Genomic DNA, 115,343 nt, shown 5'->3' with positions numbered 1-115,343 from the left:
CGCCTGCGCACTGCTATCAATAATGGTGGGCAGCTGTTTTTTTTGTCCCAGTGGGCTAATGCCGCCCACCAGATAACCAGAGGATTTTTGCGCTAATTGCGGATTCGCCATCACCAGTTTTTTCTGCTTTAGCGCTTTAGCAACAGCTTTTAAGCTCAAATGATAATTCACCGGTACTAAAGCGACTGCGAGCGGATTAGATTTTTCATCGCCGCTGACCAGCAAGGTTTTAAATACTTGATTAGGATTTAACCCCAGTGCGCTGGCCGCTTCCTCACCATAAGAGGGCGCATTTTTATCGTGATGATATTCGTGAACAGTAAAGGCCACTTTCTTTTTGGTGGCTAAATCAATTGCTGGAGTCAAACGTCCATCTCCTCTATAACGCGCGCCGCAGTAGGCGTTTGTCCATATATGGCACAAGTTGTTGCAGTAGTAAGGCGAGCAAAATACAGCTAAGGCCGTAAATGGTCGCGCGCTCAATCGTCTCACCTAAAATGGCGGCAATAAAGCACATCGACATTACCGGTGATAAAAACACTAGATTGCTCACCGTCGCGGTACGTTCGGCGGTTTTGAGTGCCATCAACCACAACACAAAAGTAAAGCCCATTTCAAACAAGCCCACATAAGCCCCAGCTAGTACCGCTTTAACAGTTAACTGTGGCAGTGGTTGGGTTAACACTAATGTAAGCGTAATCAACGGCAATGCCACCAGAAAGCTCAATAGCAAACTCACCACTGGATCGCCTTTATCGCGGGTGTTGATAATCCAATATAAACACCAAAGTAGGGTACTGGTTAGCCCAAGCGCAATGCCTAAGGGATTATCAAAGTGCAGACCAGCGACATTACCGCCGGTGGCAATAATGACTACGCCGGAATAGGCCAGTAGCGCCGCGAGTAGATCACTGCGCCGTAGCTTTTGTTTCAGCATCGGCACGGCCAATAGTGGCAGTAGAATCGCCCAGGTGTAGTTGAGTGATAACGCTTGCTGTGCTGGCAGCAGGTCATAGGCTTTGAATAACACTAGATAATAAAGAAACGGGTTGAGCATACCAGTTTGCAGATAGAGCAGTGGTGTTTGCCGAAACTGTTTGGCAATTAATGGCAGCTTACCTTGTAGCGCCAATATCATCAGCAACACCACGGCGGAGGCAATGGTAGCCACCCATACCAGTTGTAGCGGACTAAAAAAGCTCAGCGCAATTTTGAAGGCGGTGGCCACCGTTGACCAAAGTAATACCGCACCTAAGCCGTAAGCGAGTGCCCAAGAAGATGTTTTCAAAAGATGCTACTCATGTATGAAATGCGACAACATCACGGCATTCGTGGCGTTTACGCTAGTGATTTAGCCTATTTTAGCGGCGCTTTGTCGAAAAAGATCAAAAAAGTACCGATAAAGTGCAATTTTTTTATTTTCTCCCTTGTAATGCCAAATTGCGCCCCCATAAAGGGGTTAAGACGCGATACAGGCGGCAAACAATAGTGCTTGAAAACAGCTTATTCGCCCCTATATCCACTAACAGATAATAAATTTAAGTGCGAAGAATTTTCGGAGGACCTCATGGGCAGAATTATTGGTATCGACTTGGGCACAACCAACTCTTGTGTGGCCGTACTGGACGGTGGCAAACCCAAAGTGCTGGAGAATGCTGAGGGCGATCGCACAACTCCTTCTATCATTGCATTTACAGAAGATGAAACCTTGGTAGGTCAGCCTGCAAAACGTCAGGCTGTAACCAACCCACAAAACACCTTCTTTGCAATTAAACGTCTGATCGGTCGTCGCTTCACTGATGATGAAGTTCAACGTGACGTAGACATCATGCCATTCAGCATCGTTAAAGCTGACAATGGCGATGCATGGGTAGAAAGCCGCGGTAAAAAAATGGCACCGCCGCAAGTATCTGCTGAAGTGTTGAAGAAAATGAAGAAAACTGCAGAAGATTACTTAGGTGAGAAAGTCACCGAAGCAGTCATCACAGTTCCTGCATACTTCAACGATTCACAACGTCAAGCTACCAAAGACGCTGGTCGTATTGCTGGTTTAGAAGTTAAACGTATCATCAACGAACCAACTGCAGCAGCACTGGCTTACGGTATCGACAAAAAACAAGGCGATAACGTAGTAGCTGTATACGACTTGGGTGGTGGTACTTTCGATATCTCTATCATTGAAATTGATAGTGCTGATGGCGACCAAACCTTCGAAGTATTGGCAACCAACGGTGATACTCACTTAGGTGGTGAAGACTTCGATAACCGCGTGATCAACTATCTGGCTGATGAATTCAAGAAAGAGCAAGGCTTGGATCTGCGTAAAGACCCACTGGCAATGCAACGTCTGAAAGAAGCGGCAGAAAAAGCCAAGATTGAACTGTCTAGCGCTAGCCAAACTGAAGTGAACCTGCCTTACATCACTGCAGATGCAACAGGTCCTAAACACTTGGTAGTGAAGATCACTCGCGCCAAACTGGAATCTTTGGTTGAAGACTTGATCCAACGTTCACTGGAACCATTGAAAGTTGCTTTGGCTGACGCAGACCTGTCTGTATCAGACATCAACGAAGTGATTCTGGTGGGTGGTCAAACTCGTATGCCTAAAGTACAACAGGCAGTGACTGAGTTCTTCGGTAAAGAGCCACGTAAAGACGTGAACCCTGACGAAGCTGTAGCTGTTGGTGCGGCTATCCAAGGTGGTGTACTGGCTGGTGACGTGAAAGACGTACTGCTGCTGGACGTAACACCACTGTCTCTGGGTATCGAAACCATGGGCAGCGTGATGACCAAGCTGATTGAGAAAAACACGACGATTCCTACTAAAGCGAACCAAGTGTTCTCAACTGCTGACGACAACCAAAGCGCCGTGACCATTCACGTATTGCAAGGTGAGCGTAAGCAAGCTAGCGCCAACAAATCTCTGGGTCAATTCAACTTGGAAGGCATTGAGCCAGCACCACGCGGCATGCCACAGATTGAAGTAACCTTCGACTTGGACGCAGACGGTATTCTGAACGTTTCTGCTACCGATAAGAAAACCGGTAAGAAACAAGCGATCACCATTAAAGCTTCTTCAGGTCTAAGTGACGAAGAAGTTGAACAAATGGTACGTGATGCCGAAGCACACGCTGAAGACGACAAGAAATTTGAAGAATTAGTGACTGCACGTAACCAAGCTGATGGTTTGGTACACGCCACTAAGAAACAGGTTGAAGAAGTTGGCGAAGCATTGCCAAGTGATGAAAAAGCTAAGATTGAAGCGGCAATCAGCAAAGTTGAAGAAGCAACTCGTGGCAGCGATAAAGATGCCATCGAAACTGCCACTCAAGAGCTGATCCAAGCGTCGCAAAAACTGGCTGAAATCGCGCAAGCGAATGCTCAGCAAGCACAAGGTGGCGCAGATACTGCAGGCCAACAAAGTGCTAATGCCGCAGCCGATGATGTCGTTGATGCTGAGTTTGAAGAAGTTAAAGACGACAAAAAATAATCGGGCGTTTATCCCCGGTTAACTACAGGCGGGCGTTAAGGGGAAACCCTAACGCCCGTTCGTACTTGCACCAGTTGAGAAAACGTAGAGATTATGTCAAAGCGAGATTATTACGAAGTATTGGGCGTCGGCCGCGACGCTAGCGAACGGGATATCAAGAAGGCGTACAAACGTCTGGCGATGAAATTTCACCCGGATCGCAACCCTGGCGACAAAGAAGCCGAAGCCAAATTTAAAGAAGTCAAAGAAGCGTATGAGATTCTGACTGATGAGCAGAAGAAAGCCGCTTATGACCAATACGGTCACTCAGCCTTTGAGCAAGGCGGTATGGGCGGTGGCGGCTTCGGTGGCGGTGGTGCTGATTTCAGCGACATCTTCGGCGATGTCTTCGGGGATATCTTCGGTGGTGGTCGTCGTGGCGGCGGTCAACGTCAAGCTGCTCGTGGCTCAGACTTGCGCTACAACTTGGAGTTGTCTTTAGAAGAAGCTGTGCGTGGCGTTAGCCGCGAATTGCGTATTCCAACCTTAGCAACGTGTGATGTGTGTAGTGGCTCAGGCGCCAAAAAAGGTACCTCGGCAACCACTTGTGGCACTTGTCACGGTGCCGGCCAAGTGCAGATGCGTCAGGGCTTCTTTGCGGTACAGCAAACCTGTCCAACCTGTCATGGTCGCGGCAAAATCATCAAGGACCCATGTAACAAATGTCATGGCGATGGTCGTGTAGAGAAGAGTAAAACTCTTAACGTTAAAATCCCAGCGGGTGTCGATACCGGTGACCGTATCCGTTTAGCTGGTGAAGGTGAAGCGGGTGAATTTGGCGCACCAGCTGGTGATTTGTATGTGCAGGTGACTGTGCGTGAGCACCCAATCTTTGTGCGTGACGGTAATAATTTGTACTGTGAAGTCCCTATTTCATTCGCTAAAGCAGCGCTAGGCGGTGAAATTGAAGTGCCGACATTGGATGGCAAAGTTAATCTGAAGATCCCTGCTGAAACCCAAACCGGTAGAATGTTCCGCTTGCGTGGTAAAGGTGTGAAATCAGTACGTAGCAGTGCTATAGGTGATTTGCTATGTAAGGTTGTACTGGAAACACCGGTTAACTTGTCTGACAAGCAGAAAGAGTTGTTGCAAGAATTTGAAGCCACGCTCAGTGGTGAAGCACGTAAACATAGCCCGAAAGCTGAAGGCTGGTTTGATGGTGTGAAGAAGTTCTTTCAAGATCTGAAAAGCTAGTTAACAGACGATTTAAATTTAAAAGCCCACATTTAGCGTAATGCCGTTCACATAGAGTGAACGGCATTTTTCTTAGACATAGCGCCATCAGATTTTGAGCTTGTCAGTGAGTTCGTCAAGCGATCGGTTTTAACTGAACGGTGTTACGCGTTTTGCGGGCTTTTTATGGCGAAAATCCAGCCTAATGCTGAGTAGTTGTAATTGATTATCTGCCATTATCACCGCCTTTGTTTTGCATGATGACGCCATTTCTTGCTGTTTTAAGCGAATAATTATCAGTGTCAACGTTGTTTTTATGTTGTTTCATTATGGTGCGTCTCGCGTGTTTTTGGTGCGATTTTGCTTAATAATACAGCAGGTATTTGCTGTCCGTGTACCGTTGAGCTATCACTTCACTACTTTGGTACTCGCTTATTTTCTGAATAAAATTTATTCATACTTAGCTCACTCAATTCCCCGTGTTTATTGACCTATATCAACTATTCCCCCCACTTTATTAGCATCTATTTGTTACTTAATGTTGCTTAAATGTTTATTTGTTAGCGATTTGGGCACGTTATTTGAAATCCCTTTTTTACCGTTACATGAATTTTGTATGAAAACCGCACCAGATTGGATTAGCCAAATCACAGCAATACGGTTTAGCCATACAACTCACGCAACGTACTTTCGGGATCAGTTTGCGGTTAGTGCCAGCGATGGCGGTGATAAGCATTTCAAAAAAATAAAATGGAAGGGGTTGGTATGATCAAAGAGAAGTTACTCAGTCGTTCTATCAAAAAAGCGCTGCCATATGCCATTGCGTTGTCATATGCCTCTGTCGTCTTTGTTGGCCAAGCGCGTGCCGAAGAGGAAGATGAAGCGCTTGAGTCTGCTCTGGCTGCGGCTGCAGCAGGCAAAATTGAGAAAATGGTGGTTACCGGTTCTCGCGGTGCTGCACGCTCAGTGAAAGATTCTCCTGTGCCCGTGGATGTTATTGCCGACGACGAGTTGAAGTCGGTGAGCTTCTCCGATACCAATGATATTTTGAAAACACTGGTGCCATCATTTTCGGTAACGCGTGAACCGCTATCTGATGGCGCAACCTTCATTCGTCCTGCGACTTTGCGTGGCATGGACACTGACAAAACCTTGGTGCTGGTCAACGGCAAACGTCGTCACCGCGCTGCATTGGTACAAATTGGCGGTTCGGGCAGCCAAGGGCCAGATATTTCCACAATCCCTTCATCAGCGCTCAAAACCGTAGAAGTGCTGCGTGACGGCGCTGCGGCGCAGTATGGTTCTGATGCGATTGCTGGGGTGATTAACTTCCAGCTGAAAGATAACAGCGACGGTGGCTCATTCAGCGCTGACTGGGGGCAATTCTACGAAGGGGATGGCGAGGCGTTCACCCTGAGCGGTAACAAAGGTTTTGCCTTAGGTGAAAACGGTTTCTTTAGCATCTCAGCAGAATATACCGACTCCGATCCGACTGTACGAGCACAGCAATATTGTGAAGACTATTTCTGTGTGACGGACCCGAGCACCTATCCCGCGGAAGGGTTTGGCAGCTACGACGATTATGTGCAGCACTGGCAATCAGCGTCGATGACGAGCAAGAAGTACGTACAACCCTGGGGACAGCCGAGTTCCGACTCGACGGCTATTTTCTATAACGCGGGATATACCTTCAGCGATGCGCTGGAGCTGTATTCTTTCGGTAGTTATACCGACAAGTCAGCTAGCGGTTTGTTCTACTACCGCTATCCAGGCAACGGCACCATCGAGAATATCCGTTTAGAAGATGGCTCAACGTGGAATGCGATGGAGATCTTCCCCGGTGGCTTTACGCCGCAGTTCTCGGGCGATATTACCGATTACTCTGGGGTCATAGGTGCCCAAGGTATGCTAGACAATGGCCTGAGCTATGACATCAGCGGCCGTTATGGTTCAGACAAAATCGAATACACTATGGCAAACACCATCAACCCATCAATGGGTGATGCTACGCCAACCTTGTTCCACCCCGGTGCACTGATCAACAAAGAGAAACAAGTTCAGGCAGACTTCACCATGGATTTCAACGTGGGCGCCTTTGCTAGCCCACTGTTGTTTGCCTTTGGTGCCAGCTACATGGATGAATCCTACGAACTGGAAGGTGGTGATGAAGCTTCATATGAAGCTGGCCCTTATTCTGCCATCGACCCATGGGGCTTCTGTAACGCTGACGGCAGCGCCACAGCGGCTGGTTTGGGGGTGATTGGTAACGGCTCAACACTTAACTGTGCTGACCCAGATGATCCGGTTTATCAAGTGCTAGGTGTTGGTTCTAACGGCTTTCCGGGTTACTCACCGATGTATAGCGGTAAATACTCGCGTGACTCCTACGCCGCCTATGTGGATTTCAGCGCGGATGTGACCGACAAACTGTTCTTGCAAACCGCTTTCCGTTGGGAAGATTATTCAGACTTCGGCTCTGAGTTGGTGGGTAAAATAGCGGGTAACTATCGTCTAACAGATCGATTCGGTGTCCGTGCATCTTACGGTACGGGTTTCCGTGCACCAACACCGGGACAACAAGGTACTACTAACGTATCAACCCGTATCACTGGTGGTATGCCGGTTGCAACAGGGTTATTCCCTGCTGGCGGACCAATTGCTGGTGCTTTGGGGGCTGATCCGCTTAAGCCTGAAAAGTCTACTAACTACACCTTAGGTTTTACTGCTGACTTTGAAAGCGGCTTGGGTATGACCTTGGACTTCTACCGCATCGATCTGAAAGACCGTATGTATGCGATCTCCACCATGGATGTGAGTTCCACCCCTGGTGCTTCGGGTTACGATAACTATCTGGCGCTGTCTAACGCAGGTGTGTCAGGTGCTGAGTCTATCGGTGGCGTGTTCTACTTCCAAAACATGTTTGATACGCGCACCACTGGGATGGATTTCGTGACTAACTATGGCTTCGATAACGCCATGGGTTATACCTCGTTTACCTTGTCGGCTAACTACAACAAGCAAGAGATCACTGACGATAAAACCGGTGCCTTTAATAACGAAGATGCCTTCGACTTTGAACACTCTAAACCAAAATGGCGTGGAGTGTTTACGGCCAATCACAGCATCGGTGACTTCACTGTTATCGCCCGTGCTAACTACTACGGCTCTTACGAAAACTCTGACGGTGAAGATGCCGAAGTGCTGGATAAACAGAAATTTGGTGATGAAGTGCTGGTTGACCTTGAAGTGTCTTATCAGCTGACCGAGGTTATCAAGTTAACTGCCGGTGCGCGCAATATCTTCGATACCTATCCAGATAAAGGGCTGTTTGAAACCGGTCAAGGTCGTATCTATCGTGATGATTCAGTGGTGGATTGGAACGGTGGTTACTACTTCACGCGGATCTCAATGGAGTTCTAAACATCCGCAGTTATGAACAACAAGGCCATTCATCTGAATGGCCTTGTTGTTATCGTTAGGCGAGGGTAAAGCGATTCACCAAGGTTTGCTGCTCAGTTGCTAATGCCGTTTGCTGCTGTGCCGCCGTGGCGATTTGTGCCCCCATACTGGCACTGTTTACGGCAATGTCATTAATGGTGCGAATGTTCTGCGCAATCTCATTGGTGGTAGCGACTTGTTGCTCTGCTGCGGTTGCAATTTGACTACACATGTCCGTGATCTGCGCAATAGCGCTGTTGATGTCACCCAACTTGGCTTGTACCGACTCAGTTTGACTGGTACACACTTTAACGTGTTCAAAGCTGGCCTCAATCGCAGATGACACACCGTTAGCGTCGTTTTGAAAGCGTGCCACCAACATTTCGATCTGCTGGGTGGAATCTTGGGTACGCTGCGCGAGTGTGCGCACTTCATCGGCGACAACTGCAAAACCGCGGCCATGTTCACCAGCGCGAGCAGCCTCGATAGCCGCGTTTAGCGCTAACAGATTGGTTTGTTCGGCGACGACTTTAATCACATCCACAATATCATTGATCGCGGCGCTGGAATCTCGTAACTGTAGCACTGCAGTGTTGGCCCATGAGATTTGCTCATTGAGCTGTTGCATATGCTGGGTACTGCTTTGTACTTCTGCTACCCCCGCCGATGATAGGGCGGCTGCTCGGTTAGCGGCGTCGGCGGTCAAGGTGGTGCTATGGGCAACTTCGTGCGCCGTGGCATTCATCTGCTCGGTAGCGGTGGCCGCGTATTCTGTTTCGTGGCTTTGTTTGTCTAACTGCTGACTGTTCTCTTTTATGGCGGTTGTGGTTTGCTCTGCCGCAGTAACGAGCTGAGCGCTGCTCGCGGCAATATCATTAAGCATTCCACTCAACACTTGCAGCAGGGTATTAAAGCTTGCTGCGCTGCGCCCCAGTTCATCTTCTGATTGTACCGTGACTCGCAGTGATAGATCGCGGCTACGGGTGACTTGATTCATGGTTTGTGCCAGCACATTGGTTTGATTAATCAATGTCTTGCTGACGGAGAATGTGAGCCCAATGGTCACCGCTATCAGCACGATAGCGATGGTAATCATCACGATAAAACGCAGCTGTGCACGGTTACTCAATTGCTCAACACGATGGCTGATTTGGCTAGTGATGTGATCTTCTACTTGCTTGAGTTGGTCGATACGCGCGGTTGAAGCGGCAAACCATTCAGTGCTAGAGGTCGCAAACTTTCCGCTGAGATAGCGTTGGTTTGCGACTGCGCGATAGCCTTCTACCTGTTTAACCGCATTGCTGTTGTTGAGCTGAGTTAACTCAGTCAACATGGCGGGTGAGGCAAATTGGGCAAATGACGCCAGATAGGCCGTTTGCAATGTTTGTAGTCGCACAAAGCTGAAATACTGCCCAGTCTGAAACTGATCATTGCCAAACACCACGCTCAAAACGGCACGTTCAAGCCCAGCATACTCTTTGGCTTGCATAAATGTGGCGTAATTACGCAGTTCAGCCGTAAGCTCGTTAAAGGTCGACAACTTGGCAATGGTGGCACTGAGCGATAACCATTGGGTGTTGAGTTCGGTATAGAAGTTAGCGGCGTCTTTCACTGGCAGGCTTAAGCTATCAACTTTGCTGCGCAGTTGTCGTAACTGGGCAATTTGCGCTTGAATAGCGGAGATTTGGCGATACACATCAGGTTGCTTGTCGGCCAACTCAGTTAATAAGGCTTGGATCTGTGGTTGCTGCTGTTGCAGTACGGTATCGGTCTGTCGGCGTTGCTGCGCTAGCTTGTCGCCGAAGTTGTGTCCGCCTGAACCAATAAAACCCGCGGTGGTGCCGCGCTCTTTTTGCAGCTCGTGCACGATTTTTCCGCCAATAATGGATAGCTGAACCAGCGGCTTTACCTGTTCTATGACGTAGCGATTGTTGGTGACTTGTTGGAGTTGGATTGCGCTGAATATGAGGGCGCCGAACATCGGTGGAGTGACGAGCAGAAACAACTTCATTTTGAAGCTAAGATTTTGAATTATTTCCATAAAATTCAACGTGGAGGTTGCTTAGTTTTAACTAGGCATTGTCATCTGGAAGATTTATTAGTGGGATACCTATTTAGAGGTATTTGCTGGGGAATGTTAGCTAGCGCTAATAAAACAATGGGTGGTGTCACCAAATGGGTCAAATTGACCACATTAAACCCAAAAGTACATATTAAATATGTTACTAATCAGTAGGTTGGTGACAATATCTTGACGATTTAATTGTTTTTGACTCAACTAAAAAGAAAAAGAGCCGCGATGTGGCGGCTCTTAGTTAGTTTCGTTATAGGGTTACACCCAACCTTTTTTGCGGAAATCTAACAAGGTTTTTGCCACAAAGGTCATCTCTTCCGGCGTGCCTAAAGAGACGCGGCAGTATTCATCCGCTGGTGGAAACGCGCGTCCCACCAAAATACCGGCGTCTTTCATGTGCTGTTGATAATCTTTTAACGGCACATCCAGTTTTTGGAAGATAAAGTTAGTGTTAGATGGTACGTACTTGATATCGAGCTTATGGAACACTTCTAACAAAATCTTACGCGCCGTTTCGTTACTTTGACGGCTATACGCGATAAATGGCTTGTCTTCCCACGAGGCAATAGCCGCTTTGATAGCAGGGAAGTTAAGGGCGTTAGAGGCCGTTTTCTCACGCAGTTTGCCGATCATTTCTGGAGTAGCGACCACCCAACCGACACGCATCCCCGCCATGGCAAACAGTTTGGAAAACGTCTTCAGCAGGATGATATTATCCACCCCCGCTTTGAGCATGGGTCCTACGGAGCGGAAGTTAGGATCATCGGCAAACTCCGCATAGGCCTCGTCCATTAGGAACATGGTATTGGCTGGCTTACTCTTAATCCACGCTTCAACATCATCAGCTTTGCTGATAGCACCCGTCGGGTTGTTTGGGTTAACAAAGTACACAATAGATGGGCCGTTGTAGTCCGCTACTGCTTTTTTAAGGCCAGCCAGATCGATACCCCAATCCTTTTGCATCGGCACTTTGGTGATCTTGGTGATACCGTTAACTTTGGCAGTTTCTTCGGCAGCATCAAACGTTAGCGCTGGCACCACCAGTTGTACGTCCGGTGCGGCTAACGCTTCAATCGCTGCGCGAATGCCTTCAGTGGCACCCGCTGTTAACAACACATGCTCAGGAGATACGCCGTAATCGTCAGCAATCATTTTTTGCAGTTGTCCCGTCACCACAAATGGATAACGGTTACCTTCTACCACGGTAGCGCGCGCCACTTCTTGTGCTTTAGGTGACATACCCAGTGGGTTTTCGTTCCAGCAGATACGAATCGGATTGTCTGCAGTAGGGGGAGTAAAGCTTTTGCTTCCTTCGCTTGATTTAGCCACAGCAGCTGAAGAGAGTCCTGTCAGTGCTGCGCCACCAGCCAACGCTCCTGAAAATTTCAGAAACTGACGACGTTGGATATTTGGGGCGTCGCTTTTTGCCATCGGATAACTCCTTGTTGTTATAGATTCGGTAATAGATAGGCAATTGAACTACAGCAGGTTTTATGCCAAATGTTAACCCTATGAATTTCATTTGTTTGTTTAAGGTTAATATTGGGTTTTGCATAGTTTTAGGTCAATGTCTGCACCAATCTTGTCGATATTGACTGAAAAAAGTGCAACAAAACTGGTAAATAATTGATTGGAGTTTTAGTGTTGGCTGGGTTTTATTGAATTAAGTGTAATGGTTTGGCGTTACAGATAAAAAAAGCGACGTAAGGTTACGTCGCTTTTTTAACGAAGGGCGGTTACTTAGAAGTTGTAGTTAATACCAACCATTACATTACGGCCCATCAGTGGAGCATAGTCTTTTAATAACGAGGTGTGTGGGCGCGCTTCTACGTCGGTGAGGTTGTTACCTTTCACGTAGATAAACATGTCGCTGTTGTCGGCAAATAAACGATAGGTCACGGCTGCATTCACTAAAGTGTAGCCAGCGGTTTCCGTCTCATTTTCACCGGTCTTGTCTTGTTTTGAGTACGCTATCATACCAACGTCAGCATGCCATTGTTGCAGATCGAAGTTCAGCGTTGAGCCAAAACGCAGTGGTGAAATACGCGGTAAGTTACCGCCATCCACCAACTTGGCGCGGGTGTAGTCACTGAACAGATCTAACGACCAAGTATCGTTAAATGGAATGTTAGCTTGTGCTTCTACCGAGAACAGTTCCGCATCACCTTGCTGGAACTGGTACACCGGCATATCGCCTTCTTCATCACTATTGACTAGGTCTGAAGCAACTAAGCCAGTGTTGTTTTCGTAGAAGAAGTTATCAACGCGGTTGTAGGCCATGCTCAATGAGCCTGTCCACGCACCGTCAAGCTTACGCAAAGTCACGTCGATATTGTTAGCGACTTCTTTGTCTGCGCTGGCGGCATTGGTAATGATGTTGCCATCTTCCACGCGGAATGCCGAACCTAATTCAAAGCTTTGGGTCGCATCATGTGGGCCGTAGCTAAACAGCTCTTCGGCAGTAGCGGAACGTTCCGCACGGGTCAGCGATACGCTTACATTGTATGACGGATCAAAGTCCCACACCACGCCAGCAGAACCGGTGAAGTTGGTATCAGACAGCTGCTCTGGTTGATATTCCTCTTCGCCCAGCAGGGTGTCTAAGGTCATGGTTTCTGGATCGAGTTTGTAGTGCTCAATACGGCCACCTAACTCAAAGCGGAAGTCGCCCACTTTGCGCTCTTGCACAATAAAGGCCGCGAGGGTGTCGGTATTACTGTTTGGCGTAAGTTGTTCTTCACCGACCACAGAAAAGTCACGGTGAACGACGTGTAGCCCCATGGTGCCTTGCCATTCACCCCAAGGGTTGTTGTTCAAGGTCAAGCGCGCTTCAGTTTGTTTGTTATAAAAGAAGGTATCGGCATCGCCGTTTTCCTCTTCAGCGTGTTGGTAATCGGTGTAACCCGCATCAACACGTACTTTAGAGAAACCAGCAAATGGATCGAGTAATCCAGCGTGCAATTGCCATGCGGTTTTTTTCAAATCGATGGTGATGTGTGGCTCGCCTTCTTCCCCTTTGAGCGGAATACCGTAATTGGATTCGGTACGCACCCCCGACACCCCGATATACCCTTGGTCACCGGTATAACCAACACCGCCAGCATATTCATCTAATTCGAGTTGTGAGTTATCTACCTTGCCTTGGCTGTTGTCATCACTGCTGATGGCATTGCCTGGAATATCGTAAGAGTTGGTACGACGACGCGTGCCGTCGACGTGCCAGTTAAAGCCGCCGTTGCCACCATTCAGATCAGCATTCACGGTTTTACCATCGCTGGCGGAATCATAACGTGCGCCGACGCTGCCACTGAAATCGTTCACGGGTTGTTCGCTAATGCGCTTATCTACCACGTTAACGACACCACCAATCGCGCCATTCCCGTACATCAATGTGCCTGGGCCTCGTAGAATTTCAATTTGTTGTGCGGAAGCAGCTTCAGAGGTTACCGCGTGGTCGGCCGAAACGGTTGATGCATCACCAACAGATAAACCATTTTCTAATACTTGTACGCGAGGGCCGTCCATACCACGAATGATTGGACGGCTGGCGCCAGCACCAAAGTGGGTCGCTTGTACGCCGGGCAATTTGTCTAAGGTATCGCCCAAAGTAGGTTCGGTATTGAGCTTAAGTTGATCTTCGGTCAACACTGATACTGGACTGCTACTTTCCAGCGCTGAACGTCCCAAGGCTGAGGCCGTCACCACGATATTTTCAATCTTAGAACCGACGAGGGTGAAATTCTCGGTCTGCGCCGCAGTGCCACTTTGGATATCACGCTCGGCGTGCTTATAGTTGTTGTTGCTGATGTGCAGATGCAGATGGCTGTTATCGGCCACATTTAGCGAATAATTACCTTGAGCATCGGTGTTGGTTTGTGAACCACCGTCCACGGCAACCACAGTATTAGCAATACCTTTGCCTCGACTATCAGTTACTTTACCTTGCAGTTGCGCTGCGAATACAGTAGATGACACACCAGCAGATGCCAGTGCCAGAGTTAATACAGCAAGCTTCATTGTGCCTGTCCTTTTTGATAAGCATAAATTTTAAATGTGAAATTGTGGTTTTAGCTTAGGCAAGGGCAGGTGGAGCTCGGGCTTGTTGGCGACGTGTATGCGCTACCGTAGGTTGGCTGTAGACTGGTTCTGCAACAACGGAGACCAGCACTGCAGTGATAATGGGAGTAGGAACGGCAACGGGACCTGTTGCAGGCTGGCTACCAAAATTACACAGCAAACAATGGGTATGATCATGTGTCAGTGGCTGGTCAGCGACGTGCGCAATGGCGACCGACTGCCATGCAGTCAGCCAAAGCACAATAAACAGTGCTAGCCATGTTTTATTTCGCTGGATCAGATGCTGAAACAAGGTAGTTAATCAGAGTTTGCCAATGCTATATAACCACGAAAGGTACTTGATCTATATCACGTAGTCCAATGAAGAATTAGTAACAAAATCTTAAATGCAGCGAGTTGCCGGATATTTCATTAGTGGGGCTGTTGCGGATTGGGTGGGTAAAAAACGAGGCACTTGGCCTCGTTTTTACCTACCAGCGAAATTAGTCGCCTTGTTCTACACCAGAGCGGTTCAACACGAACTGAGTCAACATTGGTACTGGACGCCCAGTTGATCCTTTGTTCGCGCCACTGTTCCACGCGGTACCAGCTACATCCAAATGCGCCCAGTTGTACTTCTTAGTGAAGCGCGACAGGAAGCAAGCCGCAGTAATTGAACCAGCAGGACGACCACCAATGTTGGCCATATCGGCAAATGGGCTATCCAACTGCTCTTGGTATTCATCCCACAATGGCATGCGCCAGCAGCGGTCACCACTTTGCTCACCCGCGTTTTGCAGCTCGTGTGCCAGTGGGTTATGTGATGAGAATAAGCCACTTGCGTGTTTACCCAGCGCAATCACACAAGCCCCCGTCAGCGTGGCGGTATCAACGACCACTTCAGGGTCAAAACGTTCAACGTAGGTCAGTACGTCACACAGCACCAAACGACCTTCGGCATCGGTGTTCAGCACTTCAACGGTTTGGCCACTCATGGTGGTCAGAATGTCGCCCGGACGATAAGCATTGCCTGATGGCATGTTCTCACAGCCCGCCAAAATACCAATCACGTTAACTGGTAGCTTCATTTCACAGATGGCTTTCATGGTGCCCAATACACCCGCAGCGCCACCCATGTCGTATTTCATTTCATCCATGCCTTCGCCTGGTTTCAATGAAATACCCCCCGCGTCAAAGGTTAGCCCTTTACCTACCAATACGATAGGTTTGGCGTTAGCGTCTTTGTCGCCTTTGTATTCCATCACAGTCATCAGTGATTCATTAGCGCTGGCGCGGCCTACAGCTAAGTACGAGTGCATGCCTAGTTCGGCCATTTTCTCTTCACCAACGGTGGTCACGGTCAACACATCGCAAGTTTCAGCTAACTGTTGGGCTTGAGTCGCTAGGTACGCTGCGTTACAGATGTTTGGTGGCATGTTAGCCACATCGCGGCACAGTGCCATCCCTTCTGATACGCCTGTACCATGGGCAATAGCACGTTCACCAACGGTCAATTCACGGCGGGTTGGTACGTTAAATACCATTTTCCGCAGTGGACGACGTGGTTCACCTTTACGGGTTTTCAGGCTATCGAAGCTGTACAGCGAGGCATTGGTGGTTTCAACCGCTTGACGTACTTTCCAGTAGGTGTCGCGGCCTTTCACGTGCAGCTCCGTCAGAAAGCACACAGCTTCCATTGAACCAGTTTCGTTTAGGGTGTTGATAGTCTTGGCGATAATCTGCTTGTATTGGCGCTCGTCCAGCTCACGCTCTTTACCACAGCCAACCAATAAAACCCGTTCGCTCAGTACGTTAGGCACATGGTGTAACAGTAGCATTTGGCCCGATTTACCTTCCAAATCGCCGCGGCGTAGCAAGTTGCTGATGTAGCCTTCGCTGATTTTGTCCAGTTGTTCCGCAATACCAGACAAGCGACGTGGTTCATACACGCCGACAACGATACACGCAGAGCGTTGTTTCTCTGGACTACCGCTTTTAACGCTAAACTCCATGAGCTCTCCTAGATTCTTTTAAAGACAAATATTTTTATTTATTAGATAATGCCCGCTTGCATCCGCAAACGGCGGAATCTTCTGTTACAGTCATTGTCTGAAAAATAAGCAGGTTATTGAAATTGCCTGTTAAAAAAGGCGGCAATAACTGAAAATGACAGAAAATTGTCAAAAGTTGACAGTTTACATAAAAGATACTCTGTTACCAGCAAAAAGATAAGTTTAGAAAGCGGATCCTGCCTGTGATTGTATTCAGATACTTAATCCGAGAAGTACTTAAGTCCCAAGCGGCAGTGCTCTCCGTGCTACTGGCTATTTTTATCAGCCAACAATTCGTGCGTGTTCTCTCCGACGCTTCCGATGGCGATTTCCCAGCTTCCATTGTGATGAAGCTCATCGCGCTTAACATGCCAGAATTGGCGGGGTTAATCCTGCCGCTCAGTCTCTTTCTCGGGATTCTACTTGCGCACGGTCGTATGTATGCCGAGAATGAAATGGTTATTTTTCATAGTGTTGGAATCAGTGAGTGGTATGTTGCCCGTGTCATGTTGCTGGTGGCGGTATTTAACTGTGTGGTGGCCGCGGCGTTGTCGCTGTACGTCACGCCATGGGCGGAAGAACAGAAGAATCTCGTGCTAGAAAAGGCCAAGTCCGAAGCGGGATTAGCGGCGTTGATTCAGGGGCGTTTCCAAGCCAGTCCCAACGGCCGTGCGGTAATTTTTGTTGAGAAAATAGGCAAAAACAACGAGCTTGAGCGCGTTTTTGTGGCGCAGCAGCCAGATCCTGATGATGTCGATGGTATCGCCAATCTGGTGGTAGCGCAAGGGGGCCGCGTTACTGAAGATGATTCTGGTGGCGAGAGCCTAAAGCTTAACGACGGTGTGCGTTATCAAGGCTCATTGCATCGCAAGGATTTCCAAATTATTGAGTTTGGTGCTTATCAAACGCAGATTAAAGAGCAAGAGGTGGATGAACGTGACCGTAAGCTGTCAGCGCTGCCAACCTCTGAATTATTAGATAATGATGCGCCAGAAGCCGTAGCTGAAATGCAGTGGCGTATGGCGGTACCCGTAGCGATTCTCTTAGTGACGCTGATTGCTGTACCTTTGGCGCGCGTCAATGTTCGGCAAGGTAAATTTGCCAAACTGTTCCCGGCAATTTTGCTCTATCTCGGTTATTTCGGTTTGTTGGTCGCTGGCCGCAAAGCCCTGCAGGATGAAGTGATCCCGCTGGCGTTGGGCATGTGGTGGATCCATGGCGCTGCGTTTTTGATTGGCGTACTGTTGTTGAGTAAAGAGCGACCATTGGGGGTGCGAATGATGGGCATGTTCCGGCGGCGAGGTGCAGCGGCATGATGAAGATTTTAGATTGGTACATTGCCCGCGTATTGCTTAGCTCATCAGCCTTGTGTTTGCTGGTACTGACAGGTCTGTCTAGCATCATCAAATGGGTGGACCAACTGCGTTTAGTTGGCCGTGGTACTTACAGCATGTTTGATGCGGCCATGTATGTGGTGTATCTGATCCCGCGTGATATTGAGCTGTTTTTTCCGATGGCGGTGTTACTGGGTGCCTTGATTGGTATGGGCATGCTGGCATCGAACTCAGAACTGGTGGTGATGCAAGCTTCCGGTATGTCGCGTTTTCAAATCGCGTTATCGGCGATGAAAACCGCGGTGCCATTGATGCTGATGATCATGATACTGGGCGAGTGGGGCGCACCAGCGGCTGAGTTGAAGGCCAAAGAATTGCGGGCGACCAAGGTGTCCGGCGGTAATTTGATTAAGTCACAACGTGGCGTGTGGGCGCGTGATGGCAATATGTTTATCAATATTGGCCGTATAGAGAGTGTGGATCACTTAGGTGATGTGACGTTGTACGGTTTTGATGGAAATCTGCATCTGCAGTATGTGGTGCACGCTAAAGACGCTTATTACGATGATAATGCGTGGAATCTGCAGCAAACGCAGCGCTCGGCTATTGAGCAAGACCAAGTGGTCATTGAGCAGCATCCTACGCAGCGTTGGGAATCTACCTTAACCCCAGACAAGCTAAGCGTGGTGTCGATTAAGCCTGATGCGTTATCCATTCAAGGCTTGGTCGAGTACATCGATTATTTGGCGTCGAACAACCAAGATTCGAGCCGTTATCAACTCGCGTTCTGGCATAAGTTGATTCAGCCGTTAACGGTGGCGGTGATGATGTTGGTGGCGCTATCGTTTGTGTTTGGTCCGTTGCGATCGCAAACCATGGGCGCGCGTATTGTACTTGGGGTGATTTCAGGTTTCGTGTTCTATATTTGCAACGAAATCTTCGGCCCGTTGACTTTAGTGTATGACTTGCCAGCTTTCTTCGGCGCCATTATGCCGAGTGTGTTGTTTACCAGCGTGGCGCTGTACTACATACGTAAATGATAGCGCGCTTCAGCAGCGTGGGTTAGAGCAGATTGGCTCAACTGCCAAGGCGTTCGGTAAAGTCAGTAGCTCATAGATAGCAAAGAGAAAGCCCTGCGATATGACTACCGCAGGGCTTTTTAGTCTCTGTCGTGGGTTATTGTGCGACGAGTAGCATTAATGCTTTGGCTTGTGCTATCGGCTGCTCCGGCACTTGCTGTTCAGGAATACTTGGGTCATTAATCCAGCTTGATTCCCAATCAATCACGGCTTGTTGCGCCGCTGCGTCATCCAATGGCTGTTTACTGACTTGTGCTCCACGTAGCAATTGCAGATACAACTGCCAACGTGGCAAGTAGTAATCGGCATACATACCTTGCCATGCTTTAGAGGCGTAATCCTTCAACTTAGTGCCGCCCCATTGGGTGATTTGCAGTTTAGCGTTATGCACGTAATAGCGTTGCTCTTGTGGATTATCACCATACGCAGCAGCATCACTTAGCCAGCTGTGCAAGGTTTCTTGATGCAACCCCATCAGTTTGTCCAGCTTAGTCATTAGCAGCGCAAACTTGCTGGCAGCTGCATCGCCCGCTTTGATATCACCCGCTTGATAAGCCGCAACGGCTTGCTGCAGCAGTGCATCACTGTGTAGCGAAACAGACTGCTTCACCAAATCGACTAAGTCATATTGGAATAGCGGCACATCAGCATAATCATCAGCGAATGCCAGCCATTGGTTAATACCAGCATCCAACTGGGTTAAGTTGCCCGGATGAGCAGGAAACTCCGCTGTGGCGCTAGTTGGACGTTTCATCAGCAGGTATGCTCCGGCTGAGCCTTCCCACCAGCGTGATGTCCAGTAAGTGACTTGGTACACACCTGCCACCAAGTGAGGCCATGCAGCTAATAGTTCGGCGGTGGTCTTACCGTAGCGCGCTTGGCTATATTGCTGATACCACTGGTTAATATCGGGGTGTTGTTGCCACGGCAAATCGAACAAGAATTCATACACAATGGAGTTGCTGTGTAAGCCTTCAGGGAACACGCCGAAGCCTTGCAAATCGCCGGCATTTTGGGCGGTTGTTACTGTGTTTAGTTGGCTGACATAGTCACCAAAGTCACCATAAATCGGGTCACTACCACCATAGTTATGGATAAAGCCGAAGATCCACGGTTTACCTTTAAAACCGTCAGTACCTTGCCAGACGTGATAACGGTCGTTGCCGATATCGTGGATCATCATTTTGTCGTTGGGGATTTTACTCAAAAAGGCTGATACGGCTTTTTGATCCCAAAATTCATGGTCAGCACCGAACATCCAGCCTTGCATTACCCATGTGGCATCGGGCGCCGCTTGCTGAATCGATTGGTAGATACGTTGGCCGTAATCTGCCAACTCTTGCTCACGATGTGCTGTAGATACCGGCGGCAACATCTCATTGAAGGCGTCGGACAGGTAGTACTTATGTTTGCCATAAGCTTGGGTATAAAGCTCAATGAAACGCTTGGCCACTTTTTTAAACAGCGGATCTGCTGGATCGAGCCAGTACGTTTCATGGGCGAAGCCTGTCCACTTCGGCATTTCATAGATTTTGGCTTGCGGGAACAGGTCTTTGAACTGCTTCGGTACATAACCGCTGAACGCAGGTACTACCGGTTCCATGCCCAACTGTTGCATGCGCTCAAGAATTTGCAGTTGTAGCTGATGCTTTTTATCAATCCAGCTTTGTGGCAACGGCCCTTGATGGCCTTCAATATTGCCCATACGTTGCCATGGCGCAAACGCTGGACCTGAGAAATAGTCCGCCAGTTGTTGATTTGACACACCAAACTCGCGCCACAGTTGCTGCCATACATATTCTTGGCCTTCCATGGCAACCGGATTATTCACGCCATGCAGCGCCATCCAGTCTATCTCTTGCTGCCAACGTTGCCAGCCCCACCACGGCGTAGTGTAGCCATAGGCGCAAACGTTGAGGTAAGCACGTTTGGCAAAAGGCGAACTGACTTTAAATGGGGTGACATCGGCGTAGCTTTGCGGCAATGCGACCCGCTTGCCCTCCCAACTGACGGATAATTCACCTTGAGAGCGTAGATATTGATATGCCCCATAAGTGATGGCGTTGTTGCTGTTGCCAGTAATATTCAACACCCCATGTTGGGCGGAGACTTGATACCAGTCGTCTGCTTGGTCATCACTAATGAGTGTCATATCAACATGGGGGAGCGCCGAGCCAGTAATGCGTTGCAATACAGCTTTAGCTGCGGTTGCCTCACTGGAGACAGGGGCGGCAGCGTGGCTAGCAAAGGTCACTGACAGGCTGAACATTAAGCCCAAGGTGCTCAAAAACGGAGAAGATGTTTGCGGCATTTATACATTCCTGTCGCTGAACAAAAGGAAACAGAGACTAAGAGCAACAACGGGCCAGCTAGCGTGCAGGCCTGTTGTTGGTGACTTAGTTAGAAGCTGTACATTAGGTTCATGTAATAGCTACGACCAATTGCACTGGTGGTTTGCCACACTTTCATGGTGTCGGCGAAGTAGGCTTCCTCATTTTTACCAGTGACGTTGATTGCGCCAAAGCGGATATCAATGTTCTCGGTTGGGCTGTAGCCTAAAATCACATCCACTTGCTCACGACCATCAACGACGCGACCTTCACGGGCGAAGAACGAATCTGAGCTATCTTGGGTGTATGGACTACGATGGTTCATCGCTACGCGAGCGCTGAAGGTGTCGTTTTCCCAGTAGGCAATTACGTTCCAAGTGCGTTCCGAAGAGTTAGTCAGCACAAAATCTTCTGACTCATCGGCATCGATATATGTGAAGTTGGCGTTAATCCCAAAGCCCGCGATCGGCAGCCAAGCGTCTAACGACTGGTTCCAACCAATTTCGTAGCCTTTTAGGTCAATGCTGTTTGAGGTGTTGTAGGTGCTGGAGATTTCAAAGATGTTGCCATCGGCGTCGTAACACTCAGCGCCTGTACCCGTCAGCTCAGTACCGTTGTATTCTGATGGACAGATGTAATCGGTCACGGTGCCGTTCATGATCTCTTTCCAGAATAAGGTCATGGTCAGGCTATTACCGTTGCCGTAGTACCATTCCAAACCAAAGTCGACTTGGTTGGCGGTCATTGCTTTCATCTCTGGCTGACCCAAGTTGATATCGTAAGTACGGGTACCAAACGAGTTAGCTGATGAGCTTTCAGACGCAGCAATCTGAGTATTTGAGGTCAGAATTGGGCGAACGAGCACTTTGGCGGCGGCTAAACGTGCTAACACTTCATCGGTCATCTCTAGCACTAAGTTCATGCTTGGCAAGAAGTTGTGATAGTCATAACTGGTGGTGTAGGTGCCGATGACCTCACGGATCTCTTCGTTCTGCGGGTTTACATCGCCCGTTAAGTAGGTATCGATATCACGGTCAGTGGTTTCATAACGCATACCTAGGTTACCGCGGAATGGCATGTCGCCAATGAAGGTGTCGAAGTTGGCTTCGGCATACATCGCTAAGATGTCACGCGTCACGCTATAACTTGACTGCGCGGCAAAGAAGGTGGGGACAACGGCACCTTCGGCGGCCAACGCATCGCGGTAGGCTTGAATATCTGGCGCAATCCACGCCCCAGGAATATTCATCTCTCCGTCCAAGAAATCGCGCACCATAAAGTTGTAGTCAGTCATTGGAGGCAAATCTTCATCAGCCGCTTCACCAATAGATGCGCGGTCGGTGCGATACACGCTACGTTCAAACTGCTCTTTACGGTATTTCACCCCAAATTTAACTGAGCGCAGGAAGCCCTCATCAAACATGCGCGCTGCATCGGCTTGGAAGGCGGTTTCGTCGGCACTCATATATTGGGTCTGGCCGTTAGGATATTCGTTACGCGGCATATCCATTGGGTAGAGCGATGGATCGGTTAAGTCTTCAGACAGGGCAAAGTTAATATTGCGATTCGAGATATCTAAGGTGGCTTCAGGGATAACCGTGGCCAGAATCGCCGCTTCTTCACTGTGGGTGGCTTTACCTTTGGTGTAATGCGCTACGCCGGAGAACGTCCAGTAATCGGTATCGTATTTCGCGTCCCAAGTGAATGCTTCGCTAGTGGCATCTTTTTTCTCTAATTGACGGTTATTTTCCAAGGTGAAGTCGCGAATGGTTTCTTGGGTATATACACCGTCGGTAGGCGTACCGTGCAGCTCAATCTCATCACGGTCAAACAGGAACACTTGCTGGTTCAAATCTTGATCAGTTTTATCTTTGGCGTAGATGGCGGTCAGCTTAGTTTCAAAGTGATCGAATGGACGCCATTGAATGGCACCGTTACCTAAATAGCGGTTGGTCTCGCGGTCGATACGGCGGAAACGTGGCCGCCGTGGGAAGTAATCACCATCGTCATCGGTGAACCAACGATCCATCCAAACGTTATCTACACGGTCATCGAGTTTCTGATAACCGGCATTCAAAAACACCCCGAGGGTGTTGTCATTGAATTGGTCGATATAGGTGATGTTGCCTTTGGGGGTGACATCATCAGTCGGTGAATATTCAGAATACTGACCTTTAATTGAGGTCAATATCTTACGTTCGTTGTACGACAGCGGGTTCGTGGTGTCGATGTTGACTGTGCCAGACAAACCGCCAGTATCCATATCCGCCGTGGGGGACTTAATCACCTCAATTGACGATGCCAACTCAGATTGAATGATGTCGTAGCGAAAGCCGCTGGTGAAGTCAGCACTCGCTAATGTTTGGCCGTTCACTGTGGTTTTGGCATATTGCGCCCCTAAACCACGCACACTGATGGTTGAGCCACGGCCGTTGATGTTGGAGATCTGCACCCCCGGAATACGTTGAATCGCTTCGGCGATATTTTCAGTGGGAAACTTACCAATATCCTCTGATGTGATGACGTCAGTAACTTTAGTGTCTTCCTTTTTCATCGAAGCGGCTTTGGCCAAGCTCGCTTGATAGGTGACCGAAATACGTTCTATCTGATCATCGCCTGAAGGATTAGGGGTATCCTCCGCATGGGCAAATGGCATGAACCCCAACGCACAAACGACAGCGCTTGCGAGAATGGAGGGCTTTGGCGGAGCGAATTTTGGTGACGTTGTCATGGTGTCCTACCTGCTTTTCACTACTTGTTGATAACGATTCAACCGATGTCGAAACAGCTGAAAGTGCAATTTTTGTTTTGTTGTTAAGGTGATTTTTTCACCATTGCAAATTGACGCTAACATTGGTTGTCAACGTTGTCAAATTCATTTGTGACTAAAATGTTCACTAGTCGTTGACACTGTTAAGAGTGTTAATGATTGCTGGTTATTTGGACATTTGGGGTTTTGGGCAAGCCGAGGGTAGGCACTGTGGAGGTCACAAAATGGCACAAAAATTATGCAATACGGGGGGCTTAATTGGCCTCAGGCCGAGTCGCTGAGTCTCTAATCAGTAGCTTAGGATTGAAGCCCTTTGAGGTAGCCTTAATCTCTTTTTGTTCCTGCATCAGCGAGATAACTAGCGCGGCAGCACTGGCGGCAATATCAAAGTTTGGCTGATCCATGGTGGTCAGGTGTGGCAGGGTTTGCACTGAAAACGGGCTGTTTTCAAAGCCAACAATGGAGATATCTTCTGGAATACGCAGGTTTTGTAAGCGCGCCATAAACACTGCACCCGCGGCGATTTCATCGTTACAAGCAAAGATGGCGGTGGGGCGTTGTGGCGCTTTATCCAGTAGCGCTTGGGTCATTTTCAACCCAGACTCAAAGGTAAATTCCCCTTCAATAATCAGATTTTTATCGACACTAACACCATATTTATCATGGGCTTGCTGATATCCCTGTAAACGGCCACGGCTAGATTCGTGAGATGGATTGTAGCCGACAAAGGCGATACGGCGATGGCCCAGTTGCAGCAAATACGCGGTAATATCTTCACCGGCGGCGACGTCATCAACGTAGATCACTGGCGCTAATTCATCTGGTGGCTCACTGCCAGAGAGGATCCGTACCACTTTGGCCCCTTGATTGAGTAAGAAGGTCACCAAGGCGCGGTTCTCTGATAACGGTGGCGTTAGGATGACTCCGCCGATTTGGTTAGAGCCAATCATGGCCGCCAGCTCTTTTCCCACATCTTCCGCTTTAGAGTCCGTTGGGCGGATCACTAGCTCAAACCCCTGCTTACGGCATTCTGAAATAATGCCATTTTGCATTTGAATCACATAGTTACTGTTAGGGTTGTCGTAGACAAACGCGAGAGAAAACGGCGCTTTACGCATGGTTCTAGCAGTGTGATTGGGGCGGTAATTCAGTTTTTTAATGCACTCATTCACTTTGTCGCGCACGGCATCACTGACGCTGGCCTCGTTATTCACCACCCGTGACACCGTTTTAAACGATACACCGGCAAGCTTGGCAACATCCTTGATTGTGGGCTTCTTCGTGATTGGCGCCATAGGGTCTGTGAACCTCTGTGATTAAGACTCGGCCAGCATACGGTGATTAATACTACATCGCAATAAAATACATGGTGTTAACAACTGCTTATTGTTTATCTAGCGCTTAGTGGTCATTTATTGTTTATCTAGCGCTTAGTGGTCATTTATTGTTTGACAACGTTGACATGATAACGTTAGGTTAATAAAAAGTGCTCTAAAATAAAACAAATAACTATGACTGAATCTCCAACAAAAAAGCGCCTCGTCGCCCTCGACCTATTCCGCGGACTCACCATGATGGCCATGATTGTGGTCAACAGTCCTGACACCTATGGTGAGCTATCTCATGCCTATTGGATTGGTGTTAACTTTGCAGACCTAATTTTCCCCTTCTTTATTTTGATTGTCGGTGCCGCCGTTAGCCTTGGCTTTAAGAATGTTGCCCCGAACGCTGATATGGCGCCGATCGTGCGCAAGGTGCTCAAACGCACGTTGATCATGTTTGTGCTCGGTATGGTGGTAAACCTGTTTTATACCCACTTTGAACAAGTCCGTGTCCTCGGTGTGCTGCAGCGTATCGCCTTGGTGTACTGCGCCTGCTGTTTTCTTGCTATCTATTGCTCTACTAAACAGTTGGTCCAACTCGGTGGTGCCATTTTAGTGCTTTACTGGCTATTCATCTTACTGGTGCCAGCACCAGGGCTGGCCGCCGGACAGTTGGAGCGCGGCCACAATATCATCAATTGGTTTGATCAATTTATGCCCGGCATGTTGTGGCGGGGCGATTGGGACCCAGAAGGTTTGCTCAGCACTTTTCCTGCAATCGTCACTGGGATTATCGGCCTGTTGATGGGACGGATAGTCATGGCCTCGACGCCGCTGACTGAACGGGTAATGCAGTTATGCTTGATGGGGTTTGGTTTGTTCTGCCTCGGTTGTGTGTGGAGTTTGGCCTTCCCGATGATTAAGCAGATCTGGTCGAGCCCCTTTGTATTAGTGACTGGCGGTATGGGCGCTATGAGTCTCGCAGCACTGTTGTGGTACACCGATATTAAACAGTTTCGCTTTGCTACCTATCTGCCGCTGGTGTTTGGTGCGAACGCTATCAGTGCCTACGTGATCCACGTTGTCATTGAAAAATTACTGGATTGGCAGGTGGGAGGGCAGTCAGTGCATGACAGCTATGTCAGCTGGAGCCAAAGCATCGGCATGAGCCAGTTTTTCAGCGTGGGTATTTGGGCGGTGCTGTTCTTTGCCGTATGTGCGCTGCCAGTGTGGTGGCTCTATCGCAAACAGATATTTATCAAAATTTAATCAGCAGTTGAGCACTAAGCGTGATACAGCGGTTCATTGGATGAATGACTTAACGAAAGGGTAGTTGATGAAGCACGAATTGTACCTAGGGATTGATGGCGGCGGCAGTAAGTGTAAGGCGCGACTAGAGTTGGCCAACGGTGAGCTGCTGGGTGAGGGCATAGCTGGACCTGCCAACCCGGTGCATGACGCCGAGTTGGCATTTGACTCTATCGCCTCGGCTGGCCGCGATGCATTGGTTAACGCGGGCTTTTCAGCAAACGATTTATCGAAAGTGAACGCCGTGCTGGGCTTGGCCGGGGTCAATATCCCTAAATATTATCATTTGATTGAGGCGTGGAAGCACCCGTTCAAACAACGCTTTGTCACCACCGATCTACACGTTGCTTGCCTCGGCGCCCATGGCGGCCATGAAGGCGCAATCGTGATTACTGGTACGGGTAGCTCCGCCTTTGCCTGTGTGGCAGGCAAGCAACAGCTGCTGGGCGGGCATGGTTTTCCGTTGGGTGATAAAGCGGGTGGCGCGTGGCTAGGTTGGCGTGCCATTGGGTTAGTGCTGGATAGTTTTGATGGCCTATTGCCACAAAGCGACTTTGTTCGCGATGTTTGTAACACGCTACAGGTGGGCTCCGCTGATGACCTCGTGACCAAGGCCTTGCGGTTTTTACCGAAAGATTACGCCACCTTAGCCCCGGTTGTGATAAAGGCGGCTGCCGCACAAGATGCGCTTGCCATCGGCATTATGCAGGAGGGCGCTGACTATCTGCAGCAATTGATTGACCGCTTGCGCGAACGTCAGCCAGAGCGGATCTCCGTGATTGGCGGCCTCGCTAACCGCTGGTTGGAATGGCTGCCAGATAGCACCAAAAGTTTATTGAAGTCGCCGTTGTGTTCACCGGAATACGGGGCGGTTGCCTTAGCCAAACAGATGTTTAAGGAATCATGATGACTACAGCTCAGACTCGTATGGCGTTGGAAGCGAGCGAAACGCCCGCCGTGGTAAGACGTCAACTACAAAGTAATCAAGCGCAATATCAACGGCTGGCGCAGCAGATCCAGCAGTTTCAGCCCGAGTTTGTCTACATGATTGGCCGTGGCACCTCAGATCACGCCGGTGTATTTGCCAAGTATCTGATTGAAACTGAGCTCGGGTTGCCTGTGTGTCACGCCGCGCCATCGGTTAACAGCGTGTTTGGCAAACAGCTCAATCTAAAACGTGCCTTGGTGATTGTGATTTCTCAGTCGGGTAAAAGCCCCGACATTGTGGCGCAGACTGAAATGGCCAAGCGAGCTGGCGCGTTATGTGTGGCGTTAGTGAATGACACTGCACCGAAACTTGAAGCGCTGGTGGACTTTTTTGTGCCGCTGCACGCTGGGCCCGAGTTAGCCGTGGCCGCCACTAAGAGTTATCTGGCAAGTCTCACCGCATTGTTGAGCATTGTGGCTTACGTCAACACCGACAGTCATTTGCTTGATGCGCTGGCATTGCTGCCGCAACGGTTGGAACAGACCATTGCTCGGCCGCCGCAGTTACCCGCGCAAGAGGTGGCGGCATTAGAGCGTTGTGTGGTGCTCGGCCGCGGTTTTGGTTACGCCATTGCGCGTGAAGTGGCGCTGAAAATGAAAGAGGTATGTCGCGTGCAGGCAGAGGCCTTTAGCAGTGCCGAGTTTTTACATGGTCCGATCTCACTGCTTAATCGCGCACTAACTGTGCTGGATATCAAAATCCCTGATGCATCAGCGTCATTCCATCAACAGCAGATTGATGAGGTGAAACAGCGTGGCGCGGCTGTACTTGAGCTGGGTTGGGACATAGCGGATATTCCCCCTTTGTTGGCACCCCTATTGATCATGCAGCGATTTTACCTCGATATCGAATTGGCCGCGGCGTTTATGGGGCTTGACCCAGATAAGCCGCAAGGGCTGAAAAAAGTCACCGAAACTGTGTAGGTAGCTTATGAGGCAATATTTAGTAGATCGGCTTTTTGATGGTCATGAGTGGCTAGAACAGGTGCTGCTTACTATCGACAATGGCCGCATTAGCGCATTAACACCAGACAGCCAAACTAGCGAAGCCACGCCATTACACGGCACCTTAGTCGCGGGCTTAGTCGATGTGCAAGTGAACGGTGGCGGCGGAGTGCAATTTAACCAAGACCCATCGGTAGCCACGCTGCGACAGATGGCGCAAGCGCATTTGGCCTGCGGTACCACCAGCATGATGCCCACGTTAATCACCGATAAATTTGAGGTGATGCAGCAAGGGGCAGATGCCATTGCGGCCTATCGGCAGCAGTATCCGCACGGCAGTATTGTCGGGGTGCATTTTGAAGGGCCGCATCTGAGTTTGGCCAAAAAAGGTATGCACAGTGCTGAGTGTATTCGGCAGATCTCCCGTCAAGATATCGATATTTTTTGTCGGCAAGATTTAGGGCAAGTGATGCTTACCGTGGCACCAGAAACGGTCGCACCTGAGATGATTGCCGAACTGACTGCCGCTGGTGTGATCATCAGTCTTGGTCACTCAGATGCGACTGCCGAACAGTGTTTAGCCGCTTTTGATGCAGGTGCGACGGCGGCAACACACCTATTTAATGCCATGTCGCAGCTAACCGGACGCAGCCCAGGATTGGTGGGCGCGGCGTTAAATAGTGAGCAAGTCTATTGCGGCTTGATTGTCGACCATCACCATGTGCATCCGCTCAACAGCCACTTAGCGATTAAGGTCAAAGGCGAACAGCGGCTGATGCTGATAACCGATGCCATGGCTCCTGTCGGCAGTGACATTGACCATTTCTTTTATCAAGGCGCGAAGGTGTATCGCCAGCAAAATCGGCTGACGCTGGAGAACGGCACTATCGCTGGTTCAGTGCTATCAATGATTGAGGCGGTACAGAACACGCATAACGACTTGGGCTTTCCCTTAGCACAAACCCTGAATATGGCCTCAAAAACGCCGGCGACTTTCCTCGGCCTTGCTACGCAACTAGGCCAACTGCAGCCGGGATGTGCCGCCAACATGCTATTACTCAACGACCAATTGGCGATTGAGCAATGTTGGCTTCACGGTGAATTACAACGCAGTTAACAATAACAATAGAGTACAAGGAAGCATCATGACCACCATCACCCAAGATACCCCGCAACAGAGCACTTGGCTGCCGATGACGATTATTGGCACGCTGTTTTTCGTCTTTGGTTTTGTCACTTGGCTGAACGGTGCGCTGATCCCATTTCTGCAAATCGTTTGCGACTTGAGCGGCACCGAAGCTCTGTTGATCGCGTTTAGCTTTTATATCGCCTATGTGGTGATGGCATTGCCGATGTCCTATGTGCTTAACCGGATGGGCTATCGCAACGCCATGTCGCTCGGGCTCGGCCTGATTGCGGTTGGTTGTGTGCTCTTTGCGCCAGCGGCAGAGACGCGGCAGTTTTCGCTGTTCATTGTGGCACAGTTTATTGTGGGCTCTGGCTTAACTATTTTGCAGACCGCCTCTAACCCTTACTTAGTGAAAATTGGCCCCGCAGAAAGTGCTGCAGCGCGGATCTCTATCATGGGATTATTGAACAAAGGCGCAGGCTGGGCGGCACCACAGATTTTTGCGGTATTGGTGATGGGGCAGTTCGCCGGGGTTTCTCAGCAAAGTGTTGCGGCGTTACCAGCGGCGGAGCGGGCCCAGCAAATTCAGTCGTTGGCCGACAGCTTGGTTTATCCCTATCTTGGCATGGCGGTGGCGTTAGTGATCCTTGCGGTCGCTTTGCGTTACTCAGGCTTGCCTGAGATTGACCTGCACGAAGAGGATGTCGCGCTGTCGAGCCAGCAAGCTGATCGTTCTTCTGTGCTGCAGTTTCCTCATCTGGTGTTAGGTGTGATGACGCTATTTTGCTATGTCGGTGTCGAAGTGATTGCGGGTGACACCATCGGCTTGGCTGGCTCAAAGCTGGGGGTTGATGGCGCATTGTCACTGACCTCGTTCACCATGAGCTTTATGGTGGTGGGCTACCTGCTGGGGTTAGTGTTGATCCCTCGGTTGATTTCACAGCAACGTATGCTGATGCTCTCTGCGATATTGGGGATGGTGTTGGCGTTGATTATTCCATTCATGAATGCAGAAAGCACACAACTGTCAGCCATATTATGGGGTTGGATGGGGATTCGTGAACTGCCAGATCCGATTGCCTGTATCGCCTTGCTTGGCTTAGCTAACGCGATTGTGTGGCCTGCCGTGTGGCCGTTGGCGCTAGATGGTTTGGGACATTTTACCGCGCGCGGTTCTGCGTTGCTGATTATGGGAATTGCTGGTGGGGCGATTCTGCCGCTGCTGTTTGGCGTCTGTGCTGACCACTTTGGCATTCAAGAAGCCTATTTGATGACAGTACCGTGTTACGGCTTCATTCTGTTTTACGCCATCAAAGGTTGCCATATTCGCCAGTGGTGAGCGCGAAAGTTTTGCCCTGTGCAGTGTTAGTTAGGCCTGAGTAAGCTTGCTTCCATACTAACCTTCGATATCTTAGGCCGTTCGACTAACACCGCAGTGTTCGGGGCGTTTTATTTTGGCAGTTGTACCACTTCGGTGTTACTCAGCCGATCTTGTAGTGCTAGCTGCTGACTACTAACCAGTAGCAGCAGGTTGCCGAGCCCCAGTAAACTCCAACAGCAGCGGGCAACCGCTGTTACTGGGCTGAGGTTTTGGCCATTGGGATGCTGAACCCGTAAGCGCCAAGCTTTCATACCTAGGGTTTGGCCGGAACGGCTCCAGAAGTAACAATAAAAACTTACCACGCACAGCAATAGCCACAGCTGATAGACACCATGAACAGCAGGCGTTTGTTGCAGTGCTATCGCTAACTCGGTCTGTGATGCTAGCGTTATCCAACCCCAATGTTGCAGCAGTGCAATAACGGCTAAACCAACCATACCCGCGAGCGCATATACGCCAAAGGCTAGCAGTGCATCATAGGTTGCGGCACCAAGGCGTGGCAAAAAGCCCGCCCGCGGTAATCCGGCTAGTTGATAGTTAGGCGTTGCCGTCACTGTCATCTTCATCTTTGAGCAGGCGCAGATCACTAAAGCCCATGCGCTGAAATTCGGTTAAACGATAGCTGCGCAGTGCGCCTTTCCCTTTGGCGGTCATGGCAACTTGCTGTTCCATCGCTAAAAAGCCAGTCAAGTCGATGCCTTCTGCTGCCGCAGCTGCCTCATAGATATCGTGGTATTTGTCGAAGCTAAAGTTAATTACTTTGGCAACCCCTTTAAAGGTATAGGCAACTTGTCGTGCCATAACATCTCCTAAACGTGAAAAATTGCCGTTTTACAAAGGCATAACCATATATTCGGCGCTGTCACCATAATAGCTAAGTGCATTAGCCAGTGGATAGCGACGAAAGCCAAACCGCTGCCAGTAACTGGCGGCATCGTTAACGGCAACTAGCGATAAACTGCTTAATTGCTGCTGTAGTGCTAAGTCGCGCAGATGGTACAGGGCTTCGCTGGCGAGGCCAAGCCCTTGCGCATGCTTTGCGACGGCCATATCGTGAATATACAAGCTATTTTGCTGCGTCGGCAGGGTGATTAACTGGTTCAATTTGGGCGGTTGACCGAGTTGCCAAGGGTGTGCAAAACAGTAGCCTTGCACCTTGGTGGTTTGCAGCAGTACAAAGCAGCAGTTAGCGGCAAGCTGCTGTTTACATTGCAACACCGCTTGTGATTCATTGATCAGCTCAGCGTAGCATTGCTGTTGAATCGCGAGAATATCTGGCCAATCTGATGGGGTAATCGCTCTAAGCATGATGTGGTTGGTCATGGTCTTTGCGGCAATCATACCAGCTCATCTCAACGTGCTGTAGCCGCGCGTGTTGTTGGTGAAATATGAGCGTTAGATAACACGGTGCCACACTAGGGGCTGTTTATCTTTAGTGTTTAATTTTTGTTCAAATTAAACGCGTTGTGAACGAGGCGAGACCAGCTTGCTTAGTCAACTAAGCAAGCTGAATGCAACAAAGTTCAGCAGCTCCGAGGTCAGGCAAGCGTTATTTGAGTTTCTTTGGCTTGCTGTTGGCGCCTACTTTTACTTTCACGCGGCGGCCGCTCATACGTTTTTCTGCTGCTACTTGCTGCTGCGCTTCACTCTCACCCGGGCGGTTTTTACCGAAACGGCGGCGACGTTGTAGCTGTTTGAGTAATGACTCACGTTGTTCCATCTCGTAACCGGGCATCACAACACGCTTTAAGCGTTGACCGATCAGCGTTTCAATATCGCTCAGAATGCGCTCTTCTTCGCGGGCAACGAATGAGATGGCGGTACCGCTCTTACCTGCACGACCAGTTCGACCAATGCGGTGTACGTAGTCTTCTGCCAAGAATGGCATATCGTAGTTCACCACGTAGTCGAGGTCTTTAATATCTAAACCTCGGGCGGCAACTTCGGTAGAGACTAATACGCGGATCTTACCTGACATAAAGTCGGCTAGGGCGCGTCGGCGGCTACCGTGGGTTTTCTCGCTGTGCACTGCGACGGTAGGAATACCATCGGCAGACAGCTCTTTGGCAAGATGATCCGCGTCTTCGCGGGTAGCAGAAAACACTAACACTTGGTGCCAGTTTTTACGGCCAATCAGTTCAGACAACAACTCGCTTTTGCGGCGCTGTTCCACCGGATAAACCACTTGGCTAACGGTGACCGCTGTGGTGTTGTGCGCATCGGCAGTGATAACTTTGGGCTTTTTCAAAATCTGCTGCGCTAATTGACGGACACCGCCACTGAAGGTGGCTGAGAACATCAAGTTTTGGCACTCGGCATTGGCCAAGTGGCGCACCTTATTAATTTCGTTGATAAAGCCCATATCTAACATACGGTCAGCTTCATCAAGAATGAGGAATTCAATCTGCGCCAAGCTGATGTTGCCTTGGGCAATATGTTCGGCCAAACGGCCAGGGGTGGCGACTACAATATCGGCACCGCGGCGCAGCTTGCTGGCTTGGCTCGTGGTTTTTACACCGCCAATCAGGCTGACGATTTCGATATCTAAATATTTGGCATAGTCTTTCGCATTGGCGGCAACTTGGGCGACCAGTTCGCGAGTCGGTGCCAGAATCAGCGCGCGGGGTTGACCACTGATGCGTGCTTTGGGCGCGTCTAGCATACGTTGTAGCAGTGGCAAGACAAAGGCGGCGGTTTTACCTGTACCAGTTTGTGCACTGGCCAATACATCTTGGCCGCGTCGCACTGGCGGAATAGCCTGCTGTTGAATCGGCGTCATGCTCTCATAGCCACATTCGGTGAGCGCTCGGAGGATCTCCGGGGCAAAACTATAAGATTCGAATTTCATGCGAGGTTCCTCTATCAGTACCGTAATGCTTGCCGTGTTGCCTCGCGGCAAGTAGGACGACAAGCGGGCGCGGAGTATAGCAAATAATCGCTCTAGCAAGAAAGGTTCTTGTCTGCCAAGTCAGCTTTAGCTAATAAAAAACCGCTCCGAGGAGCGGTTTTATCATTCAGTGGCTTAGAACCACTTACTGAACATCTGCTTGAAGTAGTCCACCAGCTTGCTGAACCAACTGCCTTCGTTAACTTCGTTCAAGGTCACCAATGGGAACTGGGCAATATCTTTACCATCCAATTGGAAGTAAACGCGGCCAACGGCTTTGCCTTTAGGCAGGGGAGCTACCAGCTCTTGGTCTAGTTCGAAGTTAGCCTTGAGGTTCTTCGCTTGACCTCGATAAATGGTGACAGGTGTGTCAGTCATTACACCCAATTTAACGGTGTCGGTATCGCCGTACCAGATGTTCTGGCTAACGAACTCATCACCGGCTTTGTATGGGGTAACCGTTTCAAAGAAGCGGAAACCGTAGGTCAGCAATTTTTTGCTTTCCGCTTTACGAGCTGACTCGCTCTTGGTGCCCATTACCACTGAAATCAAGCGCATACCGTCTTTAGTGGCTGAGGCTACCAAGTTATAACCCGCACCAGAGGTATGACCGGTTTTGATGCCGTCTACGTCCATGCTGTTGTCCCACAGCAGGCCGTTACGGTTATATTGGGTAATGCCGTTGTAGGTGAACGATTTCTCTTTATACACCTTGTATTCGTTTGGTACATCACGGATTAACGCGGCGCCTAACAGTGCCATATCGTAGGCGGTACTGACATGGCCTTCAGCGTCGAGACCGTGAGCATTTTCGAAGTGAGAATCTTTCATGCCCAACTGTTTGGCCCATGAGTTCATCAGGTCAACGAATGCGCCTTCAGTACCAGAAATATGTTCTGCCATGGCTACGCATGCATCGTTACCCGATTGGATAATAATGCCGCGGTTCAGATCAGACACTTTGATGGTTTTGCCAACTTCAATAAACATCTTGGAAGAATCAGGGAAATTCTTTGACCAAGCATTTTTACTGACAGTGACTTCATCATCAGGGGAGACATTGCCACGCTTAATCTCTTGACCAATCACATAACTGGTCATCATTTTGGTTAAGCTGGCGGGGTTCAGTGGTTCGTATGCGTTGCTTTGAGCAATCACACGGCCAGAGTTGTAGTCCAGTAACACATAAGCTTTGGCGGCGACTTCTGGCGCATCAGGGATCACCATAGGGGCTTGTTGATGCTGAGTTGCAATAGCATTAGCGTTAGGAATAGGAACAGGCTCAGCTTGAACACCTGAGACAAATACACCAGCTACGATAGCTAGTGTAGCGATTGGACGTTTTACAAAATTCATCATTGGCAGATTACGTCGTTTGGTCAGTTAAAGTCGGCTAGCGCGAGTATATCATTAGTCGACAGCATAGATCAGTGAAGGTTCCTTCATCTTGATGAAACCGCTCAATATTTACTCATTTAGTCTTAGGCACGCCATCGCGCACCATAAAGCTTTGGTTAAAGCCTTGCTGACGAATGTTGTCTAACATTTTGCTAGCGATATCTTCATTGTTGATTGGACCAAGCTGCAGACGATAGACATCGTCACGCTGTTCGATGCGGCTTTTTAAGCTAAATTTTTGCTCCAACGGTGCGGTTAACTCCGTCACCTTTTGTTTAGAGCTTGAAGCAAACACCTGAATGTAGAAATTAACTTTGGTGGTGTTGCTGTTAGATACGGCCCGACTCTCAGGGGAGTCAGTCATGATCACTTCGACGCGTACTTGGGTGGTTCCCGTATCCAGCATGCCAAGCTTATATGCTGCGGCGTAGGACACATCGATAATGCGTGTTGAGTGGAACGGACCGCGATCATTGACGCGCACAATTGCACTTTTGTTATTTTTGAGGTTAGTGACGCGGACATAGCTTGGTAGTGGCAAACTCTTATGCGCCGCTGACATCGCATACATGTCGTACTTTTCGCCATTAGAGGTGAGATGACCGTGAAACTTCATGCCGTACCAAGATGCCATGCCGACTTCACTGTAACCGGCGGCATTGGGCATCACTTGGTAGGATTGCCCCCACACCTCATAGTCTTTGTTGCCTTGCTTGCTATACGGTTCATAGCGTGGCTCTGCATCTTGCACATGCGACAAATCCGGCGCCTCTTCTGGTGCTTTATCTTTGTCCATTTTGTAGCGACCATTATCGGTGTTACTGGTATTTTGGCTGGCACATCCAACGAGCAGCAGCGCGAGCAACATACAACCAAGACTATTGCGCAGCATGGGCTTTCCTTAACTGTTCACTGAACTGATACACCGCCATGGCATACAGCGGGCTACGGTTATAACGGGTGATCACGTAAAAATTCTTTAAACCTAACCAGTATTGTTGTCCTTCGGGTTGTTCTAAGGCAATCAACATCGCTGGTTGCGATACGTCTAGGTCGACACTGTATTCGAGTGCTACATCGGGTGACAGAATATCATTAACGGTCTGGTTTAGCGGTTTACCATGCCACACGGCGGCATGCGGGGGGCTTTTGGTTGCCAAGGGCACTGTCACTAAACCACCCCGTTGCCAACCATGACGATGGAAATAGTTAGCCACACTGCCAATGGCATCATCAGGGCTGCTCAGCAGATCGCGGCGGCCATCACCATCAAAGTCCACCGCGTAGGCTAGGTAACTCGACGGAATAAATTGACCAAACCCCATCGCGCCGGCGTAAGAGCCGAGAGTGTTGTTGGCGTCTAGCCGCTCATGTTGTACTAACTCCATGAACTTGCCAAATTCGCGCCGGAAAAAATCTGCCCTTGGTGGGTAGTAAAACCCCAAGGTATACAAAGCATCTTTCACCGGATAGCTGCCCATCACTTGGCCATATTTGGTTTCAATACCGATAATTGCCACAATGATTTGTGGGTCAACTTGATACTGCTCCGCAGCGCGGGCGATGCTCGTTTCGTGCTGGTGCCAAAAGGCGAGGCCAGCTTGTAGGCGGTCATCGGTGAGAAAAATGGGATAGTACTTGTACCAAGGTTTGGCTTCCCACGGCTTAGTGATCGCCTCAATGACTTTTGGCTCATACTTAGCGGAGGCAAGAAACTGCTGCACTTGCTCGCGGGTAAAACCTTGTTGGCTTTGACTGTCGATAAATTGTTGCTCCAGCTGCTCAGGAGAGGGCGCGGCGAACACTGCTGGGCTTAATAAACTGGCCATCAGCAGGGGCGCGAGCAGCCGCTTAGTCATCGGCATATACTGTGATCCTATCTGTCGATAAAGCGTCTATGGGTGTGAATACTCATAAGAATGCCAAAACCAGCCATCAAAGTCAGCATTGATGTTCCGCCATAACTGATCAGTGGTAGCGGTACGCCAACCACTGGCAAAATGCCAGACACCATGCCGATATTCACAAATACGTACACAAAAAAGGTGAGGGTGATTGAGCCTGCAAGCAAACGCGCAAAGCTTGTTTGTGCGCGAGAAGCGATAACCAGACCGCGGCCAATGACATAGATGTACAGCGCTAATAAAAACAGGCTGCCAATTAAACCGAACTCTTCACCAATCACGGCAAAGATAAAGTCGGTATGGCGTTCTGGCAAAAATTCCAATTGTGATTGGGTGCCGTCGAGCCAGCCTTTGCCCCATAAACCGCCAGAGCCGATGGCAATTTTGGATTGAATAATGTGGTAGCCCGTGCCGAGTGGATCGGCCTCTGGGTTGAGCAATGTCAGTACCCGGTTGCGTTGGTAGTCGTGCATCAAGAAAAACCACAGGATCGGCAAAAATGCCAATACCGATGCGACAATGCCGCCGACAATCATCCAGCTCATGCCGGAGAGAAATAGTACAAACACCCCAGACGCTGCCACCAAAATAGAAGTCCCCAAATCGGGTTGCTTGGCAATCAGCAAGGTGGGGATCAGCAGAATCACAGCTGCGCCTGCAAGGTAGCGTTTTTTCGGTGGTAGTGGGAACTTACTGATATACCACGCCATGGTGATAGGAAAGGCGAGTTTCATCAGTTCCGACGGCTGAAACTCCATAAAACCTAAGTTTAGCCAGCGTTGCGCCCCTTTATTGATTTCACCAAAAAAGGTCACGGCGAGTAGTAAGGCGACGCCGGCGATATAGATGGGTAACGCCCAGCGGCGATACACCTCAGGATTAATCTGCGCGAGGAAAAACATCAGCGCCAGTGATAACCCCATGCGGATAACTTGGCGGTCAAGCATGCCCATATCTTCACCACCGGCGGAATAGATAATAAACAGGCCATAACCCATGAGTGCCAACAAACCGAGTAATAGCGGCAGGTCGATGTGGAGTTTATGCCAAAGACTAGGCTGGTTATCTTGCATCTGTTAACTCCCACTGATCACGCAGCATGTACGAATCTAGTAATTCGCGGGCCAGCGGGCCAGCATTGGCGCCACCCCAACCAGCGTTTTCCAACACCATAGCGATAACAATTTTGGGATGTTCAAACGGTGCGTAAGCCACAATCAACGCGTTATCACGTAGCTTTTCGTCGATGGTGTCAGCATCATACTTCTCATCTTCCGCCACACTGAATACTTGTGCCGTACCGGTTTTCATCGCTGCGGTATAGGGGGCATCTTTAAAGCGAGAATGCACTGCTGTTTGGCGCATCGCCTCGGCTATCACATCCCAATGGCGTTGCTCGTTTAAGATCAGCGGCGGCTGTGGATCGATGGGTGTGTCAATCTTGGAGGTGGTGTCTTTAATCGATTTCAGCAAGTGCGGTGTGAAATGTTGGCCCTTATTGGCCAGCATAGTGACCGCTGACGCCAACTGCAGTGGCGTTGTGGTCCAATAGCCTTGACCAATACCGATAGAGATAGTGTCACCAATATACCAAGGCTGGTTGTATTTGAGTTTCTTCCAGTCGCGTGACGGCATGTTACCCGACGATTCTTCAAAAATATCGACGCCGGTGTTTTGCCCAAAACCGAACTGCCCCATAAAGGCGCTGATGCGGTCGATCCCTGACTTGTACGCCAGTTCATAGAAGTAGGTATCACAGGAGTTCACAATCGCGCTGTATACATCAACCCAGCCATGGCCCCAACGTTTCCAGTCGCGATATTTACGGTCAACTCCAGGGATTTGCCAAAAGCCAGGGTCCCACACGCGGGTTTTCTCAGTCACGACTTTGTCATCTAACCCCATTAGCGCCATAAATGGTTTGATAGTTGAGGCTGGCGCATATTGGCCTTGGGTGGCACGGTTAATCAGTGGGCGATCAGGCGAGTTTAGCAATTCACTGTAGTTTTTACTGGTGATGCCATGCACAAACTGGTTAGGGTCGTAACTTGGGCTGGAGACCATCGCTAAAATGCCACCGTCACGCGGATCGATGGCGACAATGGAGCCGCGACGGCCACCGAGTAGTTCCACCGCTTTTTTCTGCAACGCCAAATCTATCGTTAGATAGATGTCTTGCCCAGGCTCCGGCGCTTCCACTTTGAGGGTGCGAATATGGCGGCCAAGGTTATTAACCTCTTCCTCCATATGGCCGGGTTTACCGTGCAGCAACTCTTCGTAAAACTTTTCAATGCCTTGCTTACCCATGTTATTGGTGGCGGCATAGTCTGACCATACGCCAGCTTTTTCCAGCGAGGCACGGTCACGGTTATTAATACGTGCTACGTAACCCAGCACGTGCGTTAGCAACATGCCTTGTGGGTAAAAACGGTCTAGCCCTGCTTCAACCGATACGCCATCAAACTTGAACTGGTTAACACTGAACTCCGCTACTTGCTCTTCAGTCAGACGACTTTTGAGCGTCAGCGGTTTAAAGCGGCGATGAAATTTCAGCGCTTCTAGAAAATCTTCGCGCTCATCATCGGTAATAGGTACGATCTTATTCAGTTCATCTAACATCGCTGGCATGTCTTTGACGCGTTCCGGCACTACATCAAGTGAGTAGAATGGCTGGTTCTCTGCCAGCATTTTACCGGTACGGTCGTAGATTAAGCCGCGGCTCGGCGCGATAGGGATCACGCGGATACGGTTGTCGTTAGAGCGAGTGGTGTAGTCGTTGTAATCGGTGACTTGCAGGTGATATAAGTTGCCGATAAGGACGCCAATAAGCAGCAATACACAAACAAACGTGAACAGCGCGCGGCGTTTAAATAAAGACGCCTCGGCCGCATGGTTGTGCATGGTGATCCGCTTATTTCGAAGCACTATGTCTCTCCGTCCTTTTAGTTTGTCGGCTACGACTATTCCCGATGGTAGGGATGATTGTTATTGATGCTCCACGCACGGTAGAGACTTTCTGCCACCACTACTCGTACTAGCGGGTGCGGCAACGTGAGTGCTGACAAACACCAGCTTTGTGTGGCCGCTTGTTTGCACGCAGGTGCTAGCCCTTCGGGCCCGCCAATCAGCAGGCTGACGTCACGGCCATCGAGCTGCCACTTTTCTAAATGGGTGGCAAGCTCCGGCGTCGTCCAGTTTTTACCCGGTAAATCTAGCGATACGATATGGTTGCCCTTGGCCACCGCAGCTAACATCGCTTCGCCTTCTTTTTGCAGAATGCGGGCTATATCGGCATTTTTACCGCGTTTACCCGCGGGGATTTCCACCAGTTCAAACGGCATATCACGCGGGAAACGACGTTGATATTCCTCAAAACCGTGAGTGACCCAAGCGGGCATTTTGGTGCCAACGGCAATCAGTTGTAGTTTCATAACGCTTAGATTTCAGACCACAGTTTTTCGAGCTGGAATTGTTCGCGTATGGCATCTTGCATGACATGCAATACAACATCACCTAAGTCAACCAACACCCATTCATTGCTGGCGCGGCCTTCAACGCCTAACGGTTCAACACCTGCGGCCTTGGCTTCACGCACCACGTTATCGGCGATAGCGCGTAAATGGGTATTTGAGGTACCAGTACAGATCACCATGTAATCGGTGATGTTCGATTTTTCACGAACGTCCAGTACTACGATATCTTTCGCTTTAATGTCTTCAACTTTGTCTACTACAAAGGCTTTTAGTTCCGTGCTCTGCACGCGCGGTTTCCTTATTCTGTTAATTTGGCGCGCTAGTATAGCGGCAAATAGTGTTTGTATCAGCTCTGATAAAGCTGTTCGGCAACGATATAATCGAGCACAACGGCTGGCACGGCATCCAAACAGCGTTGCAGTTGACCTTGTTCGAGCCATTGACGCAACTGCGTCGAAGCAAATGGCTGTAGTTCTAGCTCCATCTGAATAATATCGCCCGCGCGTTGATTGGCGTGTTGGCTCAGATGGTTAGTCGCACTCAGATGGCGCTGTTGATACTCGGGCCATACCGGATTATCCGCTGTTAGCTGCCAGCCGCTACGACCACAGACCACGATATGGCACAGGCTGAATAGCTGTTGCCATTGGTGCCAAGTCGCCAATTGCACCAACGAATCGCTGCCCATAATAAAATAAAAAGTGTGCTGCGGCTGGGAGGTGATCAGCTGTTCCAAAGTGACCACACTGTAGGATGGTTCATTGCGGGTTAGCTCAATATCGCAGATGGAAAACGCCGGAAACTCTTGCTGAGCTAGTGTTAGCATCTCAAGCCGTTGCTTGCTACTGGCACTGGCGGCGGCTTTGTGTGGTGGAATACGATTGGGCATCAACCATAATTCGTCCAGCTGCAGTTGTTGGCGTACAGCTTCAGCAGGGCGTAAATGGCCATAGTGCACCGGATCAAAAGTGCCACCTAAAATGCCAATTCTCATTAGTGCTGTCCAAATGCCCGCAAACGAGCATGTGTAGCGGGATCAAACAGCAGACACAGATGGCTTAAGCCAGTCCAGTCTTCTATCCCTTGTTGTTTGAGTTTGAGTTCCAAGCTCGAGCACAGTGATAACATCCACTCAATCGCGTCCAGCGGCAGTCGCGCTAAGGCGTGCTGATATAGCGGCTGACGTTTATCCCAAATCCGCAGTTTGCTGTAGAGCGGCGCCAGTGGCTGACGTTGGCTGGCGGCTAACTGTAGTTGCCATAACGTGGTCAACTCTTTCTGCACCGCCCAATGGATAATCGGCATGGCAGTGTCTTCTGCTTTGAGCTGTTGCAGCATGTGCTGGGCTTTATCTTGCTGGTTTTCCAGCAGGGCATCAGCCAGTTGAAACACGTTAAAGCGTGATTGATCTTCAAAGTATTGCGCCAGTTCCTCGGCACTCACGGGTCTGCTTGCTGCCAATAGTTGCAATAGCTGCAATGCTTGGTCGGCGGCCAATAAGTTGCCCTCGTACAGCGTTACCAGCATCGCCCGTGCATCAGCTTGTAAATTGAGCCGATAAAACTGGGTGCGGCCATCCAACCAGCGTTGGAATTGCGCGCCTTCTGGTGTGGTGCAAGGGACAAAAATGCCATCTTTATCCAGCGATTTAAACCATTTGCTGGATTGCTGCTCCCGCGCCAGCTTGGGGCCGGTAATAATCAATAAAATATCGGGATTCGGCTGAGCTAACAGCTGTTGCAGCATGGCACTGCCATCAGCGCCGGGTTTGGCGTTGGGCAGATGAAGCTCAATGATGCGCCGATTGGCAAACAAGCTCATGGCGTTCCATTCATTGGCAAGATCTTGCCAACTAAAGCTGTTGTCTTGTTCGAGTTGGACGCGTTCGTCAAAGCCTTGGGCTTTGGCCGCTTCAATAAGCTGCCCTTTGGCGGCGGTTAATAACCAAGGATCGTCGCCAAAGAGCAGATAGCAAGGTTTTAGTTTACTGAGTTGCCGGGGCAACTGATCCGGATACACCCGCATCAGTTAACCTCGATAGAAGCCAATGTTTGGATCACATAGTCGGCCGCTTGGGCGCGCATCTCTTTCACTAACAGGTTCATCTCACGACTTTTAGCCAGCGCAGTACGCGGGTCATCTTGATAGTCGCGGCGGATCTCTGCAGTAAATTTCTGCGCTTCTTTGTTGGGCAGTGCCACGCTGAAATCGACATGATAAATCAGCTCGTACTCGGCCACGTTACCGGTGTTATACAACGATAGGGTGGAGCGTTCTAGCGAGTCTTTAATCAAGGTCAGTCGTGGCAGATCTTGGCTAACAGGTTGCACTCTGATGTTATGTAGGCGTAGCCGCTCGCTGACTAATCGACTCAGTTCGCTGTATTCATCCTGCGTTTGCAGGCTGAGCACTTTTAACTCTTTCGGAATCGAGTAACTGCCCTGTAAATGAAAACCGCAGCCAGCACTGGTCATGATGACCAGTGCCAGTAAGCAGGTTGTCAGAGGCTTCAAACGCATCATAGTTTTCAGCATGAAATCCCTTATCAGTTAGCCACGATATTCAGCAGTTTACCCGGTACAAAAATCACTTTACGGATGGTGACACCCTCAAGGTGTTTCTGTACTGGCTCTTCTGCCATCGCCAAGGCTTCTACTTGCTCTTTAGTCGCGTCAGCCGCTACGGTGATTTTAGCACGCAGCTTACCGTTGACTTGCACCACGATCAGTTTGCTGTCTTCCACCAGTGCCGCTTCATCCACTTCCGGCCATGCGGCAGTTTCAATCGCAGTGGTGTTGCCCAGTTCGCTCCACAGGGTCGCGCACAAGTGTGGGGTGATTGGGTACAGCAAACGTACTACGGCATTGAGTGCTTCAGCTAACAGTGCTTTATCTTGCTCTCCAGTTTGTGGCGCTTTTTGCAGATGGTTCATCAGTTCCATCACGGCAGCCACAGCGGTGTTGAACATCTGGCGACGACCGATATCGTCAGTCACTTTAGCAATCGTTTTGTGCAGTTCGCGGCGCAGGGCTTTTTGGTCGGCATTCAGTGCTTTCACGTCCAACGCAGGTGCGGCACCCGCTGCCGTCAGCTCGAATGCCAGTTTCCACAGACGTTTGATAAAGCGGTGTGCGCCTTCAACGCCTGACTCTTGCCATTCCAAAGTCATTTCTGGCGGTGCGGCAAACATCATAAACAGACGTACAGTGTCAGCACCGTATTTCTCTACCATCAGCTGTGGGTCGATACCGTTGTTTTTCGATTTCGACATTTTGCTCATGCCGGTATACACCAGTTCATGGCCTTGGCTGTCTACCGCTTTCACGATACGGCCTTTGTCGTCGCGTTCTTCAACAGTAACATCCAGTGGTGATACCCATACGCGGGCACCTTTGTCATCGGTGTAGTAGAAGGCGTCAGCCAGTACCATACCTTGGGTCAGCAGGCGTTTTGCTGGCTCGTTTGAATCCACCAAACCGGCATCACGCAGCAGTTTGTGGAAGAAACGGAAGTACAGCAAGTGCATACAGGCGTGTTCGATACCGCCGATATATTGGTCCACTGGCAGCCAGTAGTTGGCTTTGCTTGGGTCCAACATCTGGTCAGCTTTTGGTGAGCAGTAACGGGCGTAGTACCAGCTTGACTCCATAAAGGTGTCGAAAGTATCTGTTTCGCGCAGCGCTGGTTGGCCGTTTACGGTGGTCTTGGCCCACGCTTTATCGGCTTTGATTGGGCTTTGTACGCCGTCCATCACTACATCTTCTGGCAGAATAACTGGCAGTTGATCTTCTGGTGTTGGCATGACGGTGCCGTCTTCCAATGTCACCATTGGAATGGGGGCGCCCCAGTATCGTTGGCGGCTCACGCCCCAATCGCGCAGGCGGTAGTTTACTTGGCGTTTGCCTTTGCCTTCAGCTTCAAGTTTGTTGGCGATGCCATCAAACGCTTCTGCGAACGCTAAGCCTGAGAATTCAGCAGAATCAAACAGCACGCCTTTTTCGGTGTAGGCTTCGCTCGTTACGTCGGCTTCGCCGTCAGCGGGTTTGATAACGGCTTTGATAGCCAAACCGTATTTGGTGGCAAATTCGTAGTCACGTTGGTCGTGCGCCGGTACCGACATTACCGCACCAGTACCGTAATTCATCAGTACGAAGTTAGCAGCCCATACTGGCACTTTGGCGCCAGTTAGCGGATGGATAGCGTACAGGCCAGTGGCCACGCCTTTTTTCTCCATGGTCGCCAGTTCAGCTTCTGATGCGGTGCTTTGTTTACACTCTTCAACGAATGCGGCCAGCTCAGGATTGTTAGCGGCGGCTTTGATGGCCAGCGGGTGCGCCGCAGCAATCGCTACGTAAGTCACACCGTAAACTGTGTCTGGACGTGTGGTGTAGATATCGAAGGTCTCATCGCTCCCGTCAACCGCAAAGGTCATTTCGACACCTTCTGAACGGCCAATCCAGTTGCGTTGCATGGTTTTTACCTGCTCAGGCCAACCTTCAAGGGTATCGATATCGTTCAGCAGCTCTTCGGCGTAATCAGTGATTTTGACAAACCATTGTGGAATTTCTTTCTGCTCTACTTTGGTGTCACAGCGCCAGCAGCAACCGTCTTGCACTTGCTCGTTAGCCAGTACGGTTTGGTCATTTGGACACCAGTTAACTGAAGAGGTCTTTTTGTAGACTAAGCCTTTTTCATAAAGCTTAGTGAAGAACCACTGTTCCCAACGGTAGTATTCAGGGGTACAAGTGGCAATTTCACGGTTCCAGTCGTAGCCAAAACCTAGCATTTTCAGCTGGTTTTTCATGTAATCGATATTTTCGTAAGTCCATGGCGCTGGTGCAGACGCATTCTTGATGGCCGCGTTTTCCGCAGGCAGACCAAAAGCATCCCAACCTACAGGTTGCAGCACATTTTTACCCTGTAAACGCTGGAAACGAGCGACAACATCACCTATCGTGTAGTTGCGGACGTGCCCCATATGGAGGCGACCAGATGGGTAGGGAAACATTGAAAGACAGTAGAATTTTTCTTTATTTGGATCTTCTTTTGCTTCAAAGGTTTTGTGCTCAGCCCAATGTTGCTGTACGCGGGCTTCAATTTCTGAAGGATTGTATTGTTCTTGCATCAAGATTCTCGGCATTGCCGCCCATTAAAGTGATTTTGGCGCTTTGGGGCGCTTTAAATCCGCATAGGATAAACCAGAAGTGAGTCTTTAACAAAGACCGGAGTTAAGGAGTCGTGGTCATGAACGAGAAAAGTGAAAAATTACTGGGATTGTATCAAGCGCTGTTGGACCAAGTCGCAGAGCAATATCGTCAAGACAGCTCGCTCAGCATTAATGGTTTGTATCAGGCTATCACGCAAAGCCGTGAATATCTTGCACTTAAAACCGCTGCGACTGAGGAGCAGTTAACCTTGGTAGAGGCGTTTTTAAAGCGTGATATTGCTGCTTTTATCAAGCAAAAGATGGATAGCGATTTAAGTTATAGTCCTAGCGTGATTGAGTTTGAAAACTCGCTGTGGCACTGGCTCGGGGAGATCAGTGACCGCAGCCAAGTGGAGTGGCACGAGTTATCACGTCAATTTGATCAGCAAGGGGTTTACCACGCGGGGGATGTGGTCAGCCAAGGAACGTTAAGTTGTACTAAATGCGGCAATACCATGAACATCGAATTTACTGATGTGATCCCTGAATGCCCGCATTGCGATAACCGCGAGTTTACGCGAGAGGCGTTGCAGCCTTAGCGTGACAGCCGCTAAACAAAACGCAGCCGAGGCTGCGTTTTTTAATGGAAAAATAGCGACAGAAACACCGCCAAGTACCAACTATTTCATTCGCTTATTCACATCGGCGAGCGCGTTGTTGATCTCTTCACGCCGTCCGGCATCAGCGGTTTCACGTCCTAGCCGTGGCGCCGCGGCTAAGGCTTTCTCATAGTAAGGTTTAGCTTGTTGGTACTGATCATCATCTCGTAAGAACTCGCCGTAAAAGTAGTTACTATCAATACCGTCAGGGTTGATGGTTAACGCTTTTTTCAATAATTCTTCCGCTTTGTCGTCATCGCCAAAACCAATTGGCCACCCGGGCACTTTAAAGTACAGCACGCCTAAGCTGGTGTAGGCGGAGCCTTGCAGAGCGGTGTCATCAATCTTGAGTGCTTTTTCAAAATCCTTCTTAGCGATTTTGGCATACTTCATCGCACTTAAACCGCCAGTGACGCCTGCATAGGTGGAGTTAATAATGCCATGCCAAATTAAAATTTCAGCGTCGTCAGGATAGGCGGCCAGCGTGGTGTCGGCGGTTGCTAATAGCTTTTCAAACGCTTTTTCCTGCACACCACCTTTAAGTTGGTAGTTGTTGGTCGCCCATTGTTGCTGCAATTGCTGTAATGGGGGGGCGACATCGTCAGCAAAACTGTTGGCCGAGCCGACCAATAACGCGGTTGCTAGCAATGCTTTAAGAAGCTTCATGGTGTTCTCCTGTAACAGTCGAGCTTAGGGGCTGTTGGTGACAAAAACGTTTAATAATTGGCAGTTGTTTAAGGCTGGCACCATCCACTAGGCTAGGGAATAGGGCGTTGATACGTACAAACAGTTTCTCTGGCCAGCCTAAGTAAGCCGCCCCTTTTGGCGAGGTTTGTAAGCGTTGGCATAGCTGTTGTGCTACCCACTGCGGTGTGTCGCTCTTATTCCCGAACTGCTGATTAAGCTGTTGCATTTCAGGGCTATTAAGTTCGGTATCGGTGGCGCGCGGTGCAAAATAAAGTATGTTCATTTGACTGTCCGCCAGTTCACGCCGTAGCGACTCGGTAAAACCGCGTAAACCAAACTTGCTGGCACAGTACAGCGCTGAACCGGGATAGCCAATGCTACCGAGAATTGAGCCCACATTGACGATAGTGGCATTGGGCTGGGTTTGCAGCCGTGGCAATAGCGCTTGGCAAACACTGATTGGGGTAAGCAAATTGGTGTCGAGCATGCGGCGTACATCTGCCTCACTGCTTTGCACAAACGTTTGCAGTTGATTGACACCAAGGCAGTTAATGACGCCGTTAGCATTGAAGTTATCAGCAGCTTGCTGTAATGCGCCTAGGCTGCTGGCTTCCGTCAGGTCACCGATAAACAGTTGATGTTTGCCAACCAATTTCGCTTTGAGTTGCGTCAATTTTATTTGGTTGCGACCACATAACAGCAAGGTCGCGCCTCGCTGTGCTAGCGCTGTGGCAATGGCGGCGCCAATGCCACCACTGGCACCAGTAATCACCCAACGCTGTTCAGAAAAGTTCATAGGACCCCTTAGCCGGCATGTGCCATTGGTGAGCTAGATACTTGGATTAACTGCGCTTGCTTACCACTTAACTCACGGAAAATATTGCCGTATAAATGGTAGAAGTTGTTGGCGGCATGAATGATCAACTGCTGCTCTTCAACATCAGTGATGCGATTCATCAATCCTTCAAAGAACTTGATATGTTGCTGATCGAGTTCGCCGTGCGAGCTGAGGTAACTAAAGGCTTTGTTAGGTAAATCCAGCGCGGATTGAATACGACCTGCGGCCAGCGTAGCAATATTAATGCTGGTGCCTTCAAGCACGTTGACCATGCCAAAGAAGCCTAACGGACTAATGCGGTTCACCATGTCATACGCGTAGGCCACCATCAGTTCAGTACTGAAGTTGGGTTTGCTACGGCGTGCTTTTTCTTTATCAAACCCGCAGGCGGCAATATCGTTGAGGATCCACTCTTGGTGGCCTTGCTCCTCTTCAATATATTCCGCAATGGCGGCACGCAACCACTCTTTACTTTCGGGCAAGCGGGCGCCAGTGGCCATCAACAGTGGTGAGGTGTGATTCACGTGATGGTAGGCCTGCTGCAAGAAGGCGACATATTCTTCTAGGCTGATGTCACTGGTTAAGCAGCGCTGAATAATTGGTGCGCTTAATAGATAGTTACGAGCGTCAACGGTGTCTTGCTGAAGTTGTTGGTAGAACGTCATAAGTAACCTCGAAATTAGCTAGCAGCCGACTCGCCTTGATATAAGGCGGCAATCTGTTCGGCAAAGGCGGATACAATGGCCTCGCGTTTTAGGCGACCATTCGCTGTGGTAAATGGTAATAGTTGCTCCGGTGAGACTCTCAGCCAGTGCCAGACTTGAGCATAGTCGGGGAGTTGCTGATTCACACGGGCCATATACGCAGCCAGTTGCACGTTATCAACCACGTCACTACAACTGACGATAGCGCTGAGGTATGGCTCTGCATCGCCCAGCACCATGCATTGACGGATAAAAGGCTCGGCCATGATTTCGGACTCGACCCACTCAGGGCTAATATTGCGGCCGAAGGAGGAGATCAGCAGGTTTTTACTGCGGCCATTAATCCATAACCAACCATTACGGCGTTGGCCTAAATCGCCGGTGAAAATTTTGTCGGGATACCAACTGCTGGGAACGCCCGCATAGCCCAAATGGCAAGCGCCGCTGACTACGACTTCGTTGTTGATGATCGCTACCTGACAATGCGGCAAGACTTGCCCCACACTGCCATCAATCTGTTGCGTCGCGGTATTGAGAGCAACTACCGAGCCACATTCTGACAAGCCATAGCCTTCATATACTGGCAGGCCGAGTTGATGCGCCTGTGCCAGCAGGGCTGGGCTGACTTTACCGCCGCCAACTGCGACAAACTGTAGGCTTGCTGGAGGCTGCCAGCCTTGTAAGCAAGCGTTCACCAGCAGCAGCAATAGTTGTGGGATCAAAATGATACTGTTGGGTTGTGACTGACTAATACAAGCCAGCAGCGCTTTGGCATCAAGCTTTGAACTGCCCAGCATACCGCGTTGTTGTTCGGACGACAGTATGACGGTGCCACCGCATAATAATGGGCTGTAGATACCGGCGATATTTTCTAGCAGGGTGCTTAATGGCAGCAGTGCTAAGTGTTTCGGCTGGCTCAGCGCAGTCACGGTCGCGAGTGATTTTGCGACTCGCCATTGGTGCTCGCTGGTTAAACACACCCCTTTAGGGTGACCCGTTGAGCCTGAGGTAAAGGTAATTTTTGCAGTGCCTTGTGGCAGTTGCGCGGGCTGCTTAGGGGTAATGCTGACCGCATGATAGCGCGCAATTCGACTGGTGAGTGGGGCGACAGTTTGTTGTAGTTTAGCGGCTAGCCCAGCGTCTTCACTCAACAATAGCTGTGAACCTGCTTGTTCAAGGCAGGCATCAATCTGACTTAATGAGAAAAATGGTGGCAGGGGTAACAGTACAATGTTGGCTTGTTGGCAGGCTAAGTCGACTATCACCCAGTCAATACTGTTGCCGCCGTGCAGCGCTACGCTGCGCAGTTGTAGTGCGGTAAAAGTTTCACTGAGTGCTTGAACTCGTCGATACAGTTGTTGATAGCTCAGTTGTTGCTGACCATCCGTAAGTGCTGGACGATCGGTAAACTGCTCGGCGAGATGCTGTAAGGTGTCCGTCATCTAGGGGTACCTCAACGTGACTGCTGTAATAGCGGTAAAATGGTGTTCGCTGCACGGGTAATATCGGGCAGCAACTGCTGTTGAATACGACGTAACCGTGGATGTTGTTCGACGACGGCAATGGCCGTTTTAATACTGCCCACCATTACTGTGGGTTGGTTCAAGTAATAGCTGCCCCAGTCCTCTTCGTCGTCACGCAGTTTAGCGGGATCAGCAATACACAGCGGAATTGGGGCGAAGCCGAGCATTAACATCAAACGTTGGACTTGGCGGGTGGCGGTAAACACCATCCACTCAAACTGACACTGGTGTAACAACGTCGCTAGCGCCGCCATCAGGCTTGGGCCATAGGCTTTTTGAGTGACGGCAAGATTTCCCACTTCTACCAAGCGTAAGCGGTCAACTGGCTGCTTAAATTGGCTGGCAACCAGTTGTTCAATCGGTTGTGCCAGATATTGCTCTAGAAATAGCGGAGTTTCAGTCCCAGGGCGTAAACCGAACGCCGCCACAATTTGCTGCTCTGGGGTTAGCAAAGACAGTAATAACGGCATAAAACGGTGAATATGCGCTTGATGAGCGGATTTAAATTGTTCGGCAATAAATTGCTCAGCCGCCTGTCGTTGTGACTGCTGTGGTACGGTAAGAGTAAATAAAGGACGTTCAGTGATGCTCGCAAGAACTTGGGAAGCTGTTTCCACTGACGGATAGCTATTACCAGATGCTTGATTCATAAAGCCACTCCGCTGTGATGTATTTCACATAAAAATTAGAAGTGGAAACTTAAGAATTGCTTATGGTTCAGAAATTTAGCGGGCTAAAGAATTTAACCCGCTGATTTTATGTGGAATTAAAACTTAAATTTTTTTCTGGCTAGGCTAATTAGCACTACCACAGCGGCGAACAACAGTAGCGGTAACTGGCCGAAACGGTTAAACAAGGTCATACCGCTAACCAGTGCAACATTACTGGTTAATACGCCTGACTCAAACTGCGGCAATCGGTCGGTAATATTGCCATGCTCATCAACAACGGCCGTGACGCCGTTGTTGGTGCCACGCAACAGCGGGCGACCTAACTCCACCGCACGCATCTGCGCAATCTGCATGTGTTGCAGTGGGCCGTTGGACTCACCAAACCACGCATCGTTGGACACAGTTAACAGCATCTCAGTGTGTTCGTTGACGTTGTCACGTAGCTGTTCAGGAAAGGCGATTTCATAGCAAAGCGCTGGTGCCAAAGTATGACCGGCGGCCATCAAATTGGTCTGCTGATATTGGCCGTCACTAAAGGATGACATCGGCAGATTAAAGAATGGCGCAATTGGCCTTAGTAAGTCTTGGAACGGCACAAATTCGCCAATTGGCAGTAGGTGGTGTTTGCGATACCGGTTGTTGTTATCCAACTGATAATCGCCCGCGGCTTGCTGTGATTTTTGGTAGTTACCCAAGACAATCAAGGCGTTATAATACTTGCCATTCACCATGCTCGGAATGCCGGTCACAATGGCGCTGTTGTTTAGATTGGCCGCGCGGTTGGCATTATCGAGAAATTCTTGGCTATCAAACTCCAGTGATGGCACTGCGGCTTCTGGCCAAATAACAAGGTCGCTATCGGCAAAGTGTGGCCGAGTAAGATCCATATATTTCAGTAAAGTGGGCCATAATGCTTCTGGGTGCCACTTCATGCTTTGCGGAATATTACCCTGCACTAAGGCCACCCTTACCGTTTCACCTGTGCGTTTTAGCGGGCTGTAATAAGGCGTGGCAAATATGGCGGTAGCGAGTACGGCTAACCACAACGGCAGTATCAGCCATTTTCTATGTAGCAGCAGGACTAATGCGCCCGCAACGCTCACCAGCACAAAGCTTAAACCCAATGTGCCGATATCTGCCGCCAGTGGTTTTAACTGGCCTTCGGCTTGGCTGTAACCGAGCCACAACCACGGAAAGCCAGTAAGTACCCAGCCGCGTGCCCATTCTGTTAATACCCACAACGCGGGAAACAGCAAACATAACTGCCAACTGGAAGCTTTAGCGGCGCTGGCGCGCGGTTGCTGACGAGCTTTGTTGAGCTTACCATAACTCCAGCCAGCTAACGCCGGAAACAGCGCCAGATAGGCACAGAGCAACGCCATGAGAGTCACCGCAACCACCAGTGGTAATTCACCGTAGCGCACCATGCTGACATGCACCCAACTGATGCCGGTAGCAAAACTACCAAAACCAAAACTCCACCATAGCTTAGTGGGCGATAGCGGTAATTTGTCAGTGAGCCAGAGTCCGGCGGCAATAGCCAACGGCACAATTGGCCAGATATTGTAGGGAGCGTAGGCGAGGGCGGTAAGCGCGCCGATGGCAAACATCAGCGCGTAACAGAGCACGGCTTTACCGCGCGAGAGCGTGTGCAACACTAGTCATTACTACTTTCAGATTCATCCTGATCTGGGAGTTTAACCCGTAATTGCACCAAACGGCGAGTGTCGGCACTGATCACTTTAAATTCATACCCGCCAATAGTGATTTTTTCATTGCGTTCCGGCAGACGCCCAAAGGCGTGGCTCACTAAACCGCCAACGGTATCGAATTCATCATCGCTAAAGTTACAGCCGAAGTGTTCGTTAAAATCATCGATAGCAGTAAGCGCTTTGACCATAAATACGCGGCCACCCACTTTACGAATATCTGGTTCGTTTTCGGAGTCATGATCGAATTCATCTTCAATCTCCCCGACAATCTCTTCCAGAATATCCTCAATGGTCACTAGACCTGAGACGCCGCCGTACTCATCGACCACAATGGCCATGTGGTAACGTTGAGAGCGAAACTCTTTCAGTAATACATCTACCCGTTTGCTTTCTGGCACAACTACGGCAGGGCGGATCACTTGTTCCAGTGAAAATGGATCATCGCCATTGTTAAAGCCGTAAGGGATAAGATCTTTGGCCAGTAAGATGCCTTCAATGTGGTCTTTATCTTCGTTCACTACCGGAAAGCGAGAGTGTGCGGAAGTGATGACGGTGTTGAGGATTTCATCCACACCATCAGTGTATTGAATGGCTACAATTTGCGAACGCGGGATCATAATATCCCGTACGCGTAAATCCGAGACTTCCAGAACACCTTTGATCATCTCGCTGGTGTCTTCGGTAATAAGGTCGCGCTGTTCAGCGTCTTGAATAACCCCTACCAGTTCTTCACGATTCTGGGGCTCGCCCTGAAATAACTGACTAACTTTGTCTAACCAGCCTTTCTTTTGGGCGTTCGTACTCGGGGGGATGTCGTCACTCATAATGTTTCCTGTGTCTGACGGGCAGACAACTATTGCTCCTTGTATGGGTCGGTAAAACCAAGACTTTCAATTAGTTGGGTCTCAATAGACTCCATTTCTTCAGCCTCGTCATCTTCAATATGATCATAACCTAGCAGATGCAGGCAACCATGCACAACCATATGTGCCCAATGGGCTTGTAATGGCTTATGCTGCTCGGCAGCTTCACGCGCCACGACGGGCGCACAAATCACTAAATCGCCCAGCAATGGCAGTTCAATTTCCGGTGGGGCTTCAAACGGAAAAGATAGCACGTTAGTTGGCTTATCTTTACCGCGATAATCGTTATTTAATTGCTGACTTTCCGCTTCATCGACAATGCGAATGGTCATTTCAGCCACTGGCATAGCGTTACCAATGGCGAGCGTCGCCCATTGCTCAAAATCCGCCAGCGTTGGCAGATCTGGCGCTTCAAAAGCGATTTGTAAATCCAAATCGAGCTCAAGACTCATGATGGTTAGTTTCCGTTACAGATTCGCGTTGCTCACGGGCTCTTTCTTTGGCAGCTTTTGCGGCTTGCTCTGTTTGCTCGTGTTTTTCATAGGCTTCGACAATACGTGCGACCACTGGGTGGCGCACCACGTCTTTCGACTGGAAGAAGTTAAAGCTAATTTCATCCACATCGGCCAGCACTTCAATGCTGTGGCGCAGACCCGATTTCACATGTTTAGGTAAGTCGATCTGGGTGATATCGCCAGTAATCACCGCTTTAGAGTTAAAGCCAATACGAGTCAGGAACATCTTCATCTGTTCCACAGTGGTGTTTTGGCTTTCGTCCAGAATGATAAAGGCGTCGTTGAGCGTACGGCCACGCATGTAAGCCAGCGGGGCAATCTCAATCACGCTTTTTTCAATCAGGCGTTCTACCTTTTCAAAACCGAGCATCTCAAACAGCGCGTCATACAATGGGCGCAAGTATGGGTCGACTTTCTGACTCAAGTCACCCGGCAAAAAGCCCAGTTTTTCGCCCGCTTCCACCGCAGGGCGGGTCAGTAAAATGCGGCGTACTTCTTGGCGTTCTAATGCGTCTACCGCAGCGGCAACGGCCAAGTAAGTTTTACCCGTACCTGCTGGGCCGATACCAAAGCTAATATCATGGCGCACAATATTGGCCACATATTGGGTTTGGTTAGGGTTACGCGGCTTAATCACCCCTTTACGGGTTTTGATGAAGTGTTCTTTCGGCTGGTCGCTGTCGTCGTCAGCTTCCAGTGACACTGTTTCTTGGATGGCAATATGCACTTGCTCGGGATCTAAGTCCGGCGTGGTGCCTTTAACTGGCGCGGTTTCAACATAAAGTGCTTTCAGCAGATGATTGGCTGATAAGCATCCTTGTGGTTGACCCACGATACGAAAATGGTTGTTACGATAGCTGATCTCTACGCCGATACGACGTTCGATCTGCTTGATGTTATCGTCAAAAGGACCACAGAGAGAGGCCAGGCGGCGTATGTCTGCTGGTTCCAGATAGAGGTCCATTGCAGTCAGTTTGTTGGACAAAAATAACTCCGCTTATTGCTTACAACATAAAAGTTCAGTTTACGAGCCTGTTGCTCGAAATGCTAATGGAAAATCACCACCGCTTAAAACGTGAAAGGCGACTTGCGCCGCCTTTCGTTGATGTCTTATGGCGTGTAGGTTCCAACGCCTAAGGTATCTTCTTTCTGATGTTTGGCCACAATGTCGATGGGGCGTAAGTGTTTACGCAGGTCCATCTCATCTTCACCACGGACAAATTTACCGCGCAGTGAGTTGGTGTAGACGTCCATAATCTCGACGTCGACAAACTTACCGATATGATGCGGTTGACCTTCAAAGTTCACTACGCGGTTGTTTTCAGTACGGCCGCGCAGTTCCATAGGGTTTTTCACCGATGGGCCTTCCACTAAAATACGTTGCACTGTGCCGAGCATTTGACGGCTGTAACGCATGGCTTGGTGGGTAATCGTGTCTTGCAAACGTGCCAAACGCTGCTTTTTCTCTTCTAAATCGACATCATCTGGCAAGTCCGCCGCAGGGGTGCCCGGACGCGCGCTATAGATAAAGCTAAAGCTGTGGTCAAAGTTCACATCTTCAATCAGCTTCATAGTGTCTTCAAAGTCTTGTGCGGTTTCACCTGGGAAGCCAACAATGAAGTCAGAGCTGATTTGAATATCTGGACGAGCTTTACGCAGACGACGAATAATCGATTTGTATTCAATCGCCATGTGGCCACGTTTCATCTGCGTCAAAATACGGTCTGAGCCGGATTGTACAGGCAAATGCAGAAAGCTCACCAATTCTGGCGTGTCTTCGTAGACGTCGATAATGTCTTGAGTGAACTCAATCGGGTGGCTGGTGGTAAAGCGCAGGCGGTCGATACCGTCAATTGCTGCGATAAAACGCAATAGTTCGGCAAAGCTACAGATCTCGCCATCGTGTTTCGCACCGCGATAGGCGTTCACGTTTTGGCCGAGCAGGTTTACTTCACGCACGCCTTGTTCTGCGAGCTGGGCAACTTCTAGAATCACGTCGTCTAATGGCCGGCTAACTTCTTCACCGCGGGTGTATGGCACCACGCAAAAAGAGCAGTATTTGCTGCAACCTTCCATGATTGAGACGAAAGCCGTTGGGCCTTCTGCACGTGGTTCTGGCAAACGGTCAAACTTCTCAATCTCTGGGAAGCTCACATCAATAACCGCTTTGTTGCCGCCTTGTACTTGATTGATCATCTCTGGCAGACGGTGCAATGTTTGCGGGCCAAATACGATATCTACGCATTGGGCGCGGTCTTTAATCGCTTTGCCTTCTTGAGAGGCGACACAGCCACCTACGCCAATGATCAAATCGGGATTTTTGTCTTTGAGGTTTTTCCAGCGCCCGAGCTGATGAAAAACTTTTTCCTGAGCCTTTTCACGAATCGAGCAGGTATTAAGCAACAGAACGTCAGCCTCTTCCGCTTCATCGGTCAGACTATAGCCCTGAAATTCGTTTAACAGGTCGGCCATCTTTGCTGAGTCATACTCATTCATCTGACAGCCCCAGGTTTTGATATGGAGTTTCTTGCTCATCAGTTTTGCCGTGCTCTCTCGTACCGCTGGGAAAAATAGCGCGCCATTTTACCTGCGATGGCGTCAGCATGCCAATAGTCAGTGCAGGATCTCACAAAAATAACCTAAAAGCAGCAGCGAGTCGCGCGTTGCGAGTGACGAGATACTCGCTCGCAGCTATTAACTCGCTACTCTAAGCTCTAAGCTCGAAACTCGAAACTCGAATCTCTCGCTACACGTTTTCTCAAATATTGATTTGCGGCATAATAGCGCCAACCCACGAAAGTTATAGTAATGACTTCCTTTTCGGTCTGTTAGCTGTGCGCCAGTACAGCAAGTAGCAGCACAGCACTAAGCTGTAGGCAATATCAATGAAGCATGAGCCGCCACCACACAGGTGATTAGCGCTTCTTCAGGAATGAGAACGTGACAAAACAACATATCCAACACGACGTAGTCATCATAGGTGGTGGCATGGTGGGCGCCGCCGCAGCATTAGGCTTAGCGCAATTGGGGCTGTCTGTGGCCGTAGTGGAACATCGTCAATTGCAACCCTATGACGTGGCACAACCGCTGGATGTGCGAGTCTCGGCCATTAGTGTATCGTCTGAAAATCTATTGGCTCGCTTGGGCGCGTTGGATGCATTGTGGGAGATGCGCCACGTGGCGTATCGTGGCCTCGAAACATGGGAAATGGATGGTTGTATCACCCAATTTCACGCCTCACAGCTGAAAATGTCGCATCTGGGGCATATTGTGGAAAACCGATTAGTGCAGTTAGCGCTGTGGCAACAGTTTGCAGCACACGACAACATTCACCTTTATTGTCCTGCCAAAGTTAGTCGTTTAGTGCGTGCTTGCAGTGGTATTGAAGTCAGCTTGGATGATGGTCAGGTATTAGATGCTCAGCTGTTAGTCGGTGCTGATGGCGCTAACTCCATGGTGCGGCAATGGGCTGGCATCGGTGTAACGGGATGGGATTACCGTCAATCATGCATGTTGATCAATATTGCCACTGAATGTGCCGAACAAGATGTGACTTGGCAACAGTTCACGCCAAGCGGTCCACGCTCCTTGCTACCACTGCCGGGCAATAACGCCTCATTAGTGTGGTACGACCAAGCTGCGCGGATCAATGCGTTATCGCAGTTATCTAATAAACAGCTAAAGCAAGAGATCGATAAACACTTCCCTGAACGGCTTGACCGCCGCTTCGAGGTGGTCAGTAAAGGCAGCTTCCCGCTGACTCGCCGCCATGCTAACCGCTACTTTAAAGAGCACTTGGTGCTGTTGGGGGATGCTGCACATACTATCAATCCGCTAGCGGGGCAGGGCGTCAACTTAGGCTTTAAAGATGTGGAAGCCTTGATTAAGGCCGTCGATAATGCCCTGACAGCTGAGCCGCAAACTTGGTGGCAAACCAACACCTTGGAGCAATATCAACGCAGCCGTTGGTTTGATAATCAATTGATGATGACTGGCATGGATCTATTCTACGCGGGCTTCAGTAACGACCTGCTACCGCTTAAGCTTGCGCGCAATGTGGGCCTGAAACTGGCGAACTTTAATAATCCGGTCAAACAAAAAGTGCTGAAATACGCGTTGGGCCTCTCGTAGCTGCTAACGCGCCGATTTGTTGTTCTTTTGATTAGAGTGCTAAAATGCCGCGTTTTCAGTTCGCGGCATTTTGGTTTATGCCGAGTGTCGAACAGTCCTCGTAGTGACGATAGAATTTCATGACAGATATAAAGCTGATTGTTGGATTAGGAAATCCTGGCGCCGAATATGAGCGGACCCGCCATAATGCGGGTGCTTGGTATGTCGAGCAACTAGCGCGTCAGTATGGCGCCAACTTAGTGCCCGACAGCAAATATTTTGGCTTAACGGCGCGGCTAACGGTAAAAGGGCGTGATGTGCGCTTGCTGATACCCACCACGTTCATGAATTTAAGTGGTAAGGCGGTAGCCGCCTTGGCCAACTTTTTCAGAATTGAACCACAACAGATGTTGGTGGCCCACGATGAATTAGACATGCCACCGGGTGTGGCTAAGTTTAAGTTGGGTGGCGGCCATGGTGGTCATAACGGCCTCAAAGATATCATTGCCAAAATGGGCAATAACAAAGATTTTTATCGGTTACGCATTGGCATTGGCCATCCGGGCGATAAAAACTTAGTCAGCGGTTTTGTGTTGGGCAAAGCTCCTCAAACCGAACAGCAATTGCTTGATGCCACCATAGATGAAGCTGTGCGGGCGACCGATATCTTGCTAACAGATGATTTAACCAAAGCCATGAATCGCTTGCACGCATTCAAGGCGCAGTAATTTTAAAACGATTTTATAACCGGTTATCCGCCGGATTTGATTGAAAAAGGGTATTAACATGGGTTTTAAATGCGGCATCGTGGGTTTGCCAAACGTCGGTAAATCGACTCTGTTCAACGCGTTAACTAAAGCTGGTATTGAAGCTGCCAACTTTCCTTTCTGTACGATTGAGCCAAACACCGGTGTGGTACCCGTACCAGATCCACGTTTGGATGTATTAGCTGCGATTGTGAACCCAGAACGTGTGTTGCCAACCACCATGGAGTTTGTGGACATTGCAGGTCTGGTGGCTGGTGCATCAAAAGGCGAAGGCTTAGGTAACAAATTCCTCGCGAACATCCGTGAAACCGACGCTATCGGTCACGTAGTGCGTTGCTTTGAAAACGACAACATTGTGCATGTGGCTAACAAAGTTAACCCAGCATCAGATATCGAAGTGATCAACACCGAATTGGCATTGGCTGACTTAGATAGCTGTGAACGCGCCATTACTCGCCAGCAAAAACGTGCCAAAGGCGGTGACAAAGAAGCTAAGTTCGAAGTTGAAGTATTGGAAAAAATGAAACCAGTACTCGATGAAGGCCACATGTTGCGCAGCATGGATTTGACCAAAGAAGAGCTGGAAGCCGTGGCTTACCTGAACTTCTTAACCTTAAAGCCAACCATGTACATTGCGAACGTGTCTGAAGACGGTTTTGAAAATAATCCACACTTAGATACCGTCCGCGCCATTGCCGCTACAGAAAATGCCGTCGTGGTGCCAGTATGTGCTGCGATTGAATCTGAACTGGCGGAAATGGACGCCGAAGAGCGTGATGAGTTCATGGCTGATCTTGGCTTAGATGAGCCAGGTCTGGATCGCGTGATCCGCGCGGGTTATGAATTGCTGAACCTGCAAACCTACTTTACCGCCGGTGTTAAAGAAGTCCGTGCTTGGACTGTGCCTGTCGGCGCTACCGCACCGCAAGCGGCTGGTAAGATCCATACTGACTTCGAACGTGGCTTTATTCGTGCGCAAGTGATGGCTTATGACGACTTTGTGCAATATAAAGGTGAAAACGGCGCAAAAGAAGCAGGCAAACTGCGTGTGGAAGGCAAAACATATGTCGTTAAAGATGGCGACGTGATGCACTTCCTGTTCAACGTATAATAGGGTAGATTAGCAATCAGCAGCTTAAATGCTGCTGATTTAGCTTATAATTGTGTACTGGCTGGTCAGTTTGATGAGATTATAAGCGAACGGCTTAAAAGCGGGAATTAACACGAAAAAAGCTGTTGACCTGTTTGGACCGAATAAGCATAATACGCCCCGTTCTCTCGGGAGAGAGGGCAGGAAGTTGTAGCGGCTATGTAGCTCAGTTGGTTAGAGCACAGCACTCATAATGCTGGGGTCACAGGTTCAAATCCCGTCATAGCCACCATCCTTTTTGGATGCATCATCTCGAAATGCGGGAGTGGTGAAATTGGTAGACACGCCAGATTTAGGTTCTGGTGCCGCAAGGTGTGAGAGTTCAAGTCTCTCCTCCCGTACCATTTTCGACATGATGTTTAGTAACTTTCAATTGGTGGGGTATCGCCAAGCGGTAAGGCACCGGTTTTTGATACCGGCATACCCTGGTTCGAATCCAGGTACCCCAGCCATTCTCCCAGCACAAATCACAGGTGGGGTATCGCCAAGCGGTAAGGCACCGGTTTTTGATACCGGCATACCCTGGTTCGAATCCAGGTACCCCAGCCATTTGTGACCTGTTGTGGCTATGTAGCTCAGTTGGTTAGAGCACAGCACTCATAATGCTGGGGTCGCAGGTTCAAATCCCGCCATAGCCACCATCATACAGCACCAAGTGTTAGGTGATGCTGTCCACGGATGGGGTATCGCCAAGCGGTAAGGCTCCGGATTCTGATTCCGGCATCCCAGGTTCGAATCCTGGTACCCCAGCCAATTCCGCTCGACAATGTAACAACCTCAGGTGGGGTATCGCCAAGCGGTAAGGCACCGGTTTTTGATACCGGCATACCCTGGTTCGAATCCAGGTACCCCAGCCATTTTCTCTTCTTGTGTTAAATCCCCATTTAAATTTTCAAAGTTGTTTGCATTATTACGCCTGTATTGCTGGCAGTGATGTGATTGAGTTACTAGATTTAGACCATCTACGCTGAATATCTTCTACGCCTCTCGCCATATGGCCGCTCAGATGATTGCATATAGAATTTTTGGTGTGCGTCATGGGTTACCGCACCTGTTTGACAAATGCCCTGAAATTAGCACTTGCATGTTTCCCACCGTGGAGTCGCCGCTGAAGAACTGATATACAGTTAGCCAATTAATCAACAGCACTAATTGGCCTCGTTGGGCGTGTAATAATCAAGGACGTTTGCTACATGCATAAAATCAAGTTAGTTGGATTCATCATAGACATACCTAGGATTTAAGCTCTGCGTCGATGTTCTGGATCGAAGCGCTGGGTATGCCAACCCACTCATTCTCGGCATCTGCAGATAATCAATATGTGTAGCTGTTAGACCCTAATAGTCATCTCCACATGAAGTGCAGCAAGTTGACCATCCTAGTCGAGTGCATCTTGATATCGAGACCAACGATGTTGCAGATGAAGTTAAGCGTCTGGGGCGTCTCGGTGACATGCAAAGCGCGCTAATGTATTCTGCTTCGGGTGTTGGTCTTTATATGTAAATTGTGGATTAATCTTGAATAGTAAGTATTTGCCATATTTAGATGATAGTGGAGACGTTGATGAGGACATTGCGCATTATTGCAACCGAGTTGGTGAACTACTCCCAAATTTCAATAAAGAAATCTTAGCTCAATGGTTTTATGAGCATCCAGATTCAGCCTATAGATATGATTGGCTAGATTATGAAAAAATTGAAGTGTCTTTAGAAACGATTAGAGCAGAAGAATTACTTCGAGAGTGCTACTTTTCTGAGCCTTTTGTCGAATATTACAGAGCGCTCCTCCAAGATTCAAAACCTGATGACAGATTAAATAGTATTCTTAATTACGCTAATATGTATAGGACATGGCCTATCTATCCTATAGTTTTACTAAATCGTAAGGGAACCATGAATTATCCAGGAAGTGTTGGTTGTGCAACTCCTTACCTTTTAATCGAGGGGCGGCACCGTTTTGCTGTATTGCAATATTTGTACGGTATTGAAAAAGTTGCATCTACACATAAACTATGGGTTTTCAAAACAACAGGTAGTTAGTTTGCGTTGTTTCAGCCAATAAAAAACGCACCCTGAGGTGCGTTTTCTGTATCCACCAAGCAAACGCTTATTGATGGAACATGGCAGAAATAGACTCTTCGTTGCTGACGCGACGAATGGCTTCTGCCAATACGGCTGACATGGTCAACTGAGTTACACGGCCAACGGCTTGCATCGCTGGGCTCAATGGGATGGTGTCAGTGATGATCACTTCGTCAATCATTGAGTCTTTGATGTTATCTGCAGCGTTACCTGAGAATACAGGGTGAGTTGCATAAGCAAACACGCGGTTTGCACCGTGAGCTTTCAATGCTTCTGCCGCTTTACATAAAGTGCCACCAGTATCGATCATATCGTCAACGATGATGCAGTCACGGCCTTCAACATCACCGATGATGTGCATGACTTGCGCTACGTTGGCTTGTGGACGACGTTTGTCGATAATTGCCAGATCGGCATCATCCATCAGTTTAGCAACAGCACGTGCACGTACTACACCACCGATATCGGGTGATACTACCACTGGGTTTTCAAATTTCTTCGACAGCATATGCTCCAGCAGCACTGGGCTACCAAACACGTTATCTACTGGCACATCAAAGAAACCTTGGATCTGTTCTGCGTGCAGGTCACATGTCAGTACGCGGTCAACACCCACGCTAGACAGGAAGTCTGCCACAACTTTTGCCGTGATAGGAACACGAGCACTACGCACACGACGGTCTTGACGGGCATAGCCAAAGTAAGGGATTACGGCGGTGATACGACCTGCCGAAGCACGACGCAGAGCATCAACCATGACAACCAGTTCCATCAGGTTATCGTTGGTAGGAGCGCAAGTAGACTGAATAATGAATACATCCGCACCACGTACATTTTCATTGATCTGTACGCTGATTTCACCATCGCTGAAACGGCCAACCACGGCGTCTCCAAGCTTACAAAAAAGACGATCGGCGATCTTCTTGGCGAGACTGGGGGTGGCATTCCCAGCAAAGAGCTTAATGTCGGGCACTTTAGGAACCTCGGGCGTTTGCTTTGTATAAGAACTTAGGGGATAAAGTGACGCGCTTTATCCTTGGATGAATCGGTTCAGAGTTCGCCTAAGCGGCTCATTAATGGGGAGCGATTCATGCCCCTAGCAACAAATCCACGGAACGTTGATGGCATTTGCGCAAAACAGCTTCGCGCTTGCTGCTCTGTCTCGAATTGACCAAATACACAAGCACCAGTACCGGTCATTCTGGACGGCGCATATTCTATCAGCCACGCGAGCGCGTTGGCAACTTGCGCAAACTGCTCTGTGACTAATTTCTGGCAGTCATTTTTCCATTCAGAGGACAATAAATCACACAATTGCAGCTTAGGTGTATCCCGTGGCAATGCGGGGTGCTGAAATACTTCGACGGTGGACACGTGTGCATCTGGGGCAATAACCACGTACCAGTGTTCATCAATATCGACAGGTTGTAACTTTTCACCCACTCCTTCGGCAAAGGCCGCTTGGCCGCGGATGAATACCGGCACATCGGCGCCGAGCTTCAACCCTAGTGCGGCTAACTCGTCTTCAGATAGGCCACATTGCCACAGAGCGTTGAGTGCAACCAGTGTGGTCGCAGCATCGGATGAACCGCCACCTAAGCCACCGCCCATTGGTAATTTTTTGTCGAGCCAGATCTCAGCGCCTTGGCTACAGCCGCTAGCTTGTTGCAACGATTTGGCCGCTTTAACTATCAAGTTATCTTGTGGCGCGACGTCCATGTTGCTATTGCTACGCAGCACGATGTCTGGCTTGTCGGTGACTTTTATATCGAGCCAATCACCAAAGTCGACAAATTGAAACAGGGTTTGCAGTTCATGGTAACCATCCGCGCGGCGGCCATTAACGTGCAGAAACAAGTTGAGTTTAGCAGGGGCTGGCCACCCCAAAGATACGGCGTTATTACTCATGGGCGTTTCCTTGTGGCAGTTTTTCGGTGAGTGCCTGCCACTCATTTAGCTGGATTTTTAGCGATACTTGTTGGCGTTCTAACGTCATTACCCGTGGTAGTTGGTGCTTGGCTAGCTGCTGCCAGCTTTGATAATCGATCTGCCATGGCGGTAATTGGCGTTGTTCAATTAAGGTCTGTGGTTGGCCTGCTGCGTTACGCGCTACAATTTTAGCTTCGCCCGGTAGGCCGACAATCCACTGTGGCAACTGGCTGATAGGTATTTGCCAACCACTCAAGTGTTGCACTAGCTCACTGGCATTACGCCCCTGATAGGTTTTGCCGTCCACTGCTAATGTGGCGGAGCGCGCATCGCTTTTCAGTAATAGTAACGTGGAGCCGATCATGCTGGTCAGCCGCAGCTCATCAGACTGTGGCGTGTGCAGCCAATACAGATTGGTACTGAATTTCTGCTCGGGTGTTTTTACCGCAATTTTGCCTTTTAACTCCCAAGCTTTGGCATCTTGCACACTGTTGACTTCAGTAGCTTGCCAATCGGCGGGTGGCGTGATGCCACAACCGGTGAGCCAGAGCAGCGCGAGTAATAAGCTGCTATTGCGAATGAAACTCATGTAATGATGTAAATTTGTGAGACGCTTCAAAATAATTGTGGCTGTTCCGCTTTTTGGTGACATCTATGATACGAGCCCTTTGCGTTGCGACACAACATATGTCTAAATGCCGCATCTATCAGAATTTGCTGTTATGAGTGAATTTTAAGCAAGTGCTGGTAAATAAACGAATTAAGTGGGGCTTTTGACCACTTTTTTCACCTTTATTCGGTTTTGTTAAGCGTATTCTGTTTTTAGCTTGGTCAATTAAGTAAAATAGTGCCAATAAATAGAATCACGCCAAGAGTCCAGAACGAGTCAGATGAGCCTTGTAGCAATTGGTATTAACCACAGAACTGCCACTGTTGACTTGCGCGAGAAAGTCGCCTTTTCCCCAGACACCATTCATGATGCAATGAAAAGCCTTGCTGGCGAGACTGGCAGCGGTGAAGCCGTGATTGTGTCTACCTGTAACAGAACAGAACTGTACTGCAACACCGAAGATGCTCAGAAAGTCGTTAGTTGGTTAGAGCACTACCATCAGCTTAACCATGACGATGTAGCACCTTGTTTATATCAGCATGAAGGGCAGAAGGCCGTGCAGCACTTAATGCGCGTAGCATCTGGGCTGGACTCGCTAGTATTAGGTGAACCGCAGATTTTAGGGCAGGTGAAACAGGCATTTTCCAAAGCCAAAGAGTCCGGCACGGTGGCTGCCACCATGGACCGTTTATTCCAAAATACGTTTTCTGTGGCCAAGAAAGTCCGCACCGAGACTGAAATCGGTTCAGCAGCGGTATCCGTTGCATTTGCCGCGGTGGTGATGGCAAAACAGATCTTCTCTGCGTTGAGCAATACTAAGGTATTGTTGGTTGGCGCCGGAGAAACCATTGAGCTGGTGGCTCGGCACTTAAAAGAGAACGGTGTTGCCACAATGGTGGTGGCAAACCGCACACTTTCACGTGCCGAGGCGATGTGCGAAGAGTTCAATGCCACAGCAATTACCCTCGAACAGATACCAGAGTATCTGCCAAAAGCCGATATCGTGATATCCTCTACCGCCAGCCCACTGCCAATACTTGGTAAAGGCATGGTGGAAAAAGCGCTGAAGCAGCGCCGCCATCAACCTATGTTGTTGGTTGATATTGCGGTACCTCGGGATATAGAAGCAGAAGTTGCCGACTTGGACGACGCTTATCTGTACACCGTGGATGATCTGCAAAGCATCGTGGAACAGAATATGGCTTCACGCCGTGAAGCCGCCGAACAAGCGGAACTTATCACCGAAGAGCAGTCATTCCAGTTTATGGAATGGATTCGCTCGTTACAGTCGGTCGACAGCATTCGTGAATATCGTACGCACGCTAACGAGATCAAGGACGAATTACTCGAGCGGGCGGTGCATAAATTGACTCAGGGTGGCGATGCCGAAGAAGTGCTTCGCGAACTGGCAAATCGCCTCACCAACAAACTGATCCATGCACCGACTCAAGCGTTAACTGTGGCTAGCCGCCAAGGCGATTTCAATGCTCTCGGACAACTAAGAACCGCGCTCGGCTTGGACAAAGACTAAGGTTAGCGAGCTAAATGAAGGATTCCGTGATCCGCAAGCTGGAAGGCTTGGTGGAGCGTTATGAAGAAGTGCAGGCGTTGCTGAGCGATGCCAGCGTGATCTCCGATCAAGACAAATTCCGCAATCTGTCGAAAGAATATGCACAGCTTGAAGATGTAGTGAAAGGGTTTGCCGCGTTTAAACAAGCGCAGGAAGATCTGGTCACTGCCGAAGAGATGCTGCATGAAGACGACCCAGAGCTAAAAGAGATGGCACACGAGGAGTTGAAGGCGGCGAAAGCAGCACTTGAACGCCTTGAAGGCGAATTGCAGATCCTACTATTGCCGAAAGACCCTAACGACGAAACCAACGCCTTTTTGGAAATTCGTGCTGGTGCGGGTGGCGATGAAGCGGCAATCTTTGCGGGCGATCTGTTCCGCATGTATAGCCGTTACGCCGAAGCGCGTCGCTGGCAGGTGGAAGTGGTCAGCTCCAACGAAGGTGAGCACGGTGGCTTTAAAGAAGTGATTGCTCGCGTCATTGGTGATGGCGTGTACGGTCGCTTGAAGTTTGAGTCTGGTGGTCACCGCGTACAACGTGTGCCTGAAACAGAATCTCAAGGTCGAGTACACACCTCGGCGTGTACCGTGGCGGTGATGCACGAAGTACCTGAAGCGGCCGCGGTGGAAATCAACCCTGCGGATCTGCGTATCGACACGTTCCGCTCATCCGGCGCTGGTGGTCAGCACGTTAACAAAACCGATTCTGCAATCCGCATTACCCACTTACCCACCGGTTTGGTGGTGGAATGTCAGGACGAACGTTCACAGCACAAAAACAAAGCGCGTGCGCTGAGTGTATTGGCCGCACGTTTGCAAGCGGCTGAAGATGAAAAACGTCGCAGTGCTGAAGAATCTACCCGTCGTTCATTGGTGGGCAGTGGTGACCGTTCTGAGCGTATTCGTACTTATAACTTCCCACAAGGTCGTTGTAGTGAACACCGTATCAACTTAACGCTGTATCGTCTGAATGAAATTATGGAAGGCGATTTAGATCAGTTGATCGATCCGCTCATGCAAGAATTCCAAGCGGACCAATTGGCCGCGCTGTCGGAAGAATAAGGTGTCAACCGTGACTCAACTCACGATTGCCTCAGCAGTAAAATGGGGCGTGGCTGCATTGCAGCTGTGCTCTGATTCTGCCGCCATGGATGCTGAAGTGCTGCTATTGCACAGCCTTGATAAACCGCGGAGCTACTTGTACAGCTGGCCGGAACGTCAGCTCACCGAGGCGCAGCAGCGTAAGTTCGAACAGCTGATTGCTCAGCGCGTTAGCGGCAAGCCGGTGGCGCATATTGTTGGTGTGCGCGAGTTTTGGTCGTTGCCATTTATGGTTAACGCCTCCACGCTAATACCTCGTCCTGATACCGAAATTTTGGTTGAAACCGCGTTAAATCTGCCATTGCCAACTGAGTCTGCTGCGCTCGATCTCGGTACGGGGACTGGCGCAATTGCGTTGTCTTTAGCCCATGAACGGCCGCAATGGCAGGTAACTGCGGTGGATAAAGTCGAAGATGCGGTATCCTTGGCTAAAGCTAACCGTGAACAGCTCAACCTGCCACGCGTAGAACTGCTGCAAAGTGATTGGTTTAGTGCGGTCAGTGGCCGTCAGTTTGACTTGATTGTGTCTAATCCGCCCTACATCAGTGAGCAAGATGAGCACCTAGATTTGGGCGATGTGCGCTTTGAACCGCGCAGCGCATTAACCGCAGCAAATGATGGTTTCGCCGATCTGTTCTTTATTGCTGAACATGCGCGTCAATATTTGCGTAGTGGTGGTTACATCTTGTTGGAGCACGGTTATACCCAAGGGCCAACCATGCGTCAGCAGTTGCAAACGTTAGGCTACAACAATGTTGCTACAGTGCGAGATTTTGGTTCGAACGAACGTTGCACCTTAGGCACGTGGCAATAATGTTTGCTTACACGGGCGCCCATGGTGCCCGTTACGTTATCTCAAGCCCACTAACGTTCCATCCTCGTGCTATGCACAACGACATGGTGATTGGTGTAGCACAATAAACGCTGACGACTTATTCATTGAATATTGCCTAAATTATCCCCACTTCAGTAACAGGAAGTCGTGCTTCTCTGTTATCTGGTTGGAGACGTCGTCCGCCATAGGGTACACTGTTGCCTTTAAATTTGACGGCGGAATTTCATGGACAACACCTACATGGTTTACTCAGCGGTTAAGCACTTTCATCTCACCATGATTGGCTTAAGTGTCATGCTGTTTATTGCGCGTTTTGCAATGAAGCTGAAAGGCTCAGCTCTACTGCAAAAGAAATGGCTGCGCATTGCCCCGCATGCGGTAGACACCTTGCTGTTGGTTTCCGGGATTGCCTTGTGCGTCATCATCAGCCAATACCCAATTGCTAACGGCTGGCTGACTGAAAAGTTAGTGGCGGTTATCGCTTATATCATCTTGGCAGCCATGGCGATGAAAGCTGACCGTGGCACTATGTACCGTATCTTTTGCTTTGTAGGCGCCCTGGCATGGTTGGCATTTGCTGCCAAATTGGCGGTGCTAAAACGCGTGGTATTTTTCTAAGCAATGAAACAGTTTTCCTTTAGTGACGAGTCGTTAACTCTGCCCGATAGTGCGTTCGAGTTGTTAGAGCATTTAGGTTTTAACGCTGCCGAGCAAGCAAAATGGGCATGGTTTGAATTATCCGGTGCGGTATTGAGTCGTTATCTGGCAGATGAAGAGGCACGCCTGCGAGCGTTGTTGAGCTTCTTCTATCAAGAGCGTGGCTTTCAAGCGGCGGAAGAGTATTTCTCGATTGCCGCTGCCGATCTCGGTATGTGCTTCATGCTGCACCGTGGTAATTCAACCACCTTAGCGACCGCCTTGAAATTACTCGGGAAACAGCTGGATTTACAGCTGGACTTACTGTTACTGCCCGGTTCCACCGCGCTGGTATGTGCCATTGCAGGTGAGTTTCATTATATCGACCCGTTGACGGGGCATTTCTTATCACGTCATGACCTACATTCGCTGGTGAAAGGTGAGTTAGGTAATGCGGCACCATTTAAACCGCGCTATTTGCAGCCCGCTAATAACCAGTTAATTCTGATGCGTATGATGAGTGAGCTGAAATCAGCCGCAGTATTAGCGCATGAATTTGAAGCGGCGTTAGAGTGCTGCAACTTGATGCTGGCGTGGTATCCGGACGAGTTAAATCTGCACCGCGAGCGCGCTTTTATTGCTCATCAGTTGGGGGCGATTCATGTGGCCACCGCTGACTTACAGTTTTTTATTGATAATAACCCGCACGACCCGATGGTTGAGTTAGTCAAAATGCAACTGCGTGAGCTTGGAGAAGAGTCGCAGACATTCCATTAACCGCCATAGGACGAGCTAACTTCAGGGAGACCCCTTGTTTATGACGACCGCTCTGGTTACCAACGACGCTACGGCGCTGGGCTTGCTGGCCGCCATATTAGGATTTGTATTTTACACCAACAGCAGTAGTCATCCGTTCTGGCAAAAGTTCTACCGCTTTGTTCCGGCGCTGCTGCTGTGTTACTTCATTCCTTCTTTACTTAACACCTTTGGCATTGTTGACGGCCACGAGTCGAAACTCTATTACGTGGCGTCGCGCTATCTGCTACCTGCCTGTTTGGTGTTGTTGATTCTAAGTGTTGATTTAAAAGCCATTTTGAGTCTTGGCCCTAAGGCATTGGTGATGTTTCTTACCGGTACTGTGGGGATTGTGATTGGTGGGCCAGTGGCGTTACTGATCATGTCTGCCATCGACCCAGCGTTGACTGGCAACCACGGCCCGGATGCAGTTTGGCGTGGGATGACGACATTAGCTGGCAGTTGGATTGGCGGCGGCGCTAACCAAGCGGCAATGAAAGAAGTCTATGAAGTGGGTGGCAATATCTTCTCCGTGATGGTGACCGTGGATGTCATCGTCGCCAATATCTGGATGGCGGTACTGCTGTTTCTCGCTTCCAATGCGAAGAAGATTGATACCTCAACTGGGGCTGATACTTCCGCCATTGATACGCTGCGGGACAAGGTTGAGAAATATCACGCCGAAAATGCGCGTATTCCCAACCTGCGTGATTTAATGATGATTGTCGCTGTTGGCTTTGGGGTAACTGGGCTGGCGCACTTCTGTGCGGATTGGTTGGCGCCGTTCTTCACTGAGCATTATCCGTGGACGGAAAAATACAGCCTGACCTCGTCATTCTTCTGGTTAGTGGTGATTGTTACCACTATCGGTTTGGTGATGTCATTTACTCCAGCACGGCATTTAGAAGCCGCAGGCGCTTCTAAAGTGGGTTCCGCTTATCTGTATATTCTGGTGGCTACCATCGGTTTGCATATGGATGTCACCAAGATTTTGGATACGCCAGAGTATTTCTTCCTCGGCATAATTTGGATGATCGTGCATGCGGGGCTAATGTTGTTGGTAGCGAAACTTATCCGCGCACCGCTGTTTTATATGGCTGTGGGGAGCCAAGCTAATGTGGGCGGCGCCGCATCAGCGCCAGTGGTTGCGGCAGCATTCCACCCAGCATTGGCACCAGTAGGGGTACTGTTAGCGGTATTTGGCTACGCAGTCGGCACTTACATGGCATGGATGTGTGGCCAGTTGCTGCAAGTGGTCGGAAACTAATTGTTAGGTGAATTGCCGCAATGGCGGCATGAGTAGAGAGACTAAAAGCAGGATGAAAAGCATCAAAATCGGCAATATTGAAATTGCCAACAACAAGCCATTCGTGCTGTTTGGCGGTATGAACGTGCTGGAGTCGCGCGATCTCGCGATGCAGATTGCTGAAACCTACGCTGAAGTGACCACTAAGCTGGGCATCCCTTATGTATTTAAGGCATCGTTCGATAAAGCTAACCGTTCATCAGTTAACTCATATCGTGGCCCAGGTATGGAAGAAGGTCTGAAGATCTTTCAAGAGATCAAAGATACCTTTAACTTGCCGCTGATCACTGATGTACACGAACCATATCAATGTGCGCCAGTGGCGGAAGTGGTGGATATCATCCAATTGCCCGCATTTTTAGCGCGCCAAACGGATCTCGTGGTTGCTATGGCGAAAACTGGTGCCATCATCAACGTCAAAAAACCGCAGTTTTTGGCGCCCCATGAAATGCGCCACATCATCAAGAAGTTCAACGAAGCGGGTAATGATGAGATCATCCTGTGCGAACGCGGTAGCTGCTTCGGTTACAATAACCTTGTCGTTGATATGCTGGGTATGGATGAGATGAAGCAAACCGGTTACCCAGTGATCTTTGATGCAACGCACGCGCTGCAACGTCCTGGTGGCCGTGAAGACTCAGCCGGTGGTCGCCGTGCGCAAGCTACTGAACTGGCACGCTCTGGCATGGCGCTTGGGTTAGCGGGTCTGTTTATTGAAGCACATCCAAATCCAGATGCAGCAAAATGTGATGGTCCATGTGCGCTGCCGCTGCATCAGCTGGAAGGTTATCTAACTCAAATGAAAGCAGTGGACGATTTGGTTAAATCTTTCCCTGCATTAGATACCAGTAAATAAATGCCCTGCGCCTTCAGGCGCTTGTGTTATGCTCAGCAACGCTCGGCTTTTTGCCGGGCGTTGTCGTTTATCGCTCGCTCCCCCATGGGATGGCAGTAGAGATGGATGCCGTGTAATGTGGATTGTATTGACCCTGTTTGCCGCGTTTATGCAAGCGTGGCGTAATGCCTTTCAAAGCCAATTAAGTCGGGATGTAAAAACTGCCGGGGTAACCTTAGCGCGCTTCCTCTACGCGGGGCCATTGGCATGGCTATATCTTGGTAGTTTGTACCTATGGCAGCCCACCGATTTACCTCAGCTGTGGGGCAAAGGCGGACTATTTATCATCGGCGCCGCGGTGATGCAGATCATCGCTACCGCATTGATGGTGCAGTTGTTTAAACTGAAAAACTTTGCCGTTGGTGCTGGGCTGGCAAAAAGCGAAGCATTAGTGGCCGCCATCCTCGGCGTATTGTTTTTTGGCACAGCACTTAGTTGGCTAGGTTGGCTTGGCGTGTTGCTCGGCACGATAGCGGTGTTTCTGCTTAGCGCGGGCAGTCAGTTCAAAAGCTTATCTTACAAAACCATTATTATTGGGCTAGGTAGCGGTGCCAGCTTTGCCCTGACTTCGCTGTGGGTGCGCGAAGCAAGTCTCAATCTGCAATTGCCATTTCCCCATCGCGCCGCATGGGTGTTAGCGCTAGTGATTAGTACGCAAACGCTATTGTTGCTGCTGTGGTTATGGTGCAAAGACAAGGGCACACTTCAAGCATTATGGCAGCGGCCTAAGTTGACCCTTGCTACCAGTGTCAGTAGTTTCCTTGGCTCCTTTGGCTGGTTCAGCGCCATGTCGCTGACGGCGGTACCTTATGTGAAGACGCTGGGGCAGGTAGAAGTGTTCTTTATGATGCTGATTTCTTTTTTTTGGCTCAAACAACCGGTGCAGGTGAAAGATATGAGCGGCCTTCTGCTGATCGCTTTGGCCGCTATTTTGGTGCTGTGGAGCTAGCTCGACTCACGCGCCAGTGGTTAAGGACGCGGTGAATGATTATTCGGCAGCCACTGGGTCCAGCCCTGCTGTTTTGATGCTGTTGATAACATGAGCCTGAGTCGATGACAGGTAGCGGATCAATGCCGCAGACTCGTCTGCATGAGTCGTTGTTCTGGTGATACCGCCAGAAAATGTGGTGACTTTTTGGAACTTGTCTGGAATCGGGCCAACAAATTCAATACCTTTGATGGGTAAAATCTCACTGATTTGTTGAAAGCCTATTTGCAATTCTCCATCTGCGACCAAACTTGCCACGCGTTTACTGAGCACGCGAGTACTCTTAGGTTTTATCATTTCCCATAGTCCCATTTTTGGCCACAACAGGGTGGACAAATAGGTGCCGCTAGCACTTGCTGAGTAACCGATAGATTCAGCATCGTGCAGCAATTGGATAAAAGCTTCAGGGGTGCTGATATCGGGTTTTGGTGCGCCTTGTTTTACACACATACCGATACGAGAACGCACTAAATCTTTGCGTGAGTCAGGCTGAACAAAACCTTTATTGGTGAGTTTATCCAGCGAGCTGCGAGACAGGATCAGTACGTCAAACTGTTCGCCGCGCTTCAGTCGCTCTGGAATGGAATCCACAGCACCACCTGAAGAGGAACCGTAGGAGATCTCAATATCGAGTCCAGTGTCTTTTTCAAGCTGAGGCTCCATTGCTGTTAGCGTGCCCGCGAATCCGCCAGAGGTAATCACTTTGAGTTTTACTGCGGCTTCCGCGGCATAACTCCCCAGACAGAGCATCGCTGTCAGCGACGCAACTCCTAAACGATAAAGTAGCTTTTTCATCATGTATTCCTTCACTGAATAGACGCGGCTCGCAAGCGCCAGCCGCGTCAATGGGTCATTACCGAGTTTTTAGGCTATTTCTGTAGGGCATTAGCGGCCGCGCTTTCACCGGCAATTTTGCCAAATACCACAGTGTCGGCGATGGCGTTACCACCTAGGCGGTTGTAGCCATGCACACCGCCAGTCACTTCACCCGCAGCGAACAAGCCTTTGATAGGCCAGCTTTGTAGGTCGAGAACTTCCGCTTTGGTATCGATAGCGACACCGCCCATGGTGTGGTGAATTCCCGGTGCTACTTTTACGGCGTAGTAAGGTGGTTGGGTGAGGTTGAGTGGCATATCTTCGCGGTGGAAGGCTTTATCATCACCGCTTTGTTGATATTGGTTGTAGTTTGTCACTGTGCCTTGTAATAGCTGCGTATCCATGTCGGTCAACTTGGCTAGACCGTCAATAGTGTCGGCTTTTTTCAGCATGCCAAGATGGTCATAGCCACGTACCATTTTTGCCTTTTTATACAACTGATTATCAAACACTAACCAAGCAAATTTCCCCGGTTGTTTTAGGATGGCATCTGATGCACGGTCACGGGTGGTTAACTCACTAATAAAGCGTTGGCCTTTGGCGTTGACCATAATGGCACCAACACCACGGACGGTTTCTGAGATCAAAATGCGGCTGTCCACACCGACGGTTGGGTGCGCTTGGATCCAGTCGATATCGGTCATGCTGGCACCAATCTCTTTGGCGAGTGTGATGCCGTCACCGGTAGCGGTGATGTTGTTTGAGCTGGTCATGTCTTTAAAGGTGGGACGATAGTACGCAATCATCTCCTTGTTGTAGCCGTAACCGCCGGTGGTCAACACCACGGATTTAGCGGCAACCATGTAGTAGCCACTGTATTTAGCGTGTACCACCACCCCAACAATTTGGCGGTCATCGTTCAGCACCAGTTTTTCAACACGGGAATTTAATCGTGTTTCTACGTCAAATTTTGCTGCGGCTTTGCGCAGTGTTTGAATGATAGTGGGGCCAGCACTGCGGCCATCGGCAGGGCGATGAGTACGGTCGACGCGTGCACCACCAGAACGTTTGAGATCGTCCATATTGACGCCCAAAGATTCTAACCATTTCACTCCTTCTGCGGAGCGCTGAGCGAGGATATCAACCAGTTTAGGATCGTTGGCGTAACGGCCACCTTTCATGGTGTCTTCCACGAACCATTCCACTTTATCTTCAACATGATGGGCTTTTTGCTGTGGCGTGCCCACGGCATTCATGCCGCCTGCGGCTAGCATGGAGTTACCACCGCTGAACGGTGCCTTTTCAAATAGGATGACTTTGGCACCCGCTTGTTTTGCAGCAATGGCGGCGTTGTAGCCTGCGCTGCCCGCACCGACGACCACCACTTCGGTAGTTTCTACTGGACCTTTGGCAATGGCTTGCTGAATTTTTTCTTGATCCCATTTAGCATCCCAAGCGGCTTTTTTCTTCGCATCATTAAATGGGATTTTTAGGTCAAACGAGTGGCATTCGTTGCAGTACACTTTTGATTGTTCGTGACCTTTATGGCAACTAGTACAGTTGATGTCGCCAAGGTGAGAGTTGTGCGGATCAATCTCAAGCTTGGCGTCTTTTAATTCTTCATAGCCGCCGTGGCAGCTTTTACATTGCTGATTAATATGGGTTTCACTGTCATCGCTCACTTTCCCCGGCGTGATGTGGCAGGCGGTGCAGCCACCCTGATTTTTACTGTGGAATGACGCAAGGTCGTTGGCAGCGCTAACGTTGCCAATGCTGGCAAGACATGCGATCACAAGCCCACTCAATAAAGCGAATTTCATAATGCTCCCTTTTTAGGATTATTGTTAATAACGGCCATATTTTTCCTTGTTTTTTAAAATTGTTTTTTGATATTGGTTTTAATTATTTTTCTCTATTTAAAAAACTAATTGGTGTTAAGTTTTATTTAAATCGATGTTTATGTTTTTCTTAATGTGGTTTTTGTTTTACTTAAATTGGATGGTTAAATATTTAAGTGTGATTCTGTTAAGGTTTATTCCCTGTTTATATTTTTAATATTCCGCTCGAAAAATATAACTATCTAGGGATTATCCTTCTTATGAAAAACACAATGATTGCGCTCGGCGTGTGTGCAGCGTTATTGCCTGTAACATCAAGCTTTGCAGCAAGTCCTGATTTCTATGGACGCATGTGGTTGGCAACCAGTTACTCCGACAATGGCTTGATTTCTGCTCGCAGCACCGATGGCACGGTGTTAGAAAACTATGCGTCTTTTTTAGGCATTAAAGGTAAAGAAGCATTAACTGATAAAGTTAATATCATTTATGTGATGGAAGTAGGTAATGAAGGTGGTTTTTATAACTCGTCTGAATTATTTAAACCACGTAACACTTATTTAGGAGTTGAAGGCGGTTTCGGTACATTTATGTTTGGTCGAAATGATACCGTATTTAAAAAGACCGAAGGTAAGGTGGATTTGTTTAATATTACCTCTTCGGACATGGCGGCATTAATTGATGGGAATGCGCGTATTGGTGATACGGCGACCTATTATTCGCCCAAAATAGCAGGTGTTCAGTTTGGGGCAACTTATCAATTTGCCGACAGTGCTGCTGACAGCTCTGGCGATTATGCGTTAAGTGCAATGCTTGGTGATAAGGCGTTGCAGAAAACGCCTTACTACGCAGCAATCGCTTATGCCGATGGCCTAAACCAGCTTGATGCGTATCGTGCTGTGGTGGTTGCTAAATTGGCTGGCGTTAATTGGGGGATGTTGGTTCAGCATGCTTCATCAGATAAGTACGATAATCTTAGCGGCAACAGCTATCTGTTCAGCGCCGCGATGCCATTTGGCGATTACACCGCCAAACTCCAGTATGCGCGTGATAACAGTGGCTTAGGCAAAGTGGTTAAGAAAGTCGCTAGTCTTGCGTCCGTCACCGATACTGATAGCTACATGGTTTCTGCTGGCGTTGATGTCAAATTGTCCAAGTCGACCACTGCCGGGGTAATTGTGAGCTATTTAGACGGTGATGTTACCGATGCATCAGGCTATCAAGAGTTTGATGATACTCAGCTGTCTGTGCACCTGAAATATCTGTTTTAGACACCCACCTCACACTATTTAGATAGCGGTCATGATCTAGGCCGCTATTCTCCATTTTGCTCCAAGTATGTCGATCAGCTGGTTGGTATTATCCTAGCCATCGTCAGTGGTGGAATAAGATTATGAAAGTCACCCTCAAACAGTTGTTGGTATTTAGAACCATTTATCAAGAGGGGCAGATCTCCAAAGCAGCAAAACAGTTATACATGTCGGTTCCTGCTGCAAGTATGGCATTGAAAGAACTGGAAAATGTGCTTCAATGTCGTTTGTTCGAGCGGACTGGCTACGGGCTGGTACTCAATGGTCAAGGTGAGCTATTGCTGCCTTATGCCAATGAAATGCTTGCTGCAGGCTCGCAGCTTGAGCAGTTGTTTGCCGCATCCGCTACTGGTGTGAGTGGCGCTTTGACGATCGGTGCCTGTAAAACGGCAGGAAACTATGCGCTATCACGCATATTGCCCGCGTTTCACCGCCATTATGACTCCACGCAACTGAAATTAGTGATCAAAGATTCCAACAGTATTGAGCGCATGTTGGTGGAGCGAGAGCTTGATTTGGCGTTTGTTGACGCCAAACCTAGTTTAGCTTCGGTGCAGTCCGAACCATGGTTGCGAGATCGAATCTGCATTGTTTGTGGGGCGAAAAACCCGCTAGCGACGATGCCAATGACGGCCGAATTACTGTCGCATCAGGTGTGGTATTTTGATGAATCCACCACGATTTCCAGAGTGAGAGCCATTCAATTACTGCATTCAAGTGGCATCACGCCGGTGCAAGATATCACCATGAGTACGCTTGGTGCGATTAAACGTGCCACGGCCACAGGATATGGCGTCAGCGTTTTACCTTATATGTCGATCGATGACGAGTTGGAACGGGGCGATTTGGTGGAACTCAAACTGGAAGATTGGGGCTTCGAGCGCAATTACTGGATGATCCGTCGCGCGGACGAGGAGTTATCCCCCGTGTGTTGCAACTTCCACGAATTTGCCATTAGTCAGCTCAATCAGTTGCTCAAGTCCTAATGTTAACCACCGATTTTCAGTTGTTTGGCGCAATCTGTATTGTGCTCGGGCTGATCTTTTACACCAATGGCTTGCAACACCGTTACTGTCAATGGTTCTACAAAATCATGCCTGTCATGGTGGCCTGCTATTTTCTGCCTTCGTTGCTGAATACTTTTGGTGTTATTGCCGTACCACATTCACAACTCCCTGAACTGGTGGGGCAGTACTTGATGCCCAGTTGCCTTTGTTTACTGTTGTTAGGTTTGGATGTGCGCACCATCTTTAGCCGTGGCGGTAAGTTGTTGCTGCTATTTTTTATCGGTAGTGCGGGCATATTTGTCGGTGGGCCATTCGCGTTAAAGTTGGTGGCGATGTTTAAGCCGGAGCTACTGCTAGACAGCGGTGAAAACAGCTTGTGGCGTGGTATGACTACCTTGGCGGGTAACTGGGTCGGGGGCACGGCGAATCAGCTTGCCGTGAAACAGTTATATCATGTTGGCGACAGTATTTTTGCGGTATTTGTGACGGTGAATGTGCTGATTTCGGGCATTTGGATGGCGCTGTTGCTGGCATTAGCACCGCATCAGCAGCGCTTGAATCAATGGCTAGGGTGTCGCGAGGCGCTGATGTCAGTTGCCGCGCCGGAGCAACAACCACAAGCCATGGCTGATTTGCCTAAATTGATGCTACTGATTTCGATTCCGTTAATGCTGACAGGTCTTGGCAACGCATTAGCAACAGAGATCGCCATCTGGTTTAGCCAACTATTTCCAGCCGCCAAAGCATATCAATTTGACTCGCCATTTATGTGGAAGATGATTCTCATCACCACTGGCAGTGTCATGTTATCGCTGAGTCCCGCTCGCCGGTTGGCGATTTACGGCGCCGACAAACTGGGCGCTGTCTGCCTCTATCTGATGCTGGCGATTATGGGATTAAAGATGGATATTCGCATGCTGTTGTCGCTGCCATGGTTTTTTGTCATCGGCGCGATATGGCTGCTGATCCATATCGTTATTCTGGTGGTGGCCACGCGTTGCCTGCGTTTGCCGTTTAGTTATCTTGCTATCGCGAGCCAATGCAATCTCGGTGGGGCAGCTTCAGCCCCAGTGGTGGCGAGCGCTTACAACAAGGCACTGATGCCGCTAGCGGTACTCATTGCGGTGTTTGGTTATGCGTGGGCAAATTTTATCGCTTGGGCGAGCGGTCAGTGGATGCAGACCATCCACTGAGGTGATTAACGTTATCGGGTAAGTTTAAGCGGCTGCTGGGGATAAGCGGTTAATTTGACTGACAAGTTGTTGGTTGACCGGCAACGCCAGTTTGTGGGCCGCGGCCCGTTTGACAAGATAGCCGTTGATATAGTCGATTTCAGTGCGGCGTTTGTGCAGCACATCTTGATGCATTGAGGAAAAGTTCTCGGCGGTGAGCACCATGACTTGCCTGACCGTTGACGCCAATTTATCGCTATCTAAATGAATGTTTTCCAACCATGCAACTTGCTGCAACTCTTGCAGAATCGCATCAATTTGCGGTTGATACCGTGCCGCGGTGAGGGCACCATTGGGAATATTATTCAGTGCAGTTAGCGGATTGATGACCGCATTAACCGCCAGTTTCTGCCATAACGCCGGCATGATTTTCTCAACCCAACTGCTGTTGGGAATCGCTTTCAGCAGCAATTGACGGAGTTCACTCGATAACTCTGGGCCGCAGTAATGGCCAAATTGGCTCATGCCTTCCCCCGTATGGCGGATTAAGCGTGGCCCCAGTCGCAGTGCGCCTTGGCTGGTTGTGCCGAGTGATAAACCCAAACCATCTAAATGAGGTTCTAGCTCTAAATGGCTGCCAATGCCGTTGTGCAGCAGCAAAATATGGCACTGAGCACTTAATTTTGGCAGCAGGGCGCTGACGGCAGGCACAACCTGATAGGCTTTTAATGTGACTATCAGTAATTCAATATCTGGCAGTATGGTGGCGGTGAGATAATCACCAGTATTGATCACATCAAACTGATGCTGTTGGCGTTGCTGCAGTTCTGGTTGTTCGATAACAAAAGGTGTTGCTTGGTTGTTTGACGATGTCGCCTGATCCGGTTTTACTAGTAATAGCGGGGCTACGTTGGCATTGGCTAACTGATGGGCGATTAACTGTCCAATCGCGCCAGCTCCTAATATGGCTATCGTCATCGGTTCTTCCTTTTCCATTGGCGGTGCACTAAGCGGCAAAGCACTAGCAGTACATAGAACAACAATACACCACACATGTCGGCAATAAAATCTTGTATATCGCCACTGCGGTACGGCAGCTGCAGCTGGATAATCTCGATTAGTGCGCCATAGAGAGCGGCGTTAAACACTAACCAGTACCAGCGTGGCATAAAGGCTAAATAGGCCAGCCATGACAACATAAAGAAACTACCGACATGTCCTACTTTATCCATTCCTGGAATATTCTGTGGGTATTGTGGTCGAGAAAATACAAAGTAGCTCACCACAATCAGGCCTAATACTAAAGCGAATTTGAACAACAGTGGCTGTTTTATCAAGGCAATATCACTGGTTATTGGTTGAATAGCCATAATATGCAAACCAAAGAAAGCTGTCATCAGCTAAACCAATCTTGGTTCAGCTCTGTGTCAAGTTGCGATAAAATCAACGCCAAGACTTACTGAATTTAGAAGAAAAAATTATGCCTTCATTTGATATTGTGTCGGAAGTAGATGCGGTTGAACTGCGTAATGCGGTTGACAACAGCAAGCGTGAACTGGATACGCGCTTTGATTTTCGCGGTAAAGAGTTCTCGGTGGAATACAGCGATATGGTGGTGACACTGGCGTCTGAGTCTGATTTTCAGTGTAAACAGATGGTCGACATTCTGCGCGGACAACTCAGTAAACGTAACGTTGATGCTAAAGCGATGGCGCTGGACGACAAAATTGTACACACAGGTAAAACCTTTGCGCAAAAAGTACGTTTTAAGCAGGGGATTGAATCTGATACGGCCAAGAAGCTGGTGAAGATGATCAAAGACAGCAAGATTAAAGTGCAGACCCAAATCCAAGGTGACTCACTGCGGGTGACGGGCAAGAAGCGTGACGATCTGCAGGCGGTGATGGCATTGGTACGTAATGCTGAGCTGGAGCAAGCGTTTCAGTTTAATAACTTCCGCGATTAACTAAGCTGTTCAACGCGGCTGTATTGCTAGCCGCTATTGTTGCTCTGGCTCCGACTCTGTCGATGATGCGGGCGTATGCTCAACCGATTGACGATGAGCCAGTTTGACTAACAGCAATACCGGTAACCCAATGATACTGGCGCCAATGAAAAAGTTAACGTAACCATAAGCGTTAACCCATTCACCGGAAAAACCTGCCACAAACTTGGGAAACAGCAACATGATTGACGACAGCAATGCGTATTGTGTGGCGCTGTAGCCTGTGCTGGTGAGGCTCGATAGATAAGCAATAAATGCCGCAGTGGCCACACCGCCACTGAAGTTATCGATGGAAATTGCTAAGGTTAATAGTGGCACGTTGTAACCAACATAGGCTTGCAGCGCAAACAGTAGGTTAGTTGTCGCCACTAAAAATGCGCCTAAGTACAGAATCTTCATCGTGCCGTAACGGCTGATCATAATGCCGCCCGCGCCGGAGCCCACCAAGGTCATTATTAAACCAAAGACCTTGCTAAGTGTGGCAATCTCCTCTTTAGAAAAGCCCATATCCACGTAGAACACGTTCGCCATAATCCCCATGACGATATCAGAGATGCGGTAGCACGAAATCAGCAGCAGAATGATGATGGCGTGTTTGCCGAAACGGCGGAAGAAGTCGATAAATGGCATCGCGACGGCAGAGTATACCCATGCGCAAAATGCGGCTGGCAGGCTTGGCATACGGCTAGAGAGTTGCACTCGTAGGGCTTTTTCGGCTTCAGTCAGGCTACGGTTATCAATTTGTGGCTCTTTGGCAAATAGGGTGGTGACAAGGCCAATGCCCATCAACCCCGCCATGATGTGATAGGCAATTTGCCAACTGCGCAGATCATATGCCTCTGGCGTAGGCGATACCCACGCGGCCACCGTCAACGCGCCAGCGGTAGAGATAATCATCGCACTGCGATAGCCCACCTGTCCGGCAGCCGCTAATGCTGCTTGCATGTTTTCGGGGGCTGATTCGATACGGTAGGCATCAATCACAATGTCTTGGGTAGCGGAGGCAAATGCCACTAGCAGGGAGCAGATGACTAAATGATGCAAATTTTGTGTTGGGTCGCTGTTTGCCATACCGATGATAGCGCCAATCAGCACCACTTGTGATACCAGCATCCAACTGCGACGGCGGCCAAATAGGCGACTTAACAGCGGCAGTTTTAGCCTATCAACCAAGGGTGCCCATGCCCATTTGAACGCATAAGTGAGTGCGACCCAGCTGAAATACCCGATAGCCGCACGATCAATCCCCGCCTCGCGCAGCCAAAATGACAGTGTGGAAAATACCAGCATTAATGGCAGACCTGAGGAAAATCCAAACAGCAGCATCAGCAATACCCGTTTGTGGGCATAAACACCGAGCGCGTTTTTAATGCTAGAAACAGCGGACATGGGCATGGGGCATCTTTTGTGGCAGTGGCGTTAGCGTAAAAAGTTGAGCACTGATGTGCAAGCGCCGGTCCGAGAGCTGCATAGTCGATAACATTGTTATTACAACAACGAGTGTGTTCGTGGTCATCGACACAAATATCCTCTAACGCCTAATCAGCGTCGCTTTTTTCAAAATAATCGGCGTTAGTGGCACATCTTGCCAACGCAACTCTTTGTTTTCACCGGTGGGTACTTGTGACATCTTTTGCAGTACATCCATGCCTTCGGTGACTTCGCCAAATACGGCATAGCCCCAACGGCGGGGTGATGGGTCGAGCTTTTTGTTATCGGCGACATTGAAATAGAACTGACGAACCGCCGAATGTGGATCATTTTCGCGCGCCATGGCAATGGTGCCAGTGGTATTTGATAAACCGTTACCCGATTCGTTAACTATCGGTTTGCCTTCGGTGCGCTCTTTATAGTCCTGATCAAGGCCGCCACCTTGCACGACAAAGTCAGCAATCACTCGGTGAAAAATGGTGTTGTCGTATTCGCCCTCAACTACGTAAGTGAGAAAGTTGTTGACCGTAATCGGCGCCCGAGTGCGATCCAGTTCGACCACAATCTTGCCCATACTGGTTTCCAGCACCACGGTGGGATAGAGATTATCTTCTTGAATATCTACCTTTGCTTGCGCCACTTGGCAGCATAACAGCATGGTGAGGGCGAAAAGCCATTTGCTCATGGTGATGTTCAAGCCGCAGCAAATGGCGGCTACTCCTAGTCTGATTATTGCAGGAACTGATTGAGTTCAGGGTCGTTAATAATTCTGCTACTGAGCTCGGTCATCAGTTTGTTGATGTCCAACTCTAAGCTGGCAAAGTCAGCCGACATTGGCCCTTTAAGGGTGCTGGTGGCTGAATAGCTTTTGCTAAAGGTACGGTTTTCGTTCTCAGCCTTGATGGTGACCGCGAGCTTGGTCTTTGCTTCATATCCCATGCCGAGCATTGATTCGTCAACATCGGTCACGGCTTGGTTGACCACAATGGCCAGTGCGCGGTTACTGGCAGGGTCAATTTGATAACCCGCCTGAGTCAATGCTTGGTTAAACACCCGCTCTAGCGTCAAGTTAGGCGTTTCAGCAGGGCTGACATAACGACTGACTTCGTCACCATCAAGATAACGCGCGATGTAATTAGCACTGCGTTGATCTTGGCTCGACAGCGCGATAGGCGTCATGGCGTTGGCCGTTTGGGTTGTGACGTGCGGAATATCCGGGCTTAATACGATCGTTTTTGGTGAGTTGGCGGCGCATCCCATTAGCAGATAGGATACTGTTGCGAGGGTAACAAACAGTCTCATAAATACAGCCTAATCAGGGTTTGAACTGGCCCCAGCATAACAGATTTCATGGCGGGCAACAGTCCTTCTATCGCCGTTTGTTGCCGTTTACGGCATGGAACTGACTTTTGTCCGCGCAGGGATCGCGTTACAGTAACTACCTGATGTGATGAGGAGTGTCAAAAGTGGCAACAGGTGAATCTGGCATGGAACACAGTACCGTAGTAACACGTAATGCTCCCTCGACGCTGCTGCGCAATCATCAGCAGCCAAACTTCGGTTATTTTGATGGTGCAGTGCCATCGCTAGCGGCAATATCCGACAGTAAAGGTCGTGTGCTACCTACATCATTGAGTGCATTGACGAGTCCGGCGCATCGCCAACTTGAGATGGTGATGTTACAACATGCTGACTATCAACTCTTGCTACGACAATCCTCGCAGACGCTGGCCTCACAAGTGCTGGTGTTTGACTTAGTTCGGCAACAGGCGCGCCGTATTATGCCAAATCCGTTGGCACTGCGTTCCCACCAATTATCCCCCAGCGGCTACCATGGCGAGAGCCAGTGCGGCGTGATGAATTTTATTAAGTCGCAGGGCGATTGGCAGATCATGCTCAATATGCAGCGGCAGAAATTGCAGTTAATCGGCGAGGTGGCACTGCAACCCAATCCACTCAGTCTACCTGTGGTGAGTTGTGGTGCTATTGCTGGTGGTTGGAGTTACCAACAGCAGCATCATGGCCTCGCGGCAAGTGGTAAGTTGCAGCTCAATCATGAGCCGCAGGTGTTGAGCCGTATGAGCGCCGGATACAGCTTTTTTGCTACTGAGCAACGCGAGCGAACACCTTGGCATTGGTTGATGTTAAATACTGATCAGCAAGCGCATCGTATTGGTATGACGCTGGTTGATGGGCTTTCAGCCGCTTTCCCTGGTAACGCACTGTGGCTTGATGGTGCTCGTCATATCTTGCCATATTGCCAGATGGTGGCTAGCAGCGACATTGCTGGCGATTGGCAGTTAATTTCTGCGACCGAACAAGTCATTGGCCGTTTTGTCCCTAAAATCGACGTCAGTGTGCAACGCCCAGTGGGTAAACACCGTTCGCGCGTGATGTCAGGGGGGCTGGATATTGATATTCGCTTGCCTGATAACCAGTTGCTCAGTCTTCGTGGTATCCACGCCCTTGGCGGCATTGAATACTAAGGGAAAAATGACACCGCAGGTGCATTCAGCGGTTAAATATGCTTAGCTGTAGGGCTTAGCCAAACCACTGCAAGGAGTATACAGTGAAGCTGTTTATATTTGACCATTGCCCATATTGCGTGCGGGCGATGATGATGACCGGCTGGAAAGGCCTCAATGTGGATTGGGTCTACCTGCAAAACCACGATGTTGATGCCCGTATTGCGATGGTTGGTGCCAACATGGTGCCGATTCTCGAGAAGGATGATGGCAGTTTTATGGGGGAGAGCTTGGATATCGTGGCCTATCTCGATAAACAAACCGACACCCATAAATTGCAGCCGGCGCAATGGAGCGAACAGATCCAGCACTTTCAGCAGGAATCATCCTATTATGCGAGTCGCCTGCTGTTTCCTCGTAACTTAATGGTACAACTGCCAGAGTTTGAACGACCAGAAGCGGTGGCTTGGTATACCAAAAACAAGTCGGCGATGATCGGTATGTCTTTTGATGAAGCTTTCGCTAAATCAACGACCTATATCGGTGGCTTGGGGCATTGTTGGCCATTGCTCGCAGCAATAACTTTGCCATCTGAGCGTGATAACCAATTGAGCTACGACGATATTTTGCTGTTTCCCGGCTTACGTAATCTGACATTAGTAAAAGGCTTGGTGTTTCCTGAGCGGATCCGCACCTATATCGACGAGGTGGCCGCGCTGACCAAAATCCGTTTATACGATGATATTGCCGTGTAAACAGCTCGTTAGGGGCTGTTTATCTTTGCTGATTGTTTTTGCAGCAGGCAGCGCGTGATTTAGGCAAGGCAGGTGATGTGCCGTGTAGTTATTCTCCACCAACAGCGCCTAACGCTGAATAAATTGCGCGCTGTCGCTGCCCGAAGGGTTCATTTAAACGCACTCTGAACTTTGTTGCGCTCAGCTTGCTTAGTTGACTAAGCGTCGCAGATCTCGCCTCGTTCATAATGCGTTTAACTTGAACAAAAATGAAACACTAAAGATAAGCAGCCCCTAGGGAGTAGCCCGAATGACACAGACATCTACCGCTTACCATCAAGCGATTTGGCTATCGGATCTGCATTTAGGTGAGCCACATTGCCGTGCAGAGTATCTACTTGCATTTCTTGAAAAACATCAGGCCGAGCATCTGTTTTTGGTGGGGGATGTGGTGGATATGCAGGCGCTGACTCGGCGGCAATATTGGCCAGAAAGCCATCAAAAAGTGTTAGCGCTGCTATGCCAACGGGCGCGCAGTGGTTGTCATGTGGTGTATATCCCAGGCAACCATGATATGCCAATGCGGCAATATGCGGGTGGGCTGTTTGACTGTATTGAAATCCACCAGCAGTACCTCTATCACAGCCCTTATCACGGACGATTACTATTGCTGCATGGCGATGAGTTTGATCGCCAGTTGTGCTCCAGCAAATTAGAAAACTGGTTTGGCGATAAAGCCTATGATCTGGTGCTGTGGCTGAATCAACTGTGGAATCTCGGCCGCCGTTTGTTAGGCTTACCGTATCAGTCGGTGGCGCGCATGTTGAAGCGTTGCTCTAGCAAAGCAGAACGCGCCATGGGACGTTTTCGCCAAGCGGCGCTGGCGCGGGTGTTGGCCGAACAAGTCGATGGCATTGTTTGTGGTCATATTCATCTGCCGGAACTGCTTAATCTCCAAGGCAAACTCTATATCAATACTGGCGACTGGGTGGAAAACTGTACCGCAGTGATTGAACACAGTGATGGCCGTTTAGAGCTGAGCCATTTCAGTGAAGCTAAAAAACCGCTGTCACGTTTGGTGCCACAACGGGCCGTCGCGATGGCGAAATGTTCATGACGCTTAATTGCTATTAAAAACATAGCAATTCGACTTTCGTTAGCGCTATACTGCACGCTATTAAATCCATAGCGGAGCTGTTTATGGTGCACATTCCTCTGCCCGGTCAGCCGGTACGCGGCTCGCAGTCGGGCAAGCCTCTGATGGCGTTATTTGATTTGCTTGGCCGTCGCTGGGCAATGGGCGTGCTTTGGCAGCTTTGTGTTGGCGGCGCCTGTACCTTTCGTGAGTTACAAGCGCGCTGTGAAACTATCTCGCCAGCGGTACTCAATGCTCGCTTAAATGAATTACGTCAAGCACAGCTAATTGAACGTGGTGAAAGTGGTTATCAGACTACGGCACTTGGGGCGCAAGTGATTACGGCGCTGCATCCGCTCAAAGATCTGGCGGAGTTGTGGACGCAACAATTGCGTCAAACAAGCTCGAATGAAGCCGGTTCAGCGGAGAACCCCACTGCCTAGTGGCCGTCGCGCCGCTGTGTAATACCTACAACCCAAGGATGATTATGTTTATTGTGTCGTTGACCTATCGCTGTGATTTAAGCGAAATCGAGCGTCATCTGCCTGCCCATATTGCTTATCTTGATAAATATTATGCCGCTGGTGTATTCCTCGCTTCTGGGCGGAAAGTACCACGCGATGGTGGGGTCATTTTGGCAACCGCGCCAAATCGTGCTGCATTGCTGACAATACTGGCTGAAGACCCATTTCAGCGCCACCTATTAGCCGATTACCAAATTACCGAATTTGTACCTAGGGGCTGTTGATCTTTGCTGATTGTTTTTGCAGCAGGCAGCGCGTGATTTAGGCAAGGCAGGTGATGTGCCGTGTAGTTATTCTCCACCAACAGCGCCTAACGCTGAATAAATTGCGCGCTGTCGCTGCCCGAAGGGTTCATTTAAACGCACTCTGAACTTTGTTGCGCCCAGCTTGCTTAGTTAACTAAGCGTCGCAGATCTCGCCTCGTTCATAATGCGTTTAATTTGAACAAAAATTAAACACTAAAGATAAACAGCCCCTCGCAAAGCCGCACCTGAGCTGTCGGCTTTACTAATGTAAGCTTGGCTGCAGATTACCCAATATAAGGATATGGATTTGTTACGGTTTCATCGTTATTACTTTGCTGCCAGCCTCCTATTGCTGGCACTGCTGGTGTTGATTGCAGTTTATGTCCATGACAGTTTTATTCGGCCATTTATGGGCGATGTGCTGGTGGTCGTGTGGCTTTACTGGTCGGCCGCGGCATTTATCAAAAGCAGGCCATTATGGTTGGCGATCGCCACTTGGCTGTTTGCGTGTGCCATTGAAGTCGGACAGTACTTCCAACTAGTCCGAGTGCTCGGATTGGAGCAATATCGCGCCGCGCGCATAATTATCGGCGCCACATTTGATTGGCTCGATCTGCTGGCATACAGCTGTGGCTTGCTGCTAATTCTATTGATTGAAGCCGCCACTCGCCGTGTTAATAAGGGAGCATCTGGTGATTTACCCGTTAACCCGTGAGCTATTTAGTCAGTTTTGGCCAACCTTTAAAGCGATTGCACAAGCGCAGCAAACTTATGCGTATGCGGCGGATATTACTGAAGCCGAGGCGTATCACTTGTGGTGTGAAATTCCACAGCTGAGTTTTGCGTGGGTGGAACATGGTGAGGTGCTTGGTTGCTACTATCTAAAGGCTAATGCGATGGGGCCGGGCGACCATGTGTGTAACTGTGGTTATATGGTCAGTGCTGCAGCGCGGGGCAAAGGCATCGCGCGGCAGTTGTGCCTGCATTCGCAGCAGCAAGCGTTAGCCGCAGGTTTTAGCGCCATGCAGTTTAATTGCGTGGTGTCTACCAACGAGGTTGCGGTTACGTTGTGGCAGAAACTCGGTTTTGCGATAGTCGGTACTTTGCCTAAAGCCTATCGGCATAGTGATTTGGGATTACTGGATTGCTACGTAATGTTTAAGACGCTGCATCAAGATTAAAAAAGAACCCTCACCAGCAGAGGTTGGCGAAGGCTCAATGGAGAACGAAAACGTTTGAAGCGCGAATCTAGTTAGCTGCTTAATGACTCATATGCTGGCTAAGTTGTAGTTGTTGCTCGCGTTGATGTTGTGCTTCTTTACGACCATGCAAAATGTAGTAAGCCACCAGACATAGCAGCATCACCAAGGCTAATAGTTCGTACATGCCAGAGAATTGCAGTGATGGCACGATAGTCCCCAAAATCAATGGGCCAAGGCCGACACCTAAATCCATAAAGATAAAGAAGGTTGAGTTGGCTTTACCCATCTGTCCGGCGGGCGCAAGTTTGATCACAATCGCTTGTGAACACGACATAAAGGTGCCAAAGCCCAAGCCAATCAAAGCGCCTGCCGCCAATATGGCAAAATTACTCTGAGCCATTCCCAATACCGCTAACCCGATAGCAAATAAGACGAAAGCGGGCATCATCACAATGTTGGCGCCTTTGCGGTCAAACAGTTTGCCAGTCATTGGTCGGCTGATAAAAGTGAAAATGGCGTACATGATGAAGAAAAACTTGCCGCCCGTTGTTAACCCTTGCTCTGACGTGTACGGCGAGATAAATCCCAGTAACGAGGCAAAGCCAATAGACACAAAAAAGGTGATCAGCGATAGCGGCAGCGCTTTGACGGTGAAGAAAGCATCCAGCGAAAATCCCGTTTCTTTGTGGGCAGATTTAGGCAGGACCACAGATTTTGGCGCCACCAGAATGCACGCCAAGCCCACGCCAATCAGCAGTAAAATGCAGGAGGCGACTAAGTTAACGGTTAAGTCACCATTGCTATAGGCAAATAATCCGGCAAAAGGGCCAATAGCTGTCGCCAGCGTAACAAACAGTGAGAAGTAGCTAGTACCTTCGCCACGGCGTTCTTCGGGAACGATTTCCGCCATGATGGTCGCGGTTGCGGTGGACGCCGCGCCAAACCCGATACCTTGAATAAAGCGTACGAGACACAGACTGTAAATATCGGCCACCCACAGGTTAGCCAGCGCGCCAACGAGGAACACGGCTAAGCCGATGTAGAGACAAAACTTGGTGCCGATGCGTTCGATAGAACGACCGACAAACAGCCGCGCCGCCAACACACCTAGAATGATAATGCCGCAGGATAACCCCGCTACCCCAAGTGATACATGCATGCTTTTCATGGCGTAATCGGTTACGACCACCATGGTGAGGTAATAAGCAAAGTTGATAAGAAAGCAGATAACGCTATTGATGATGTAATCTTTGGTCCATAGGACATTTTTTACTGCACTCATAAGATTTCCGTTAAAACTGAAGCACGAAATGGGGACTATTTGACGATCAGCACTGGCACCAGCGAATGCTGCACCACCGCATGACTGACACTGCCGAGAAACTCGCGAATGCCGGTAAGACCGCGACTGCCGACAATGATCAAATCGTTGTTATGTTCTTCGGCAAAACGCAGCAGTACGTATGAGGTATTTTGACCACTTAAACGGTGCAGATGTACCCGCGCAGAGCTGTCTTGTACTTTATGCTGTAGCTGCGTAAATAAACTATCGTTATGTTGTTGTACGTTGTCATCCAGCACTTCAACGCCATTGCTTAACTTGGCGACTTCTTCCACGTACAGCACATCAACGGTGATTTGTGGATGATCACGTAACTGCGTTAAGGCGGTTTGCAGGGCGCGATTAGACAGTTCGGCACCGTCATAGCCCACGAGTATTTTAGAACCCAACATGATGTCTATTCCTTCGATAACGGCAAGATGCCGGACGAATATCGAGCCTCGCGCTAGCGGATGCTAGCGTGGAGAGTGAGCGGGAAATTGAGCGCAACTTGCACAAAAGAGTTAAATCAACTGTGAGGCATAGGTATATCATTGATTTTAGATAATTAAAAATATATATTTTCTGATAACTTAATATAAAAAAAGATATATATGAATTTCTCCCATCTGCAAGCCTTTCAACTGGTGGCCGAACTGGGCAATATGACCCGCGCCGCTGAGCAGCTTAATGTGGCGCAGCCCGCCCTAAGTAAAATCATTGCCAATCTGGAGCGGCAATTTGGTGTGCCGTTGTTCGATCGTCGTGGGCGACGTTTAGAACTCAATCCCTGCGGAGAAGTGTTACTGAAGCGGGTTAAAGCGATTTTTAACGAGCTGGAACAAGCCAAACAGGAACTTGCCGACTTGGCTGGGGATGATACTGGTCATGTCACCGTGGGGGTGACCACCTCGCAGATTTTACCCAACCTGTTTGCCACTTATCTGTCGCAGCACCCTGAGATTAAATTCCGCCTATTTCAGGTGGCTGGGCGTTATGAAATCGCTAATCAACTGCGTGATGGTGTGGTGGATTTGTGTATCACTTCGCTGCCGCTGGAATATCCCGGTGAGGCCAATAGCGTGGCAGTCCAAACCTTAATGAGCGAGAAAATCTGCTTAGCAGTGGCGAGTGATCATCCGTTGGCGGAGCAAACATCGGTGACCCTAGATGACATCGCCCATGAAAAATTTATCAGCTATCCGCAAGAGGATGGTATCCGCGAGATCACGGATCGCGTGTGTCAGCAGGCGGGATTTCGTCCCAATGTGGTGTTTGAAAGCTTTGATAGTAGCGTGATTGCTCACCTCGTGCGCGATGGCGTGGGCGTAGCCTTGATGTCAGAAAGCTGGTGGCAAGGTGCCACGCGCGAACATCTTGTTAAACTGCCGATCGCCCACGACGCTATGCAGCGCAGCATTCTGCTGTCGTGGATGGATAACCGTTATTTGTCACCAGCGGCGCGTAACTTTTGTGAGTTTATTGGCGAATACGCCAAGCTGATGGAACGTGACGCATTGCTGGGGGAATTTTCGTAGCTAACGTTAAGCGTCTGAAATCAATAGAGGATTAAGCAATATGGATATTGAAGTCACTACCACGCCCGCACGCGACGATCTGGCACTATTGAGTCTTGGTATTCAGGCATATAACCAAGGCTTTTTACCCGCAGAGGTTGCACTAGAAGCGGATACCCATTTTGCAGTGTTGGCCCGCGACGAACAGGGACAGGTATGTGGCGGCATCCGCGCCAATGCTTTTTGGAATTACTGCATTATTGAGTTGTTGTGGTTATCTGATACAGTGCGTGGCCAAGGTGTGGGCACGCGGCTCATTACTGCCGCCGAAGCATTCGCGTTAGCCAACGGTTTTACTGCTGTTCGCGTAGAAACGTTAGATTTTCAGGCGAAGCCGTTTTACGAGAAGCAGGGCTACCGCGTTTATGGTGAGCTGGCAAATCACCCGCAGGGGCACACCACCTATTGCTTAGTGAAAGATTTACGATAAGGATATCAACAAGGTATGAGTCAGCGATTTACTGACAAGTTAGCACAGCTCGCCACCTATGGGCTGGACAGCATCGATGCCACCGAACAGGTAACGGTGAACCTTAAAGACTTGATGTATGTTTATGCCACCTTGGAAGAATTTCAGCGTTTCTTTCACCAACCGCAACATTATCAAACGCTAGCGGATATCGAACGCTTTCTCGGCTCGGTCAATGATCCACGTGCTTATAAGTTGTTGCACACCGCCATTCACCATAAAATGCGGCCGATGTTGCCAGCGCATATCAATGACAAATATAACGACGGCGATTTTGATGCGCCGCAGTTACCCTTCTATTACGATGCCGATAGATAATGTCGCTGACTTCATATTGGTTTTGCTTTAGAAAAATAGCGCTTTAAGGTCATAGTCTTGTATTGGTGGGTTACAATAATCTGCTTTTATTCAACTGGTTATGTACAACCTCTTATTCACAAGGAGTATGTGTGAAAGAACGTCCAACATCGGTAACCATTATTGGTTGGTATCTTGTCGTAGTCAGTTTGTTGTCTTTAATGACAGGCATGCTGACACTAAATAACCCGATCGCGCAGCAAATGATGCAATCGAATGCATTACCTGTCGCTTTTCAATATCTATTTTCTGCCACGGCGTTGTTTGTCCTCGTGATTAATGGATTTTTGCTGCTCAAAGGTAACAATGTCGGTCGCTGGCTATACATAGGTTGGCATCTATTTTCTTTTGCACTGTCAATGTTCAATCTGTCGTCTAAAGCGGTACTCATTCCCGGACTGATTATTTTTCTGCTTATTACCTTCTTGTTATTTCGTCCCAACGCCAATGCGTATTTTGCCAAGCAACCAGAGGAGCCTATGACTCATGCGTAATGTTTTTGGCGTGTTGTTTTTCATCGCCGCGGGCTTTTTGGTATACATGTTGGGCTTATTTGCGTTTATCTCTATGCCAGAGGTGGGGAACGTTAAATGGATCTTGCTATCGCTGTGTTGTATTCCGTTGGTTATTTTTCATCTATTGGGGCTGGCGCTGTTTAGAAAGGCCAATTGGCAAACTAGCACGGGGATAACTCTGCTCTCAGGCGTAGGCATGACGCTCATGGTGGTGGTGTCTGTGGCTTCAATGAGGTCATCACCTGAGGTGATGATGATGGAAAACGCGTATGCTCTGGAGTTGATGAGTGATTATGTGGCTGGCAGTGTGGTGTCTACATTGCTGGCTTGCCTAGGTGGATTGCTACTATTTATCGGGAACACCACCAAGAAAAAGCGCCAGCAGCAACCGAGTAGTAACGTTTAAGATAGCAGGGCGGCGGAAACTTCGACTGATAACGTCTTATGGGGAGCTGAACATTGGCCACTATCTATTTGTTTGATTGGGGCAATACGCTGATGGTCGATTTCCCTGAACAGTCAGGCAAAATGTGTGACTGGCCAGAAGTGCGCGCCATTGAGGGGGCTCAAGCAACCTTGGCACAATTAGCAACCCAACATGCTATCTACATCGCAACTAATGCGGCCGATTCAGCGGAGGCGGATATTCACGCGGCGTTTATGCGCGTTGGCTTAGCGCCTTTTATTGCGGGTTACTTCTGCAAAGCCAACCTCGGTATTGGCAAAGGTTCTGCGGCATTTTTTCAGCAAATAGCGGCGACGCTGGACGTACCTGCCAGTGCACTGCTGATGGTGGGGGATAGCTACCAGCACGACATTGCCCCTGCTTTGGCATTTGGTGCGCGAGCTATCTGGTTTAATCCTACAGGCGCCAACACCCAGCAAGCATTGGCGCAACCCCTGCGGCAAATTCGCCAGTTAACAGAATTGTGCCAACCAGATTTTAAAGATAATTAAGGCGGAAACTATGGAAGCTCCTTGGCATGGCGAACCCGTTTCTCGCGTCATCCGCGTTCTTGCTTGGGTATTGTTGTTCTATTTTTTGATCGCCGCTGTTGCCGTAGGTTTTGAGACGGCCCAGCAGGGCGTGCGCTTTTTGTTGGGCAGCGACTGGAATGACTACCGAGAGCTATCTGTTTCCTGCTGTTTAGGGGCTTATTTTGTGGCGCTGGTGGTAAAAGTCGCGTTCACCGGCCATGCGCCGAAAACGTGGTTACCGTGGCGCTAAGCCAAGAGTGACGACGTTGAACAACATTTTCATCAGCTACGAGCATGACCATGACCATGACAGATAACCCCTCAATCAAGCGCTGCGCCGAATGCGGCAGCAACTTTATCATGAGCGCGTCACCGATGACCGGCCTGTGTCCAGAGTGTGCCCATCAACTCTATGGCTATGATAACTGCAATCATCAAATGCAGGCGGGACGCTGCGTCCACTGTGGTTGGGATGGCGCTGTCTCGCCTTATATCAAAGCGCAACAACTCAAGTCTCGCTAAGCTTCACACGTTAGTCGGCCAACACTGTCGAAATTGTCATCAAATGCCGTTAAGCTGGGGGTTTGAAAGGATTCACTAATTAACGAGTTGTCTATGCAGCAGTTAGCAGGATGGTTAGCGGTACTAAGTTTTATCGGCATGGCGGGCTGCGCTACCACGTCTGCGGACATGCCCGTGACAGCCAGCCAGCAACAGGCGTTAGCCCAAGTGGGGGTTAGGCCATTTTATCTGGTTGATGATATGGATGACGGCGCGCTCAAAGACAAACTCCAACAATGTGCCGCCGGGCCGTTCTATCGTAGTGAGTTTGTGATTTCTCATCGCGGCGCACCGCTGCAATTTCCCGAACATACCAAAGAAGGCTATCTAGCGGGCGCGCGCATGGGGGCAGGCACTTTGGAGTGTGATGTTACCTTCACCCAAGACAAGCAACTCGTCTGCCGCCACAGTCAGTGTGATTTAGCGGAAACCACCGATATTCTGCTGCATGATGACATCGCCAAACAGTGTCGCCAGCCATTTTCGCCAGCCGATCTCGGCAGCGGCAAACCCGCCGCGGTGCAATGCTGTACCTCCGATATCTCGCTGGGGCAGTTTAAGCAGCTCAAGGGCAAAATGGAGGGTGCTAATCCACACGCCACAACGCCAGCGGCATATCTCGCGGGCACACCGGCATGGCGCACTGAGTTGTATCAGCAAACCGGCACCTTGATGAGTTTGGACGAATCCATCGCACTGTTTAAACAACTCGGCGTCAAACAAACCCCAGAGTTAAAGGCACCGATGGTGCCGATGCCTTTTAACGACATGAGCCAGCAGCAGTACGCGCAGAAACTGATAGATAGTTACCGTGCTGCGGGCATTAGTGCCGCAGAGGTGTTGCCACAGTCATTTTCTCTCGCTGATGTGCAGTACTGGATTGAACATGAGCCAGCGTTTGGCCAACAGGCGCTGTTCCTTGATGAGGGCAGTAATAGCGATAATTTTGACCCGATGCAGCCGAGCAGTTGGCGTTGGAGTATGGCAGAGTTAAAGCAGCAGGGAGTTACCACCATTGCGCCAGCCATGTGGATGTTGCTGACGCTCGATGCCAACGGCGAGATCGTACCATCGCGTTACGCCATCGAAGCCAAAAAGGCCGGATTAAAGATAGTGGCTTGGAGTTTTGAACGCTCTGGTCCACTCGCCAACGGCGGCGGTTGGTACTATCAATCAATAAGCAACGCCATTGATAACGATGGCGATATGCTTAAGGTATTGGATGTATTAGCGAAACAGGTGGGCGTTAGCGCTATCTTTAGTGATTGGCCCGGCACGGTCACTTACTACGCCAACTGCATGGATTTGTAAGACGCCACAATTCCATGCACAAAGTTGAATAACTGCTACAATAGCGCGGTTTTTCACGCTTTCCTTTCTGTTTCAGCACATCAGGATCTATTTTGACTTCATCAACTGCAACTGACTTTAGCGCACTGCCGCTAAAAAAATCCCTTATTGCGACCATGGCGGATTTAGGCTTCGCGCATATGACGCCTATTCAAGCGCAAAGCTTACCGGCCATTCTTGAGGGCCGCGATGTGCTGGCACAAGCCAAAACCGGCTCTGGTAAAACTTGTGCTTTTGGTTTGGGCATTTTGCAGCAGTTGGAAGTGAAAAAATTCCGCGTGCAATCTTTGGTGTTGTGCCCAACGCGCGAGTTGGCCGACCAAGTAGCTAGCGAACTGCGTAAATTTGCTCGTGGCATTCACAACATCAAGATTTTAACCTTATGCGGCGGTACGCCGAACGGCCCACAAATTGGCTCATTGGAACATGGCGCGCACATCATTGTTGGTACGCCTGGCCGAGTATTAGAGCACTTAGAACAGCGCCGCTTGTTTTTGGATGATGTGCAGCAGTTTGTGCTTGATGAAGCTGACCGCATGTTAGAGATGGGTTTTACCGAAGCACTGGATCAAATTCGCACCTTTCTGCCGCGGCAACGGCAAAACTTACTGTTTAGCGCCACGTTCCCTGATGCGATTTTAGCGTTGGCGAAAAAGACGTTGCAGCAGCCAGTAGAAGTAAAAGTGGCCGACAATGCGGCCAATGCCAATATTCAGCAAACCTTTTATCGCATCAGCAATATGGAAGGTCGTCGCCAAGGTGTGTATCAACTGCTGTTAAAACATCGTCCCGAAAGCGCAGTGGTGTTTTGTAACACCAAGCAAGAAACCCAAGATGTGGCCGATTTCTTAGCTGACCAAGGCTTTGATGTTGTGGCGTTGCATGGCGATCTGGAACAGCGTGACCGTGACCGCGCACTGGTGGCATTTGCGCTCAAAAGTGCAGTCGTGCTGGTGGCGACTGATGTGGCGGCGCGTGGCTTAGATATTGATGCGCTCGACTTAGTCATCAACTATCAACTGGCATTTGAGCAAGAAGCACACGTACACCGCATTGGCCGTACTGGCCGTGCTGGCGCAAAAGGCATGGCCTTGAGTTTGGTGGCACCAAATGATGATATGCGTTTAGCCTTGTTGGAAGACCGTTACGGCACATTGCAATTTGATGAACTGCCAGCGGTCGTCAACACCGCGCCGTTATTGGCGAACATGAGCTGTATTCGTATCGAAGGCGGTAAAAAGCACAAACTGCGTCCGGGCGATATTTTGGGGGCGCTGACCGCAGGCACCGATATTCACGGCAGCGATGTGGGCAAAATTCAAGTCAACGATATCTGGGCTTACGTGGCCGTACGCTGTGAAATCGCCAAGCTGGCCGCCAAGAAACTCAGCAACGGTAAGCTCAAAGGCAAATCGTTCCGCGCGTGGGTGATGGGGCGTTAATTCCTGATAACCGCAATACGCGTTTAAGCGATTTTAGAGGAGTGCATTAGGCGCTCCTTTTTTATGGCCGTTAGCCGAATGTCACGCGATGTAACATTTTGGCTTTTGCTGCTAGCGGATGAAGCGGGTAAGTTAGCAGGTGCGTTGTAAAACGATGAATCAACAATAACTACCAATAAAAACTAACTAACCCAATTGAATTGAGGCCGGTCATGAAACTCTCCCCTCTGATGCTCGCATTAGCGGCCAGCAGCCTGTTGCCTGCAGCATATGCCGCGGCAGATAAAGTTACTCCAATGACGCCAGATGGCGTGGCAAGTTATAACAATATTCGCCCCGAAGCGGATTACATCAAGCGGGTAGCAATGGTGCCGATGCGTGATGGCACCAAACTCTACACGGTGATCTTGATGAAAAAGGGCACTAAAAATGCGCCGATTTTGTTGAGTCGCACGCCGTACGATGCCAAAGGCAGCACCGCTCGCACCTCCAGCCAACATATTGAAGAGTTGGTGGATGCGATGGACATTGAATATGTGCAAGACAACTACATTCGCGTGTACCAAGATATTCGCGGCCTGCACAACTCCGAAGGGGATTACGTCACTAACCGTCCGATGGTTGGCCCGCTGAATAACACGGGCATTGATGAGTCTACCGATGCCTATGACACCATTGATTGGTTAGTAAAAAATGTGGCCGAAACCAATGGTAAGGTCGGCATTGTCGGCTCATCCTACCTTGGTTTTACCAGCTTGATGGCGGAGATTAATCCGCATCCAGCGTTAAAAGCCGCCGCGCCACAAAGCCCGATGGTTGATGGCTGGATGGGCGATGATTGGTTCCATAATGGCGCGTTTCGTAACGTGAACCTCGGTTATACCATCAGCCAAAGTACTGCTAATGGTACGGGGTGGGGCATTGCTAAAGAGCCAATGGATGATTACAGCCGCTTTTTAGCCGCGGGTTCCACTGGTGATTTCATCAAAAAATGGGGTTATGAAAACTATCCGTTTATTCGAAAATTGACTGAAAACCCGGCGTACACTGAGTTTTGGTCATTGCAGGCAGTCGACAAAATCCTCGCCAAAGAGCCGCTGAAAGTACCGACCATGTTGATTGTTGGGCAATGGGACCAAGAGGATTCTTACGGCGCACCAGCGGTATATAAAGCGATTGAGCCGAAAGATAAAAACAACGACAAAGTCTCGTTGGTGATTGGCCCATGGCGTCACTCTGGCGTGAATCACTACGGTTATAAACTCGGGGCGCTCACCTTTACCGGTGACACTGCGAAAGAGTTCCGCGTGAAATACATGAAGCCGTTTTTCGATCACTATCTGAAAGGGGCGCCGGATCCCAAAACACCACCCGTGCTGACCTATGCTACAGGGGTGAATCAATGGAATGAATCCAGCCAATGGCCAATGGGCGAGGGCAAGAAAATCTACCTGAGCGATAACTTTGGCCTGTCGTTCGATGCCCCTAAAGCTAAGCAAGCGTTCGATGATTATGTCTCCGACCCAGCCAAACCAGTACCGTTTATTCCACGGCCAATCAGTATGGACGATTCCAGTCAATGGAAACCTTGGTTAGTGCATGATCAGCGCTTTGTCTCAAGCCGCCCAGATGTGTTGGTGTACAGCACCGATGTGCTTGATAAACCGGTGCATATTATGGGCGCGCCATTGGTGAACCTGTTTGCATCGACCTCGGGCAGCGATGGTGACTGGGTGGTGAAGCTGGTGGATGTGTATCCAAACACGACCTCTGAGGGCCACTCACAAGGTTATGTTGGACAAGAGATGACCGGCTTTGAGCTGCCGGTAGGGATTGAGATCTTCCGTGGCCGCTATGTACATGGTTTTGATAAGCCCGCGGCGTTAACGCCAGATAAAGTGGAGCATTACCAGTTTGAACTGCCGAATGTAGATCATGTGTTCTTGCCGGGGCATAAGATTATGGTGCAGGTACAATCAAGCTTGTTCCCATTGTACGACCGTAACCCGCAAACCTATGTGGATAATATCTTCTGGGCGAAACCACAGGATTACAAGAAGGCGACCATCAAGGTGCATCACGATGCCAAAGCGCCATCAAATATCGTACTGCCCATTGCGGAGTAAGGTACTGGCGTCAGTGTTAGCGTGTTGAACGCGTTTGTTGAGACGGTGTGGTTAACTAAGACAAGGTCGAGTGAGTATCATACTTACTCGACCTTTTGCTTTATTGCCCGAGAGTTAAATTGAGCGATAAACTGCATAAGGCGAGGCATTAATAGTAAGGATAATGTGGTTTACGCCAAGCAAACGAGTGGCTATTCGAGCGGCTATGTTTACAGTACTGGCGAGTGCTTTAGTGGCCTGTAGCTCGGTTACCAGCGTAGCGCCTACAGCGTCAGTGGCTGAATCATTTCAACTGACGGCCAATATTGATAGCTTTCCCGTGTCCGATACCAGTGAACAGCTGGAGCTTGCGTTAGCAAATGACGTCCATTTTGGTAGCGTTGATATAGATTTTCCCAGTGTTTATGCCGGATATGGGGGGCCAGTTATGTGTGGTTATCGCCTGCAAGTGCTTGAGATAAATAACGTCATCACCTACCAATTCATCAAAACCGGCATTCGCTTTGTGCCACTCACTGGGGAAACAGTGCGCTTAGGCTATTGGCAAGCAGAACGTATTTTGCCGTGGCCACACCCACTAGAGTAACGAGGCATTACTGCTATTAGTAGTTTGTGCGGCTTTATGACGTTTCTTGGCTGAATACATGTCGGTATCGGCATGTTTCAGCAGGTCTTTGATAGAGACATCGGCGTCATGGTATAGCGCAAAACCAATACTCAGCGAGGGCTCGATTCGATGCCCATTCCAGTGCAGCGGTTGCTCTTCCACCTTACGTTTTAGCTTGTCGACAAGTGCGGCAATATCGGTTGTCGGGCGTACGTTGTGCAACACGACAATGAACTCATCGCCCCCCATACGCGCTACGGTGTCGTCGGCGCGAACCTGAAGGCGTAATTGCTGGGCGATGTGTTTTAGCAGTTCATCACCTACATGATGTCCCAACTCATCATTCACTTTTTTAAAGCCATTTAAATCAATGTTTAATATCGCAAAAGTACGTTTATTGATGGTGACGTCATGAACGAGCCGCTCCAATAGCTGCATGACCATGCGGCGGTTCGGTAATTGGGTGAGTTCATCTTGCATCGAGGCAGTATGGACGTAGCGATAGTGGCGATATAGCAGCATTAACACAATATAGGTTAACACTGCAGCCACACCACCCATGATGCGAATAGTGGCGTGTGTCATAAGCACATGTTCGGCTTTATCTATCTCGTAGATGGCATTTATCAGCCATTCACCATTTGGCAATTTGACTGTCATAGAAACATTAGCGTTTTGATGCGTTGCTTCATCGCCATAGATAATATCGCCGGTAGGATTAGCCGCGTCATGTTTAATGATGGCAATACGAGCACCATCAATATCTAGTACGCCGGTGGCTTTAAGCAGTTTTGGAAAATCCATCACCACACTGACACAACCCCAATACTGTTTATTCAGCGGGTAATCGGCAAAGATTGGATAGCGCGCAATAATGGCTTGGCCGCCTTGAACCAACTCCAATGGGCCAGCAATGTAAACGGTTTGGAGTTTACGCGCTAACTCGACGGTGCGGAATTGGTCGGGATTGGTGCGAAAGTCAAAGCCAATGGCTTTTTCATTACCTTTGAGCGGATAGGTGTGAGAAATCACGTTGTTGGGCGCAATCCCTACGTTACGCACAAACATCGCTTTATTTAGCAGTTTGCTTCCAATCGCTTCCCAATTGTTCATGGCGAAATTGGGGTCAATAGTTACTACGGTGGCTAGGCTGTCGGCTAGATAGGTATCCATAAAAATGGCGGACTCTAACCTAGAACGTACCAGTGATAGGCGATCATAAACGGTGGATTTTTCCGCTGCTATTTGGCGCTCTGCATAGGTCTGCGTGACAAACTCAATAGTGATAAATGCTGCCATGACATACAGCACAGAGAGCAACCAAAGTAGTGTTTTTTGTCGATTAGTCAGGCTCAAAAAAGATGTCCTATGGCAATTTATGCCAACTTCTAATAGCTTACATCTTAGTCGTTAACGCGGTTTGTCGCTTAACTCCCTCACTGCAACTCTTACTGATTGATCTGTAAAAATTGCCGCATCTATGGTTAAGCAGCATAACGACAATTCCTTCGAAATAAAAATTTTTTATTTAAAATCATAAAATTAATTTAAATGTTAAAAGTTGGCATCACCCTAGCATTAGATAAATCACCGCAATGATAAAAGGAAGCAAGGAGGTTGCTATGTTGGGTTGGACATTAGTTTTTCTGGTCATCGCCCTAGTTGCAGGTCTGCTGGGCTTTGGTGGTATCGCTGGTGCTGCAGCCGGTATCGCGAAGATCATTTTCTTTATTTTTATTGTGTTATTGCTGATCTCGCTGATCGCAGGCGTCTTACGAGGCCGTCCGCCAAAACTTTAATGTAGTGAGTGAGTCTGCAACTGAAATCATGACAGTCACAAGGAGTCGAACATGAGAAACATTATTCTATTAATTATTGCTGCCGTCGTCGTCATCCTGCTGAGTGCCACTCTGATTGGTGGTGAGGACAATACTTCAGCAGAGGATATCGGTGAAAAAATTGATAGCACCATGACCGATGCAGGTAATGCTGTTGAAGATAAATGCGAAGCGCTGAAAGAGAAAGCGGGTGCTGAAGAAACCAACTGCTAATCTACAAGCGATTCAGAAAGAGCGACCGAGAGGTCGCTTTTTTATGGCTAAATACCACGGCATTCATCTCATCACGCGGTTGTTTGAACTACCTAAAGAGGTTAGCTCGTAGAATATTGCGGCTGGTCTACACTTCATAAAGGTTGAACTCAATAATAGAGGTTGTGCTATGCCGCTGTATGAGATGCGTAAGTTTGTCGCACCAGAATTTATTTTTGGTGCCGGAGCTAGGCATCGAGTGGGCGTTTACGCCCGCAATATGCTGGCTCGACGGGTACTTATCGTCACGGACGCAGGGGTAATTGCAGCAGGATGGCTAAAAGAGGTGGAGCAGGACTTAGCAGAGCAGGGCATCGAGTCGGTGGTGTTTAGCCAACTGACGCCGAATCCAAAAGATTATGAGGTGATGGCTGGCGCTAAGTTTTATCAAGACCAGTTGTGTGATGTGATTGTCGCGCTCGGCGGCGGTAGCGTGATCGATTGCGCCAAAGCTATCGGTATTGTTTACGCCAATGGCTGCGAGGTACACGCCTTTGAAGGGGTAGACAATGTGGATATTCCTGGACCACCGCTGATCTGTATTCCTACTACTGCGGGCACCTCGGCCGATATATCGCAGTTCAGTATTATTGTTAACTCACCTGAACGCTACAAGATGGCCATTATCAGTAAAACTGTGGTGCCAGATGTGGCGTTGATCGATCCTGAAACCACCTTGACGTTGGATCGTCATCTTACCGCCTGTACTGGCATGGACGCGTTGACCCACGCCATTGAGGCGTTTGTGTCTACCGCTAATTCTCCGATTGTGGATGTGCATGCGCTCGCCGCCATCGAACTGTTATGGAATAACCTCGAAGCGGCTGTGACGCGGCCAACCGAGTTAGCGGCGCGCGAAAACATGTTGCTGGGCAGCTTACAAGCGGGACTGGCATTTTCCAATGCCAGCCTAGGTGCGGTGCATGCGATGGCGCATTCTCTGGGCGGTTATTTAGATCTGCCCCATGGTGAATGTAACGCGCTGCTGCTTGACCATGTGATCCGTTTTAATATTCGAGCTGAACCTGATCGTTATCAGCGCATTGGCACGGTGATGGGCTTAAATATCCGTGGCCTAAATGAGCAACAACGCGCCACGCTCATTACCTCTGCACTGGCAGATAAGCGCAGAGTGCTCGGGCTTAGCGACAAGATGAGTAGCTGTGGGGTCAAATATGGTGATCTTGCTGACCTTGCGCACCACGCTGTGAATGATGCCTGTTTAGTGACGAATCCGCGACATGCCAATATTGATGATCTAAAGGTGATCTATGGCGAAGCCCTCTGACGATGAAATCGCAAAGTGGGAGCAACGTAAAGTCAGTATCATTGGGTTAGGGGAGCGGTCAGCTCGCAAGAGCTACTATCCGCAGTTACGGCAAAACATGGAACGTTTACAACGCTTCCATACATTACTGAATCACACCTCAGACTTTGTGGTGTTAATTGATATGCCCGCGGGTGTGATCACCGATGCCAATTTAGCGTTGGCGCAATGGTTAAATTGCTCGGTGGAGCAGTTAGTCGGGCAGCATTTCAGCAAGCTTGAGTTTTGTAATGATTGTCAGCATATTTTTGCCGTATTACATCGGGACATGGTGGTTGGGCGCAATATGCCGAAGACACCGCATCATTTTTTAATCTCCCAAGGCGGTAAATTGCATCCCGATGCTTGGCTGGAGTTGAGCTTTAATATTGCGCGGGTTGATCGTCACAGCTATGGCGTGCTGGTGGGGCGCGATATTACCGAGCGTAAGCGCAATGAAGCATTAATGAATAAACTGCTGTCAGAGAAAGCGGCGTTATTGGATACCGCCTTAGTGGGTATTGCCAGTGTTCGCGACCGAATTTTTGAGTCCTGTAACCGTAAATTTGAGCAGATGTTAGGTTACGAACCCAATGCGCTAAACGGGCAAAGTACCCGAATAATTTATCAACAAGACGATACCTTTCGTGCATTAGGGCGCAATGCCTACCGCGCGATGAAAGATGGTCAACGCTACAGCGCGCAGGTGATGTTAACCCGTGCTGATGGCAGTGAATTTCTATGTGAACTGACGGGAAAAGCCAACAACCCACAGCGCCCAGAAGACGGCAGCATTTGGATGTTTAGTGATGTGCATGATCTTAAGTTGGCGGAAGAAAAAGCGCTGTTTCTCACCTTGCATGATTCTCTGACCAAACTGCCCAACTACCAACTGCTGAAAGACCGTTTACTGCAAGCCATCTCGTTGGCTGAGCATGAACATCACAAAGTGGCTTTGCTACTAATCGATATTGACCGATTTAAAACTATCAATGATTCCTTAGGCTACGGCGTAGGCAATGAGTTGCTGGTGCAAGCTGCCGAACGAATCAAAGCAGTAGCCAGCCACGTTGATACGGTCAGTCGCCAAGGTGGTGATGAATTTATCTTACTGCTGCCGAGTATTAACCATCCTGATGTGTGTGTACGGGTGGTCAATCAATTGATGGCGCAACTCGCTGCGCCCTACGTTATCGCCGAGACCGAGTTGCGCTTGTCTGTGTCTATCGGCATTGCGTTATGCCCTGATGATGGCAGTGACTTTGATACTTTGTTGAAAAAAGTGGATATGGCGATGTACCGCGCTAAATCGGAAGGCCGTGACACTTATCGCTTCTTTAATGAGGAGATGAACTATGAGGCGTTAGAGCAACTCAATCTTGCCACTGGATTGCGTAAGGCGCTAGAGCAGCAAGAGTTTCAGCTATATTACCAGCCGCAGATTGAGATAAGCACCGGACGAGTCATTGGCGCGGAAGCGTTGATTCGCTGGTGTCATCCCGAAGCGGGGATGATTTCGCCCGCCAGTTTTATTCCCGTGGCGGAGGAGTCTGGCTTAATTGTTTCGATAGGTGATTGGGTATTGCAAGAGGCTTGCTACGAAGTGGCACGCTGGCGAGATTTAGGCATGTTGGCGCCGGTGGTGGCGGTAAATCTATCGGCGTTGCAATTTGCCCGTGGCAACATCGAGCAAGCGGTTATTAAGGCGGTGCAGCAAGCGGCCATTCAACCGCAGATGCTGGAACTGGAACTGACTGAGTCAATTATGCTCCACGACACCGATAGTGTGTTGACTACGGTAAAACGGCTGAAGCAGCAAGGTTTTTACTTCACCATTGATGACTTTGGTACGGGCTATTCCAGCTTGCAGTATTTGAAGAGTTTTGACGTGGACAAACTGAAAATCGACCAGTCATTTGTGCGTGACATTATCAACAATGAAGATGACGCGGCAATTGTGCGCGCCATTATTCAAATGGCTAAAGGGCTGGGTTTGAAGACCATAGCCGAAGGGGTAGAAACCGCTGAAGCATTAGCCGTATTGGCACAATATCAGTGCGATGAGGTACAAGGGTACTATCTTGCGCGGCCGATGCCCGCAGCGCAATTTCGTGAATTTCTGCTGCAACATCATTAGCCTCCGGCAGGGAAGGCGGCTAATTAATATTAAATTAGCACTGTATGAAATGTGACTAGAGCAGTATGTCTGCTCGTGTTAGCATCAGCCTTCTCCTCGTTTTTAATATTCATTTAATCTATGAGTGCAATTTCTGAGGTGGCGGCAGCATCGGCGTCACTCAAAGCTTATCCCGCATTTTGGCGCTATTGGATCACCCGCTTGAGCTCGGCGTTTGGTTTTCAGGTGTTGTCGGTGGCCGTGGGTTGGCAGGTCTACGATTTGTCGGGCGATCCCCTCAGTTTAGGCTTAATCGGCTTAGCGCAATTTATTCCCTCGGTATTGTTAGCCTTACCTGCGGGCCATGTGGCCGACCAGGTACATCGACGTAATATCGTGATGGTGACGCAAACCTGCCAATGGGTTGCGCTGCTATTGCTGGTGGGCGGCAGTTGGTTTGGTTTGTTGAGTGAATACTGGATTTTGCTGCTGGTGTTTATCATCGGGGTGTTTAAGGCGTTTGAATTTCCAGCGTTAAAGTCGATGTTACCCGCATTGGTGCCAGATGAAGTGTTACCGCGCGCGTTGGCGGTGGACTCTTCGGGGATTCAGATGGCAAGCATTGCTGGCCCAGCGCTGGGTGGTTTGCTGTATATCGGTGGGCCGGTGGTGGCCTATGGTTTGGCGGCGGCACTGTATCTGATGTCTATCATTGCTTTGAGCGGTCTGCATTATCGCCATCAAATCCATAAAAAGCAGCCAATGAATATTGAGAATTTATTTGCGGGCGTGCGGTTTATTCGCGCGCGGCCAGTGATCCTCGGGGTGATTTCACTCGACTTGTTTGCGGTGCTGCTTGGTGGCGCCACCGCGCTATTGCCTATCTTTGCCAAAGATATTCTGCACACGGGGCCGTGGGGCTTAGGTCTATTGCGTGCCGCGCCCGCGGTGGGAGCGTTGTTGATGTCATTCTGGTTAGCGCGGTATACGCTGGAACGGAAAGTCGGCAAGATCATGTTTGGCGCGGTAGCGGGGTTTGGTGCAGCCACCTTAGTGTTTGCGCTATCCACCAACCTGTATCTATCGCTGATCGCTCTATTTGCGCTTGGGGCGTTTGATATGGTCAGTATGGTGATCCGTGGTGCGCTAGTGCAGCTGGAAACTCCAGATGAGATGCGTGGCCGAGTGACAGCGGTTAACTCGATTTTTATCAATACCTCTAACCAATTGGGTGAGTTTGAATCGGGTATGTTAGCGGCTGCCTTAGGGGCGGTTGGTGCCACGGTGATTGGTGGCGTGGGCACGTTAGTGGTGGTTGCCGCGTGGATGTGGATGTTTCCAGTGATCCGTCATCGCGAAAAACTGAAAGAGTGATGGGCGCTTGGCGGGGATTAGGCGCGAGCTGGTCTTGCATGACTCTCAGTAGTCGTGTGAGGAAAAAGAAGGCCCTCATTGAGAGCGAAGAGAGCCTCCTTTGTATCAAACCTCATTAATGCTTGATGCCTAATGCATCCAAAATGGTAAAGTGCAGATCGGTCTGGTCAGTGAGGCCGACCACGTTCGCCGCATGTGGTCCATAAGCCGCAATGCGTAACTGGGTGCCAGTGTGGCCCATACTGCCTGCTTCAGAGTTACCATAACTAATACTCATCTTGGCGCCGTCATGGGTCAGTAAGCCTTGGGTTAGCCCAGGCGCTTTGGCATCAGGATAGATGATTTGTGACGAGTGGGCATGGTCGGCAGTAACAATCACTAAGGTGTTGCCTTGCGCTTTAGCAAACTTCAGCGCCACTTGTACGGCTTCATCTAAATCAACGGTTTCGCCAATCTGGCCGCATGGATTGGCGGCATGATCTTGCTTATCAATAGATGCGCCTTCCACCTGCAAGAAAAAGCCATTTTTATTCGGCTGTAGCAGTTGAATCGCTTTGTCGGTCATCTGGGCTAACGTGGGAATGTCGCTAGTGCGGGCAGGGTTAGGCTTACATATCACCGGATTTTTGTCTAAGTTGCCGTGATAACTCGCTTTTGGCCCTAGCCAACGTACTGGCATATTACCGGGGGCAAACAGCCCCAGCAGCGGTGCTTTTTGGTTGGCGACTTCAACCTCGGCTAACTCATCAGCGGTAGAGATAAAGTGAAAGCCGCGATCGTACGCTTGTTCCATCAATGTCTTATCTTGCCAATCTCCCGCGAGCGCTTTCTCATCAAAGGTTTCACGACCACCACCTAGGGTTACGTCGGGGCGAGCGTTGAGCAACTGCTCGCTGATAGAGCCTAACCCGCCATTTTTCAGCGAGGCTTCGGGACACTTTAAGGTGGTGGCGCTTGGGCCATAACATTTACGTTGTGAGATATGGGCGTATTCGGCCGCCGGCGTGGCATCTTGGATTTCTGCGGTAGATACGTTACCCGTGGCTTTGCCTGCCTTTTTGGCAAGTTCTAATAAGCTCGCCTTAGCATTACCGTAAACATCTACGCCAATTGCACCATTGTAGGATTTAGTGCCAGTAGTCCACGCCGTGGCTGAGGCGGCTGAGTCGGTAACATAGTTGGGTAGATGTGTGTCTTTATCGAGTGAATAATGGGTGTACTGGCCAGTCAACGGCAAGGCATCAATGCCTGCAAAAAAGCCGCCGGCACCACGCGCATAGTTGCGTGCAATGGTGATTTCGGAGTCGCCCATGCCATCGCCAATCAAGAGAATCACGTTCTTCGCCTGTTTGTTATTCAGCGAGGCTTTTAAATCGTTGGTGATATCTTGTTGTAGACGGCGCGCGCCACCTGTTTGGCTCAGGTCGCCGCTGGCGTGTCTATCGGTCCAATCGGCAGCAACCACAGGGGTAACCAGCAGCGGCAGTAAATAAGCAAGCAGGGTGCGTTTCAAAATGAGTCCTATCAATCAATTGGGCATTGGGACGCATGTTAGAAAAGCAATATGACAGTAAAGTGACTAGCGTGAGATTGTGTGAGCGGATCTGACTCCTTTCGCGCAAGGCGCAAGGAGTCAGATAAGGCGTGTTTATGTTTATGAGGCGATCTGTTGTTCGTTACTTGGCACGTTGCTTTGCAGCGCTGTGGTGCTATCTGCGTTAGGCAGTTTGTGCAGGTGTAAGATCTCACTGGTGTAGTTGAATTTATCACAGCTGGCTTGCAGATCATTACTCAACGGCATGCCATAGGATGGAATGATAGTTTTTAAGCTGTCGCGCCATTCACCTTGTACTAACGCAGGGAACATTTTGCTCAGCACATCCATGATAATCGGCGCGGCGGTTGATGCGCCAGGCGATGCGCCTAACAGCGCGGCTAGGGTGCCATCGGCCGCAGCGACCACTTCGGTACCAAACTGCAATTGACCACCACGACGTTGGTCTTTTTTGATGATCTGTACCCGTTGTCCCGCAGTCCACAGCGTCCAATCAGCCTTATTAGCGTTTGGGTAGTATTTGCGTAGTTCATTAAAGCGGTCGTTATCGTTTTGGCGAACTTGGCTGATCAAATATTTCACCAGATTGAGGTTATCTAACCCCACGCGCGTCATCGGCAAAAAGTTCTTGGTGGTGGTGGAACGGATCAAATCAAACAGCGAGCCGTTTTTGAGAAATTTGGTCGAGAAGGTGGCAAACGGACCAAACAGCAACACATCTTTACCATCGAGATGGCGGGTATCAAGGTGCGGTACTGACATCGGCGGTGCGCCGACTTCAGCCTTGCCATAAGCTTTGGCATTATGCAGTTTGACAACCTCAGGGTTGTCACAGATCAGGAACTGACCACCAACAGGGAAACCACCATAGCCATTGGCTTCTGGAATGCCCGAGGCTTGCAGCAATGGCAATGCCGCGCCACCCGCACCAATAAACACCTGCTTGGCAATCACGGTGCGTTGTTGGTGTGTGACGAGGTCATACATTTTCACCGTCCAGCTCTTGTCCGCATTTTGCTGCAGTTTGCGGACTTCGTTATTCACCCGCAGCATGAAGTTGGGGTGTTTTTGTAAGCTGTGCACCAGTTGACGGTTAATTGCGCCGTAGTCGACATCGGTACCCATGCCAGAGCGAGTTGCCGCCACTTTTTGATCCGCTGGGCGACCTTCCATCAAGAGTGGTGACCATTGGCTGAGCTGTTCTTTGTCTTCGGTATATTCCATGTTCTGGAATAACGGATGGTTTTTCAGTTTTTCATGACGGGCTTTGAGAAATGCGACGTTGTCATCACCCCAAACAAAGCTCATATGGTCAACGGTATGGATGAAGGTTTCAGGATTGCCGAGCACTTTTCTTTCGACTTGATGTGCCCAGAATTGACGGCTGATTTGAAAGGATTCGTTAACCTTAATCGCTTTATCAATGTTGATGCTGCCATCAGGCATTTGTGGGGTGTAGTTTAGCTCTGCGAGGGCGGCGTGGCCTGTGCCAGCGTTGTTCCAACCGTTAGAACTCTCTTTGGCTACATCATCTAACCGTTCCACCATCAGAATGGTCCAGTCGGGCGCCAGTTCCTGCAGGTAGGTGCCCATAGTGGCACTCATAATACCGCCACCAATCAGCAACACATCAACCTGCTCGGGCGCTTGTTGATGGGCAGAATTAAAAAATGATGAAACACTTGCAGGCAGAGGGAGCCTTATACGTTTTGCTTTTCTCATTTTGATATCGCTCTGTGATTGTTGCACGGCATTTAGTCACTGAGTATCAAAAGTAGGGGTACGCACTCGCTGTCCGTTAGTGAGCGGGAGCATCCTCTGCTTGGCTACATAATTTGGGTTATGTGGCATAAGATCCGGTGAGACATGCTTGCTAAACTGCCGTTAACTTAAGTGACGGTATATGTTTGAAACACACGTTGTCTGCTGAGCTGTTAAGTTAACTTAAGCAACTAAAACTGTGATGTTGGTCAATTTTATGGTTTTTTAGCGCCTTGTAAAGAGGGGGGTATAGGTGACCAATGGCAGTATTTTACTACTGAGTAAATGCTCTATGTGTATTTAAAATCAAATAGTTACGTAATTATTTTGTAGGCAGGTGTTCATTCTTCTATACGACTAACGTCGAGTAATTTTTTTACAGAATTAATAATTGTTGCAACTTTTTTACATACGCTCGATAGCAAGCGATTTTTCTAAGCGGAATTTATGGTGACAACGTATGGTAATTAACACTAATTCAGTGGTCTTTGACGTGCTACATGTGGGGTTGTTAGAAAATAACAAGCCCCACTCAATTGAGTAGGGCTTGTTTGAATCAGACCAGATTTGGCTGATTACAGTTCGATGTTAGCAACATCTTCTTTCTTTGGCATAGTCACTGCTTCGTCACCCGCTGGTGCTGCAGTTTTTGGCGCTTGTGGCAGCTGCAGGTGCAGAGTTTCACTGGTGTAAGTCAGTTCACGCTCAGTGGCTGCTACGTTGCCGTTCAGCTTGGTACCGTAAGAAGGAATGATCTCTTTCAGCTTGGCATTCCACTCTCCGGCTACTTTGTCGCCAAATACTTTTTCCATCACGCCCAGCATGATAGGAGCAGCAGTTGACGCGCCTGGTGATGCACCTAGCAGCGCAGCTAAGGTTGAATCTTTAGCGGCAACCACTTCGGTACCAAATTGCAGACGACCGCCTTTTTCAGGATCGTTCTTAATGATCTGTACCCGTTGACCAGCAGTCCACAGTTTCCAATCTGCTTTCTTCGCTTTTGGATAATACTTTTGCAGTTCAGCGAAACGGTCATCATCGTCCAGCATGACTTGCTGGATCAGGTACTGAACCAAGTTGAAGTTGTCCAGACCTACATTCATCATCGGAATGATGTTATCAGTAGTGGTTGAACCCAACAGATCCCAAATTGAACCGTTTTTTAGGAACTTAGTAGAGAAGGTTGCAAATGGGCCAAACAGCAACACTTCTTTACCGTCGATACGACGAGCATCTAAGTGTGGCACTGACATTGGTGGTGCACCTACTTCAGCTTGACCGTAAGCTTTGTTGACGTGCTGTTTAACCACTTCTGGGTTTTCAGTGATCAGGAATTGACCGCCAACAGGGAAGCCGCCATAAGCATCGCCTTCTGGGATGCCAGAAGCTTGCAGCAATGGCAGTGACGCGCCGCCAGCACCGATGAACACAAACTTAGCGTTGATAGTGTGCTCTTCTTCATCGTTAGCTAAGTCAGCCACGGTGATCGTCCAACTCTTATCCGCGTTTTGGTGCAGATCACGCACTTCAGTTTGCAGTTGCAGATCGAAGTTAGCTTTGGTTTTCAGGTTGGCCACTAATTGGCGAGTGATTTCACCGTAGTTCACATCAGTACCAATCACTGAGTGAGTCGCAGCAACCAATTGGTTAGGGTCGCGGCCATCCATCAACAGTGGCGCCCATTCGGCGATCTGTTTTGGATCTTCGCTGTAATCCATGCTTTGGAACAGGGTGTTCTTTTGCAGTTCAGCGTAACGTTTACGCAGGAAGTTAACGTTCTTGTCACCCCATACAAAGCTCATGTGGTTAACAGTACGGATGAATGACTCAGGATCGTGCATCACGTTGTTGTTAACTTGATATGACCAGAATTGGCGGCTGATTTGGAACGCTTCGTTCACTTTCACCGCTTTTTCAACGTTGATGCTGCCATCTGGCATTTCTGGGGTGTAGTTCAATTCCATCAACGCAGAGTGACCAGTACCCGCGTTGTTCCAGCCGTTAGAGCTCTCTTGGGCTACGCCGTCAAGACGCTCAACCATGGTCATAGACCAGCCTGGCTCTAATTCTTGTAAATAGGTACCTAAAGTAGCACTCATGATGCCACCGCCGATGAGCAGGACATCAACTTGCTGTTCATCTGCTTGTGCTGGGTTCAGCACGGCAGCAGCACTTACCAAGGCGGTAAGTAGTGTCAGTTTGACTTTTTTCATAGTGATTAGCTCTGATAGTTATTCAGCGGAGGACACTGCTGTGAGAAAAGCGCGCATCCAGCGCAAACAGGTAGTGGGCTGGGCCCTGATGAACTCCTATCAGTCTGTGCTGCTTTTGGAGTTCGCTGTTTTAAAACGGCGCTAAACTAACACTCTGGTAACTTACTGGAAATCTTTAGGAAATTAGGAAAGGTTAAGTTGGATAAGCTAACTTATGTAAGTTATTTTGTGATTTAAGTCACCTTTTGCGGTGTTTTGTGAGGTCAGCCAAAAACGACTGGCCGACCTCAGTAACGGATTAGGGATGCTGTTGCAAGTAATCTAGGGTGAGATTGGTCAGCAATTCCACACCAAGCGGCATGCCGGCATCATCGACACTGAACTCTGGCGTGTGATGCGCTGGCGCTTGATTGGCGGGCAAATCTAACGGTTTACCGCCCACAAACAGGTATAGCCCCGGGACTTGTTCTTGAAAAAATGAGAAATCTTCTGCGCCAGTCACCGCGACCGCTTGTTGTACATGCTCACTACCTGCGGTACGGACTAACGTGGGTAACATCTCCTCCATTAATTCTGGTTGGTTGTAGGTAATGGGATAGCTATCACCGTATGGCAGCGTCAGCTCGACCGAGGCACGCATACTGGCCGCAATGGTACTTACTTTGCGTTGCATCGCCTCATATACCTGTGCACGCGCGGTAGGATTCAAGGTACGGATGGTGCCTTCCATGGTGACTTCACTCGGGATGATATTGCTGCGGTTACCGCCTTGGATCATGCCTACAGTGACTACCGCCGCATTATCGATCAGCACCAACTCGCGGCTCACAATGGTTTGCAACGCCATCACAATTTGCGATGCAGTAACGATAGGGTCAACACTGGTCCACGGATAAGCTCCATGAGATTGCTGGCCTTTCACCACAATTTTAAACGGATCAACCGCCGCCATAATGCCGCCTTGGCGATATTTGACGGTGCCAACATCGGTGGCCGAATTGATATGTAGACCAAAAATAACATCCACATCCGGTTGTTTCAGTACGCCTTGTTGCACCATCAATTTTGCGCCACCTTGCTCACCCACGGGCGCGCCTTCTTCTGCTGGTTGAAAGATAAATTTCACTTGGCCATGCAGTTGTTCTTTCATCTGCACTAACACGGTGGCAGCCCCCATCAGCATGGCCATGTGCGTGTCATGGCCGCAAGCGTGCATTACCGGAACTTGCTGGCCTTTATATTCTGCCATTTCGGTGGAGCGATAGGGCAGGTTGCCCAGCTCTTTAACTGGCAAGGCGTCCATATCGGCACGTAGCGCTACCACTGGGCCTGGTTTACCGCTGTCTAAAATTGCCACAACCCCTGTATGCGCCACACCAGTTTGTACCTTAAGCCCTAAGCTTTTGAGATAGTCGGCGACATATTTGGCTGTGTTAACTTCGCGGTTAGATAACTCGGGATATTGATGAAAATGGTGACGCCATTGCACAACATCTGGCTGCACTTGCTGGACGAGCGTCTTAACTTCAGCGGCGTGTGCTGACAAAGCAGTACTGCAAATAAGTACGCTGCTTGCCAGCATAGTTTTGATTTTCATGATGTTCCCATTGTTATCTTGGCTTGTGGCTAAGGCTAACCGAAGCATGAGGCGGATGTATAGCGAAACGCTAATTAAATGTTGCCAAAATATTACGTGGCTCGTCGGCGGAAATGATGTGAGTGCTGAGTGGATAAGGTAGCCCTAGGGAAAGCGCGAACAAGTCTTCGCGCCGCTCTGGATTGGTAAGCCATAGCAGTTCAAGGCCGCTAACAGCGGGCATGCTGGAGCATGGATAAGTTGGCTAACGAAGAAATACATGAGCTTACCAATCCCCGTAGGGCGTGGCCTACAGCTTCATTGCAATTTTTGCAAAGGGCTCACCATTCGCGGCAAACAGCGCCTTGCATCTGCAAGCTGTATGCTCACGCCGAGCACGCACGGGGCTTATTCACACCTTCGCTAACTTGCATTGCCAGTCTAAGGCGGAGTTAATAGTGTCCCAAGCGAAACTCGGTAGTTATTTCAACGTATCGACAGGACAGTCCATCATCAGCAACAATTTATCCGGATATTGCTGACTCGTTCTCATGCCTTGGGCAATCGCTTCTGCGCCAATATCTGGACTCAACAAAATGACATCATCATCGTGTGCCAGTGGTTTATAGTCCGCACAATCGACCGAATTGTGAATAGAGATACTGCCTAGATGTAACTGCTTCAGTCGTTGCCAGTCATCGGATTGTATGTGGCTCAGCACTAAGTTCAATTTGGGTTGTGTAAGTGTGCCAAAGTTCGGAACGCTGGACTTATTAAACATCAGCATCTCCAGCTTTTTGGCGTCGGTTAGCGCATCAATATCATGTATCTCGCCACCGCTGATGATCAACGAATTCAGTTTTGGTAATTGTCCCAACCCTTTCAATGAAATAGGGCCTTGTACACTACATTGCACAAACTCGAGTTTTTCGACCTCGGTAGTACCGTAAATGGCGGCGGCATCGTTAATACATTTCTCCATGCCAGCATCGCTAAACTTGAGTTGCGAAATCTGGGTAGCATTAACCGCTGTTGCATATAGGCAAACAAGTAAACTGGCGCTAATCATCCAGCCTTTCATAATCAGTTCCTCTTGTTGTAGTGACAGCCTTGTCTAATCGCTTCAATGTAACTCTACAGCCTGCAAAGCTTAATCACACCTTACTGAATAGTGCTTGAATTGACTTGAATGGTGGTGATAGACCGCTCGCTGTCCACTTGTTCTTGAGTGATAGTGAATTTGAAGTCGTCAATATCTACTGGCGTACCAATGACACCGCTGACTCGAAATGGCAGTTCACCGACGATATTGGCTTGACCAACGTTATTATTGAACTCTTCTTCTTCAATGGTAGGCAGTCGGCCGCGACTGGGATTAAAAGGAAAGTCATCAAGTTCATCAGGGACGCCATCGCCGTCTTCATCAGGGTTTTCCCAAGTGCCAACCTTGGTATTGTTTTGGCTGTTCCTGTTGATATCGGTTCGTGCTAATGCGCTATCACAACTCGTG

Annotated in this window: 103 protein-coding genes, 7 tRNA genes and 1 pseudogene (1 of these 111 running past the window's edge); 58 read left to right on the top strand and 53 right to left on the bottom strand. The window is 49.3% G+C overall.

Features of this window, described 5'->3' with window-relative positions:
* Together ybaK and ACN0TT_RS01785 are read right to left on the bottom strand one after the other, a co-directional pair.
* Positions 1 to 366 carry the 5' portion of a Cys-tRNA(Pro) deacylase gene (ybaK, locus tag ACN0TT_RS01790; RefSeq protein ID WP_417760425.1) on the bottom strand. 114 nt of this gene lie to the left of the window's left edge, so only the first 366 of its 480 coding nucleotides appear in the window; its start codon is at positions 364 to 366; its stop codon lies off the left edge, out of view.
* A 13-nt stretch (positions 367 to 379) separates the two neighbouring features.
* Positions 380 to 1,288, bottom strand: a complete 909-nt coding sequence (locus ACN0TT_RS01785; protein WP_417760424.1) for a DMT family transporter — start codon at positions 1,286 to 1,288, stop codon at positions 380 to 382.
* Positions 1,289 to 1,567: 279 nt separating this feature from the next.
* Here ACN0TT_RS01785 and dnaK point away from each other — a divergent pair, with 279 nt between their 5' ends.
* The 3 genes from dnaK (at position 1,568) to ACN0TT_RS01770 (ending at position 8,122) form a co-directional block, all read left to right on the top strand.
* Positions 1,568 to 3,490, top strand: a complete 1,923-nt coding sequence (dnaK, locus tag ACN0TT_RS01780) for a molecular chaperone DnaK (RefSeq protein ID WP_417760423.1) — start codon at positions 1,568 to 1,570, stop codon at positions 3,488 to 3,490.
* Positions 3,491 to 3,583: 93 nt separating this feature from the next.
* Positions 3,584 to 4,723, top strand: a complete 1,140-nt coding sequence (dnaJ, locus tag ACN0TT_RS01775; RefSeq protein WP_417760422.1) for a molecular chaperone DnaJ — start codon at positions 3,584 to 3,586, stop codon at positions 4,721 to 4,723.
* 744 nt (positions 4,724 to 5,467) lie between these two features.
* Positions 5,468 to 8,122, top strand: a complete 2,655-nt coding sequence (locus tag ACN0TT_RS01770) for a TonB-dependent receptor plug domain-containing protein (protein ID WP_417760421.1) — start codon at positions 5,468 to 5,470, stop codon at positions 8,120 to 8,122.
* Positions 8,123 to 8,177: 55 nt separating this feature from the next.
* On the opposite strand, the gene ACN0TT_RS01765 is transcribed toward ACN0TT_RS01770, so the two are convergent.
* From ACN0TT_RS01765 to pepA, 4 genes are all read right to left on the bottom strand, one after another.
* Positions 8,178 to 10,151 (bottom strand): methyl-accepting chemotaxis protein, encoded by a 1,974-nt coding sequence (locus ACN0TT_RS01765; RefSeq protein ID WP_417760420.1) that lies wholly within the window; start codon positions 10,149 to 10,151, stop codon positions 8,178 to 8,180.
* 321 nt (positions 10,152 to 10,472) lie between these two features.
* Positions 10,473 to 11,645: an aminotransferase class I/II-fold pyridoxal phosphate-dependent enzyme gene (locus ACN0TT_RS01760; RefSeq protein WP_417760419.1), complete on the bottom strand. Its 1,173-nt coding sequence runs from the start codon at positions 11,643 to 11,645 to the stop codon at positions 10,473 to 10,475.
* A gap of 309 nt (positions 11,646 to 11,954) precedes the next feature.
* Positions 11,955 to 14,231 (bottom strand): TonB-dependent receptor, encoded by a 2,277-nt coding sequence (locus tag ACN0TT_RS01755; protein WP_417760418.1) that lies wholly within the window; start codon positions 14,229 to 14,231, stop codon positions 11,955 to 11,957.
* Positions 14,232 to 14,773: 542 nt separating this feature from the next.
* On the bottom strand, positions 14,774 to 16,282 hold the full coding sequence (pepA, locus tag ACN0TT_RS01750; RefSeq protein WP_417760417.1) for a leucyl aminopeptidase: 1,509 nt from the start codon (positions 16,280 to 16,282) through the stop codon (positions 14,774 to 14,776).
* 242 nt (positions 16,283 to 16,524) lie between these two features.
* Here pepA and lptF point away from each other — a divergent pair, with 242 nt between their 5' ends.
* Together lptF and lptG are read left to right on the top strand one after the other, a co-directional pair.
* Positions 16,525 to 17,637, top strand: coding sequence for an LPS export ABC transporter permease LptF (lptF, locus tag ACN0TT_RS01745; RefSeq protein WP_417760416.1), 1,113 nt, complete (start codon positions 16,525 to 16,527; stop codon positions 17,635 to 17,637).
* Positions 17,637 to 18,695, top strand: coding sequence for an LPS export ABC transporter permease LptG (lptG, locus tag ACN0TT_RS01740; protein ID WP_417760559.1), 1,059 nt, complete (start codon positions 17,637 to 17,639; stop codon positions 18,693 to 18,695). The genes lptF and lptG overlap by 1 nt, the downstream gene beginning before the upstream one ends.
* A gap of 136 nt (positions 18,696 to 18,831) precedes the next feature.
* Here lptG and ACN0TT_RS01735 read toward each other — a convergent pair whose 3' ends face one another.
* The 3 genes from ACN0TT_RS01735 to ACN0TT_RS01725 form a co-directional block, all read right to left on the bottom strand.
* Positions 18,832 to 21,045, bottom strand: a complete 2,214-nt coding sequence (locus ACN0TT_RS01735) for an alpha-N-acetylglucosaminidase (RefSeq protein WP_417760415.1) — start codon at positions 21,043 to 21,045, stop codon at positions 18,832 to 18,834.
* Positions 21,046 to 21,134: 89 nt separating this feature from the next.
* A complete protein-coding gene (locus tag ACN0TT_RS01730) occupies positions 21,135 to 23,795 on the bottom strand; it encodes a TonB-dependent receptor (protein WP_417760414.1) in 2,661 nt (886 codons plus the stop codon).
* A 293-nt stretch (positions 23,796 to 24,088) separates the two neighbouring features.
* Positions 24,089 to 25,129, bottom strand: a complete 1,041-nt coding sequence (locus tag ACN0TT_RS01725; protein ID WP_417760413.1) for a LacI family DNA-binding transcriptional regulator — start codon at positions 25,127 to 25,129, stop codon at positions 24,089 to 24,091.
* 216 nt (positions 25,130 to 25,345) lie between these two features.
* On the opposite strand from ACN0TT_RS01725, the gene ACN0TT_RS01720 reads away from it, so the two are divergent.
* The 5 genes from ACN0TT_RS01720 (at position 25,346) to ACN0TT_RS01700 (ending at position 30,864) form a co-directional block, all read left to right on the top strand.
* Positions 25,346 to 26,425, top strand: coding sequence for an acyltransferase family protein (locus ACN0TT_RS01720; protein ID WP_417760412.1), 1,080 nt, complete (start codon positions 25,346 to 25,348; stop codon positions 26,423 to 26,425).
* Between the two features lie 67 nt (positions 26,426 to 26,492).
* Positions 26,493 to 27,371: a BadF/BadG/BcrA/BcrD ATPase family protein gene (locus tag ACN0TT_RS01715; protein ID WP_417760411.1), complete on the top strand. Its 879-nt coding sequence runs from the start codon at positions 26,493 to 26,495 to the stop codon at positions 27,369 to 27,371.
* Positions 27,371 to 28,375: a glucosamine-6-phosphate deaminase NagB-II gene (nagB-II, locus tag ACN0TT_RS01710; protein WP_417760410.1), complete on the top strand. Its 1,005-nt coding sequence runs from the start codon at positions 27,371 to 27,373 to the stop codon at positions 28,373 to 28,375. The genes ACN0TT_RS01715 and nagB-II overlap by 1 nt, the downstream gene beginning before the upstream one ends.
* A 7-nt stretch (positions 28,376 to 28,382) precedes the next feature.
* Positions 28,383 to 29,513 carry an N-acetylglucosamine-6-phosphate deacetylase gene (nagA, locus tag ACN0TT_RS01705; RefSeq protein WP_417760409.1) on the top strand — a complete coding sequence of 377 codons (1,131 nt, stop codon included), beginning with the start codon at positions 28,383 to 28,385 and terminating at the stop codon, positions 29,511 to 29,513.
* A gap of 28 nt (positions 29,514 to 29,541) precedes the next feature.
* Positions 29,542 to 30,864 carry a sugar MFS transporter gene (locus ACN0TT_RS01700; protein ID WP_417760408.1) on the top strand — a complete coding sequence of 441 codons (1,323 nt, stop codon included), beginning with the start codon at positions 29,542 to 29,544 and terminating at the stop codon, positions 30,862 to 30,864.
* Between the two features lie 110 nt (positions 30,865 to 30,974).
* Here ACN0TT_RS01700 and ACN0TT_RS01695 read toward each other — a convergent pair whose 3' ends face one another.
* From ACN0TT_RS01695 to leuS, 15 genes are all read right to left on the bottom strand, one after another.
* Positions 30,975 to 31,466: an RDD family protein gene (locus tag ACN0TT_RS01695; protein WP_417760407.1), complete on the bottom strand. Its 492-nt coding sequence runs from the start codon at positions 31,464 to 31,466 to the stop codon at positions 30,975 to 30,977.
* Positions 31,444 to 31,707 carry a DUF2960 domain-containing protein gene (locus ACN0TT_RS01690; protein WP_417760406.1) on the bottom strand — a complete coding sequence of 88 codons (264 nt, stop codon included), beginning with the start codon at positions 31,705 to 31,707 and terminating at the stop codon, positions 31,444 to 31,446. Before ACN0TT_RS01690 ends, ACN0TT_RS01695 begins: the two co-directional genes overlap by 23 nt.
* A gap of 30 nt (positions 31,708 to 31,737) precedes the next feature.
* Entirely contained in the window at positions 31,738 to 32,247 is a 510-nt protein-coding gene (locus ACN0TT_RS01685; protein ID WP_417760405.1) for a GNAT family N-acetyltransferase, read from the bottom strand.
* Between the two features lie 208 nt (positions 32,248 to 32,455).
* Positions 32,456 to 33,754 carry a DEAD/DEAH box helicase gene (locus tag ACN0TT_RS01680; RefSeq protein WP_417760404.1) on the bottom strand — a complete coding sequence of 433 codons (1,299 nt, stop codon included), beginning with the start codon at positions 33,752 to 33,754 and terminating at the stop codon, positions 32,456 to 32,458.
* 174 nt (positions 33,755 to 33,928) lie between these two features.
* Positions 33,929 to 35,149, bottom strand: coding sequence for a serine hydrolase (locus ACN0TT_RS01675; RefSeq protein ID WP_417760558.1), 1,221 nt, complete (start codon positions 35,147 to 35,149; stop codon positions 33,929 to 33,931).
* A 115-nt stretch (positions 35,150 to 35,264) separates the two neighbouring features.
* On the bottom strand, positions 35,265 to 36,083 hold the full coding sequence (locus tag ACN0TT_RS01670) for a septal ring lytic transglycosylase RlpA family protein (RefSeq protein WP_417760403.1): 819 nt from the start codon (positions 36,081 to 36,083) through the stop codon (positions 35,265 to 35,267).
* Entirely contained in the window at positions 36,070 to 37,056 is a 987-nt protein-coding gene (gene mltB / locus ACN0TT_RS01665; RefSeq protein ID WP_417760402.1) for a lytic murein transglycosylase B, read from the bottom strand. Before mltB ends, ACN0TT_RS01670 begins: the two co-directional genes overlap by 14 nt.
* An 11-nt stretch (positions 37,057 to 37,067) precedes the next feature.
* Entirely contained in the window at positions 37,068 to 38,168 is a 1,101-nt protein-coding gene (gene rodA / locus ACN0TT_RS01660; RefSeq protein WP_417760401.1) for a rod shape-determining protein RodA, read from the bottom strand.
* On the bottom strand, positions 38,158 to 39,996 hold the full coding sequence (gene mrdA / locus ACN0TT_RS01655; RefSeq protein ID WP_417760557.1) for a penicillin-binding protein 2: 1,839 nt from the start codon (positions 39,994 to 39,996) through the stop codon (positions 38,158 to 38,160). The genes rodA and mrdA overlap by 11 nt, the downstream gene beginning before the upstream one ends.
* 59 nt (positions 39,997 to 40,055) lie before the next feature.
* Positions 40,056 to 40,526, bottom strand: a complete 471-nt coding sequence (gene rlmH / locus ACN0TT_RS01650) for a 23S rRNA (pseudouridine(1915)-N(3))-methyltransferase RlmH (protein WP_417760400.1) — start codon at positions 40,524 to 40,526, stop codon at positions 40,056 to 40,058.
* Positions 40,527 to 40,531: 5 nt separating this feature from the next.
* Entirely contained in the window at positions 40,532 to 40,855 is a 324-nt protein-coding gene (rsfS, locus tag ACN0TT_RS01645) for a ribosome silencing factor (RefSeq protein ID WP_417760399.1), read from the bottom strand.
* 59 nt (positions 40,856 to 40,914) lie between these two features.
* On the bottom strand, positions 40,915 to 41,562 hold the full coding sequence (gene nadD, locus ACN0TT_RS01640; protein WP_417760398.1) for a nicotinate-nucleotide adenylyltransferase: 648 nt from the start codon (positions 41,560 to 41,562) through the stop codon (positions 40,915 to 40,917).
* Entirely contained in the window at positions 41,562 to 42,593 is a 1,032-nt protein-coding gene (gene holA / locus ACN0TT_RS01635) for a DNA polymerase III subunit delta (RefSeq protein ID WP_417760397.1), read from the bottom strand. Before holA ends, nadD begins: the two co-directional genes overlap by 1 nt.
* Positions 42,593 to 43,087 carry an LPS assembly lipoprotein LptE gene (lptE, locus tag ACN0TT_RS01630; RefSeq protein ID WP_417760556.1) on the bottom strand — a complete coding sequence of 165 codons (495 nt, stop codon included), beginning with the start codon at positions 43,085 to 43,087 and terminating at the stop codon, positions 42,593 to 42,595. Before lptE ends, holA begins: the two co-directional genes overlap by 1 nt.
* Positions 43,088 to 43,113: 26 nt before the next feature.
* Positions 43,114 to 45,693 (bottom strand): leucine--tRNA ligase, encoded by a 2,580-nt coding sequence (gene leuS / locus ACN0TT_RS01625; protein WP_417760396.1) that lies wholly within the window; start codon positions 45,691 to 45,693, stop codon positions 43,114 to 43,116.
* Positions 45,694 to 45,812: 119 nt separating this feature from the next.
* On the opposite strand from leuS, the gene ACN0TT_RS01620 reads away from it, so the two are divergent.
* On the top strand, positions 45,813 to 46,313 hold the full coding sequence (locus ACN0TT_RS01620; RefSeq protein WP_417760395.1) for a zinc ribbon-containing protein: 501 nt from the start codon (positions 45,813 to 45,815) through the stop codon (positions 46,311 to 46,313).
* A gap of 81 nt (positions 46,314 to 46,394) precedes the next feature.
* Here ACN0TT_RS01620 and ACN0TT_RS01615 read toward each other — a convergent pair whose 3' ends face one another.
* From ACN0TT_RS01615 to miaB, 10 genes are all read right to left on the bottom strand, one after another.
* Positions 46,395 to 47,039 (bottom strand): tetratricopeptide repeat protein, encoded by a 645-nt coding sequence (locus tag ACN0TT_RS01615; RefSeq protein WP_417760394.1) that lies wholly within the window; start codon positions 47,037 to 47,039, stop codon positions 46,395 to 46,397.
* Positions 47,026 to 47,856, bottom strand: coding sequence for an SDR family oxidoreductase (locus tag ACN0TT_RS01610; RefSeq protein WP_417760393.1), 831 nt, complete (start codon positions 47,854 to 47,856; stop codon positions 47,026 to 47,028). The genes ACN0TT_RS01615 and ACN0TT_RS01610 overlap by 14 nt, the downstream gene beginning before the upstream one ends.
* A gap of 8 nt (positions 47,857 to 47,864) precedes the next feature.
* Positions 47,865 to 48,563, bottom strand: coding sequence for a TenA family transcriptional regulator (locus tag ACN0TT_RS01605; RefSeq protein WP_417760392.1), 699 nt, complete (start codon positions 48,561 to 48,563; stop codon positions 47,865 to 47,867).
* A gap of 14 nt (positions 48,564 to 48,577) precedes the next feature.
* Positions 48,578 to 50,044, bottom strand: coding sequence for an AMP-binding protein (locus ACN0TT_RS01600; RefSeq protein ID WP_417760391.1), 1,467 nt, complete (start codon positions 50,042 to 50,044; stop codon positions 48,578 to 48,580).
* 11 nt (positions 50,045 to 50,055) lie between these two features.
* Entirely contained in the window at positions 50,056 to 50,775 is a 720-nt protein-coding gene (locus ACN0TT_RS01595) for a thermostable hemolysin (RefSeq protein WP_417760390.1), read from the bottom strand.
* 116 nt (positions 50,776 to 50,891) lie between these two features.
* A complete protein-coding gene (lnt, locus tag ACN0TT_RS01590; protein ID WP_417760555.1) occupies positions 50,892 to 52,406 on the bottom strand; it encodes an apolipoprotein N-acyltransferase in 1,515 nt (504 codons plus the stop codon).
* A 47-nt stretch (positions 52,407 to 52,453) separates the two neighbouring features.
* On the bottom strand, positions 52,454 to 53,332 hold the full coding sequence (gene corC, locus ACN0TT_RS01585) for a CNNM family magnesium/cobalt transport protein CorC (protein WP_417760389.1): 879 nt from the start codon (positions 53,330 to 53,332) through the stop codon (positions 52,454 to 52,456).
* 29 nt (positions 53,333 to 53,361) lie between these two features.
* Complete coding sequence (gene ybeY, locus ACN0TT_RS01580; RefSeq protein WP_417760388.1) at positions 53,362 to 53,823, bottom strand: rRNA maturation RNase YbeY; 462 nt, start codon at positions 53,821 to 53,823, stop codon at positions 53,362 to 53,364.
* Positions 53,813 to 54,871, bottom strand: a complete 1,059-nt coding sequence (locus ACN0TT_RS01575) for a PhoH family protein (RefSeq protein ID WP_417760387.1) — start codon at positions 54,869 to 54,871, stop codon at positions 53,813 to 53,815. The genes ybeY and ACN0TT_RS01575 overlap by 11 nt, the downstream gene beginning before the upstream one ends.
* A gap of 125 nt (positions 54,872 to 54,996) precedes the next feature.
* Positions 54,997 to 56,421, bottom strand: coding sequence for a tRNA (N6-isopentenyl adenosine(37)-C2)-methylthiotransferase MiaB (gene miaB / locus ACN0TT_RS01570; protein ID WP_417760386.1), 1,425 nt, complete (start codon positions 56,419 to 56,421; stop codon positions 54,997 to 54,999).
* Between the two features lie 405 nt (positions 56,422 to 56,826).
* On the opposite strand from miaB, the gene ACN0TT_RS01565 reads away from it, so the two are divergent.
* The 11 genes from ACN0TT_RS01565 to ACN0TT_RS01515 all read left to right on the top strand — a co-directional run bounded on the left by ACN0TT_RS01565 (position 56,827) and on the right by ACN0TT_RS01515 (position 61,952).
* Entirely contained in the window at positions 56,827 to 58,017 is a 1,191-nt protein-coding gene (locus ACN0TT_RS01565; RefSeq protein WP_417760385.1) for an FAD-dependent oxidoreductase, read from the top strand.
* 119 nt (positions 58,018 to 58,136) lie between these two features.
* A complete protein-coding gene (pth, locus tag ACN0TT_RS01560; protein ID WP_417760384.1) occupies positions 58,137 to 58,724 on the top strand; it encodes an aminoacyl-tRNA hydrolase in 588 nt (195 codons plus the stop codon).
* A 58-nt stretch (positions 58,725 to 58,782) separates the two neighbouring features.
* A complete protein-coding gene (gene ychF, locus ACN0TT_RS01555) occupies positions 58,783 to 59,874 on the top strand; it encodes a redox-regulated ATPase YchF (RefSeq protein ID WP_417760383.1) in 1,092 nt (363 codons plus the stop codon).
* Positions 59,875 to 60,068: 194 nt separating this feature from the next.
* A tRNA-Met gene (locus ACN0TT_RS01550) sits at positions 60,069 to 60,145 on the top strand.
* Between the two features lie 27 nt (positions 60,146 to 60,172).
* A tRNA-Leu gene (locus ACN0TT_RS01545) sits at positions 60,173 to 60,257 on the top strand.
* Between the two features lie 33 nt (positions 60,258 to 60,290).
* Positions 60,291 to 60,365: transfer RNA gene (locus tag ACN0TT_RS01540), tRNA-Gln, on the top strand.
* 22 nt (positions 60,366 to 60,387) lie between these two features.
* Positions 60,388 to 60,462 (top strand) — tRNA-Gln (locus ACN0TT_RS01535).
* Between the two features lie 15 nt (positions 60,463 to 60,477).
* Positions 60,478 to 60,554, top strand: a tRNA-Met gene (locus tag ACN0TT_RS01530).
* A gap of 38 nt (positions 60,555 to 60,592) precedes the next feature.
* A tRNA-Gln gene (locus ACN0TT_RS01525) sits at positions 60,593 to 60,666 on the top strand.
* A 29-nt stretch (positions 60,667 to 60,695) separates the two neighbouring features.
* Positions 60,696 to 60,770: transfer RNA gene (locus ACN0TT_RS01520), tRNA-Gln, on the top strand.
* A gap of 660 nt (positions 60,771 to 61,430) precedes the next feature.
* The gene (locus tag ACN0TT_RS01515) at positions 61,431 to 61,952 is read left to right on the top strand and encodes a hypothetical protein (RefSeq protein WP_417760382.1); all 522 of its coding nucleotides are present in this window, start codon (positions 61,431 to 61,433) and stop codon (positions 61,950 to 61,952) included.
* A gap of 67 nt (positions 61,953 to 62,019) precedes the next feature.
* Here ACN0TT_RS01515 and ACN0TT_RS01510 read toward each other — a convergent pair whose 3' ends face one another.
* The 3 genes from ACN0TT_RS01510 to lolB all read right to left on the bottom strand — a co-directional run bounded on the left by ACN0TT_RS01510 (position 62,020) and on the right by lolB (position 64,512).
* Entirely contained in the window at positions 62,020 to 62,967 is a 948-nt protein-coding gene (locus tag ACN0TT_RS01510; RefSeq protein WP_238894478.1) for a ribose-phosphate pyrophosphokinase, read from the bottom strand.
* 77 nt (positions 62,968 to 63,044) lie between these two features.
* The gene (gene ispE / locus ACN0TT_RS01505; protein ID WP_417760381.1) at positions 63,045 to 63,902 is read right to left on the bottom strand and encodes a 4-(cytidine 5'-diphospho)-2-C-methyl-D-erythritol kinase; all 858 of its coding nucleotides are present in this window, start codon (positions 63,900 to 63,902) and stop codon (positions 63,045 to 63,047) included.
* A complete protein-coding gene (lolB, locus tag ACN0TT_RS01500; protein ID WP_417760380.1) occupies positions 63,895 to 64,512 on the bottom strand; it encodes a lipoprotein insertase outer membrane protein LolB in 618 nt (205 codons plus the stop codon). Before lolB ends, ispE begins: the two co-directional genes overlap by 8 nt.
* Before the next feature lie 301 nt (positions 64,513 to 64,813).
* Here lolB and hemA point away from each other — a divergent pair, with 301 nt between their 5' ends.
* From hemA to ACN0TT_RS01460, 8 genes are all read left to right on the top strand, one after another.
* The gene (gene hemA / locus ACN0TT_RS01495) at positions 64,814 to 66,064 is read left to right on the top strand and encodes a glutamyl-tRNA reductase (RefSeq protein ID WP_417760379.1); all 1,251 of its coding nucleotides are present in this window, start codon (positions 64,814 to 64,816) and stop codon (positions 66,062 to 66,064) included.
* Between the two features lie 14 nt (positions 66,065 to 66,078).
* Entirely contained in the window at positions 66,079 to 67,164 is a 1,086-nt protein-coding gene (gene prfA, locus ACN0TT_RS01490; protein ID WP_417760378.1) for a peptide chain release factor 1, read from the top strand.
* A gap of 10 nt (positions 67,165 to 67,174) precedes the next feature.
* Positions 67,175 to 68,017 (top strand): peptide chain release factor N(5)-glutamine methyltransferase, encoded by an 843-nt coding sequence (prmC, locus tag ACN0TT_RS01485; protein WP_417760377.1) that lies wholly within the window; start codon positions 67,175 to 67,177, stop codon positions 68,015 to 68,017.
* A gap of 246 nt (positions 68,018 to 68,263) precedes the next feature.
* A complete protein-coding gene (locus ACN0TT_RS01480) occupies positions 68,264 to 68,656 on the top strand; it encodes a SirB2 family protein (protein WP_417760376.1) in 393 nt (130 codons plus the stop codon).
* Between the two features lie 3 nt (positions 68,657 to 68,659).
* On the top strand, positions 68,660 to 69,451 hold the full coding sequence (locus ACN0TT_RS01475) for a tetratricopeptide repeat protein (RefSeq protein ID WP_417760375.1): 792 nt from the start codon (positions 68,660 to 68,662) through the stop codon (positions 69,449 to 69,451).
* 40 nt (positions 69,452 to 69,491) lie between these two features.
* On the top strand, positions 69,492 to 70,736 hold the full coding sequence (locus ACN0TT_RS01470; protein WP_417760374.1) for a DUF819 domain-containing protein: 1,245 nt from the start codon (positions 69,492 to 69,494) through the stop codon (positions 70,734 to 70,736).
* Between the two features lie 52 nt (positions 70,737 to 70,788).
* Complete coding sequence (kdsA, locus tag ACN0TT_RS01465; protein WP_417760373.1) at positions 70,789 to 71,631, top strand: 3-deoxy-8-phosphooctulonate synthase; 843 nt, start codon at positions 70,789 to 70,791, stop codon at positions 71,629 to 71,631.
* A gap of 115 nt (positions 71,632 to 71,746) precedes the next feature.
* On the top strand, positions 71,747 to 72,619 hold the full coding sequence (locus tag ACN0TT_RS01460; protein WP_417760372.1) for an EamA family transporter: 873 nt from the start codon (positions 71,747 to 71,749) through the stop codon (positions 72,617 to 72,619).
* Between the two features lie 39 nt (positions 72,620 to 72,658).
* Here ACN0TT_RS01460 and ACN0TT_RS01455 read toward each other — a convergent pair whose 3' ends face one another.
* Both ACN0TT_RS01455 and ACN0TT_RS01450 read right to left on the bottom strand, forming a co-directional pair.
* On the bottom strand, positions 72,659 to 73,453 hold the full coding sequence (locus ACN0TT_RS01455; RefSeq protein ID WP_417760371.1) for a molybdate ABC transporter substrate-binding protein: 795 nt from the start codon (positions 73,451 to 73,453) through the stop codon (positions 72,659 to 72,661).
* 74 nt (positions 73,454 to 73,527) lie between these two features.
* A complete protein-coding gene (locus ACN0TT_RS01450; protein WP_417760370.1) occupies positions 73,528 to 75,294 on the bottom strand; it encodes a flavocytochrome c in 1,767 nt (588 codons plus the stop codon).
* Positions 75,295 to 75,572: 278 nt separating this feature from the next.
* Between ACN0TT_RS01450 and ACN0TT_RS01445 the strand changes: the two genes are divergently transcribed.
* The 3 genes from ACN0TT_RS01445 to ACN0TT_RS01435 all read left to right on the top strand — a co-directional run bounded on the left by ACN0TT_RS01445 (position 75,573) and on the right by ACN0TT_RS01435 (position 78,819).
* Positions 75,573 to 76,580 carry a porin gene (locus ACN0TT_RS01445; protein WP_417760369.1) on the top strand — a complete coding sequence of 336 codons (1,008 nt, stop codon included), beginning with the start codon at positions 75,573 to 75,575 and terminating at the stop codon, positions 76,578 to 76,580.
* Positions 76,581 to 76,702: 122 nt separating this feature from the next.
* Positions 76,703 to 77,605, top strand: a complete 903-nt coding sequence (locus ACN0TT_RS01440; RefSeq protein ID WP_417760368.1) for a LysR family transcriptional regulator — start codon at positions 76,703 to 76,705, stop codon at positions 77,603 to 77,605.
* A complete protein-coding gene (locus ACN0TT_RS01435) occupies positions 77,605 to 78,819 on the top strand; it encodes a DUF819 domain-containing protein (RefSeq protein WP_417760367.1) in 1,215 nt (404 codons plus the stop codon). The genes ACN0TT_RS01440 and ACN0TT_RS01435 overlap by 1 nt, the downstream gene beginning before the upstream one ends.
* A 24-nt stretch (positions 78,820 to 78,843) precedes the next feature.
* Here ACN0TT_RS01435 and ACN0TT_RS01430 read toward each other — a convergent pair whose 3' ends face one another.
* Together ACN0TT_RS01430 and ACN0TT_RS01425 are read right to left on the bottom strand one after the other, a co-directional pair.
* Entirely contained in the window at positions 78,844 to 79,776 is a 933-nt protein-coding gene (locus tag ACN0TT_RS01430; protein WP_417760366.1) for a ketopantoate reductase family protein, read from the bottom strand.
* Positions 79,773 to 80,135 carry a VanZ family protein gene (locus ACN0TT_RS01425; RefSeq protein ID WP_417760554.1) on the bottom strand — a complete coding sequence of 121 codons (363 nt, stop codon included), beginning with the start codon at positions 80,133 to 80,135 and terminating at the stop codon, positions 79,773 to 79,775. Before ACN0TT_RS01425 ends, ACN0TT_RS01430 begins: the two co-directional genes overlap by 4 nt.
* A 143-nt stretch (positions 80,136 to 80,278) precedes the next feature.
* Between ACN0TT_RS01425 and ACN0TT_RS01420 the strand changes: the two genes are divergently transcribed.
* Entirely contained in the window at positions 80,279 to 80,764 is a 486-nt protein-coding gene (locus tag ACN0TT_RS01420) for a YajQ family cyclic di-GMP-binding protein (protein WP_417760365.1), read from the top strand.
* A 33-nt stretch (positions 80,765 to 80,797) separates the two neighbouring features.
* Here the strand turns inward: ACN0TT_RS01420 and ACN0TT_RS01415 are convergent, their stop codons facing one another.
* The 3 genes from ACN0TT_RS01415 to ACN0TT_RS01405 form a co-directional block, all read right to left on the bottom strand.
* Positions 80,798 to 82,192, bottom strand: a complete 1,395-nt coding sequence (locus ACN0TT_RS01415) for an AmpG family muropeptide MFS transporter (protein ID WP_417760364.1) — start codon at positions 82,190 to 82,192, stop codon at positions 80,798 to 80,800.
* 142 nt (positions 82,193 to 82,334) lie between these two features.
* Positions 82,335 to 82,919, bottom strand: a complete 585-nt coding sequence (locus tag ACN0TT_RS01410) for a peptidylprolyl isomerase (protein WP_417760363.1) — start codon at positions 82,917 to 82,919, stop codon at positions 82,335 to 82,337.
* Between the two features lie 44 nt (positions 82,920 to 82,963).
* Positions 82,964 to 83,536 carry a YajG family lipoprotein gene (locus ACN0TT_RS01405; RefSeq protein WP_417760362.1) on the bottom strand — a complete coding sequence of 191 codons (573 nt, stop codon included), beginning with the start codon at positions 83,534 to 83,536 and terminating at the stop codon, positions 82,964 to 82,966.
* 164 nt (positions 83,537 to 83,700) lie between these two features.
* Here ACN0TT_RS01405 and ACN0TT_RS01400 point away from each other — a divergent pair, with 164 nt between their 5' ends.
* The 7 genes from ACN0TT_RS01400 to ACN0TT_RS01370 all read left to right on the top strand — a co-directional run bounded on the left by ACN0TT_RS01400 (position 83,701) and on the right by ACN0TT_RS01370 (position 88,518).
* On the top strand, positions 83,701 to 84,720 hold the full coding sequence (locus tag ACN0TT_RS01400) for a DUF2804 domain-containing protein (protein WP_417760361.1): 1,020 nt from the start codon (positions 83,701 to 83,703) through the stop codon (positions 84,718 to 84,720).
* Between the two features lie 83 nt (positions 84,721 to 84,803).
* Positions 84,804 to 85,454: a glutaredoxin 2 gene (gene grxB, locus ACN0TT_RS01395; RefSeq protein WP_417760360.1), complete on the top strand. Its 651-nt coding sequence runs from the start codon at positions 84,804 to 84,806 to the stop codon at positions 85,452 to 85,454.
* 289 nt (positions 85,455 to 85,743) lie between these two features.
* On the top strand, positions 85,744 to 86,550 hold the full coding sequence (locus tag ACN0TT_RS01390) for a UDP-2,3-diacylglucosamine diphosphatase (RefSeq protein ID WP_417760359.1): 807 nt from the start codon (positions 85,744 to 85,746) through the stop codon (positions 86,548 to 86,550).
* A gap of 83 nt (positions 86,551 to 86,633) precedes the next feature.
* Positions 86,634 to 87,011, top strand: coding sequence for a winged helix-turn-helix transcriptional regulator (locus tag ACN0TT_RS01385; protein ID WP_417760358.1), 378 nt, complete (start codon positions 86,634 to 86,636; stop codon positions 87,009 to 87,011).
* A gap of 44 nt (positions 87,012 to 87,055) precedes the next feature.
* Positions 87,056 to 87,316, top strand: a complete 261-nt coding sequence (locus ACN0TT_RS01380) for a YciI family protein (protein WP_417760357.1) — start codon at positions 87,056 to 87,058, stop codon at positions 87,314 to 87,316.
* Between the two features lie 328 nt (positions 87,317 to 87,644).
* Positions 87,645 to 88,052, top strand: a complete 408-nt coding sequence (locus ACN0TT_RS01375; protein ID WP_417760356.1) for a DUF2809 domain-containing protein — start codon at positions 87,645 to 87,647, stop codon at positions 88,050 to 88,052.
* Positions 88,030 to 88,518, top strand: coding sequence for a GNAT family N-acetyltransferase (locus tag ACN0TT_RS01370; protein ID WP_417760355.1), 489 nt, complete (start codon positions 88,030 to 88,032; stop codon positions 88,516 to 88,518). Before ACN0TT_RS01375 ends, ACN0TT_RS01370 begins: the two co-directional genes overlap by 23 nt.
* 79 nt (positions 88,519 to 88,597) lie before the next feature.
* Here the strand turns inward: ACN0TT_RS01370 and ACN0TT_RS01365 are convergent, their stop codons facing one another.
* Both ACN0TT_RS01365 and ACN0TT_RS01360 read right to left on the bottom strand, forming a co-directional pair.
* Entirely contained in the window at positions 88,598 to 89,821 is a 1,224-nt protein-coding gene (locus ACN0TT_RS01365; RefSeq protein WP_417760354.1) for an MFS transporter, read from the bottom strand.
* Between the two features lie 35 nt (positions 89,822 to 89,856).
* The gene (locus ACN0TT_RS01360; protein WP_417760353.1) at positions 89,857 to 90,273 is read right to left on the bottom strand and encodes a universal stress protein; all 417 of its coding nucleotides are present in this window, start codon (positions 90,271 to 90,273) and stop codon (positions 89,857 to 89,859) included.
* A 201-nt stretch (positions 90,274 to 90,474) separates the two neighbouring features.
* On the opposite strand from ACN0TT_RS01360, the gene ACN0TT_RS01355 reads away from it, so the two are divergent.
* From ACN0TT_RS01355 to ACN0TT_RS01300, 12 genes are all read left to right on the top strand, one after another.
* Positions 90,475 to 91,398 (top strand): LysR family transcriptional regulator, encoded by a 924-nt coding sequence (locus ACN0TT_RS01355; protein WP_417760352.1) that lies wholly within the window; start codon positions 90,475 to 90,477, stop codon positions 91,396 to 91,398.
* Positions 91,399 to 91,438: 40 nt separating this feature from the next.
* Positions 91,439 to 91,867, top strand: coding sequence for a GNAT family N-acetyltransferase (locus ACN0TT_RS01350; protein WP_417760351.1), 429 nt, complete (start codon positions 91,439 to 91,441; stop codon positions 91,865 to 91,867).
* Positions 91,868 to 91,882: 15 nt separating this feature from the next.
* A complete protein-coding gene (locus ACN0TT_RS01345; protein ID WP_417760350.1) occupies positions 91,883 to 92,224 on the top strand; it encodes a hypothetical protein in 342 nt (113 codons plus the stop codon).
* Positions 92,225 to 92,355: 131 nt separating this feature from the next.
* Positions 92,356 to 92,757: a hypothetical protein gene (locus ACN0TT_RS01340; protein ID WP_417760349.1), complete on the top strand. Its 402-nt coding sequence runs from the start codon at positions 92,356 to 92,358 to the stop codon at positions 92,755 to 92,757.
* Entirely contained in the window at positions 92,750 to 93,184 is a 435-nt protein-coding gene (locus tag ACN0TT_RS01335; RefSeq protein ID WP_417760348.1) for a hypothetical protein, read from the top strand. The genes ACN0TT_RS01340 and ACN0TT_RS01335 overlap by 8 nt, the downstream gene beginning before the upstream one ends.
* Positions 93,185 to 93,237: 53 nt before the next feature.
* On the top strand, positions 93,238 to 93,735 hold the full coding sequence (locus tag ACN0TT_RS01330) for an HAD family hydrolase (RefSeq protein WP_417760347.1): 498 nt from the start codon (positions 93,238 to 93,240) through the stop codon (positions 93,733 to 93,735).
* A 10-nt stretch (positions 93,736 to 93,745) separates the two neighbouring features.
* Complete coding sequence (locus tag ACN0TT_RS01325) at positions 93,746 to 94,006, top strand: hypothetical protein (RefSeq protein ID WP_417760346.1); 261 nt, start codon at positions 93,746 to 93,748, stop codon at positions 94,004 to 94,006.
* Positions 94,007 to 94,056: 50 nt separating this feature from the next.
* A complete protein-coding gene (locus ACN0TT_RS01320; protein ID WP_417760345.1) occupies positions 94,057 to 94,278 on the top strand; it encodes a hypothetical protein in 222 nt (73 codons plus the stop codon).
* Between the two features lie 138 nt (positions 94,279 to 94,416).
* Positions 94,417 to 95,628 (top strand): glycerophosphodiester phosphodiesterase family protein, encoded by a 1,212-nt coding sequence (locus ACN0TT_RS01315; RefSeq protein WP_417760553.1) that lies wholly within the window; start codon positions 94,417 to 94,419, stop codon positions 95,626 to 95,628.
* A 92-nt stretch (positions 95,629 to 95,720) separates the two neighbouring features.
* Positions 95,721 to 97,109 (top strand): ATP-dependent RNA helicase DbpA, encoded by a 1,389-nt coding sequence (gene dbpA / locus ACN0TT_RS01310; protein WP_417760344.1) that lies wholly within the window; start codon positions 95,721 to 95,723, stop codon positions 97,107 to 97,109.
* 212 nt (positions 97,110 to 97,321) lie between these two features.
* Positions 97,322 to 99,235 carry a CocE/NonD family hydrolase gene (locus ACN0TT_RS01305; protein WP_417760343.1) on the top strand — a complete coding sequence of 638 codons (1,914 nt, stop codon included), beginning with the start codon at positions 97,322 to 97,324 and terminating at the stop codon, positions 99,233 to 99,235.
* A gap of 205 nt (positions 99,236 to 99,440) precedes the next feature.
* Positions 99,441 to 99,821 carry a hypothetical protein gene (locus tag ACN0TT_RS01300; RefSeq protein ID WP_417760342.1) on the top strand — a complete coding sequence of 127 codons (381 nt, stop codon included), beginning with the start codon at positions 99,441 to 99,443 and terminating at the stop codon, positions 99,819 to 99,821.
* Here ACN0TT_RS01300 and ACN0TT_RS01295 read toward each other — a convergent pair.
* Positions 99,813 to 101,198 carry a diguanylate cyclase gene (locus ACN0TT_RS01295; protein ID WP_417760341.1) on the bottom strand — a complete coding sequence of 462 codons (1,386 nt, stop codon included), beginning with the start codon at positions 101,196 to 101,198 and terminating at the stop codon, positions 99,813 to 99,815. The genes ACN0TT_RS01300 and ACN0TT_RS01295 overlap by 9 nt on opposite strands.
* 266 nt (positions 101,199 to 101,464) lie before the next feature.
* Here ACN0TT_RS01295 and ACN0TT_RS01290 point away from each other — a divergent pair, with 266 nt between their 5' ends.
* The 5 genes from ACN0TT_RS01290 to ACN0TT_RS01270 all read left to right on the top strand — a co-directional run bounded on the left by ACN0TT_RS01290 (position 101,465) and on the right by ACN0TT_RS01270 (position 106,728).
* Positions 101,465 to 101,641, top strand: a complete 177-nt coding sequence (locus tag ACN0TT_RS01290; protein ID WP_417760340.1) for a DUF1328 family protein — start codon at positions 101,465 to 101,467, stop codon at positions 101,639 to 101,641.
* Positions 101,642 to 101,692: 51 nt separating this feature from the next.
* Positions 101,693 to 101,893: a hypothetical protein gene (locus tag ACN0TT_RS01285; protein WP_417760339.1), complete on the top strand. Its 201-nt coding sequence runs from the start codon at positions 101,693 to 101,695 to the stop codon at positions 101,891 to 101,893.
* 169 nt (positions 101,894 to 102,062) lie between these two features.
* Entirely contained in the window at positions 102,063 to 103,220 is a 1,158-nt protein-coding gene (gene ercA / locus ACN0TT_RS01280) for an alcohol dehydrogenase-like regulatory protein ErcA (RefSeq protein ID WP_417760338.1), read from the top strand.
* Positions 103,204 to 105,375: an EAL domain-containing protein gene (locus tag ACN0TT_RS01275; RefSeq protein WP_417760337.1), complete on the top strand. Its 2,172-nt coding sequence runs from the start codon at positions 103,204 to 103,206 to the stop codon at positions 105,373 to 105,375. Before ercA ends, ACN0TT_RS01275 begins: the two co-directional genes overlap by 17 nt.
* A 120-nt stretch (positions 105,376 to 105,495) precedes the next feature.
* Entirely contained in the window at positions 105,496 to 106,728 is a 1,233-nt protein-coding gene (locus ACN0TT_RS01270) for an MFS transporter (protein WP_417760336.1), read from the top strand.
* Positions 106,729 to 106,843: 115 nt separating this feature from the next.
* On the opposite strand, the gene phoA is transcribed toward ACN0TT_RS01270, so the two are convergent.
* The 6 genes and pseudogenes from phoA to ACN0TT_RS01240 form a co-directional block, all read right to left on the bottom strand.
* Entirely contained in the window at positions 106,844 to 108,241 is a 1,398-nt protein-coding gene (gene phoA / locus ACN0TT_RS01265) for an alkaline phosphatase (protein WP_417760335.1), read from the bottom strand.
* A gap of 141 nt (positions 108,242 to 108,382) precedes the next feature.
* Complete coding sequence (gene mqo / locus ACN0TT_RS01260) at positions 108,383 to 110,005, bottom strand: malate dehydrogenase (quinone) (protein ID WP_417760334.1); 1,623 nt, start codon at positions 110,003 to 110,005, stop codon at positions 108,383 to 108,385.
* A gap of 614 nt (positions 110,006 to 110,619) precedes the next feature.
* Positions 110,620 to 112,257 (bottom strand): malate dehydrogenase (quinone), encoded by a 1,638-nt coding sequence (gene mqo, locus ACN0TT_RS01255; RefSeq protein WP_417760333.1) that lies wholly within the window; start codon positions 112,255 to 112,257, stop codon positions 110,620 to 110,622.
* A 298-nt stretch (positions 112,258 to 112,555) separates the two neighbouring features.
* Positions 112,556 to 113,854 carry an amidohydrolase gene (locus ACN0TT_RS01250; RefSeq protein ID WP_417760332.1) on the bottom strand — a complete coding sequence of 433 codons (1,299 nt, stop codon included), beginning with the start codon at positions 113,852 to 113,854 and terminating at the stop codon, positions 112,556 to 112,558.
* Positions 113,855 to 114,314: 460 nt separating this feature from the next.
* The gene (locus ACN0TT_RS01245; protein ID WP_417760331.1) at positions 114,315 to 114,914 is read right to left on the bottom strand and encodes a hypothetical protein; all 600 of its coding nucleotides are present in this window, start codon (positions 114,912 to 114,914) and stop codon (positions 114,315 to 114,317) included.
* A gap of 80 nt (positions 114,915 to 114,994) precedes the next feature.
* Positions 114,995 to 115,343 (bottom strand): annotated as a pseudogene (locus ACN0TT_RS01240) (hypothetical protein); the annotation flags it as partial.

It is taken from the genome of Shewanella sp. (assembly GCF_048265805.1).
Lineage (GTDB): Bacteria > Pseudomonadota > Gammaproteobacteria > Enterobacterales > Shewanellaceae > Shewanella.
This window is presented reverse-complemented; position numbering and strand designations above follow the sequence as displayed.

Excerpts from the sequence above, each read along its gene's own strand:
- ercA (WP_417760338.1), top strand. The coding sequence starts at position 102,063 with ATGCCGCTGTATGAGATGCGTAAGTTTGTCGCACCAGAATTTATTTTT.
- mltB (WP_417760402.1), bottom strand. The coding sequence starts at position 37,056 with ATGCCGATGACTAAGCGGCTGCTCGCGCCCCTGCTGATGGCCAGTTTA.
- mrdA (WP_417760557.1), bottom strand. The coding sequence starts at position 39,996 with ATGCACAACCATGCGGCCGAGGCGTCTTTATTTAAACGCCGCGCGCTG.
- ybeY (WP_417760388.1), bottom strand. The coding sequence starts at position 53,823 with ATGAGTCTTGAGCTCGATTTGGATTTACAAATCGCTTTTGAAGCGCCA.
- lolB (WP_417760380.1), bottom strand. The coding sequence starts at position 64,512 with ATGAGTTTCATTCGCAATAGCAGCTTATTACTCGCGCTGCTCTGGCTC.
- ACN0TT_RS01250 (WP_417760332.1), bottom strand. The coding sequence starts at position 113,854 with ATGAAAATCAAAACTATGCTGGCAAGCAGCGTACTTATTTGCAGTACT.
- ACN0TT_RS01270 (WP_417760336.1), top strand. The coding sequence starts at position 105,496 with ATGAGTGCAATTTCTGAGGTGGCGGCAGCATCGGCGTCACTCAAAGCT.
- ACN0TT_RS01610 (WP_417760393.1), bottom strand. The coding sequence starts at position 47,856 with ATGAACTTTTCTGAACAGCGTTGGGTGATTACTGGTGCCAGTGGTGGC.
- ACN0TT_RS01725 (WP_417760413.1), bottom strand. The coding sequence starts at position 25,129 with ATGGCGCCAATCACGAAGAAGCCCACAATCAAGGATGTTGCCAAGCTT.
- rlmH (WP_417760400.1), bottom strand. The coding sequence starts at position 40,526 with ATGAAACTACAACTGATTGCCGTTGGCACCAAAATGCCCGCTTGGGTC.
- pth (WP_417760384.1), top strand. The coding sequence starts at position 58,137 with ATGACAGATATAAAGCTGATTGTTGGATTAGGAAATCCTGGCGCCGAA.
- ACN0TT_RS01445 (WP_417760369.1), top strand. The coding sequence starts at position 75,573 with ATGAAAAACACAATGATTGCGCTCGGCGTGTGTGCAGCGTTATTGCCT.
- ACN0TT_RS01440 (WP_417760368.1), top strand. The coding sequence starts at position 76,703 with ATGAAAGTCACCCTCAAACAGTTGTTGGTATTTAGAACCATTTATCAA.
- ACN0TT_RS01320 (WP_417760345.1), top strand. The coding sequence starts at position 94,057 with ATGACCATGACAGATAACCCCTCAATCAAGCGCTGCGCCGAATGCGGC.
- miaB (WP_417760386.1), bottom strand. The coding sequence starts at position 56,421 with ATGAGCAAGAAACTCCATATCAAAACCTGGGGCTGTCAGATGAATGAG.
- ACN0TT_RS01365 (WP_417760354.1), bottom strand. The coding sequence starts at position 89,821 with ATGAGTGCAGTAAAAAATGTCCTATGGACCAAAGATTACATCATCAAT.
- ACN0TT_RS01480 (WP_417760376.1), top strand. The coding sequence starts at position 68,264 with ATGGACAACACCTACATGGTTTACTCAGCGGTTAAGCACTTTCATCTC.
- ACN0TT_RS01600 (WP_417760391.1), bottom strand. The coding sequence starts at position 50,044 with ATGACGGACACCTTACAGCATCTCGCCGAGCAGTTTACCGATCGTCCA.
- dnaK (WP_417760423.1), top strand. The coding sequence starts at position 1,568 with ATGGGCAGAATTATTGGTATCGACTTGGGCACAACCAACTCTTGTGTG.
- ACN0TT_RS01430 (WP_417760366.1), bottom strand. The coding sequence starts at position 79,776 with ATGACGATAGCCATATTAGGAGCTGGCGCGATTGGACAGTTAATCGCC.
- ACN0TT_RS01380 (WP_417760357.1), top strand. The coding sequence starts at position 87,056 with ATGTTTATTGTGTCGTTGACCTATCGCTGTGATTTAAGCGAAATCGAG.
- nagB-II (WP_417760410.1), top strand. The coding sequence starts at position 27,371 with ATGACTACAGCTCAGACTCGTATGGCGTTGGAAGCGAGCGAAACGCCC.
- ACN0TT_RS01355 (WP_417760352.1), top strand. The coding sequence starts at position 90,475 with ATGAATTTCTCCCATCTGCAAGCCTTTCAACTGGTGGCCGAACTGGGC.
- holA (WP_417760397.1), bottom strand. The coding sequence starts at position 42,593 with ATGCGGGTGTATCCGGATCAGTTGCCCCGGCAACTCAGTAAACTAAAA.
- nagA (WP_417760409.1), top strand. The coding sequence starts at position 28,383 with ATGAGGCAATATTTAGTAGATCGGCTTTTTGATGGTCATGAGTGGCTA.
- ACN0TT_RS01245 (WP_417760331.1), bottom strand. The coding sequence starts at position 114,914 with ATGAAAGGCTGGATGATTAGCGCCAGTTTACTTGTTTGCCTATATGCA.
- ACN0TT_RS01475 (WP_417760375.1), top strand. The coding sequence starts at position 68,660 with ATGAAACAGTTTTCCTTTAGTGACGAGTCGTTAACTCTGCCCGATAGT.
- ACN0TT_RS01415 (WP_417760364.1), bottom strand. The coding sequence starts at position 82,192 with ATGTCCGCTGTTTCTAGCATTAAAAACGCGCTCGGTGTTTATGCCCAC.
- ACN0TT_RS01615 (WP_417760394.1), bottom strand. The coding sequence starts at position 47,039 with ATGAAGCTTCTTAAAGCATTGCTAGCAACCGCGTTATTGGTCGGCTCG.
- pepA (WP_417760417.1), bottom strand. The coding sequence starts at position 16,282 with ATGGAGTTTAGCGTTAAAAGCGGTAGTCCAGAGAAACAACGCTCTGCG.
- mqo (WP_417760333.1), bottom strand. The coding sequence starts at position 112,257 with ATGAAAAAAGTCAAACTGACACTACTTACCGCCTTGGTAAGTGCTGCT.
- ACN0TT_RS01385 (WP_417760358.1), top strand. The coding sequence starts at position 86,634 with ATGGTGCACATTCCTCTGCCCGGTCAGCCGGTACGCGGCTCGCAGTCG.
- rodA (WP_417760401.1), bottom strand. The coding sequence starts at position 38,168 with ATGCAAGATAACCAGCCTAGTCTTTGGCATAAACTCCACATCGACCTG.
- dnaJ (WP_417760422.1), top strand. The coding sequence starts at position 3,584 with ATGTCAAAGCGAGATTATTACGAAGTATTGGGCGTCGGCCGCGACGCT.
- ACN0TT_RS01755 (WP_417760418.1), bottom strand. The coding sequence starts at position 14,231 with ATGAAGCTTGCTGTATTAACTCTGGCACTGGCATCTGCTGGTGTGTCA.
- ACN0TT_RS01410 (WP_417760363.1), bottom strand. The coding sequence starts at position 82,919 with ATGAGCAAATGGCTTTTCGCCCTCACCATGCTGTTATGCTGCCAAGTG.
- ACN0TT_RS01325 (WP_417760346.1), top strand. The coding sequence starts at position 93,746 with ATGGAAGCTCCTTGGCATGGCGAACCCGTTTCTCGCGTCATCCGCGTT.
- ACN0TT_RS01420 (WP_417760365.1), top strand. The coding sequence starts at position 80,279 with ATGCCTTCATTTGATATTGTGTCGGAAGTAGATGCGGTTGAACTGCGT.
- hemA (WP_417760379.1), top strand. The coding sequence starts at position 64,814 with ATGAGCCTTGTAGCAATTGGTATTAACCACAGAACTGCCACTGTTGAC.
- ACN0TT_RS01685 (WP_417760405.1), bottom strand. The coding sequence starts at position 32,247 with ATGATTGCCGCAAAGACCATGACCAACCACATCATGCTTAGAGCGATT.
- ACN0TT_RS01735 (WP_417760415.1), bottom strand. The coding sequence starts at position 21,045 with ATGCCGCAAACATCTTCTCCGTTTTTGAGCACCTTGGGCTTAATGTTC.
- ACN0TT_RS01285 (WP_417760339.1), top strand. The coding sequence starts at position 101,693 with ATGAGAAACATTATTCTATTAATTATTGCTGCCGTCGTCGTCATCCTG.
- ACN0TT_RS01770 (WP_417760421.1), top strand. The coding sequence starts at position 5,468 with ATGATCAAAGAGAAGTTACTCAGTCGTTCTATCAAAAAAGCGCTGCCA.
- corC (WP_417760389.1), bottom strand. The coding sequence starts at position 53,332 with ATGAGTGACGACATCCCCCCGAGTACGAACGCCCAAAAGAAAGGCTGG.
- ACN0TT_RS01765 (WP_417760420.1), bottom strand. The coding sequence starts at position 10,151 with ATGAAGTTGTTTCTGCTCGTCACTCCACCGATGTTCGGCGCCCTCATA.
- ACN0TT_RS01680 (WP_417760404.1), bottom strand. The coding sequence starts at position 33,754 with ATGAAATTCGAATCTTATAGTTTTGCCCCGGAGATCCTCCGAGCGCTC.
- ACN0TT_RS01470 (WP_417760374.1), top strand. The coding sequence starts at position 69,492 with ATGACGACCGCTCTGGTTACCAACGACGCTACGGCGCTGGGCTTGCTG.
- ACN0TT_RS01695 (WP_417760407.1), bottom strand. The coding sequence starts at position 31,466 with ATGACAGTGACGGCAACGCCTAACTATCAACTAGCCGGATTACCGCGG.
- ACN0TT_RS01675 (WP_417760558.1), bottom strand. The coding sequence starts at position 35,149 with ATGAATTTTGTAAAACGTCCAATCGCTACACTAGCTATCGTAGCTGGT.
- lptG (WP_417760559.1), top strand. The coding sequence starts at position 17,637 with ATGAAGATTTTAGATTGGTACATTGCCCGCGTATTGCTTAGCTCATCA.
- lptE (WP_417760556.1), bottom strand. The coding sequence starts at position 43,087 with ATGCGTTTGAAGCCTCTGACAACCTGCTTACTGGCACTGGTCATCATG.
- ACN0TT_RS01315 (WP_417760553.1), top strand. The coding sequence starts at position 94,417 with ATGGCGGGCTGCGCTACCACGTCTGCGGACATGCCCGTGACAGCCAGC.
- ACN0TT_RS01730 (WP_417760414.1), bottom strand. The coding sequence starts at position 23,795 with ATGACAACGTCACCAAAATTCGCTCCGCCAAAGCCCTCCATTCTCGCA.
- ACN0TT_RS01700 (WP_417760408.1), top strand. The coding sequence starts at position 29,542 with ATGACCACCATCACCCAAGATACCCCGCAACAGAGCACTTGGCTGCCG.
- ACN0TT_RS01460 (WP_417760372.1), top strand. The coding sequence starts at position 71,747 with ATGTGGATTGTATTGACCCTGTTTGCCGCGTTTATGCAAGCGTGGCGT.
- kdsA (WP_417760373.1), top strand. The coding sequence starts at position 70,789 with ATGAAAAGCATCAAAATCGGCAATATTGAAATTGCCAACAACAAGCCA.
- ACN0TT_RS01390 (WP_417760359.1), top strand. The coding sequence starts at position 85,744 with ATGACACAGACATCTACCGCTTACCATCAAGCGATTTGGCTATCGGAT.
- ACN0TT_RS01620 (WP_417760395.1), top strand. The coding sequence starts at position 45,813 with ATGAACGAGAAAAGTGAAAAATTACTGGGATTGTATCAAGCGCTGTTG.
- ACN0TT_RS01405 (WP_417760362.1), bottom strand. The coding sequence starts at position 83,536 with ATGAGACTGTTTGTTACCCTCGCAACAGTATCCTATCTGCTAATGGGA.
- ACN0TT_RS01595 (WP_417760390.1), bottom strand. The coding sequence starts at position 50,775 with ATGAATCAAGCATCTGGTAATAGCTATCCGTCAGTGGAAACAGCTTCC.
- ACN0TT_RS01275 (WP_417760337.1), top strand. The coding sequence starts at position 103,204 with ATGGCGAAGCCCTCTGACGATGAAATCGCAAAGTGGGAGCAACGTAAA.
- ACN0TT_RS01360 (WP_417760353.1), bottom strand. The coding sequence starts at position 90,273 with ATGTTGGGTTCTAAAATACTCGTGGGCTATGACGGTGCCGAACTGTCT.
- ychF (WP_417760383.1), top strand. The coding sequence starts at position 58,783 with ATGGGTTTTAAATGCGGCATCGTGGGTTTGCCAAACGTCGGTAAATCG.
- nadD (WP_417760398.1), bottom strand. The coding sequence starts at position 41,562 with ATGAGAATTGGCATTTTAGGTGGCACTTTTGATCCGGTGCACTATGGC.
- ispE (WP_417760381.1), bottom strand. The coding sequence starts at position 63,902 with ATGAGTAATAACGCCGTATCTTTGGGGTGGCCAGCCCCTGCTAAACTC.
- mqo (WP_417760334.1), bottom strand. The coding sequence starts at position 110,005 with ATGAGAAAAGCAAAACGTATAAGGCTCCCTCTGCCTGCAAGTGTTTCA.
- ACN0TT_RS01720 (WP_417760412.1), top strand. The coding sequence starts at position 25,346 with ATGACTGAATCTCCAACAAAAAAGCGCCTCGTCGCCCTCGACCTATTC.
- ACN0TT_RS01290 (WP_417760340.1), top strand. The coding sequence starts at position 101,465 with ATGTTGGGTTGGACATTAGTTTTTCTGGTCATCGCCCTAGTTGCAGGT.
- ACN0TT_RS01455 (WP_417760371.1), bottom strand. The coding sequence starts at position 73,453 with ATGAAAAAGCTACTTTATCGTTTAGGAGTTGCGTCGCTGACAGCGATG.
- ACN0TT_RS01450 (WP_417760370.1), bottom strand. The coding sequence starts at position 75,294 with ATGAAATTCGCTTTATTGAGTGGGCTTGTGATCGCATGTCTTGCCAGC.
- ACN0TT_RS01335 (WP_417760348.1), top strand. The coding sequence starts at position 92,750 with ATGCGTAATGTTTTTGGCGTGTTGTTTTTCATCGCCGCGGGCTTTTTG.
- ACN0TT_RS01435 (WP_417760367.1), top strand. The coding sequence starts at position 77,605 with ATGTTAACCACCGATTTTCAGTTGTTTGGCGCAATCTGTATTGTGCTC.
- lnt (WP_417760555.1), bottom strand. The coding sequence starts at position 52,406 with ATGTTTGCCATCGGCGCGCTTACCGCCCTCGCCTACGCTCCCTACAAT.
- ACN0TT_RS01760 (WP_417760419.1), bottom strand. The coding sequence starts at position 11,645 with ATGGCAAAAAGCGACGCCCCAAATATCCAACGTCGTCAGTTTCTGAAA.
- ACN0TT_RS01350 (WP_417760351.1), top strand. The coding sequence starts at position 91,439 with ATGGATATTGAAGTCACTACCACGCCCGCACGCGACGATCTGGCACTA.
- ACN0TT_RS01605 (WP_417760392.1), bottom strand. The coding sequence starts at position 48,563 with ATGACGTTCTACCAACAACTTCAGCAAGACACCGTTGACGCTCGTAAC.
- ACN0TT_RS01305 (WP_417760343.1), top strand. The coding sequence starts at position 97,322 with ATGAAACTCTCCCCTCTGATGCTCGCATTAGCGGCCAGCAGCCTGTTG.
- ACN0TT_RS01670 (WP_417760403.1), bottom strand. The coding sequence starts at position 36,083 with ATGCTGCGCAATAGTCTTGGTTGTATGTTGCTCGCGCTGCTGCTCGTT.
- ACN0TT_RS01690 (WP_417760406.1), bottom strand. The coding sequence starts at position 31,707 with ATGGCACGACAAGTTGCCTATACCTTTAAAGGGGTTGCCAAAGTAATT.
- ACN0TT_RS01300 (WP_417760342.1), top strand. The coding sequence starts at position 99,441 with ATGTTTACAGTACTGGCGAGTGCTTTAGTGGCCTGTAGCTCGGTTACC.
- ACN0TT_RS01345 (WP_417760350.1), top strand. The coding sequence starts at position 91,883 with ATGAGTCAGCGATTTACTGACAAGTTAGCACAGCTCGCCACCTATGGG.
- prfA (WP_417760378.1), top strand. The coding sequence starts at position 66,079 with ATGAAGGATTCCGTGATCCGCAAGCTGGAAGGCTTGGTGGAGCGTTAT.
- leuS (WP_417760396.1), bottom strand. The coding sequence starts at position 45,693 with ATGCAAGAACAATACAATCCTTCAGAAATTGAAGCCCGCGTACAGCAA.
- ACN0TT_RS01715 (WP_417760411.1), top strand. The coding sequence starts at position 26,493 with ATGAAGCACGAATTGTACCTAGGGATTGATGGCGGCGGCAGTAAGTGT.